The organism is Paenibacillus cellulositrophicus (assembly GCF_009363095.1).
GTDB lineage: Bacteria > Bacillota > Bacilli > Paenibacillales > Paenibacillaceae > Paenibacillus_AQ > Paenibacillus_AQ favisporus.
The window spans coordinates 2,847,501-2,962,843 of sequence record NZ_CP045295.1; the positions used below are offsets into that span (position 1 = coordinate 2,847,501).

Genomic DNA, 115,343 nt, shown 5'->3' on the forward strand with positions numbered 1-115,343 from the left:
ATAATACCCGAAATAAATACGGCGCCCAAAGCAGCCTGCCAGGTAATTTGACCATTGGATCCAAGCACGACGGTCATAAAATAAGCGTTCAGACCCATACCCGGCGCCAAGGCGATCGGGATATTGACAAACAATCCCATCAGGATGGTAACGAGGCCCGCGCCGACTGCGGTGGCGAAAAACACGCCTTCATGAGGGATACCCGCACCGTCCGGCCCGAGAAACAGATTGTTGACGAACAGGATGTACGCCATCGCCATAAACGTCGTGAGACCGGCGATCATTTCTGTTTTTACATTTGTGCCGCGTTCCTTTAATTTAAAGAACCGTTCCATTTTCAAATAATCCCCCTTAGAAATTTGAGTCAGAACGACAAAAAAGCCCGGCAGACCGCAAAGCGACCACCGGACATTATGAATGAAAGAAAGAGATATCCCGCCAGCATCAGCTTGGACTTACCATGGTCAAGGCAAGCTGCGCTGCGAGTTGGACATCATCTCTTCTAAATTCGTAGCCAGATCATTACGGTGATCTCGTAGAGACTCCCGGGCCAATTCCCGGGATTATACGAAAGAACATATGTCGTTTCTCACATCATTCATTGTATGGAGACAAGCTTCACTTGTCAACAGAAAAAACGAATAATCGAGAGTATGACATGATTCAATGTTCGGAAATTTACATATTTCTCCCATGGAACGATGGCGCCTTATACAGAACAATTTCTCTAACTAGATAGATTGAACTAAAGTTTTGCATTGAACTTACTGTTATAACGGCCCACTGCGGCCCTGTAACGTTCATTTCTTTAGTTCATTCTATATAGGGTTTAGCTTTTGGAATCGACCCGGAAATTATGTAGACAACAAAAAAAGACCCGCACTTGCCTAAGCAGATACGGATCTTGAACCTTGAAAAGGATAACGATTAACCTTACTCCCACTCGATCGTGGCCGGCGGCTTGGAGGTGATATCGTACACGATGCGGTTAACGTTCTCCACCTCGTTGACGATACGCACCGAGATTTTCTCCAATACGTCCCACGGAATGCGGGCCCAGTCGGCGGTCATGCCGTCGATCGAAGTTACCGCGCGGATGCCGACGGTGTACGAATACGTACGTGCGTCACCCATGACGCCCACACTCTTCATGTTCGGCAGAGCCGTGAAGTACTGCCAAATTTCCCGGTCAAGCCCGGCTTTGGCGATTTCTTCGCGCAAAATGTAGTCGGAATCCCGAACGATCGTCAGCTTCTCTTCCGTCACTTCGCCCAGCACGCGGATCGCAAGGCCCGGACCCGGGAAAGGCTGGCGATAAACGATTTCTTCAGGCAGACCGCATTCCTCACCAACTTTGCGGACTTCGTCCTTAAACAGCGTTTTGAGCGGCTCGATCAGTTTAAATTTCATGTCCTCCGGAAGGCCGCCCACGTTATGATGCGACTTGATCGTCTGAGCCGTTGCCGTTCCGCTCTCGACGATATCCGTGTACAGTGTTCCTTGCGCCAGGAAGGCAAAGTCGTCAAAACGCGCAGACTCTTCCTCAAACACGTAAATGAATTCGTTGCCGATGATTTTCCGTTTTTGTTCGGGATCGTCCACGCCGGCCAGCTTGGACAAGAAACGCTCGCGGGCGTCGATTTTGACAACCTTCATATCAAATTTGCCTACAAAGGTATCCATTACGCTCTCGGCTTCGCCCTTGCGCAGCAGGCCGTGGTCGATAAACATACAGGTCAGCTGATCGCCGATCGCCTTGTGGATCAGCATCGCAACGACGGAGGAATCCACGCCGCCGCTCAGCGCGCACAGCACTTTCTGGTCACCGACGGTTTCGCGGATTTCACGAACCTGATCCTCGATAAAGGATTCCATCGTCCAGTTACCCTCACAACCGCAAACTTCATAAAGGAAGTTGCGGATCATTTCGTTGCCGTGCACGGAGTGGCGTACTTCCGGATGGAACTGCACCGCGTACAGCTTCTTCTCGCCATGGCTCATCGCCGCGATTGGAGCAGACTCCGTACCCGCGTCGAGCTGGAATCCGGACGGAAGCTCAACGACATGGTCCCCGTGGCTCATCCATACGACCTGACGGTTGTCCAATCCTTGGGTAAGCGTCGTGTTCGGTTTGAACTCAAGCTCTGCTTTTCCGTACTCGCGTTTGTGCGCGCGCTCCACTTTACCGCCGAGCTGCTGCGCCATCATCTGCATGCCGTAGCAAATGCCGAAGATCGGCAGCCCCAAATCGTACACAGCCGGGTCCACATGGGGTGCGTCTTCCGCATACACACTGAGCGGTCCGCCGGAGAACACGATACCCTTCGGGTTCAGCTCCCGGATCTTCTCGATCGGCGTGTTAAAAGGCAAGAGCTCGCTATATACTCCCAGATCGCGGATGCGTCTTGCGATTAATTGATTATATTGTCCCCCGAAATCGAGGACAACGATGATTTCATTTGGCTTATTCATTACCGTGCCTCCCTCAATTAATGAAATCAATTATACGCAACGATAATTCATACCGTCAAGGAAGCCGCAGCACCTAAGTTATGCCAGCCTGCCGGCGATCAAAAGGCATCTTCGCAGGAAAGCGCTCCCTTGGCTGCGGCTTACGGGAACCTGACCATAAGCTATCTTTTCCCATTCCGCGGCAAAATCGTACATTTCTTTGCGCATCATCTCATCATCTACCTGTAGGGACTGCACGTATTCCCGAACGGTGGCCCCCGGCGTAGCCGCGCCATAGCGGCGGGTAATGCCCTTCCATGCCGGAAGCGCCGCCCGGAGCAGCTGCTCCTTGCCCGGAAAGGTCCGCCGCGATAAATACACCAGGCACCACAGCCAAATCAGGCCGCGATACGTCCAGGCGCAGCGGACGGCGGCGGCCAGCAACAAAGCGGTGGCAGCTGCTCCAACCGCGATCCACGCATGCTTGGCTATAAAAGACGCGATCCCGAGCGTGATGTTCTTCAACTGGAGGGCGGCGCGAACATAGTCCCAGGTCCCCCCTGAATGGACGTCCTGTGCCTGGACCGTTCCACTGTCGGAAGGCAGCGCAAATCCAGGCGTCGGGTCGAACGGAATCCAGCCGGAGCCAGGGAAATATACTTCGACCCAGGCGTGGGCGTCGCCTTCGCTGATTTGATAGCGTCCCGGGTGGCCGCTGTCCTCTTTTCCCGGGGCAAATCCCCTGACATACCTTGTTGGAATTCCCTCGCTTCGCAGCAGCACCGCCATGGCGGTCGAAAAGTGGTTGCAGTATCCTTTCCTTGTCGTAAACAGGAAGTCATCCACAAAATCCTCACCTTGGGGCGGGACGCGGGTATCCATCGTGTAGGCGTAGTAGGTTTTCAAATAGTCCTCCACCGCGACGACCGCGTCATATCGTGTGAGCGACGCCGACGTAATCCGGTCCGCCAGCTGCTTCACGCGTTCGGGCAGCTTGTCCGGCAGCTGAAGGTATTCGTCCTTCACCCTTGCCGGATCCGCGCCCGTCTCTTCCCGCAGCAACTGAGGATCCACGGCGGGAATGTCCGCCTTGATCCGGTAGCCGTTCACTTCTGGCACGCCCGAAATCAGCGGCACCTTGACCGTTCCCGCATCTTCGTCGGCGATCACGGTCAGGGACACCGATTTCCGGCTCGACTCCAGGTCGAGCACCTCAGCGATGGGGCCGCCGGCAAAGAGAGGGAAGCTCTCGGTCATGGGCCGGCTGAACATGATTTGCTGGGTAACGGTCCGGTACTCGGCCATCGGAGCAGCCGGCTCATCTGCTTCCGGGTCCGAGCCTTCAGGCCGGACCGCGCCCGGAATGAACAGGGTGCGGGAATCAGCCTCCTGGCCGGTCCATTTACGGCCGTCATAGAGGCTGAGCGTTTCCCCGCGCCAATATGTAGGGACGGGGCTCTCCGCTTCAAAATAGAGCCGCCCGCCTTGGCTCAGGGGCATTCCCATGTCCTGATCATCCCCGCTCAGGTTGTAGCCCGTCACGGCTGTGGCTGAGGCGTCGCCGTAATTGTCCCGGATCCAGGATTCCAGCCGGCCGGCCGCCTGCTCCAAGGATATCCTCCCCGGAGGCTTGGCCTCAGCCGCATATCCCAGTCCCCAGCTGCCGCCGAGGACCAGGAGGGACAGCAGGCTGAGCGACACGATCCAGGTGCCGTACACCTTGCCGCTAAACCTCCCCGATGTATCGCTCTCGCGCAGTCCGGACAGATGCAGCATCCCTTGAAGCAGCAGCAGCAAACCGCAGGTGCGGATCATATCGGCGTAAATATGGATGCCAAGCAGTGTCTCAAGGCATATCAGGTAGAGCAGGGTGGCCGCGGCGAACAAAAAAATGCTGCGCCGCGACAAGGCAAGGGATTGCACGGAATAAACCAATAAGGACCAGCCGACGATCAAAACCAGCGTCCGGGTCTCTGAGCTGGTTTCGGCAAAGTGCCCGGTGGACAGCAGCAGCAGAATATCATCGCGGCATTGCGATATCCAGGAAATCAGCCAGCTAAAGGGCTGGCCCTCTCCGGAAACGTTATACCAAGCGGCGCCGACCAGCAGGAAGTACACCGGAAGGGTAAACGTCCACCTCGCCAGCAGGGTTCCCCACAGCAGCAGAAGCGCTGTCAGCCACAACAGCGTCGTCATAAATCCGTCGTCCGTGGAACCTGTCAGCGGCCGGAGCGGAATGAGCCATTCGGCGAACAGCCCCATAAAGGGCAGAGAGATGATGAGTCTGTACAGAAGCGGATCCGTACGCTCTTCCATCTATACCGCCCCCTCTCCGGGGAAGTTCGACTCCACGTGACCGACGCGGGATACACGGCTGCCGTGCACGATAAATACGCCGGCCCCCAGACGTGAAAGCAGCGCCGCCCGGCGGAACAGGCCGGGGTCGTGGATCGACGCAGCGTACGATGCCGAATCGCTGCTGTCGTTTCTTTCCGCAGCGCCTGCGCAATAGATATCCACATATCCCCCGGAGGAGATGATTCCGGATACGGCGCGGAGCAGCTCGTCGGTCAGATAGCCGGTGACGATGGCCGTTCTTTTGCCTTTCAAGTTCCCGGCAGCTTCCTGAAGCTGTGCAGGCAGCGGCATGCCGCCGGCCAACGTCAGTCCCGACAAGGCTGCGAGCATGCCGGTGATCTCTTGCCCAGTCTCCTGCCTTGACGCAGGGCCGGGTCCTCCGGCTTCTACCGGCATATCGGCACGGAGCCCGGACCCGAGCAGCGCCACATTCTCGCCGGCACGCCCGGCTTCAACGAGCAGCCCTGCCGCCGCCGATACGGCGGTCTCGAACCCCCGCTGCGCGGCCTCGCCGCTGACGTCGCCTGCCCGGGCGCCGGCCGGCATATAGCCGCTGAAGGAGCGGTCGATCATGACCGCGTAAGAGGACTGCTGCGCCTCCTCCGGCAGGCTCGTATGCAGGCGGCCCCACCGGGCAAGGTGCTTCCAATGGATACGGTTCGGCGGATCCCCCGGAACGTATTCCCGCACCTCCATCCCCTTCATGCCGTCCGCAAACCGAGGAGGCCGGAGACTGGCCTCTTCGCTGTAAGACAGCGAAGCCGCCGGCCGGCATTCCTGTCCGACGGGAAGCGGCTCCGGCAGCACGATAAACCGGCCTTCTCCCTTTACGACCTTTCTTCCCTGGAACCAGCCGAACAAGCCGCCCCATTCCAGCGCACAGGCTTCAAACCCGTAATGCCCCCGCGGAAGAGCGGGAATCTCATAGCGATACGTTAAAGAGCGCCGAAATCCCGGAAAGAGCACGCGGCGGAAGCTCCCGCCGGTATAATAATCCTCCACAGCCATCCAGGGGAGGGGCAGCGGTGAGCGGAAATAAATCCGCATGGTCACAGGCACGGCCTCCCCCGACGGAATCAGGCTTTGGGGCAAACTGCGTTCCACCCGGATTTGCCGGGGGCCTAGCAGCTGAACCAGCATGCCGCCGGCCAGCACCAGGCAGGTCACAAACATCATGAACCATAAGGCCTCGCCTCCGTGCAGCCGGTACATGACCACCAGACCGCCCAGCACGGCAAGCCCGATCCCCCATTCGAGGACCCGCCGCATCATAAGCGGCCTCCTTTGCGGGAGTGAACGGGCAGCACCAGCTGCTTCAGCAGCTCCCGGACCAACTCCTCGCCGCTGGCCCCCGCAAGAAGCGCGGCATGGTTCAGCATCAGCCGGTGGGCGAGGACCGGCACGGCGGTATCCTTGATGTCATCCGGGATGACATAGGAGCGGCCGGCCATGTAGGCCGAGGCCTGGGATGCGTTCATCCAGGCCAGTGTCCCCCGCGGGCTGATGCCGAGCTGGACATTCGGATGCCGGCGCGAGGCGTCGGCCACCTGGACGAGGACCAGCTTGATGGACTCGTCTACGAAGACGCCGCGGACGGCGCGCTGCATGTTCGCCATTTCTTCCGCCAGCATGACCGGCTTTATGGCGTCCAGCGGATGCTCCAGCTGCATTCGCGTCAGCAGCTCCACCTCCTGGGCCGGCTCCGGATACCCCAGGCTCAGCCGCATCATGAACCGGTCCATCTGCGCCTCAGGCAGGCGGTAAGTCCCTTCGAAATGCAGCGGGTTTTGCGTGGCCAGCAGCAGGAACGGGCGCGGAAGCGGATAGGTGGTGCCGTCCACGGTCACCTTCCGCTCTTCCATCGCCTCCAGCAGGGCGGATTGGGTCCGGGGCGAAGCCCGGTTGATTTCGTCCGCCAGCACAATATTGGAGAGAACCGGCCCGGGCCGGAACTCGAAGCTGCCGCTGTGCGGATGGTATATTGAAGTGCCCGTTACGTCGCCGGGCATCAAATCGTATGTGAACTGGATCCGGCCGAACGTGCAGCCAAGGCAAGCGGCGATGGCCCGGACCAGCATTGTTTTGCCCACTCCCGGAACATCCTCCAGCAGAATGTGGCCGCCGCTAAGCATGGATATCAGGGCAAGGCGTATTTCCTTTTCTTTACCGACGATAACGGATCCGACGCGCGATAAGACGCGGTTCAATAATTCCGGGGCAACATCATCATGAAACACCGATGGAGTCGACAAAGTAACAACCTCCGTTTCCAATCATGGCTTGTTCCCGTCAAAATAGGGAATCTATCAATATTCTCTCCATGTAGAAAAGGAAGTAGACCTGCCGCACCGGCTCATTTTTTAAGAGTGACGAAACCCTCTGCAAAAATCGTAGATTCGCTCCATTGGGCATCCAGACCGTTAAAATACCGTGACCCGACGCTCCTCTTCATTAACCGATGCCGTGATTCCGGCATATCCGGAAGCTTCAAACAAGCTGCGCAGAGGCACCCACAGCGATCCATTGACCGTCAGCACCTGCAGCGTCGCCCTAGAGATCACCTGATTGCCCTCCAACGCCTCCAGCCTGCCCGTATCCGCATGGATCCGCAGCGAAACCGCGGCGTCCGCCGATAAGGACGCGACCCAGGCCGCCCCGGCCGAATCCCAGGCTGTACTGCCCCCAATCCGCTCGGTCAGCGCGCGCAAAGGCACCATGTAATGTCCGTCAACGATGCTGTACTCGCCGGTATCCAGCGTGGTCTCGAGCCCGCCGACATCCAGGCGGAGCGGTTTGCCAGGCTCGAACAATGCGGCATTCTGCGCAATATGCGACTGAATCCAGGCGGCGCTTGGCGCGCTTCGCTTCAGTCCGCGGGCTGCGGCATTCACTTTAAATTGAACCGGCGGGTCTTGCGGTGACAACACACCGAACTGATATCCGCGGGCCTTGTACCAGCTAATTATTTGCGGGAGGGCCTTTACGCTTTCCGAATGGCCGGGACCGTCATGCATGAGAAGAACTACCTTGCCTCCCGGGACGTTCGTCGTGGCACCCTTCAGGATATCCGCAGCCGGGACATCACGCCGCTTGGAATCGCCGCTGTCCACGTTCCAATCCGTCACGACGTACCCTGCCTGCTGCAGCAGTTTAAAATACGTGTCATCAAAATGCCCGGCTGTCCCCCCGGGGGCCCTGATCAGCTGCGGCCTTTCCCCCGTGATCAGGCGTATCTCCTCTTCGGTATCTTTGATTTGGTCCCAGAACGCAGGAAAAGATTGATAGAGTTCGGTATAATTATGGTCATATGTATGGTTGCCGATGGCATGACCTTCCTCGTAGATCCGCGAAATGAGCTGCGGATATTTCTTTACCTGCTCACCGAGAACAAAGAAGGTTGCACCAATCTTGTTTTTCTTTAAAATATCCAGCACCTGGCCCGTTAAATCGCTGGGGCCGTCGTCAAAGGTCAGATACACCGTTTTGGGGCTGACCGGAGCGGGTTTCTTCGTCGTATTGGAGGCAAGCAGCCCCGCTTGGCCCACATGGACCGGATCGGTTTGCCGTCCGATGACAGCAGAACTCTTTTCGCTCGCAGATTCATTGTCCGGAGCCGTCTTGACCGCATTCTGAACCAAGGGCGTCATAGGCTGAAGCAAGGTTCGCCCTTCCCGGACGCTTGCGCAGAATATGATAACTATCACCGCCAAAACGACCCCGATCGATCCGAGAACAACGCTGAATGTCTTCTTCACCATGTACCTTCTACCTCCACTATTTCTATGAGTTCTGCTTTCTGGTAGATTATATGGTGAGAGAAGTGGAAATAGACTTAAGGAAAGCCGAATCTTTCAAGAGCTTAATCATCCTTGCTTCCGGATGGCATTCCATCGGAGTCCGTTGTAACTCGTTGGAGTCCGGTTGTGTGATCTTTGGGGCCCGACCTGAATTGGAGTGAAAACCTTTTGGAATTGTTAAAATGGATTCATTTGATGTTCGAGCAGTACGGCTACCTTGTGCTGTTTCTCGGACTGGCTTTGGAATTTATCGCCCTCCCCTTTCCCGGAGAAACGACGATGGCCTATGCAGGCTTCCTGTCCTACGACGGCATGCTTCATTACGGGTGGCTGCTGATCGTCGCGTTTGCCGGAACGACCCTGGGGATGACCATTACATACTTCATCGGCCTCAAGGCAGGCCTTCCTTTTCTCCAGCGCTATGGCAAATGGTTCCTGCTCTCCGAGCATAAACTGGAACGGGCCAGCCGCTGGTTTAACAAATACGGGCAAAGCCTGGTCTTTATCGGATATTTCATCCCCGGCGTCCGCCATTTTACCGGCTACTTCGCCGGCATGATCGCCCTGCCCTTCCGCAAATTCGCGTTGTTCGCGTACAGCGGCGCGCTGCTCTGGGTCATCCTGTTTATCAGCATCGGCAAAATATTCGGCCCGCAGTGGAAGTTCGCTTTTCACCTGGTGGAAAAGTACTCCTTCTGGATCGTCGGCGCCGTCATTATCGCTGTTGTCGGGTTTCTTCTTTACCGTTACCGCAAAAAAATGCGCTCGCTGCTGTCCAAACTGCATGTCAGCTGACATGCCGGGACAGTGAACGGCCACGGCGAGGAAGCGATGAGCTCCGTCCAGTGGCGTTTCCCCTGCCTCGTTGCCACAAATAAAAAAAGACGCACGCTGCATGAAATGCAGTGCGCGTCTTTTCTTTTACATCCTAAAAATATAAGTTCATTAACCCTCCGCGTTTGCGGTGCTGACGCTTTGTCCTTGAAGCTCGTTCTTGAGCTCGGTGTGCGGCTTCGTTCTCTTGATGAAGAAAGCGAGAGCCAGCGCGGCGACACTCAGCCAAGTGGCAACGATGAACGCATAGTTAATGCCGTGAACCATCGAATCTGCGGTCAGCTTCGCCATAGCGGCTTTGTCGGCTGGATTGACCGTACCCCCGGCAAGGACGTCCTTGACATGACTCTTCGTTTCATTGGTCATGACCGTCACCAGGATCGCCGTACCGATCGAGCCCGAAATGGTACGCAGCGTATTGGACATCGCCGTACCGTGAGCATTCATGTTCCGCGGCAGCTGGTTGAGACCTGCGGTCTGGATCGGCATCATCAGCATCGACATACCGAACATCCGAATCGTATAAATGACGATCAGATGGGCGTACGATGTTTCAACGGTCAAACGGCTGAATTCATAAGTCATGATCACCGTGATGATCAAGCCAACGACGGCCAGCCATCTTGCGCCAATTTTATCAAAGACCGCGCCAGTAATCGGCGACATGATCCCCATCAGAATCGCGCCGGGCAGCATCATGAGGCCCGATTCGAGCGGCGTGAAGCCGCGGATGTTCTGCAGGAAGATCGGCATCAGGATCATGCCCGCGTACATCGCCATCGTGATAATGACGTTAATGATCGTCGTCAGCGTAAACATGTTGTATTTGAAAATCCGGAACTCCAGCATCGGAGTCTTGGATACGAGCTGGCGCCAAACAAAGAGGATCAGTCCTACCGCGCCGACAATCAGCGTGGCGATAACGGTCGCGCTCCCCCATCCGTCGGTACCCGCGTCACTGAAGCCATAGAGCAGGCCGCCGAAGCCGATGGTCGACAGAACCACCGACAGGAAGTCGAATTTCGGTTTGGTCACGCTCGTTACGTTCTTCAAGAAAAATACGCCGATTAATGTGGCGATGATCGCTACCGGCAGGATGATGTAGAACAGAACCCGCCAGGAGTGATGTTCAACGATGTACCCCGACAATGTCGGTCCGATAGCCGGAGCCAGGATCATGGCGATCCCCATCATGCCCATCGCAGATCCCCGTTTTTCGATCGGGAAAATGTTCAGGAACACGACGGTCATCAGCGGCATCAGAATGCCTGCGCCAGCCGCCTGAATGACGCGTCCGGTCATAAGTATCCCAAAATTGGGTGATATCGCGCATATCAGCGTTCCCAGCGAAAACATCGTCATCGCCGAAATAAACAGCTGGCGGGTTGTAAACCGCGCGATCAAAAATGCCGATACTGGAATCAATACGCCGTTAACCAGCATGAAGCCGGTCGTAAGCCATTGGCCTGTCGTCGGCTGAATGCCCAAATCATCCATAATTTTGGGCAGGGCGATATTCATCAAGGTCTGATTCAAAAATGCCACGAATGCGCCGAGGAGCAGTGCGGCAATGATCGGCCCTTTCCGGATATGCTCCATAGACTGAGCTTGACTGCTATTCATAATTACTTTCTCTCTCTCCCTTTTGGCTGAAAATCTGAATAATTTGCTGGTGTGTCGCTAGTAAATGGCTTCTGTCCTCCTGTTTGATCTGTAAAAGAGGCAGCAGGCAGCCCATGCTGACTTGCTCGGTCTGCTGTCTAAGTTCATCTCCCTTCTCAGTTATCCGCAGCGCGATCGACCGCCGGTCCGTCTGGAGCCGTCTGCGTTCAACGAGCCCGGCCTTGACGAGCCGATTGACAACCCCGCTGGTGGCGCTGTTCCCCATAAGAATTAAATCTGCTAGCTCGGAGAGTCCGATGTCCGGATGCTCGCGGAGCGTGTGCAGGACAAGATATTGAATCCAGGTGGTCCCAAGAGCATCGGCATGCTTCCAGAAGATTTGGTAAAACGTGAGATTGACCTGGCGAAAAGAGTACAACAGCTCGAGAATTTCTTCTTGAGGACCCAAAATCATTCTTCACCCTGTTTCTATTTCCATCTCTTAATATTTCGCATACGAATTATTTTAAAACCAACATGTTTACGTGTCAATAAAAACATAAGAATAAATTTACATATATTTTTGCAATCCATTTTCAAAAATATCCCCGAAATTTACCGGAATCGCTTTCATTAGAAGAGCGGTACCCGGAGCGGCTGCAGACCAAAACTGGGCCCCCGAACCATTCCGGGCAGCCCAGCTCATTTTAAATGCTTCACTTCCTATAGTTATGATCATGCGTTTTAATATTTGTACGGCGAGCTACATAAAATTAAAGGACTGACACGACGTCGCCGGCATGGCCCGCCACCCGGAGCTTCCGCCATTCCTTGATGAGCCTTCCCTCTTCATCGATCAGGAACGTCGAACGGACGACGCCCCAGAACTCGCGCCCGTACATTTTCTTTAGCTGCCATACGCCGTACAATTCGCTCACATGATGGTCCTTGTCGGATAGCAAAGGAAACGGCAGGCTATATTTCTCGGCAAATTTGCCATGGGATTTAAGCTCGTCCGGGCTGATCCCTAGCACGACCGCGCCTTTCGCTTCAATCTGAGGAAGTGCGTCGCGGAAATCGCAGGCTTCCTGCGTGCACGCGGGCGTATTGTCCTTCGGATAAAAATACAGCACCACCTTGCGTCCCCTAAAGCTGCTGAGGGTGATCTCCTCCCCTGTAGAAGCCGGAAGGGTAAAATCGGGAACCATGTCTCCAACTGCAAATTGTGTCATATGTATCACTTTCTCCTTTCAGAGGCCAAGCACTGCATCTATATAAATTGAACACTTTCGTTCATTTTATCTTGGTGAAATGCTTTCCAGAATGTAAAATTGATTGTATTGTCAAAAAAAATTATAATAAATGAATCCTTACTCTACAAATGTCTGAACATGTCGAAGACAAGCACTCTCCTTCAACAGGATAGCGAAAGGAAGAAAAGGAATGACTCCAAGGAAAAAAACAATATTATGGATTATAGCCATTATCGTATTAGCCATCATCGGTTATGCGGTCTATTATTTCGCATCGATTTATAATGGCCTGCAGGGATTGCAGAAGTCCGCCGAAAACTCTCCTTTTAAATCGGTTACCCCCGTCGAAGTCAAAGTTCCCGATCCTCCCAAATGGGAAGGCACCGAACCGGTCAACATCCTGCTGATGGGCGTGGACGCCCGCGGCATCAAGGAAGGTGAAGTTCCCAGGTCTGACAGCATGATGGTCGCCTCCCTGGATCCCGTCAAGAAGCGCATCAATGTCTTTTCGATCCTCCGCGACACGTACACCGACATTCCCGAACACGGCCAAGACCGCATCAATACAGCGATTACCCATGGACCGAATACGGCAATGAAAGCGGTCGGCGATCTGCTTGGCATTCCTATCCAGTATTATGTCTATACGGATTTTCAAGGATTCATCAAGCTGGTGGACGCCGTCGGCGGCGTAGATTTTTACGTGGAGAAGGATATGTATTATCCGAGCAACGCGGACAACCATGAATACGATATCGACCTGAAAAAGGGCCAGCAGCATCTCGACGGCACAACGGCTCTGCAGTACGTCCGTTTCCGTCATGACGCAACATCGGACTTCACGCGGACGGAGCGGCAGCGGGCCTTCCTGAAGGCGGTCGCCCAGAAAATGCAGTCCACGACGTCCATCATGAAGCTGCCGAACATTTTGGAGCAGGTCAGCCCATATATAGATACGAACCTGTCCGTCAATGACATGTGGAAACTGGCGACAGTCGGTTACCAGAGTCAAATGGCCGGCAGCGAGCAAATTCCGCCGATGAAGCTGCTGAAAGAGGAAAAGGTCGGCAGTGCTTCCGTCCTGACCGTTTCCAGCGAAAGCAAGCTGAAGCAGTATATCCAGGATATTATGAACAAGCCGGAGACGGTGCCGGTATCCAGCGAAGGCAAAACAGGCACCCCAACCAATACCAATTCAACAACCTCCGGGGAGACCGGGGAGAACAGCAGTACGGGCAGCAGCAACTAGGCTGCCCGCCTGCTTTTTATTTGAGAAAGGAAGTTATCCGTCATGAATCGAACACGTTCCGAACAATTATATCAGGAAGCACTGCAGCACATCGTCGGCGGCGTCAACAGCCCCTCCCGCTCGTTTAAAGCGGTTGGCGGCGGGGCGCCCGTCTTTATGAAACGGGCGAACGGAGCCTACTTCTGGGATGAGGACGACAACCGTTATATCGACTACCTCGCCGCTTACGGCCCGATCATTACCGGGCACGCCCACCCGCATATCACGGAAGCCATTACGCGTGCCGCTCAGAGCGGCACCTTGTACGGAACGCCGACGCAGCTTGAAATCCAGCTCGCCCGGATGCTGAAGGAAGCGATCCCGTCGATGGACAAGGTCCGCTTCGTCAACTCCGGCACCGAGGCCGTCATGACGACGATCCGCGTCGCGCGTGCCTACACGAAGCGCAACAAGATCATCAAGTTCGCCGGATGCTATCACGGCCATTCGGACCTCGTGCTCGTGGCGGCCGGCTCGGGCCCTTCTACGCTGGGGATTCCGGACAGCGCCGGCATCCCGACCAGCATTGCGCACGAAGTCATTACCGTGCCTTTCAATGATCTTGACGCCCTGCAGGCCGCGTTGACCAAATGGGGCTACGACGTAGCGGCCGTCATGGTCGAGCCGATCGTCGGCAACTTCGGCATGGTCATGCCGAAAGAGGGCTTCCTGGAGGGCCTCTGCCGCATGGCCCATGACAATGGCTCCCTCGTCATTTATGACGAGGTGATCACCGCCTTCCGCTTCCACTACGGCAGCACGCAGACCTTTGCCGGCCTGCAGAACCATGACGCGATCCGGCCGGATCTGACCGCCCTCGGCAAAATCATCGGCGGCGGGCTGCCGATCGGAGCCTACGGCGGCTCCAAGGAAGTGATGGAGCAGGTCGCGCCGCTCGGCCCGGCCTACCAGGCCGGCACGATGGCGGGCAACCCGGCCTCCATCTCGGCGGGCATCGCCTGCCTTGAAGTGCTTCAAGGCGAAGGCGTCTATGAAGAGATGGACCGGCTCGCTGCGAAGCTCGCGGACGGACTCCAGGCATCGGCCGGCCGATACGGCGTGCCGCTGACGATCAACCGCATCCGCGGGTCGCTGTCCACGCATTTCTGCGACCATCCGGTGACCAACTACGACGAAGCGCAGGATACGGACGGCGAAGCTTTCGCCGCCTTCTTCCGCGCCATGCTAAACCGTAATATCAATCTCGCGCCGTCTAAATACGAGGCCTGGTTCCTGACCACAGCCCATACCGAAGCGGACATCGACGCGACGCTGGAAGCGGCAGAAGCCTCCTTCAAGGAGATCAGCAAGTAAAAGAGAATCCGGGAATGGCTGGAATCCACGCCGATTATAACGAAAGACCCCGCCTGCGGCTGTTATGCCGTAGGCAGGGTCTTTTTTGTATTATGATAAGTACCTCTAAGCTAACATCTGGCCACAATTCCGGCCGTCCGCTTCCTTACTGCTGAGGCTTGATCTCATCGAAAAACTTGGTTTGCACCAGTTTGGCCGCGTCGTCCAACTGCTTCTTGGAATCCGTGTCTTTCTTCGAGAACAGCTCCTGTACGACGTTGGACATCGCGCCATAGTAATCCTGGGTGCCGTACTGGGCTTCAGGCTTGCCGTCCAGCAGTCCGAACAGGTTCGGATCGTATTTGTACACGTTGTCGTACTTGTCGTAAATCGCGGCCACCTTTTTACCGTACTCCGAATCGTCCTTGAAGTAGTTCAGCGGTGCCGGTACGAAATATTTATTGTTGGACTTACGCTCCTGAATATTGCCTTCGAGCGCTTCCAGCCCTTTATCCGTAAAGTAGTCGAACGTGATGTAGCGGAACGCCATTTCCTGCTCATCCTTGGTGGCGTTCGGATTAATGACGAGATAGTTGCCGCCGAGAATACCGTAATGCTTGCCGCCTTTCTCAGCCGCCGGCATCGGATAGGCCAGCACGTTCTCCGGCTTCAGCCCGCCCTGGTTGAGCGCGGCGTCAATGACGTCATACGCGCCTGCGATGACCATCGCCGTCCGTCCCTGCTGGAACGCGTTCAGGGCATCGCTCCACCCGAGAGCCCAATCCTTCGGAATGGCGTTGGCTTCCCATCTCAGCTTCTTATAGAAATCGAGTGCCTTCACGCCGGCATCCGAATTGAACGCCGCCGTATACTTCCCGTTCTCCACCTTCTGGATTTCCCCGCCCGCCTCGAACAGGAAGTTCGTCCAGTTCCATCCGGCTTCATTGCCTTTCCCCATCGGCGCAATGCCGGAGATGCCCTTCTTCACATCAGCCGCGCCTTTGGCCGTATTGTACATATCGTCCCACGTCCAGTCCAATGGCGGCACTGGAACCTGCTTGGCGTCAAGCAGCGCTTTGTTGATCATGGTCGATGTGATATACCCGTTCTGGGTAACGCCGTAGACCTTGCCGTCCACCATGAACTGGTTTTGCAGCAGCGGATTCATTTCGTCCTTGTATTCCCACTTGTTGTACAGGTCCGAAATATCCGCGACCCAGCCGCGTTCCACCAGCATTTGCGCTTCGGTCGCAAACGTGTTGTAGAACGTCGGGGCTTCGTTCGAAGCCATTTTGATGCCGATTTCGTTGACGCTGTACTGCCAGTCGTCCTTCACGATCGTCACGTTCGGATACTTCTCGGTGAACCGTTTGATCTTGTCGTCTTCCTGCGCCCGCAGATCTTTTTGGTCCGGAAGCGGATAGTGGATTTTGATCGTGATTTTCTTCTGGGTAATATCGTCCTCCGATTTCCCCGCATCCGTCGTCGCCGTCGTTCCCCCGGATCCGGATCCATCGGACCCGCTGCCCTGATTGTCGCCGCCGGCCGTTTTGCTGCCGCCGCTGCAAGCCGCAAGCACCGAGGCCGACAGCAGGAGGCACATCAGCACCATGGAAAACTTACGCATTGAAACTCCCCTTTTCGTCAAATGGTATGGTTTACCCTCTCATCATAAGAGAGGATGGTTCATCAATCGATGTGTAATCGTATGCCCTTCATGTGCATGCCTACGATGTTGGCCGGTCATCCTTTAACCGCCGACAAACTGACGCTCCGCATAATGAACCTCTGGAACACAAGGAATACGAAGATCGGCGGGATCATGACCATGAACAAAATCGTGAATTTAATGTTGTTGTCCATGCTCCGTGCGTTGATGACGTATTTGTAGATCGCCGTGGCCAGTGTATACTTCTCCTCACTGTGCATCACGAGCGACGGCCAGAACCAGTCGTTCCATGCCGTGGAAAAGATAAAGATGGCCAGTGTGGCGAAGATCGGCACGGACAAAGGAACGGCAATCCGGACGTAGCTTGTGAGTTCGGACGCTCCGTCGATGCGGGCCGCTTCGAAGATCTCCGGATGAATGCCGTCGAAGAAATTTTTCATCAGCAGAAAATAGTAGGCGCTGGCTCCGGCCGGCAGCCAGAACGCCCAATACGTATTGAGCAGGCCCAGCTCCTTCAAATTAACGAAGTTCGGAATGATATAGCTCGACGCCGGGATAAACAAGGTCATCAGGATGAAAAAGTAAATTCCCCTGCGGAACGGCACATTCAGCTTCGAGATGCTGAACGAGGCCAGGCCAAGCACCAGCACAGTCATCAGCAGATTGCCGACGAAGATCAAGATCGTGTTCTTCAAAAACATTGGCAGGTTGATATAATCCCAGCCTTCCGAGAAATTGTCCCAATTCCACGTTTGCGGAAAGAAATGCGGAGGGAACGAGTTCACTTCCTGGTTCGTCTTCAGACCGTTAAACATCGTCATCAGAATCGGGTACAGCATCGTGACGACCATCACTGCGATGCCAAGCACCATGATGCCGTACACCACTTTGTTCAGCGGCTTCCTCAAATCGGAAGAAGAAAGGATTCCTCTGTCATGCTGGCTCATCTAGTAATCCTCCTTGTTCATCTTGAATTGAAGCAGTCCGAGCAGGCTGAGTACGATAAACATCAGCATGCCCAGTGCCGTCGCCGAGCCGTAATCCAGCTGGTTGAACGCGTACTTCACGATAAGCAGCGCATAAGTCAGCGTCGTGTTGTTCGGTCCCCCGTCAAGCAGCGCGAGCTGGGACTGGTAGGCTTGGGACGTCCCGATGATTTGCAGGATAAACATCAGCACGATCAGATTCCGTATGGAAGGGATCGTAATGTAGCGGATCCGGTTCCATACGCCTGCCCCGTCGATCTCGGCGGCTTCATACCAGTCTCTCGGAATGCTGAGCACGCCGGCCAAATAGATCAGCATCGCGGATCCGAACTGCTGCCACGTCTCCATGAACACAATCGAGATCATAGACCATCGCCCGTCGGAGATAAAGGACACCGGTTCCACACCGAAGCTGCTGAGCAGCCCATTGATCGGACCGACCGGGTCATACATCCACCGCCACATGCCGTACAGCACCACGCCCGGCACTACAAACGGCAGGTAAGCGGCAATCCGGGCGAAGCCCTGAAAGAAGCGCAGCTCCGAAATCGCAATCGATGCCACGATCGGCACCCAGAAGCCGATAATGACCGTTAAAAACATGTAATACAGCGTATTTTTAACGGCTGTCCATACATCGGGGTCGTGCAGCACTCTGGCGTAATTATCGAAACCGACAAAGGTGTTGCCTTTAACGAAATCAATCGTAAAGAAGCTGTACACCGCTCCTTTGATAATCGGCACCCACAAAAACAAAATGAAAATGACAATGGCCGGCAGGATGAACAGGTATCCCCAAAGATGCTTTTTCCACCTGCTCGTTCGTCTGCCCGCCGGCTCGCTCTTCGCTTCCGGCTTTAACATAGCTGTAGCGGGTTCCCCCATCTGTCTCCCTCTTTCCTCTAACGTTTCTTAAGGATAATTGTAGAAAAGCGGGCTGCCCGCGCACATGTCTAGTTCTATGGAAATGATGGCTGTTCTTACTTCTTCATCTCGCTCGGGCTCATGCCGAAATACTTTTTGAATATTTTGCTGAAATGCTCCGGCGACTCGTACCCCACCCGCTCGGCGATTTCATAGCGGCGCAGGTCCGTGTTCTGAAGCAGGTGGCGGCTCTCCTCCATCCGCAGCTTGATGACGTATTCCCACAGGTTATGCCCGGTAATTTTCTTAAACAGGTAGCTCAAATAGTTCGGACTGACATGGTTCTTCTTCGCCACCTCATGAATGGTCAGCCCCTTCTGGCTGTAGTTCTCTTCGATATAGCGCCTCGTGCTCTCCACAATCCGGTTGCTCTGCGTTGACAGCTCTTCTGCAGACGGATCTTCAGCGTAGTTATGCCAATTGAAGTCCCCGTAATAAAAAACGCGGTAGTCCGGGTAGTGCCGGCTCCACAGCATCGCTTTATCGGCCTGGCGGCCGAGTACAGAAAGAAAAGGAAAGCCCTTCAGAATCTGGCTGATGGCGACTGTACAATCCAGCTTCAAATATTTGCGAATATGATGGTACACGCTGCGGCCGGCCATTTCGAGCTGGCTGAGCTTGTTCTCGCCGGTTTCGGCATTCGCCGCCTCGCTCCACTGGATAATCGCATGGATGTCGTCATCCGGCGAGTAAAACAGAAGCGCATCCCATTCCTGATCGAGCAGCTCCTTCACAATATTGAGCGAGGCATAACGGAGAAGCCGCCGATCCCTGTCGGTATAGGACGGGCTGCCGGAGGAAAAGTCCAGCCTCATTTTCATAACGGCAAAATACGGACCCTTCAGCCTAAGCTCGCCATATTCACCGCCCGTCTCAAGATCCCCCGATTCATGGCCCGCTTCTTCCGACAGCAGCCGGTTCAGAAGCTCGTTCTTGCGGGGCTCGGGCTCCTCCATGCGAAAATCCTCTTGTGTGGCAGTCAAAAGCTCATTCACCTGCGGTATCCGTTTATCCATCTTGAGCAGCACGCTGCCGACGGAGTCCAGAAACTGCTCGCTGTTCAGCGGCTTAAGCAAATAGTCCTTGGCTCCGAGCCGGATCGCGCTTTGCGCGTACTGGAACGTTTCATGCGCTGAAATAATAATCGTCTGCACCCACGGCTTGATGATTTTCGCCTGGTGCATCAGCTCGATTCCGTTCATCTCGCCCATCTGAATGTCGGTGACGAGCAGGTCGACCTCCTCCATCCGGACGATATCGAGCGCCTCATGGCCGCTGCCCGCCGTATAGACTTGACCGATGTCGAGGCCCGATGCGCTCAACAGCCCGGCTAATCCCTTGCAGATGAGCGGCTCGTCGTCGACGACCAAAATATTGAACATGGATGCTCCCCCTTGTATGTAGCTTGTTTATACCTTGTTTGTCATGAACCGCCTGCCTTTTCGGCGGGAAGCGTGATCGTGACCAGCGTGCCACCGCCCGGGCGGACGCTGTAGACAAGGCCGTACTCCTTGCCGTAGTGAAGCTGAATCCGCTGATGGATGTTCCGGACCCCGTAACCGGCTGCAGGATCATTTGTTTCACTGTTCAAGTTCCGGTTGATGGCTTCGATGTCCACCGGTTTGTAGCCATTATCGGAGATACGGATGCGCAGGATGCCCCCGGACGCCTCTGCTTCGATGCTGATTTCGCCGTCCTCGCCCATATTTTTAATGCCATGAATGATTCCGTTTTCGATCAAAGGCTGCATCGTAATTTTCGGAATGCTGAACGGGTGCAGCGATTCCGGGACGTCGATGTCCACCTGGAACACATAATCGTATCGGTTCTGCTGCAGCTTGATATAGGCGGTCGCATGCTCCAGCTCCTCTCCGAGCGTAATCAGCTCCCTCCCGCGACTCAGGCTGATTTTCATCAGCTTGGACAGGTCCTTGATCATCTCGGCCGATACGTGGTTGCCTTCCATCTTGCTTTTCCAATAGATGCTCTCCAGCGTGTTGTACAACAAGTGCGGGTTGATCTGCTGGTACAACAGCGACAGCTGCGCTTCCTTTTGCTTTAAATCCATGTCGTATTTGTAATGAATCAGATCGTTCAGGCGCCGGGCCATTTCGTAAATGGTGGAGATCAGCACGCTGACCTCGTCGTTACGCTTCCGGTGCGGCGTTTCGGGCACGGCATTCCCCGGCTCATAACGCCGGACGAAGGTGACCAGCTTCTGCAGCGGGGTCATCAAGGACCGCCAGAAATATAAAATGATGATCAAACCGGCGGCGAAATACGCGACCGAGATGATCTGGATGACATGCTTCATTTCGTCCTGCTGCTGCAGGAGCGCTTTGACCGGCACTTTGTACACCAGCTTCTGCTGGAGCACGTAGTTATAATCCACGACATAGATAAAATCCTTCGTAATGACGTCCTTGACGCCCATAGGTGAATTCCCCGGCTCCACTTCGGGAGGAAGGCTGAGCACGCCCTCGGCATCCGGCTGGGTGGAGGTCAGAATGTGATTGTTCCAATCGGTAAAATACAGCTCGCCTTCCGGCAGCGACACGGTCTTCAGCGATTCGCCGATCCGCGCGTCCACGTTCGTCACCATCAGCACGCCGATCGTACCGCCCTGATCAATGTTGTTGATCGCGCGGACATAGCCGAGCGTCTTCTGGTCGTACTGCCCCTTCGCCGGCGGGGATAAATGATCGGTGAGCCGCAAATAGCCGTTCCCTTTACGGGCTACCGCTTCGTCAAACCATTCCGGCTTCTCTGCCTCGTTCGAAAAGAAATAGACCCCGGACTTTTTGGACTCCGGATAATAAGGGGCAAAAAAGTAATGGTTGCCGGGATCGTACACGTACAGTGAATAGTACAGAGGCTGCCGCTCATCGCTCTCCTGCGAGTATGAGCTCAGCATGCGCTCCAGCTTCTCGTAGGTTTTCACCCGCTGAAGCACCGTGTCCTTCCCCGTCGTATCCAGCTGCTGGACCACCGAATTCTGAAACACCGTCGCCGTCACCTTGTTAACGGTTTCAATATCGCGGCTGATCAGTTTGAAATTTTGCTTGTTCAGCTCTATATAAGCATTGGTTACATGGCGTTTTAAAATCTGGCCCGCCCTGTTGTTGCCGTACCCGTTCAGAATAAACACAGGAATGACAAGAACCAGAAACAGCAGGATCATCTGCTGCCTGACGTTCATTCTCGCCAGCGGATTGCGGATCCCCCGCTTCATCAGTCATAACACCTCCGGCTTTCTTTCAATATACCAACAATAAAAATGGGGAAGTATGTGCGTTTCTACGACAATCATTCGCGATTGTAAGATATGCACGGTTGACAGGCCCATGGGCGATTAGTCCTAGTGTAATTTATTTTCGGCGGGTTGCCAGTAAAATTTTACGGGAGTGTTATTGGCGGATCGCCGCGGTGGAATAGCGACGGGATGACAACGGTATAACAGCGGAATAGCAAAAGGTTAACAACGGAGTCGTGACCGAAATAGCACCGGGATTGCAATTGGATTGCAACGGAATAACGGCAGATGCCCTCTTTCCTTCCTCGAAAAAATGAGCTACAATAGTGCAAATCCATTTTCACGATGATGAAGAAGAGTACGCGCGAATTGCGGCCTCACAGAGAGCCGGCGGGTGGTGCAAGCCGGTGGCGGCGCGCGCGGAAGTGGGCTTCGGAGTGCCCCGTCTGAACAGGAACGCTTCCCCAAAGAAGCGGACAGTAGGATGGGCGGCAGGTTCCCACCGTTAATCGGGGCAGGGTATCGAGGAAGGCATACGCAATTTTCTTTTCGTTTAGCGCCGGAATCCGTACCTGTTGAGCAGGGCTGCATCCCTAGAGGATGGCGGCCAATCAAGGTGGCACCGCGGGCTAGAGCCCCGTCCTTGGATAGATCTCCGTCTGGAAATTTTTTAAGCATGGAGATCCCAAGGGCGGGGCTTTTTTGGCGTTGATATAAGAACGTTATTAGCTTCGGAGACTTGGGCTTCCTTATATCGCAAGCAAAAGTTCCGCTAATTGCGGGCTGGCGCCTTAGGAGGTTCGTCGATAAACGTCTTATATCCGTTGAAATGTGCTTTGGGACTGGGGACTGAGATTGAAGCTTGACCTAAGGAAGGCATGAGCTTAAGACACACTCCCAAGCGTGGTATCGGCGTTCGGTCCTTCTGCCCGTTCAACTAAAGCAAAACTGAAAACTGCATGATTGAAGGAGGTGATGGCCATGGATGACGGCTGGTGGTGGCGTCCCGGGAAGACCGGGTTACTAGACATGATCACAAATGAAGTTCCGTATACAAACAAATGTAAATTCAGGAGGAATAACGATGACACATTCGAAAAACACAACCCCCAAGGACATTGTCCTCACCGGAGACCGGACGACCGGCAAGCTGCATCTCGGCCATTACGTCGGCAGCCTGAAGAACCGGGTGCTGCTTCAGCAGCAGTACGAAACCTATATCATGCTGGCGGATGTGCAGGCGCTGACCACCCATTTTCATACGCCGGAAATGCTGGCGGGAAGCGTGCGCCAGGTGGCGCTGGACTATTTGTCGGTAGGCATTGATCCCGACCAGGCGACGTTGTTCGTGCAGTCGATGATCCCCGAGATTGCCGAGCTGACGGTGTTTTATTCGATGTTCGTGTCGGTCAGCTCGCTGCGCCACAACCCGACGATCAAGAGCGAAGCGGCCGAGCGCGGATACGAGGATCTGTATTACGGTTTCCTCGGCTACCCGGTCAGCCAGGCGGCGGACATTACCTTCTGCAAAGCTACCCTGGTTCCCGCCGGCGATGACCAGATTCCCCATATCGAGCAGACGCGCAAAATCGTCCGGCGCTTTAACGAGCTGTACGCACCCGTCCTGGTTGAGCCGCAAATCATCGTAGGTGAACGGCTGGATGGGCTCGACGGTTCAAGTAAAATGAGCAAAAGCCTCGGCAACGCCATCTCCCTCGATTCCACCACGGATGAGGTCCGCAGCCGGATTCGCAAAGCCCCAACCGATCCGGCGCGCGTGCACAAAACCGACCCCGGCCATCCGGAGGTCTGCACGATTTACGGGTATCACCGGATTTTTCGCCCCGAGGACAGCGGCAATATTCATGACATGTGCACCCGGGGCACGCTCGGCTGCGCCACCTGCAAAGCTAAAATCACCGGTGCGATCGAAGAGGTGCTGGAGCCGATCCGCGAACGCCGCGCCCGGTATGAACAGCGTCCCGGCGACATCGACGAAATCCTGATGGCAGGTACCACCAAAGCCCGCGAGGCCGCGCGTCAAACGATGGGCGAGGTGCGGGAGGCTATGGGGATCAACTATTTTGACCGGAGATAAAATAGCAATAAAAATGGGCTGCCCGGAACCCTCCGGTTAGCCCATAGGAGAATATCCGTCCAAGGTGAGATGGCAGAAGCCGTTCCTTGGGCGGTTTTTTGATTGGTTAAAAGCTCTGGACCAGAAAGTCCCGAAATTCGCGCGCAGCTTGGGATAAATAGCGCTCCTTTTGCCATGCGATTTGGTAAGTACGCCGACAGACCGGTTCCTCGATCCGCAGCACATGAAACGAAAATCCGATCCGATCTACCAGCGTCTCAGGGATAAAAGCGATGCCTACCCCCGCCCGGATAAAATGGCCAACGGCCGAATGCTCATCCACCTCGCACACAATATCCGGCTCAAACCCGGCCTGCCTGCAAAACTGATCCGTCATTTTCCGAAATGGATTGCTGCTCTGGATGCAAATAAAAGCCTCCCCCGCCGCCTCGCTTAACCGGATACTGCTGCGGCCCGCAAACCGGTGCGACGAAGGCACCGCCAGTAAAATTTCCTCCGTCAAAAAGGAAATTCCCTCGATACCCGGCTGCTCGATCGGTGGGAACGTGATGCACAGGTCCAGCTCCCCGCTTAACAGCTTATCCCGCTTCTCCTGCTCTCTCACCTGGGAAATTTGCAGCCGGATTTCCGGATGCATCCCCAGAAAATCTCCGATCCGGTCGGAGAAGCATTTATGCGTGGTCGTCGCCAGATTCACCCTGCCTTTCTCCGCTCCCGCCAGATCTTCGAGTTCCCTTTTTCCGTCTTCCAGGGCGTTCAGCGCGGTCTCTACCCTGCGCAGATAGGCCCGGCCAAAGGCGTTCAGCCTGATCTGCCGCCCCTTCCGGTCAAACAGCGACACGCCCAGGTCCTCCTCCAGCCGTGAAATCGTCTTGCTGAGGGCAGGCTGGGCAATGCGCAGTTCCTCTGCCGCACGGGTCATGTGCTCAAGTTCGGCAACTTTGCGAAAATATTGAAGCTGCAGCAGCTCCATCGAAATCCCTCCTTATATACCAAAGGTTATTAATAAATAGCATTATATATATTTTTTATTATTTATGATCGATTATAGAATAAATACAGGCCGAAGGGTAGAGAGGCTGCTCAAACCCACCGCAGGAGGCATGAAATAAAAGCTCTGGATATCACTATATTCAATGACCGAAAGGATGATCGATAGCATGACAGAACAACAGACAATGAAAGCGGCGGTGATTCGCGCGTTCGGTCCGCCGGACGTACTGCATACGGCGGATGTTCCGCTCCCTTTACCCGGCCCTGATGAGGTCAGGGTTCGCGTAAAAGCGGCCGGCGTTCAACCGTTCGACCTGGCCGTCCGGGAAACGGGATGGATCCCGACTGGTCTAAGCATCCGGTTTCCGCAAATTCTCGGCAATGACTTCGCCGGAACGATCGAGCAGGCCGGAGACCACGTAACGGACTTTGCGGCTGGCGATGACGTGATCGGCTGGGCTCTGCTGGCCAGCTACGCCGAATACGTCGTCGTTCCCGCCAGCCAAATCGTACGTAAGCCGCCGGGCATCCCTTGGGCAGAAGCCGGGGCGCTCGCAGCTTCGGGGCAAACCGCCCACACCGCCCTGCAGGAGCTCCGCGTCGGGAAGGGCGATACTGTCCTGATCCATGGCGCCGCCGGCGGGGTCGGCACCATGGCCGTCCAGCTTGCCCGCGCCCTCGGCGCCACGGTTATCGGGACCGCCAGCAAGCGGAACCACGACTACCTGCGCGCCTTGGGGGCGATCCCCGTCGCCTACGGCCCCGGCCTGGGCGAGCGGGTCCGTGCCTTGGCTCCCGGCGGCGTCGATGCGGCCCTCGACGCTGCCGGGAGGGATGCGCTCCGCGTGTCCGTGGACCTCGTCCCGGACAGGGAGCGTATCGGCACGATCGTGGACGGCGAGCTTGCAGCGGAGCTCGGCGTCCGCATGATCCGCAATCAGCGCTCGGCCGCGCGGCTGGCCGAGCTGGCGGAGCTCTGCGCCGCGGGTAAGCTGGAGGTCCGCGTCCGCAGGACCTTCCCGCTGGAAGAGGCCGCCGCGGCGCACCGCGAACTGGCCAGCGGGCACGGCCAGGGCAAGATCGTGCTGGTGATCGGGTAAGGGAGGCCTGCTGTCCCCGCCGTTCGCCCGAAATCAGCGATTTGGTCGTGGACGCGGAGCATCGGCGTATGGACCTAGGCCAGAAGCTGGTCAGATGGATGCATCGGTTGGGCGAGGTTAAAGGCCTATGCGCAGATCGGTGTGCATTAGAAGAGAGCAGAAGCGGATTTTGAGATTACGAAGGGGTAGCAGATGTGATAGCTGATGCTGTAGTTACCTTTGCCTGCTGGCTACAGCAGCAGGAGCAGCGTTCAGGGCAGGGCTATCAAAGGGCCTTAATCAGAGGAGTTGGGCACCAGTCGGCTACGCCCTTACAGGCTTCGGAGCCGATGCTCTCCCTGCCCTAATTAGTTGCCTTAGCGCAGCAGGCATGCTCCCCCTTCCCCGAATCCAGCGGAGCGGCCGGATTCATGCTGGAGAAGCGGCAGCGGCCGCCTAAAAGCTTTCCACAGGAAAGCTAGCATCGGAAGCATAAGCTGTGAGCGAATTTCTTCCTCATCGTCCATTCCCAGAAATTCGCGAGCAACAGCGGTCGGAAGCATGAGCCGGACGCGCAGCGGGCTTACAAGAAGGCTTCGAAGCGCACTCCACCAGAAGCCACCGAGCACCCACCCTCAAGTATTACAGCTTCGGAGCCGATGCTCACGTTGAGCCGGACGCGCAGCGGGCTTGCAAGAAGACTTCGGAGCGACTCAACTAGAGGCTAAGCTTCGAAGCCTCCGCAATAAACAAGGGCTCCCCCATCCGGGGAAGCCCTTCTCGTGTTTATTATGGATTGATAAATGCCGTTCTCAGCTTCGCCACGTACTGGACGTCGAAGCCGAGGCCTTGCGCCAGCGCTGCCAGCGGTACGTACGTCTTCGATTCCTTGCCGACCTTGTTCAGGAACGCCGGTGCGCCGACGGCGACCGGTTGGCCGTTCACCTTCACGGAGCTGGCGCCGATCGTGATGACGACCGTGTTGCCCGCGTAACTGATCGTCGCGCTGGACGTCTTGCCGTCCCACTTGGAGGTGGCGCCGACCGCGTTCACGATGTCCTGGATGGCCACGAAATTTGCGCCGTTCTTGATGACCGGCTTGTAAGGCGTGTTCAGCTCCTTGCCGCCAACGATGATGCCCATCGGCGCGCCCGCCTCGTGAACAGCCAGCTTGGTGTAGCCGCCCCAGATCACTTCGGAGAAGACTTTGGCCATCGCTTCATACCCCATCTGGTTCGGGTGGATGTCCCGATCCGCGATGATATGCGTCATCGTGCCCTCGCCGCCGACGAACTCCTTGGCCACATGGGCTACCTTGACATTGACGCCCTGCGACTGATAGGAGGCCGCCATCTTGTCAATGACGTCCGTAAAAGCCTGGGCTGCCTGCCCCAGCTTCGGATACAGCGCCTTGTCGGCGATTTCCGGCATCGGCTGGTACTGGTCGGCGACCACGATCAGCGCGTCCGGATTCAAGCCGTGCAGGTCGTCCAGCACGACCTTCATACTGTCCGAGTACAGCTTGAACAGTTCCTGTACGCGGTCGGACAGCTGCTGGTCCGTCATTTGGCTCCCGGTCTCAAGCAGCTGGGACATGTCGTTGCCGCCGATCGTGATCGTAATGGCGTCCGCGGCCTTCACGGCCGCTTGGGTCTGTGGTGCCGCTGCGCCGATCTGGGCGGTCCGGGGATCCGGCAGGTTCGACTGAATCGCCTCGGCACCGATCGGCTGTCCGGCAGCGACGGCTTCCACAAAGTTTTGGAGCCCCTGGCTCTTCAGCCCGGCAATCCCCACGTTCAGCGTTTCCGTCCGGCCGTGAAGCAGCCCCTGCTCCTGCAGGCGGTCCACAAAACCGTAAGGAACGTCCTTCTCTCCCTTGCCGGGCTCATAGCCGACGGTTAACGAATCGCCGAAGGCGACGATCCGGTAGGGCTCTTTCGCCGCCGCTTGCGGTGAAGAAGCGGGTGCCGCTCCCGCCGCGCTCAGCACCAGTGCCGAGGACAGCAGCGCAACGGACAACGAGCCTATGTACTTGTGAACAGTTCGAAGCATGTGATCACTCCTTATTCAATGGAACAAGCCTCCGGCAGGACGCCAAAGGCTTGCTTGCTAACTTCAGTTTACCACCATTTACCGGTTTGGGGGATTAGTTTTTCCCCGAAATGGCGGCATGCGATTCCCGATATTCCGTCGGGGTTTGGCCCGTGGCCTTTTTAAAAACCTGGGTAAAATATTTCGGATCCTGATACCCCACCAGCGGCGCGATTTGATACACCTTTACGCTTGTATGGCTCAGCATGTATCTGGCTTTGTCCATCCGGCACTCCGTTAAAAACTCAAGGAACGTATAGCCCGACACCTGCTTGAACAAGGTGCAGAAATGGCTGATGCTCAGGTCTGCGACTTCCGCAACCTCCTCGATGCTGAGATCTTGATGATAATGGTTCGAAATATACTGCTTTGCCTTTTCAACCACAGTTGGTCCGTCTTCCCTGTGCTGGCTTTTCAGGTGATCCGTCAGCTGCACCGCAAATGCTTCTTTAAGCAGGGTGATCGCGTCATGCAGGCTTCCCTGGTCATGCAGCTCATGAATCAGGCCGTCCAGACGCCAATCCATCGGCGGATTTCCCTGCTCCAGCTGGCGGCACAGAACGATCGTCAGCTCGATGAGCAGCCGCTCGGCTCCCTCCTTCGGATAGGCCTGTTCTTCCAGATATCCCTTCAGCTCATCCCAGCATGCGTTCAGGCGCCCCGTATCGAGCGTCCGGATGGCGTCCAGCAGCTGTGATTCCAGATGCTTCGGATATTTTAAATCCGGATGCCCGGCAATATCCTCGTGTTCTGTATCGGCAAACACACCCTCCTGCTCGGAATAAAAGCGCTGGTACAGCGCCCGGGCTGCCCCGTCATAGGCTCTGCTCAGCTGATGAATTCCCCGGGTCGTCCGGCTGAGGCCCACCGAGCACTTCAGCTTGGAATACGTACGGATTCGGTCGATCAGATCATGGCCAAGCGTGATTTTCCGCGGCTGCAGCGCATCGGGGAACAGCACGATCCATTCTCCGCTGTGAAAAGGAAATACCGCCAGGCATCCGTACTGCTGCGACCACTCCTCCAAAATGTTGCGAACCGCAAACAGCCACAGCCGCTTTTCGGCCATCGACCACCGTTCGCTCAGCTGGTGGTAATGATCCAGCTGCACAACGGCCATAAAGTAGTCCTCATCCAGCTCATGGCTCTCCAGCCATGCCAGCGGTCCGCGCGGACGGTCGTTGCCCTCGATCCATTCCGCGTACATCCGCTCGCGGGCCATCACGGACAGCACCTGAACCGAGTGCAGCAGTCTGTCGTCGGCCCGCCGCGCGTCCAGCCGGGCAGCGGCCCGCTTCAGCATCTCTGTCAATTCGTCATGATCGATGGGCTTCAGCAGATAGTCGAAAGCCCCCTGCCGAAGCGCCTCCCTGGCATATTCAAATTCACCATAACCGCTGATCACGATGAAAATGCGTCCAGGGTTGCCCGTAAGCACTTCCTTCATCAGCGTAATACCATCCATGCCGGGCATGCGGATATCGCTGATGATGATGTCCGGCGCATGCTCCCGGACCAGGTCGAGCGCCCCCTCCCCGTTCTTCGCCTCGCCGGCCACCTCGATGCCCAGCTCCTCCCAGGGGATCGCAGCCTTCAGACTCCGCAGAATGATCGGTTCGTCATCCACCAATATGGCTGTGTAATGCCGGCCTGAACCTTCCATTTCCTATCCCTCCTTTCATTTCACCGCCGTGCTGCGCCTCAGATTCCAGTACTGCTGTGAGGAGACGTCCAGCTCCTGCAATGCGTCTCCTGCCGAAATGCCCCCGTGAATCATCTCTGCGATGACCGCCAGAAACGATTTGTTCACTTCCGGGGACAGCATATTGTCATAAGGAACGAAGGTTTGCGGATCCTGCTCCATTAAGGCGGTCACCTGCGGAAAAACCGGCCCGGTCCGCTCGGCATCAAAAGGAATACGCATGGACGGAATCCGCAGGCCCTCGTACACAATCCGTTTCTGCACTTCGGTCGTGTACAAGCTCTTCATCAGCTCCAGGGCCGCCTTTTTCTGCGCTTCGCTTAAATTGGAAGATAAACCGATTCCGATCGTATAACCTCCCGCAATGGACTTGGAGCCGCCGGGCTCGAGGGACGGGAACGGAATCGCCTTGATATCGTTCTGAAAATCAGCCGGCGCCCGCTCGTTATGAAACAGCGTAATGTCCCAGTTGCCGTTTAAATACATGCCCGCTTTGCCATGGCTGAACAGATCGATCGCTTCTTCGGTCGAGATATCGTTGGGATGGGGGCCGAATGCCCCCTTTTCCGCCCATGCCTCGATCTGGTTAAATGCCTTCAGATAAGCCGCATTTTGAAACGCGCTGCCGCTGTTTCCCTCGACGAGGTTTTCGATCATTTGCGGATTGCCGTAGCGGTCCATTAAATAATGGGCAAAAATAGCCGCCGGCCAGCGTTCTTCGTTGCCGAGGGCAAACGGGATATAACCGCTTTGCTGCAGCACGTCCACCGCTTCGTTTAACTCGCTTAACGTTTCCGGAATGGCGATCCCGAGCTTGCGGAACAGCGCGGCGTTCACATACAGCGGCTCCGCGTTGCCTTCAATCGGCAGGCCGTAGACATGGCGGTCGAAGGTCCACAGCTTCAAATCTTTAAATTCGTTCTCCAGGTGGTTGCCGTTCACGAACTCTGTCAAATCGAGCAGCCGGTTCGACCTGACGTACGGCTCGATCTCGGCGCCGCCAAACAGGACAAACATGTCCGGAGGCGTGCCGGTCACCATCTCGCTCTTGAGCTTCTGCTCCCGGTGGATCGTTTGATCCATCCCGTCGAAGTTGACCTTGACGTTGGGATGGGCCTCCTCAAACTCGCGCACAACGTCTTCAAAAATGTTCAGCATCGGCCGGTCATGCTCGCTGATCCAGAAATGCCGGAAGGTCAGCGTGACCTTATCGGTGGCGTCCTCCTCGATCGGCTCATGGTTCGCATGCGCCACGACGACGACCGTGCTCGTCAGTACGACCGCATAGAGGAGCACCCAGCCCCAGCTTCGCAATTTTCTTCTTAACATCCGTTTTTCTCCTCCCCTGACGCACCGGTGCTATGGCATAATCTTCGGAACCCGGATCCGGACGACCGATCCGCCGCCGGGAGAGGAGCATATGAGAATGCCGTAATAGCCTCCGAACCGGATCCGCAGCCGTTCATGGACGTTTTTCAGACCCACGCCGCTGTCATGGTACTTTTTCGATCCGGCGGACTCCTTGTTCCAAATGCGAAGAAGCGACTCCGGATCAAAGCCCGGCCCGTTGTCCGTCACGTCGATGACGATATCCCGGCCGGCTTCAATGGCCTGGATGCGGATATATCCTTTGTCCTCCATCGGCTCAATGGCGTGGTACAAAGCGTTTTCAACAATCGGCTGTACGATCAGCTTCTGAGTCATATATGATCGCAGCGTCTCGGGAATGTCGATTTCATAGTCAAACCGGTCTTCGAACCGGTATTTCTGAATGTTCAAGTAATGGCGCACATGCTCAAACTCCATATACAGCGGAATAAGCTCCTGGTTCTCGCTGATGCTGATCCGCAGCAGCTTGCCGAGAGAAATGACCATTTTGCTGATATCCCGGTTCCCGGCCAGCACCGCCATCGAGTTGATCGACTCCAGCGAATTGTAAATAAAATGGGGATTGATCTGGGCCACCAGCGCCTGCAGCTCGGCTTCCTTCTTGCGGGTCTGCTCCGTCTCGACCTGCTGGATCAGCTCCTGGATCTGCGAGCTCATCCGGTTAAAGCCGTCGATCAGCAGATCGGTTTCATCATCGCTTTGCGTATGGGATGTGATCGGCACGAAGATGCCCTGCTTAACCCGCTTCATGCCGTTTACGGCGCTGATCAGGCTGCGGACCAGCCTGCGGATAAAAAATTGGTCGAACCAAAGTGCCGACAGCAAAGAAAACAGTCCTAAAATAATGGCGATATTCCGAATGGAAACGGATTCAGAACGAATCAGCTTCAGCGGCGTCACCGCAACCAAATACCACTGTTCGTTGTGGGACGGCAGAAAGGTAATGAGCGATTTTTCATGATGAAAAGAATCGACGTAATAGTCCTTCGTCTTGGTGTACGTGTCTGACAGAAAAGGAAAAGAGATGTTCTCCCCGATCCGGTCTCCGGATTTGTTAAATACGACACTGCCCTCTTTGTTCACCAGCAGAATGTCCCCGTTCTTCAGCGTCGCGGCTTCCCAGAATACCTGATCCAAAATGTCCGGCTTCACATAGATGACCAGATAGCCGATCGTCTCCAGCGAGTAGTAGTCTTTGATGACGCGGGCATGAATCATGACGGGACGGCCCGCTGCCGCCGAACCGTTCTCCCCCGGCCCAGACCATACCGGACGCCCTTCGGCGCCAAGCATGGACGCATACCAGGTTTGCCGCTTCAAATCGCCGAATGACATTGGCGCATTGTACTGATAAATCAATTGGCTGGTGGAGTACAGGCTGAACGAAGTAATCATCGGGTGGTTGATCAGCAAATTGTTGATCTCCTGCTTGCGGTCGTACGTCACACTTACGTCCGGATTTTTCAGAAACTGCTGAATGACCGGCTGGGTAATCGCCGCATTGGAGACGGAGTTGATCTCATTCAAGGCGAACTTGAGCTTGCGGTCCGTCTCCAGCAGCGAAATCCAGTAGAAATTGTTCGACTTCTTCTCCATGGCGCTGGAAAAGTTGTAATAGGTGACCACGCCCATGATGATGACCGGTATGAACACCAGAAGAATAATAGCCAGTAATATTTTGCGGCGGAGCTTCATGGCACTTGGGTCCTCCTGCCTCCTGCTTCTATGTCTTTAGATCTATTCATTCTTCATGGCATGAAATAATTCCTTCGTGTCTGGCAGATTTTAGAGGAATCAGCTCTTGATGGCCCCGGAGGTCAAGCCTGCGATGACCCAGCGGCTGAAGAGAAGGAACACGATCAGAAGGGGCAGCGTCGCCGTAAACGTCGCGGACATGATCATGCCGTAATCGAGCCCGTCGCGGTTGGAGAACAGCTGCTGCAGTGCGATTTGGATCGTAAAATGCTCACTGTTCTTCAGCACGACGAGCGGCCAGAAGAAGTCGTTCCAGACGTTCATAAAATTGAGAATGCCAAGCGTCGCCATGGCCGGCGTAATGACAGGGACCGCTATGCTCCAGAAAATCCGGAAATGCCCGCCGCCGTCGATCCGTCCGGACTCGATCAGCTCGGAGTGGACCGCCGTGGAAATATACTGCCGCATCCAGAAAATCCCGAAGGCGTTCACCATCGCCGGCACGATCAGCGCCTTGTACGTATCGATCCAGTGCAGCTTCGCCATGATGATGTACGTCGGCAGCACGCTCAGCTGGGTCGGCACGAACAGGGTCGCGATGACGAAGTAAAAGAGTGCATTTTTCAGCGGAAAATCGTACTTGGCAAAGGCGTATCCGGCTAAGGTGCAGAAGAACACCACCGACACGGTCACCATGGAAGAGACAAAGAGCGAATTGAGCAGCGCGCGAAAGAAGTCCGTCCGCTCCAGCACCCGCTGGAAATTGTTCAGAAACTCGCCGCCGATGGACAGCATCGGGGGAATATGAAATACCGCCCCGCGGTCATTCGTCGCAATGACAAACATCCAGTAAAAAGGAAAGATCGAGACCAGCGCCCCGAGCACGAGCAAAATGTAAAAGAGGGTTTTGCCGATAATTCCCGTATCCCCCGGCGTCCGGGAAGAAGCCGTTTGAAGTGAACTCATGCCTTACCACCTTCCGTATCTCCGTTCATCCGTCCCGACACCCACATGTTAATCATGGAGAAGATGATCGTAATGATAAACAGCATGACCGCCGTGGCCGCCGCCGTTCCGAAAAATCCGTTGCGGAAAGCTTCGCTGTACAAATAAGTCACCATCGTAATCCCTTCCTGGCGGGTCGATCCCGTTCCGGACTGCCCCAAATAGACGTACGGTTCGGTAAACAGCTGGAGCGCGCCGATGGTCGAGATCAGCGTCACGAAGACGATAAACGGCTTGAGCAGCGGCAGCGTAATGTAGGCCAGCTGCTGGCGGCGGTTCGCCCCGTCGATCCGGGCGGCTTCGTACAGGTCCATCGGAATGCTCTGCAGGCCGGACAAGAAAATGATCGCGTTGTAGCCCGTCCAGCGCCACATGACCATGGTGGAGATGGCGATTTTGACGCCCCACCAGCCGGAGTTAAAGGCCACGCTCTCCAGCCCCAGGCCGTTCAGGATCCAGTTGATCATGCCGTTGTTGCCGAACAGGGTGCTGAATACGAGTGTCACAGCAACGATCGACGTAATGTTGGGCATGAAAAAGAGAACCCGGAACGTCTTCTTGAACCGGGTCATCGCCGAGTTGAGCATGACCGCCAGCAGAAGCGCAATAATCAGCTGCGGGACAGTGCCCATCACGCCCATGATGAGCGTATTGCTGAACGAGATCCAGAAGGTCGGATCGCTCGTGATCAGGTCGTAGTTTTTCATCCCGACGTATTTCATCGGGCCGAGCGCATCCCACTTGTAGAAGGACAAATAAATCGTAAAGAATATCGGGTACAACCCGAAAATGGCGAACAAAATAAAAAAAGGCGAAATAAACGTATAGGCTGTCATCCGGCTCCGCCTTTGCTCCGTCAGAAAAGGCTTCTTGCTGCTCCGGGCCTGCGAAGCGATTACGGTTTCTGCCATGCTGCACCTCCGCGGTTCTCATAGGATCATCCAAACCCGCCAGCGCGGCGCTGCGGCCGTCCTGACGAATTTGGATGCAGAATCAATGCTTTAACATTTGAATTTCGGAAAAATGGTTAGCTGCGTTCCGCCAGCGTTTTGGCTTTCTCGACGGCAGCGTCCCATTCTTTGGCCGGGTCGGCTTTTTTCTCAAGGACGTTTTTCAGCGCATCCTTGAAGAACGTATCCGTCTGGTCATGCAGCGGACCGTAGTAGACCGGTTTGACGCGCTGCGCGGCTTTGCCGTATTCCACGGCCGTCGCCTGACCGCCAAAGAAATCGTCCTTGAAGCCGGTGAAGGCTTCATCTGTGTACAAGGCAGGAATCGAAGGCATCAAGCCTTTGGACTTGAACGATTCCAGCTGATTCTCCTTGCTGTCGAGCCAGGCGATGAATTCGTAAGCTTCCTTCGAATGCTTGCCCTGCTTCGGCAGCGTCAGGAAGGAACCGCCCCAGTTACCCGCGCCTTCAGGCAGCTGCGTAATTCTCCATTTGCCGGAGGAGTCCGGACCGTTGGTCTTGATGTTGCCGGCCATCCAAGCCGGTCCGAGCATGACGCCGAATCCGCCGTCGTTGGTCGCCTGACCCCATTCCGGAGACCACAGCAGCGTATTGCCGATCCACCCCTCCTGAATGCCTTTGACTGTAAAGTCATAGGCTTTTTTCACCATCGGGTTTTTGTCGCCGATGAAAGAGCCGTCCGCCTTGCTGAAATAGATCTCACCGTCGGATTGGTCACGAACGCCGTTGTAGACCAGATCCGTCAAGTCCGCAAACGGCTTGCCGGTTTTCTCTTTGAACTGCTTTGCCACAGCAGCGAACTTATCCCACGTATCGATCGCCTTGCCGAATTCTTCCGGATCGGTCGGCAGCCCCGCCTTCTCCATCAAATCGGTGCGGTAATACACGACGGTCGGGCCGATGTCGGTCGGAAGCCCGATCTGGAAGCTGCCGTCCTTGGACGAGCCCTGCTTCCATTTCCAGTCCAGGTAGTTGGCGGCGATATCTTTAGCCCCTAAATCATTCAGGTTGTAAAATTTGTCTTCCGCTGTAATGAACCGCTCCATGAAGCCGATCTCCAGCATAAAGATGTCCGGAGCTCCGGATCCGGCGGACAAAGCCGTCGTCAGGTTGTTATGGTGCGCGGTCTGGTCGGAAGTGTTCTGGAATTTGATCGTAATGTTGGGATGCTCTTTGGTGTATTCTTTGCCGAGCTCTTCATAGTTGGTCGTGCCGAGCGACCAGAAGGACAGCTCGATCTTCTCGTCCGAGCTCGTCTTTGAGGAATCGTCCGTCGTGGCCGCCGGCTCTGCCGTTCCTTCCGAGGCACCGCTGCCGCTTTTACTGCCCCCGCCGCAGGCGGACAAGGATACCATCAGGATGAGCGCAAGCAGCATGACCGGCCATTTCTTGCCTTTTCTCATTTGTTTAATGCCCCTCTCGAAAATAGGTTGATTTACAAGGATCAGTCTACCGGATCGCTTTCCAAATTTTGAGGAGGCAATATTGCGATTTAGGGTTGAAATTATTACGGTGGGGATGCGCTGTACAAAGTGATGGGAAAGTATGTTGGAGAGAAATCTCAGCTTGGAGGTACATTTCGGAGTCCTTAACAAACGACAAAAGACCTGTACGGCCTCTCTGCCGGAACCGGCAGCTGCCACACAGGTCTAATTTGGGCTGATCAAGCGATACTGTTCTCTACGACTTCTCGTTCTCCAGGGATTTGCTTTCGGAAGCTCCGTCCCCTTCGGCTCTCTTCATATATTTATCATACCGGTCATCAAGCTCCTTCGCCATGCCCCGGTAAATCTTCGTCTCTTCCACGATCGGGTCCATCTTCGTCTGGATCCGGATTTCATATCTTGGAGAAATGAGCTCGCGCTCCTTCTCTTCACGGTCTTGCTGCTGCTGCAGCTCGCCTTCGGTCAGCATGTCACTGAGCTGCCGCTCCAAATTGTCCTTCTCACTCATGGGTTGACACTCCTTTGCGCTGTACCGGTGGCCTGCCACCGCGTGAATAAGATCGATTACGTCTTTTGTTTGGTTACCCCGATTCAAGCCTAATGAAACAGCCTGACAGTCAAGCTCAGCCTCTGAGTCTCCGAACTATTCGCCGGTCCCCTTCGCTTCCTTCAATGCGCCGACCAGCTCCTGCTGGATCAGCCCGTTCGTGGCGACCACATGGCGTACGCCCAGATGATAAGGATTGCCGAGCGTATCGGTGATGCTGCCGCCGGACTCGGTGATCATCAGCGATCCCGCCGCCAGGTCCCAGGCGTTCAAGCCGACTTCCCAGTAACCGGTAAGCCGCCCGCTGGCAACATAAGCCAGATGCAGGGCTGCAGAGCCCCCGGAGCGGATGTTGCGCACCCGCGGCGCAAGGTAATTGAGTCCGGCCATATTTTGCGGAAGCGTCGTATCTCTTCCCACCGGAAAGCCTGTTGCTAGAAGGCTCTCATTCAGCGTTTCCTGCTGGGAAACGGACATGCGCTTGCCATGCACATAGGCGCCCTTGCCCTTCTCAGCCACAAACATTTCATCGCGTGAAGGATCATAAATGACGCCGACGATCACTTCTCCTTTATGCGCCAAGGCAATGGATACGGAAAAGAACGGATATCCGTGAACATAGTTCGTCGTTCCGTCCACCGGATCCACAATCCACAAGTATTCTTCATCCAGCGCCTGCTCAAGCGCTTTCTTGGAAGCCTCCGGCCCGGGCTCGACCCCTTCCTCGCCAAGAAGCGCATGATCCGGAAAATGAGTGAAAATCAGCTTGCGGATCATTTGCTCGGCGCCCTTGTCCACTTCGGTGACCAAATCCGGCGCTCCGGACTTGGTATCCAGCTGTTTTACCGTGCCCAGTTTACTCTTAATCCATTCGCCTGCTTTCGAGGCGGCGTTAATCGCTACAGCCGTAAAGCTCTTGCTGGTTACGACATATGGTACCTTACCCTCTTGGTTCAAAGCATTCACTCTACTTTCTGATTAGATCTGTACTTTGGGGGCCCCGTCCGCGGGCGGAGCCAAGACGACTCATGAACACAGCTCCCGTCCCCGTGTGGATCAGCTTATAACGTCACACCGCTGATTCTATCTCTTAAAACTATACGTATAGACTCCGGCAAAGTTTCGCCCGATTCGGACCGGGAAACCGATTTCCACATTGGCCCCAAAGGTGATGCCCGTAAAGAAATTAGCCTTTTCTAGGGTGTAATCTCAATACTCGCACCATCCAGAATACGCACCCCGTCACCCTGATATGCCTGAAAATCCTCCATCAGCTTGAACAGCGCCCCGTCCTTGGCTTTGGCTTCAATCATGACATCCACAGCAGGTGTATCTCCCGCAATCTTCCGTAAAAAGGTCAAGAGCGGCTCCATCTCGACGTGATCGGCATGGCCGCGCGGGTCCGACTTGCTCTTGGGGCTGGACACGTGAATTTTCGGCGGAAGCGGCTTGTCCTTCGCCGCATCGGCCTGCGCCAGCGGCGTCGACCAGGTCTGAAGGATGTCCGGCCACAGCTCCCAGGGCTTCTCCCCATCATTATTGACCCATTGGTGGTGAATATCCAGCACCATCGGCAGTCCGACATGCTGACAGACCTCAAGCGTCTCGACGGCCGTGAACGTCTTGTCGTCGTTTTCCAGCGTCAGCCGCTGCTTGATGTCTTCGTCCAACGCGGCAAAATGCTCCTCAAACCGCTGCGCCGCAGCGGTTTTGTCACCATAAGCTCCGCCGATATGTATGTTGTTCTTCGCTGTCGCGTTCAGCCCCATCGCCTTCAGCATCGTAACATGGTGGCGGAGGTCGCGAATGGAGCTCTCCAGCACCTCGGCCCGGGGTGTGCTGAGCACCGTGAAATGATCGGGGTGAAAAGACACCCGCATGTCATGCTGCATGACGTAGTTGCCCACCTCGGCAAACGGCTCGCGAAGCGCTTCATATGGGCTCCAATCGCTTAGGTCCGAATGGGTCGCCAGCGGAATCAGTTTGGAAGAAAACCGGTACACATGAATGCCGCTGCCATGGTTATGCTTCAGCAGCCGCAGCGTGTTATGCAAATTTTCGGCCGCAATCCGCTCCAGTTTGCGAATGGCCGCCTCCCGATCGTTCAGTTTGGTGAAACTGGCCATCGTCATCGTTTTGGAGGGAGACGCATCTTTTATTACGGTTGACATCGCCACGTATCCGAAACGGACCCTCATCATCGGCTTCTACTCCTCTTGGTTATAAAATCATCCTTAAGAAGTATGTTCCCCAAAAAACATTTCGTAAGCCAAATCGGTCTGAATCCGCGACTCCTCGTCGGTCAGCTTGCGGATGAGCTCCATTTCGACCTCCGTAACCTCCTGCCCCTGAAAATTGATCTCGGCGATGCAGCCGACGATCTTAACGATCGCCACAGCCACGTTGTTCGGGGTATAGGCAATCACTTTCTGGCCTGTCGGGAAGACGCGGAAGCCTTGCTTAACCATTTTGCCGCGTCCGTATTCGAGCAGCTCGTACAGCTCCTGGTCGCTTTTGAACTTGCACACGGAATTAAATTCGGTCTGGAAACCCATCATTTCATCTCCTTCTCCTGATTAAAATGGAAAAGGTACCCGGCCTATACTGCAGAGCCGGCCGGATACCTTATATGTGTTGCTGTACGTCTAACCGTTCATTCTGGCGGACCTTCACTCAAGCAATCTCGCAGCGCCAAGTTAAATGTCGTTGGCAAATACCAGCGACTGCTTGCTGTTGTAGCGCTCCAGCGCCAGCTCGATCATCCGGTCCAGCAGCGCCTGATAGCCGAGGCCCGTTTCACGCCAGAGCAGCGGATACATGCTGTATGGAGTGAAGCCCGGCATCGTGTTGACCTCATTGATGAAGATGGCGCCGTCCGATTTGCGGATGAAGAAATCCGCCCGGGTAATGCCGCTGCCTTCGATCGCCTGAAAAGCAATCAGAGCGAGCTCCCGCAGCCGGTCCGCCGTCTCGGCATCCAGCGAAGCCGGAATGACCATTTCGGATTGCCCATCCGTATACTTCGCCGCGTAGTCGTAATAATCGCTGGAGGAAATAATTTCTCCCGGCACAGATGCCATCGGCTCGTCATTGCCGAGCACAGCCACCTCCACTTCGCGCGCGTCTACAAACTCTTCGACGATGACTTTGAGGTCATAGCGGAAAGCGAGCTCAATCGCCTGCTCCAGCTCCTCGCGGTTTCTCGTCTTGGAGATGCCTACGCTCGATCCCAAATTCGCCGGTTTTACAAAGCATGGGTATCCAAGGTCGTCTTCGACGCCCATGATCAGATTGAAGCTGCTGCGCTCCCACTGCGATTTCGTGAAAAAGCGGTAGCCGCATTGAGGCAGGCCCGCCTGCGCAAACAGCTTTTTCATTACGGCCTTATCCATTCCGGCTGCGGAAGCCAGGACTCCGGCGCCTACGTAAGGAATGTTCGCCATTTCGAACAGACCCTGGATGGTTCCGTCTTCCCCAAAGGTTCCGTGAAGAAGCGGGAACATCAGGTCGATGCCGGCCTCACCGCCGTACAGCCTGCTGAAAATCGCTCCCAGCGCCGCTTCCGTGCCCTCCTGGCTTTGTTCCAGCTTCAACTGGTCCAGCTTGCCGAGGGGGGCCTGCAGCGTCGTTCCTTTTCTCCACTCGCCCTGCTTCGTAATATAGAATGGAATAAGTTCGTATTTATCGTAATCAAAGGCGTTCATCACCGCAAAGGCCGTCTGCAGCGATACCTCGTGTTCTCCTGATTTACCGCCGTACACAAGGCCTACGGTTGTTTTGTTGTTCCCCATGCCAAACCTCTCTTTTTCCTCATGATTGCAGGTGTCCTCCTGCCGCTGTACATATACCATTATAATGGCTTAGAAGTAGTCCGGGATATGTAAAAAACGGTATACGGTGTTCTCCGACCAGGCGTAGGAGTCCTTGTAGTCCCAGAAACGGTGCTTGCTGCTGACCGTATGAGCGTTGACCAGCGGGCTACCGCCGGCATCAAACGCCGTGACGATCGTGCTGTGCTGGAAGGAGCCGTCGCCGTCCCAGTCATAAAAAATGACATCACCCAGCATCAGCTGCTCGGGCCGCTCCACCAGCTCTCCGCGGAGCCCCCAGCTGCTTGACGACAAAAAGGACTGCAGCGCGTTCGAAACCGCCCAGCTGTAGCTCCACCACTCTTTGCTCCCGACATATCCTTTGTACCACCAGCCCGATTCTCTTTTACCAGTATAGTGGATCGGAGCGCCCCCTGCAAAGAGGCATTGCGAGATGTAATTGGTGCAGTCCACCTCGAATACGGCAAACTCCGGATTGCTGGTTTCCCACCACTCGTCGGCATAAGCCGCCGCTGCCGCGCGGTTGTAGCGTGATGTTTTGCGGCCAGGGCCGCCCTGCAGCACCTCGGCGTTCAGGTAAGGCTTCGACCCGCCGCTGGAATAGGCGTAGGCCGGCTGCCCGGTGTGCACGGCAGGGATGCCGGCGGCCGGATGCTTCTCCGGCGTCAGCTGCTCCACCGACACGATCACCCAGGCATCCCCGTCCCGGATCAGGGTCAGCCTCTCCCGCTGGATCATTTCCTCCACATGGTTGACACCGCCCTTTTCGTAGAACAGCTGCACATACAGCTGCACGTCGATGACCGCCTCCTCCGGGGTATCGCGGATCGTCCGCAGCAGCTTGGCCCTCGTCTCGCTGCGAAGCGGCCTTGCCCCCCTTGCGGCATACCATTGTGACAGCCGGGAAGCCCGCTCACTCCTCGCCAATAAATAAGCCGGATCCGTCACGACCTGATCTGTATGTTGTGACCGGTAGTCGATCTGATGCTGGTTGTATTGATTTACATAGGCGTACAGCGTCTGCTTCCATTCCTTCTCCATTCCCATGCATTCCCCTTTCACCCGTTTCGTTAACCCGAAATATGTTGTTTCGGCTGCGTATATTCCACTATATGAAAAAAAGGGGGCACCTATGAACCCTGGTCCATTTTCGCGCGACGGAGGTCCGCCGGAAGGCCGGAAGCGGACAAGCTGCGCATGCCGTCCCGCCAGTGCGCGGAACCAGTCCCGGCGCAGATCGGGGGAACGTTTTCCCGTTCTTTTGCCGCCTCGGTCTCTTCATATAAATAGACGCAAAAAGTACTTTACTCCCCGGCTTGTAAACGGTATACTAAAAGCGAACCTCACTATTTTGAAATTATGTTTCATCTAGTGAAACAAGGAACGGCAAAGTGATCGCCCTTATCGCTCTCACCCAAGCCACCTGAATGATGACTGATTTGATGAACCACAGTAAGCAGAGGAACCGAATTACGATCAAGGAGGTACATGTAATGACAGCAAAGGATCAATTCTCCACGGCCCGCAGTCTGGAAGTCGGAGGCAAAACCTACCGTTACTACAGCCTGCAGGCTCTTGAGGAGCAGGGACTCGGCAGCATTTCCAAGCTTCCGTTCTCCATCAAGGTGCTTCTGGAAGCCGCTGTCCGCCAATTCGACGGACGTGCCATTACCCAGGAGCATGTATCGCAGCTGGCCAAATGGAATGAAGGACGTGACGATAACAAGGAAATCCCGTTCATTCCGGCCCGTATCGTATTGCAGGACTTCACCGGCGTACCGGTCGTCGTCGACCTTGCGGCTATGCGCGACACCGTGAAGAAAGCCGGCGGGGATCCGAAGAAGATCAACCCGCTCGTTCCGGTCGATCTCGTTATCGACCACTCCGTTATGGTTGATGCGTTCGGTACCAGCGACGCCCTCAACTACAACATGCAAGTGGAGTTTGAGCGCAACGAGGAACGCTACCGCTTCTTGCGCTGGGCCCAAACGGCATTTAACAATTTCCGCGCCGTTCCTCCGGGAACCGGGATCGTTCACCAGGTCAACCTGGAATATCTCGCATCCGTGGCGGCGACCAAGACAACCGACGGAGAAACGGTCGTATATCCGGACTCCCTCGTTGGTACGGACTCCCATACTACGATGATCAACGGCCTCGGCGTTGTCGGCTGGGGTGTCGGCGGGATCGAAGCCGAAGCGGGCATGCTCGGACAGCCGCTTTACTTCGTAACGCCTGACGTTATCGGATTTAAACTTACAGGCAGCCTGACGGAAGGCGCTACGGCGACCGACCTTGCGCTGACCGTTACCCAAATGCTCCGCAAAAAAGGCGTTGTCGGCAAATTCGTCGAGTTCTTCGGACCGGGTCTGGCCAACATCAGCCTCGCGGACCGCGCAACGGTAGCCAACATGGCACCGGAATACGGCGCAACCATCGGCTTCTTCCCTGTCGATGACGAGACGCTGGCTTACCTGCGCAACACCGGCCGTACCGATGAGCAGGTTGCTCTGGTAGAAGCCTACTACAAAGCACAGAACATGTTCCGCACCGCGGAAACCGAAGATCCTGAATTTACGGACATCATCGAACTCGACCTGGCCTCGGTCGTACCGAGCCTTGCCGGACCGAAACGCCCTCAGGACCGCATCGAGCTGACTCATATGAAGGACGCCTTCAACGACATCGTCCGCACGCCGATCGAAAAAGGCGGATACGGCCTCAGCGATGCCAAGATTGAAGAAAAAGTGTCCGTGAAGCATAAAGACGGATCCGTCAGCGAAATGGGAACCGGCGCAGTCGTTATCGCGGCGATCACCAGCTGTACGAATACGTCGAACCCAAGCGTTATGCTGGGCGCGGGTCTCCTGGCGAAGAAAGCCGTGGAACGCGGACTGAAGAAACCGGGATACGTGAAGAGCAGCTTGACGCCGGGCTCCCTCGTCGTTACGGATTACCTGGAAAAAGCCGGACTGCTTGAGCCGCTGGAAGCCCTTGGCTTCTATGTAGCGGGCTACGGCTGCGCAACATGTATCGGTAACTCCGGTCCGCTTCCGGACGAAGTGAGCCAGGCTATCACCGACAACGACATGACCGTCGCTGCCGTGCTGTCTGGTAACCGTAACTTCGAAGGACGCGTCCACGCGCAGGTTAAAGCCAACTACCTGGCTTCGCCGCCGCTCGTTGTCGCTTACGCGCTGGCAGGTACGGTCAACATTGACCTGCAGAACGATCCGATCGGTTACGATCCGAACAACCAGCCGGTCTATCTGAAAGATATCTGGCCGACTTCCGCGGAAATCAGAGAAGCGATCGGCTTGTCCGTTAGCCCTGAAGCGTTCCGCCGCAAATACGCGAACGTGTTTACTGCCAACGAGCGCTGGAATGCGATTCCGGTTCCGGAAGGCGAGCTGTACGAGTGGGACGACAAGTCCACGTACATTCAGAACCCTCCGTTCTTCGAGAATCTCGGAAACGGCTTGGCCGACATCGAAGATATCAAGTCCGCACGCGTGCTTGCCCTGCTGGGTGACTCCGTCACGACGGACCACATCTCCCCTGCCGGCAACATTTCGCCGACCAGCCCTGCAGGTCTGTACCTGAAGGAGCACGGCGTTGAACGCAAGGACTTCAACTCTTACGGTTCCCGCCGCGGTAACCACGAGGTCATGATGCGCGGTACGTTCGCGAACATCCGCATCCGCAACCAAGTGGCACCGGGCACCGAAGGCGGCGTTACGACTTACCTGCCTACGGACGAAGTCGTGTCCATCTATGATGCTTCCATGAAGTATCAGGACAACGGACAGAACCTGGTCGTTATTGCCGGTAAAGAATACGGTACGGGAAGCTCCCGCGACTGGGCGGCCAAAGGCACGTTCCTGCTCGGCGTCAAAGCCGTTATCGCCGAAAGCTTTGAGCGGATTCACCGCAGCAATCTCGTCGGCATGGGCGTGCTTCCGCTGCAGTTCCAGGAAGGCCATGGCTGGAGCAGCCTGGGCCTCACCGGCCGCGAAACGTTCGACATTGTCGGACTCAGCAACGAAATCAAGCCGGGCGAGAGTCTGACCGTCACCGCTACACGCGAAGACGGCACCAAGTTCGAATTCCCGGTAACGGCCCGTCTGGACAGCATGGTCGACGTGGATTACTACCACAACGGCGGCATTCTGCAAACCGTGCTGCGTCAAATGATCGCCAACCAATAATTATCGTTAAATAGTAAAGCCCCGCAGTGCCATGGACATGGCCTGCGGGGCTTTATTTTTCATGGAAGGAATACCGTTTCTCCTCCCTATGATTGGATCAGTTCATCATCTATTCTCATCATCCATTCCGTTCAGTACGCCAGCCGGCGCAGCAGTTCGGTCAGCACCTGAACCCCTTCCTCCAAATGCCCCGGCTCCGTATATTCCAGCGGCGAATGGCTGATGCCCTGACGGCTGGGGACGAACACCATGGCCGTCTTGCAGTGCGCGGCAAAGATCTGCGCGTCATGCCCGGCTCCGCTGGGCATCCGCCGGTAAGACCGTCCCTGATCGATACAGATGTCCTCGATCATGCCGGTCAGTCCGGCATCCATACCGATTGGGGCGACGTTCATCCACCGCTCTGTCGACACCTCCACGCCCCGCTCCCGCGCTTCATCCGCAACGATACGCAGCAGGCTGCCGCATGCCTCCTCAAGCAGGGCTCCGTCGGGATGGCGCACATCCAGCGTGAACGTCGCCTTTCCAGGAATGACGTTCGGCGTATTGGGGTGAAGCTCCATCTGGCCGACCGTCGCCACCAGCGGAGCTCCCAGCTCCTCGGCCCGGTCCATGATGGCCGTAATCATCGCGGCCGCAGCGCGGGCTGCATCCCTCCGGTAAGCCATCGGCGTCGTGCCCGCATGATTCGCCTCTCCTTGGACATGGATCGTATACCGCTGGAGGCCGACGATCTGCTCAACGATGCCGATCGATCTTCCCTCCTGCTCCAGAATCGCGCCCTGCTCAACATGGAGCTCGATAAAGGCCTCCACGTCGCTGCGGGGACCCTGGCCCTGCGTCCCGGGGCCGAATCCCGCCTGCTTCATAGCCTGTACCAATGACACTCCCTGCGCGTCCAGCGCATGCTCGACATCCTTGTATGTGGCGGTGCCTGTCATAAAGGTCGAGCCCCAATAATTGTAGGGGAACCGGCTCCCCTCCTCTTCGCAGAACGCCACGACCTCAATCGTTGTCAGGGGCATGCCGTATTGCTCCCGGAGGCGCGACAAAGCCGCCATGCCGGCGACGATGCCATACGCCCCATCGTATTTGCCTCCGCGCTGTACCGTGTCGATATGGGAACCCGTCAAAATGCACGAGCCGCTCCCCTCCGTTCCCTGAAGGCGTCCACACAGGTTGCCGGCGTCGTCATAACGCACGGTCAAACCTAACTCCTCCATCTTGCCCGCCAAAGCTTCCTGCGCCTCCTTCCAGGAAGGCGTATATAAAAGCCGGGTCACTCCGCCGTCTTCATCGGCTCCAAAGCTGCCCAGCCACTGGATCAGTTGTTCTGTCATCAACATGGCTGATTTACTCCCATCCTGCTTCCGGCGATCCGGATTTTTCTTGTTTTTCTTCATTTTCGTGATCCTCATTCCAAACTGTATATTACCATAGCATTGCAGTCGTCAAATTTCCATAGACTCTCCCAAAAAATTCATTCCGCGGTCTTCGGATCACCTGTATATACGAACGTTTTTAATTGTTTATTTGCACAAAGTTCGCCTTTAGCTTTGACGGCTTCAAAATATGCATGTTATAGTTACAGGACGCGAAACGATAATACAACAAGTAAAGGAGTCCACAAGTCATCATGAATCAGACGAATGCTTCCTGGCTGGATCGTTTTTTCAAACTGAGCCAATACAACACGAATGTCAAAACCGAAATCATTGCCGGTCTGACCACTTTTGTAACGATGGCCTACATCATCGTGGTTCAGCCGGACCTTATGAAAGCGGCCGGAATGAATCAAGGGGCCGTTATGGTCACCGTGCTGCTGGCGTCCGGCCTCTTCAGCATCATCATGGGCCTGTATGCCAAACGCCCCTTTGCGGTAGCACCCGGCATGGGCGGCAACGCCTTCTTCGCCTACAGCATCGTTGCTGCGGGCCTGGCGACCTGGCAGCAGGGTCTCGGCATGATCTTCATTTCAGGCGTCCTGTTCCTTTTGCTGACCTTCCTGGGTCTGCGTGAGACGATTTCCAAAATTATTCCTAAAAATATCAAGCACGCCATAGGCGCTGCCGTGGGCCTCTTCATCATCGGCACCGGCTTCTCCAATGCCAAGCTGATCGTTCAGAACAAAACCGGCACGCTAACGTTGGGCAGCCTGCACTCGCCGACCGTGCTTCTGTCCGTGATCGGACTGGTCATTATTCTCGGCCTGATGGCCCGCAAGCTGAAAGCAGCCGTTTTCCTCGGCATTCTGATCACATCGGTGATCGGCATTCCGATGGGCATCACCAAGCTGCCGCATTCATTCGCAGACCTGTTCTCCCTGCCGCCGAATCCGTCGTCGATCATGTTCCAGGCGGATATTCCGGGCGCGCTCAAGCTGGCCTTTTTCCCGCTGCTGTTCACGTTCTTCACAGGTGAATTTTTCTCAACCATGGGCACCGTGCTCGGGGTCGGCGCAAAAGCCAATCTGCTGGACAAGGAAGGCAACCTGCCGGATATCAAAAAGCCGTTTATTGTGGACGGGCTGGCAACGGTTGGCGGCTCGCTGATGGGACAAACCACCATCACTACCTACATTGAATCGGCCAGCGGTGTGGAAGCCGGCGGACGCACAGGCCTGACCGCGGTAACGACAGGGATCGTCTTCCTGCTTGCCCTGTTCATTACGCCGATTATTCTGCTTATTCCGAGTGCGGCCACCGCTCCGGCGCTGATCATCATCGGCCTGTCCATGCTCGGAACGCTGAAGAATATCGATATGGACGAATGGGAAGAATCCCTTCCGGCACTCTTGACCGTTATCTCCGCCGGACTGACGTTCAGCCTGGCGAACGGGATCGTATTCGGCATTCTGTCTTACGTCATCATTAAGGTATTTGCAGGCAAAATCCGCGATATTCATATCGGCCTCTGGATTCTCTGCATACCGCTCGTTTATTACCTCTGGCTAAAATAATCTAAGGATAAGGAGATCGATCAGCATGAACCGCAACCTTATTGCCGCCGCGCGCGGCGATCGACCATTAGACTTGGCACTGAATAACGTTCAGCTCGTGAACGTGTTTACCGGAGAGATTTACCCTGCCGCCATCGGAATCGCGGACGGCACCATCGTGCATGTCACGGAACCGGGCGTCACAGAGCTCGAAGCAGAGCGCGTGGTGGACGGAAAAGGACAATTCGCCATTCCCGGCCTGATCGACACGCATCTGCATATCGAGAGCAGCATGCTCACTCCCGCACACTACGCGGAAGTGGTGCTGCCGCACGGCACGACCCTGATCGTGACCGATCCCCACGAGATCGGCAACGTCCTTGGCGAAGGCGGCGTTCGCTACATGGTGGACGCCAGCCGCGTGCTTGACCTCCGCGTCATGACGCTCGCTCCTTCCTGCGTGCCGTCCGCACCGGCGGTTGAAACCGCGGGTGCGGACTTTACGCCGGAAGTCATCGAACGCATGCTGGCCTGGGAAGGCATCGACGGCGTGGCGGAAGTGATGAACTATCACGGGGTCATTCATGAGGACCCCCGTATGATGGGGATTCTGGAGGCGAACGAACGCGCCGGCAAAATCCCGCAGGGGCACGCGCCGACCGTTGTCGGGCGCGATCTGTCCGCTTACCTGGTCGCGGGTCCCGACTCCGACCATGAATGCCGGACCACAGAGGAAGCCATCGCCAAGCTTCGTGCCGGCATGATCGTCGACATTCGCGAGAGCTCCTTCTCGCTTAACATGGCGGAAGTGGCCAAAGCGATTGTTGGCAAGGGCTACCTGCCGAACGTGACGCTGTGCACGGACGACGTCCTGGCATCCCACCTGATCGAACGCGGACATATCAACCATGTCGTCCGCCGTGCGATCGAGGAAGGCATCCCGGCCGTGGATGCGGTCCGGTACGCCACCTTGAACGCGGCGAACCGCCTGAACCGCAAGGATGTCGGTGCGCTGGCGCCAGGTCGGCTGGCCGACATCGTCCTGGTCGACGCCTTGGAGACCATGAACGTCTCGGACGTCTGGATCGGCGGGAAGCACATCGTCGAAGGCGGTGCGCTGATCGAGCGTCAGCAGCATTTGGAGCCTCCGGCTGAATACCTGCAAACGGTGCATTTGCCGGAAATCTGCGAGGATGACCTGCGCCTGACCGTTGCCGATCCAAATGCATCGGAAGCTCGCGTGCGGATCATCGAATATGATTTTAAACCAGGTGTGCCTACCGGCTTTATCGAAGCGGTGCTGCCCGTGAAGGACGGCCAGCTCGTTCCCGAAGCCTATGACGGCCATAAAGGCCCGCTGAACCGTGTTGCGGTGTGGAACCGCCATGGGGTGAACAACAACAAGGCCTTGGGACTGCTGGCCGGATTCGGCGTTGTTGAAGGCGCGGTGGCGACGACGGTCGCGCATGACAGCCATCACCTGGCCGCGCTCGGCGTCAGCACGGCGGATATGGTCATTGCCGCCAATGAACTGCGCAAACGCGGCGGAGGCATGATCGCCGTGAAGGACGGAGAGGTCGTCGCTTTCCTGCCCCTTCCGCTCGCAGGGCTGATGAGTCTGGAGGAGGGCGAGGTGCTCGCGCCGAAAATCAATCAATTCGTCGATGCGATCCAAGCCGAGATCCTGCCCGGCAAAAACCCGATTCACCGCATGATCATGGTCACGCTGCCGGTCATTCCGCAGGCCAAAATCACCGACCTCGGGCTGGTGGATGTGGACAAGCAGGAGCTTGTGCCGATGATCATCGAAACGAAATAAAGCGCCCTCGCAGAGCGTCTAACGATACGTATCCTTTACTAGAAAACCCCGCACGCAGACCGAGTTGGCTCGGTACCGCTGCGGGGTTTTTTTTGATAATACACCCCTATTCTTTGATACGATGAGACGTTGAATAACTGTCGATGATAGCGATCGTATCCACGATTCCATCGTACTCCATCGCGTGGAAGAGCAGAAGGTTTTTGGCTGCTTTATCGTTTTTGGGTGCATTGTTCTCCAGGAACACACGCTTTTTCATATTAAAGACATAAGTCAATGGCGCATCGGGGGAGGTTGGCATATGAACGTTTCCATAAATGCTCTCGAACTCGTCTTTCGTCATGCCGATCTCGGCATTCAAGGCAGTTTTATAGTGATCCTTTGCTTCCTCTCCCACCCTAAGGTAAACCAGCTTGCCCTCCCCATAAGCTGCTTCGATGCCCAAGCCGTATTCGAACACGCCGTTCGCCCGTTGTTTTCCCTGTCCCAATACGGCCTCAGCGTCCGCCTGCTTCATTCCATAATAAAGCTTCCGTCCATCCGCCTTGCTGACGATGCCCAAATCCTCCACGGTGAACTTCTTTTCATCCTCCTTTTCGCTGCTGCTGCAGCCTCCCAATGCCAAGATGAACAAGATCAGAAGAGCGCAAGCGGTTCTCATGATTTCCCCCCTCGTTTGGATTTACTAAATTTTACAACAGCTGGGGGCGGTTCGCCAATCACTATTCCGGAATCATGGTACTACGTCATCTGATGTTTCATTTACCTAGCAACAGGGTAAAAAAGATACACAATCCCCGTGACGGACATTGCGTCTTCGGATCAGCCTTATTTAAACTGCTTCACGAAAATCTGTTTCAAAATCCCTGGCATAAGGAGGCCTGCAGAATGATACATATGCATGGCATCATGCCCTATCACCCGTCTTACCCTAAGCCGCAGCCCGTTAACCGGCCGGTGAAGGAAGATACGGACAAGAATAGGAGCTTTCAAGAGATTTTGCAGGAGAAAATCAGCCAGAACCGCTGATGCACGAAGGTCACTGCTAGTCGGGCGCCAGGCGGAATCACAATCACGCCGATCAGCTGTATAAATTAAAAAGACCGTTGCGCATGATGCGTACGGTCCTTCTCTGTTCCGGTTAACATTAAATTGCAAATACCTATGCCGACACCCGGCCGCCCGGCAGTGATCTTCGATACTGGGTGGACAAAAAAGCCATATACTTTTTAAGACCTACCCAGCTGAAGTATGCGATCCCTCCAATGATGGCGCCAACGATCGCCGCGACCACCATGCTGTATTCCGTCGGGACCTCCATGCCGGGCACGCCCATATTGATCCAGGTCGCGCCGAAAGTACGAATCACGCCTGCGACCAGAATCAACAAGGTGCAAAAACCAAAGCCGTAGGCAATCACGGCAAGGACCGGGATGACCATGATGCTCAGCAGCCCTGTCGTGCAGTAGAACAACGCCATAGCCAAAATATCGCGGAAAGATCCGCTCCGATGCCCCTCAACGAAGTGCTGGCTCCGGTACGCCTTGGCGAGCTTGCGGGGATCGCCCAAACGAGACAGGATCGCTGCCTCCGGCTGCCCGTTCGCGATACCCTCTGCAATATGGCTCTCGATTTCCATAACGGCATCCATCCGCTCTTCATCGGGAAGCTTCTCCAAGTACTTGTTCAATTTCTCTAAATAAGACCTTCCATATGGGCTGATCATAAGATCTCTCCTCCATAGATTTGAATTTGATCGACGCTCCGGCTGATCTTGTTCCATTCCGCAGACATCATCTCCACAAGCCGGTGCCCCGTAGGGGTAAGGCTGTAATATTTGCGCGGCGGTCCTGCCTCCGATTCCTTCCAGAACGATTCGATGTATTGATCCTTTAGCAGCCGCCGAAGCAGCGGATAGAGCGTTCCCTCCGTCACGGCAAGCGGCTCCCACTGATCCAGCAGCGTCACAAGCTCGTATCCGTATCTCGGCTGCTTGGCGATAAGCTGCAAAATGCAGTATTCCAGGATGCCTCTGCGGACCTGCGAAGTCCATTCCGACATTTCCATTTCGTTCGTCCGCTCCCTTCGTCACCATAATAACACCAGGTACTTTGCATTGCAAGGTACTATGTCAAAATAGTTTCGAAAACTAATTACAGTCGTGCGATGGTTCTGCGAACTATATACGACGATATGTTCATTAGTTTGGCGAACTGATTTCAGTCATGCGTCCATTAATTGGGTGAACTAATTACAACCATACGTGCACTAGTTTTGGTGAACTATTTACAATCGCACGCGCATCTGTTATATTCGTTGTATAACAGATGTTCATACTCTAACAATAAATATGACCTACGCAGCATGTTGATGAAAGGAGGGCTCATCATTGATTATCCGGTTGGATATGCAGTCCGACGTGCCCATTTACACACAGCTCATGAATCAGATCATCGAAGGGATCGCCAGCAAACAGCTGGCCCCGGGCGAGTATCTTCCCTCCGTCCGCAGCCTTGCCTCGGATATCGGCGTGAACCTGCACACCGTCAATAAGGCTTACACGCTGCTCAAGCAGGAAGGATTTATTCAAATTCACCGGCAAAAAGGGGTCGTCGTGAACCCCGACGGCATGCCGGGAATCACCCCTGATTATCAACACAAACAGGAAGCTCAGCTTAGACCCGTCATCGCCGAAGCCATTTGCCGGGGCATGGATAAAACGGAGCTGCTGCGGATTGTGGAAAGCTTTTACGACGAAATCACCCAAGAACCAAAGGAGAATGCCTAATGTACTGGATATCCGTTTTGTTTCTGATCGCCATGTTCGTTCCCCTGTCGCTGTCTCTGATCTGCATGCCTTATTTGACGCGGGAAACCGTCAGCTTCGGCGTATCGGTCAGCGAAGCCGTGTATCACAGCACTCCGCTGCGCCGCATGCGCAGGCAGTATGTATGGACCGGTTCAGTCGCATACGGCGTGCTGCTGATCGCCTGTCTCCTCGCCATGCTGACCGTGCCGGAAAAGCAGCAGCCTACCATCATCACCGGATTTGTGCTGCTTCTGATCGCTGCTGCGGCAGTTATCAATCTGATTTTTTATACGAAAATGAAACGGTTCAAAGCCACGCTTCCCCCGGAGACGTTGAACCCTTCCGTCGTGGCCGTGGATACGTCATTCCGCAGCGGAAACAAGCTGGTCTGGTCAAATAAATGGTTTCTGATCCATGGAGCCGTTGCATTGATCAGCGCCGCCCTTGCCCTGGCTTACTACGATAAAATCCCCGACACGCTGAACATGAAGTTCAACTGGCAGGGCGAAGTGACCCGAACGGCGGCCAAATCGTACCGGACGGTTCTCGGCCTGAACTTGATGCAGCTTGTAATGATCGGGATCTTTATGACCACGAACTGGTCGATCCTCCGCAGCAAGCAGCAGCTTGACCCGGCCAATCCGCAGCAGTCGGTACGCCGTAACGCCGCCTTCCGCCGCAGATGGTCCATGTTCAACGTCGCGGCCGGCCTCATGATGGTGCTGCTGTTCTCGTTCGTTCAGTACAACATGATCTATCCGCTGAGCCGGGAGATTATGATGCTCGTCAGCCTGATGATGCCTATGCTGATCGTCGTGCTGGCCATCGTGCTGGCCTTTTCCACCGGCCAGGGCGGACGGCGGATCGGTGGTCCATCTTCCGGTTCCGGGGCAACGCATGTCGTTAATGATGACAAATACTGGAAGCTCGGCAATGTTTATTTTAATCCTCAGGACCCCGCCCTGTTCGTGGAAAAACGTATGGGCATCGGCTGGACGGTCAACTTCGGCAGACCCGGCGCCTGGATTTTCCTGGTCGGTATCTTAGCTGTGATCATTATCGCTGCTCGAATTGCAAGTTAACCCGCCGGAACGCGATATGTCATCTTATCATTCGGGGATATCCCCTTTAGGAGGAATGTTTATGAAAAAGAAACGAACCCTAAGCGCGGTGGCTGCTGCTTCCCTGACCGCCATCAGTCTGTCTGTCCCTGCAGCGGCTGCTGCCGAAACTCCGGACGCCGCATCCTACGTCTCCATTCGCGAAACCGCAGTTCGATTGGGCGCCCAAGTCAGCTGGGACCCGAATCAGCGCTCGGTGACCGTCACAAAAGAAGGTACGAAGCTGGTACTGACCATCGGGCGCTCCACCGCCGTACTGAATGGCAAAACCGTGCCGGCCGGAGGGAATGTCCGGATTACCGGCCAACAAGCGATGGCTCCGGCCGCCTTCCTGTCGGCAGCATTAGGTGGCACAGAGAGTGCCGAAGGCCCTTCTGAAGCCGCCGACAATGCCGATTTGTTCCTTCAGGCCTTGCGGGTCGGGAACGGAGCTGAGGCGGCCAAGGTCATGAGCCCCGCCCTGCAGCAGGCCCTGCCCGCTCAAACGCTGAGCGGCCTGTTGAAGAACTACGAGAGCGTATACGGCCAAGTATCGTCAGTAGGCGGCAAGCAGGAAAGCGACAATGCCGTCCACCACAATGTGGCATACACGCTGCAGACGGCGGCCGTACCGCTTCAGATAACCCTTCGCCTGAATGCAGACCGCCTGGTGGACGATCTGAACATCAGCCCGGTCTCGGCGGGAGGATACCGGCCTCCGGCTTATGATCATCCGGAGGCCTATACCGAGCGGGAGGTCCAAATCGGCGAAGGGGAATGGGCTCTTCCCGGAATGCTGACCCTGCCGGCTGGCCAAGGACCGTTCCCTGCCGTCGTGCTCGTTCACGGCTCCGGTCCGAACGACCGGGACACCTCCATCGGCGGAGCCAAGCCGTTCCGCGACCTGGCGGCGGGATTAGCCGCCAAAGGCATCGCCGTCCTGCGCTACGACAAGGTCACGTTTGAGCATACCTTTAAAATCGCCGCCAACCCGAAATTAACCGTCAAAGAAGAGACGGTTGACGATGCGCTGTCGGCGGTGAAGCTGCTGACCCAAACCCCGGGCGTCGATCCCGCCCGGATTTACGTGGCGGGGCACAGTCAAGGCGGTTATGCGATGCCGCTCATCGTGGATGCCGATGCCAATGCCGGCCGGAACATCGCCGGCACCATCCTGCTCTCGGGCCCGAGCTCTTCCTTCATCGACGTTGCCGTGGAGCAGCAGGCGGAATTGGTTTCCCGCGTGAAGCAGCTGGGTCAGGATTCTGCGCCTTACGAGCAGCAGGCAGTCGTGTGGACCCAGGCCGCCAAGCTGCTGGACGACCCGCAGTACTCGGTCTCCCACCTGCCGGAGAGCTTTCCGATTCCACCCGCTTACTGGTGGTACGATAAGAAGGACTACAAGCCAGCCGAATTAGCCAAAACGCAGAGCGGCCCGATGCTCGTCCTGCAGGGCGAAAACGACTGGCAGGTGCCGATGCATGAATTTGAGCAGTGGAAGGAAGCATTAAAAGGCCGCACCAATGTGGAGTATAAATCATTCCCGAAAGTAAACCATCTGCTTGCCGAATATGACGGCCTCTCCACCGGTTCGGAATACGCACAGCCTTCCAACGTGACACCGGCAATCATCGATACGATCGCAAGCTGGATCGGCAAACAGAAATAGACCGGACGAGGGCGTCGGCCGGCAGCGGGAACCCCGACAGTGGATGGCTCAGACGCCCGCCAGCTAATAACGCCACTTAGATACACGGCAAGCCCCTTGAACCGGATCAAGGGGCTTGTTTTTGGTGTCTTCCTATTGAGGTTGGTGAACCCATCGATGTTTGGGATGTTTGGGATGTTTGGGATGTGTGGATTTGTGGTCATGCCCTCCCCCTGCGCGGATCAGCGGATGGATTTCCCGCCGGAACTCTGGGATAATGTGGTTTAGAATCTGATTGCTTCATACCTATTCCAATTTCATGCTTAGGAGGCCCTGTCCATGAGTGAAAAACGTCCCATTACCGCCGATGACTTGTACCGGATGCATTGGGTCAGCGACCCTGCCGTATCCCCCAAGACCGGCGCCGTCGCGTACATATCGAAAACCGTTAACGACCAGCATGGGGGCTACACCTCCCATATTCGCCTGATCTCGCCGGACGGCCGGGAGGATACCGCCTTTACCGCCGGCGAGCAGGACGCTTCGCCAGCGTGGTCTCCCGACGGCTCTAGGCTGGCCCTTCTGCGCAAGAAGGGCGATGCCCGCCAAGTCTGGGTCATACCCGCGCACGGCGGCGAAGCCCAGGCCGTAACGGAGCTGAAGCACGGTGTCAGCGCCTTCAAATGGGCGCCCGACGGCAGCGCCCTTCTGCTCCGCGCTGAGGCTCCTCTGGCCGATGAGGCTATCGGTGCAGAAGACCCCGGAGCCCAGGCGGAGAAAGCCGGCAAGGACAAACAGCCAGACGAAAAAGTGATTAATCGTATAAAATACAAGGCCGACGGCGCCGGGCTGTGGAATGATCGTAGAACGCATCTGTTCGTTCACGATCTTGCAGCTTCCGCATGCACGCCGGTCACTTCGGGCGACTTCGACGTGTCTTCGTTCAATTGGTCACCAGACGGCAGCCGCATTATCTATACCGCCACACATGCCTCCGCTTCCTTCCCGGATCCAGACCTCCGCCTGACCAACGATTTATTCGTGGCGGAGCGGGACGGCGGAAACGTCCGCCAATTGACGGACGGGCGCCTGAGCATCGGGTCCATCGCCTACACGCCGGACGGCAGCCATATCCTGATGCTGGCCGACGACCTGAACTGCGGCTTTGCCACGCTGACACGCATCTACCTGATTCCCGCTGAAGGCGGCGAGGCACGCGCCTGCTATGAGGACCTGGACGTACAGCTCGGACACGCCTGCGTTGGCGATATGCGCGCGGGAGCCGGCAGTCCGCCCTTCTTCAGTGAAGACGGCAAGTACGTCTTCCTGCAGCTGAGCGAGGACGGCGGCGTCAAGGTCGCCCGCTTTGCGCTGGACGGCTCCGATTACGAGATCATCGCCGGCGGCGACCGGGAAATTTACCAGTTCGCCCTGGCACCGGAAGGCAGGCTGATTCTCGCTTCCGCAGATACGCTTCATCCGGGAGATCTGTTTGCCTTTGACATGGCAAACGGTGAAGAGACCCGGCTGACCGACTGCAACAAGGAGCTGTTCAGCGAACTTGTGCTGAGCGAGCCGGAAGCCTTCCGCTTCGAAGCCTCGGACGGGTGGCCGATCCAGGGCTGGATCATGAAGCCGGTCGGCTTCAAGGAAGGCTCCAATGTGCCGGCCATCCTGGAAATCCACGGCGGACCGCAAGCGATGTACGGCTGCACGTTCATGCACGAATTCCAGCTGCTCGCAGCGGCGGGATTTGCCGTGTTCTACACGAACCCGCGCGGCGGCCACGGGTATGGCCAGGCCCATGTCAATACGGTCCGCGGCGATTACGGCGGACGCGACTACCAGGACCTGATGGATGCGGTGGACTATGTCCTGTCCGCCTATGACTACATCGACGCCGCCCGGCTCGGCGTGACCGGCGGCAGCTACGGCGGCTTCATGACGAACTGGATCGTCGGACATACCGACCGGTTCCAAGCCGCCGTCACCCAGCGTTCGATCTGCAACTGGGTGTCGTTCTACGGCGTCAGCGATATCGGGTACTATTTTACCGAGGACCAGATTTGGGGCAATCCCTGGGACGATCTGGAGAAGCTGTGGAAGCATTCCCCGATCGCTTACGTGAAGCAGGTGAACACCCCACTCCTGATCCTGCACGGGGAGCAGGATCTCCGCTGCCCGATCGAGCAGGGAGAGCAGCTGTTCGTGGCGCTTAAGCGCCTCGGCAAGGAAGCGCAGTTCATCCGTTTCCCGGGAGCCGACCACAACCTGTCCCGCAGCGGCAATCCGCATCTGCGCACCCGCCGGCTGACCCATATCGTACGCTGGTTTGAAGAGCATATCGAGCACTGATTTCACTGATGCCATTGATTTCTAATTCATAAATGCTATTCTCTAAAAAAAGCCCGCCATACCGGATTTCCCCGGTATGGCGGGCTTTCTCTATAACGATGACGCAATCAGTTTGTTTTCTTATTTTCTTCATCCATTCACAACCTCAGTGGGCTTACGTCCGTTTACGGAATCATCAGCCCCATTTCCCGCGCCGCTTCGATCAGCACGGGAGCAAACTCATTCAGCGTTTCGCTGGACAGTCGGCTCACCGGGCCGGATACGGACAGGGCGGCGGCGACGTTGCCGTTCCGGTTCACGATCGGCACTGCCACCGCGGCGGCGCCGGGCTCGCGCTCCTCGATGCTCGTCGCATAGCCCCGCTCGCGGATGTCCTGCAGCTGCCGCACATAGCTGCCGCCCTTCACCAGCTCCGCCCAATCCGGATCGCTCAGGAGCTCCTCCTGATCGGCAGGCGCGGCAAACGCCACCAGCACCTTGCTCGACGCTCCCACTGTAAGCGGCAGGCGCGCCCCGACCTGCGCAACCCTCCGGATGGCCTGGTTGCTCTGCACCGCCTGGATCCGCAGACGGTCCTTCCCGTCCCGCAGGTACAGGCTGACCGTCTCACCCAGCCGGTCACGCAGCCGCTCCATCGCCGGCAGCAGCAGCACCGCCGGATCGTCGCTTTGCGATAAATGCGTGGACAGCTCCCACACTTTAATGCCGAGCCGGTACTTCTCCGTCGCCGCATCGCGGACGACGAAAGCCTTCTCTTCAAGAGTCGTCATCAGCCGATGGACGGTGCTCTTGTGCAGCCCGATCATTCCGGCAATTTCGGTCAGCCCCAGCTCGCTGTTCTGCGTAAAACACATCAATATATCCAGTGCCCGTTCAACGGCACGAACCGTTAATTTGCGGTCTTCCATTCCGATCCCGCCCCTCAAATGTTTCACCACATGAAACATGGTTACATAAATTATAAGAAATTCGCCGGATAAAGTCTATATTTTCTTCTTTGACCCTTTCGCAAGAAGACGCCAATACGTAGCTAGGGCCAATGTCAGGCTTCGCTGCACTCGCTGCACCACCGGGTGCACATCTGCATGTGCAAGTTCATGCCGCCGGGCACTCTATGCTCATGTCCGCATCAGGAGGACAAGGGTAGCCGGCAGGTGAACTATGGAGCGGTTCACTATTACAATTGTCTAACAATTGTCCGCCCCGGATTGACTTTGACCTCAGGCTTGCATAGGATATAGAGTAAAATTTTATATGTTTCGTAAACGAAGCCTGGAAGTTAAACTTAATATAGTAAAGTATTTATAAGGAGGGGCACGCATGAACATGACATCCCGTAACGACGTACATCTTCCCCGCCCCCTGCCCGATACACCATTACCGTTATCTACGCGAATGATTCGCTTTAAGCATATTTTGGTGGCACTGCTCTTGTCCGTTGTATTTTTCCTGCTCTTCTGTTTCATTGCGCTGCATGCCTACATCGCCTGGGTGTTGTCCAATCCGACAGTCGCCCCCTTGTACTCCAATCCGATGCAGGCCAAGTCCATGAAATACGAGGACATCACTTTCCCGGCCCATGACGGCAGCCGGATGATGCAGGGCTGGTACATTCCAGCCGCAGGATCAACCAAGACGATCGTGTTCAGTCACGGGTACGGCGCCAACCGGGAGGAAACCTGGATCCCGATGTACGATTTGGCACATTTCGCCCACCGCTTAAATTTTAACGTCATTATGTTCGATTACGGTTTCGCTTCCCAGAACAGCAAAGCCGTCGCGACGGGCGGCAAGGTGGAAGCCCAGCAGCTGCTGGGGGCCATCGATCTGGCCAAGCAGCGCGGGGCCAAGCAGATCGTGGTATGGGGCTTCTCGATGGGCGCCGGCACCGCCCTTCAGGCCGGACTGCAGACGAAGGATGTCGACGCCATGATTCTCGACAGCACCTTCCTGCTCGAGCCGGATACGCTGTACCATAACATCAAAAATCAGATCGACCTGCCGCGGCATCCGTCGCTGGAGATTCTGCAGCTGCTGTTCCCGGTACTGAACGGCACGAGCCTGAACCAGATTCCATACCAGCAGGTCAAAAAAGAGGATTATCCGTTCCCGATCTTCTTTATCCACGGAACGGAGGACGAGAAGGCGCCTTATCCAATCGCGGAAAAGCTTGCCTCCAACCAGACCAATCCGTATTCGGACGTCTGGATTGTGAAAGGCAGCCACCACGAGCTGATCTTCCGCGAGCACTCGCGTGAATACCTGCGCCGGGTGTCCACCTTCCTTGGCAATATCAAGCTGGCTGAGCAGAAGGATATCGACAATGACCCTATGATAAGAAAAACGTCTATCGACGTACCTTCAAAGAAGACAGACCGCGATTAGCTGAAGTTTTTCTTGCGATTATAGAATGGTTCAGCTTTCGCTGAAATTTATAAATTCTATAATCTTAAGAAAAACGTCTATCGACGTACCTTCAAAGAAGACAGACCGCGATTAGCTGAAGTTTTTCTTGCGATTATAGAATGGTTCAGCTTCGCTGAAATTTATAAATTCTATAATCTTCAAAAAATAGCTGGTACAAACAAAAGAGGGCACGCCCCCTTCCGGGCGTGCCCTCTTTCTATATTGCCGTCATTATTCTTTGATCAAAGACAGAAACTCCGCTCTCGACGCCGGGTCTTCACGGAAAATGCCGCGTACGCCGGAAGTCACCGTCTTGCTGCCCGGCTTCTTCACGCCCCGCGAACACATGCACAGATGCTCGCCTTCCACGACGACCATCACACCATGCGGCTGCAGCACATCGACCATAATGTCGGCGATTTGGGACGTAATCCGCTCCTGTACCTGCAGACGGCGGGTGACCGCCTCGACCAACCGGGCCAACTTGCTGAGTCCGGCAATTTTCCCGCTCGGAATGTAGCCGATATGGACCTTGCCGAAAAACGGCGCCATATGATGCTCGCATTGGCTGTAATACACGATATCCTTGACGATCACCAGTTCCTCATGATTTTCGTCAAAGGTCACGCCCAGCACATCACGCGGGTCTACCTCATATCCGGCAAAAATTTCCTCATACATCCGGGTAACGCGGGCGGGTGTCTCAAGAAGCCCTTCCCGCTCGGGATTTTCACCGATCAGCTTCAAAATTTGCTCGATATGGTACTCGATCTTCTCGCGGTTTTCACCAACCCGCGCGTTCACGTAATCTTTAACGCCAGCCACAGCACTTCCTCCTATCGCTACCCCCTGCTTCTCTGTAGACGTTCTATGCCGAGGGGATTATTTCTTCTTGCGGCCTTGACCTTGTGCCGGGCCTTTCTTGCCGGAAAACTGCTGATTTTTCATCATCTGCTGCGCTTTCTGCATCTGGCGCCCGTTCAGGTTGTAACCCATTTGCTTGGCCATCTTTTGAAGCATTTGCGGGTCATTTTGCATTTTTTCCATTTGCTTGCGCAGATAATACACGCCGATAAAAAACCCGCCGACCAAGCCGACGATCAGCGTAATAATTGGAATTACATATTGCATATTCCGCCACCCCTATAAGTATAAATCGATTCCTTGCGCGTGCCTGAGCAGCACGAACCTATCATAGCATGTCCAAATGCGGCTCGCAAATGAATTCTAGGCCAATACAGCCTCGATAAATACGGTCGTTTCCTGCGCCAAATCCAGCTCTTTAATATCCAAATGACCCGCTTCGCCGCGCACGATCCGGACGACCGGACGTCCCGGCAGCCCCCGGTGCTGACGGACGACAAGCCCCGTCTCCTTGTTCGACAGCCTGACGGCCGTCCCGTTGGGATAGATCGACACCATCCTCGTAAACTGGACCAGCACGCCGTGGTCGAGCTGCTTTTCCGACATGGCCATCATTTGCTCGCAGGCTTCATGCGGCATCAGCCTCCGGCCCGAAGGCTTCAGCGGATGAATCATCCGGTCGTAAGCGTCCGCAGTGGCGACGATTTTGGCATATAAATGAATCTCGTCTCCGGTCAGTCCCCGGGGAATGCCCAAGCCGTCTACCCGCTCATGATGCTGAAGGGCGACGTGGGCGATCAGGAGGCCGAACTCCCTTTTGTTCTTGAGCTTCTCGAAACCGCGCCAGGTGTGATGGCTCTTGGAATCCGGGAACAGCTCGTCTCCCTCCCGCATGCCGTTCTTACCGATATCATGCAGCAGGGCGCCCGTAGCGAGCTCTTTGACCTGCTGATAATTCAGGCCCATATTGACGCCCATTACTGTGGACAGCAAGCATACATTCATCGCGTGAACATACTGGGCGTTGTCAGCGGTCCGGACATCCGTTAGCTGCACGAGCAGCTCCTTGTTGTCCATCACGTCCTCGAGGAGATGGTCCACACTCGCGCCGATCAGCTGGGTGTTCCATTCCTTCCCGGACCGCACCGCTTCAAAAGCGTCGCTCATCTCCTGAATCAAGCCCTGTTTGGTCGCTTCGCTGAGAATGTCCTCCGTATCCACGTCCGCGTACAGCGGATCCTGAATGTAGAGCATCGTGACCCCGATTCGGTTCAGCGTACTGATCATATACACGGTAAGCTGGACTCCCGCCGACAGCAGTACCGTCCCATTCCCGGAATAGATGGTTTTCCCCAAAAATTGACCGGGCTCCACACTTTCAATGCCTACATACCTCATGAACGTTCCCCCGATTGGTTACTTAATCGGCCCATCCCTTTCTTTCGGGCAGGGAGTTCTCCAGGGTCAAGAGATGGCGCTTGATCTCCATCCCTCCGCCATATCCTACGAGACTTCCGTCAGCGCCGATCACCCGGTGACACGGGACGATCAGCGGTACGGGATTTTTGTTGTTGGCACCGCCGACGGCACGGACGGCCTTCGGTCTGCCAATCGCATTTGCGATATCTGCATAGGATCGGATCTCTCCATAAGGAATATCGGCAAGCGAGCTCCAAACCTGAAGCTGGAACGGCGTTCCCCGCATATCCAGCTGCACGTCGAACGTCTTGCGTTCCCCGGCAAAGTACTCACCCAGCTGGCGCTTCGCCTCTGCCAAACGGTCGTCATCCTGAACGAAATCACCGCCGCCGCACCAGGTGCGGGACCATTTCTGGAGAACCGCCTCCTTGACGTTAAACGGTCCGAACTCGATCAGGCACAGCCCTTTCTCCGTTGCGCACAGCGTCAACGGGCCGATCGGAGAAATCATCTCCGAATAATAGACCGTTTCCTTCTCGCCTCCCAGACCGGGAGAAAAATCATCCGCAGCCATTTCGGCATCTGCGGGTTGTCCGCTTCCAGCGGGCTGAAGCTTTTCCTGCGCTTCGCTCATCATGTCTATCACCTTCTCGTCTTGTTCTGAAGCCAGACCTTTATTCAGCCAATTCAAAGCTTCTTCCCCTCCTATCCGGCCCAAAGACCACGCTGCGGCACCCCGCAGTTCCGGTCTTGGGTCTTCCAGCAGCACCCGGCCGAGGCGGGGCACCGCCGATGTATCCTTGAAGTTGCCGAGCGCAATCACGGCGTTGCGCTGAATCGGCTTGCGGCCGCGCCAGGCGGCTGCGCTTTCCCCAAACTTCTCCTTGAACTCCTTATTGCTCAAATCCAGAATAGGCAGCAGCAGCGGCTTGTCCTTCTCGGGATCCGGCAGCAAATATTCATGATGCGTCCAGTTCTTCCCCTTGTTCTTTGGACAGATGACCTGGCAGGTATCGCATCCATACAGCCGGTTGCCGATCTTGCGCATCACCTCGTCCTCCAGAAAGCCCTTGGTCTGGGTCAAAAAGGAGATGCACCGCTGCGCATTGAGCTGGCCGGGGCCGACCAGCGCTCCCGTCGGGCATGCGTCGATGCACATCGTGCAGTCGCCGCAGTCCTCCGTGACGGGCGTATCCGGCGGAAACGGAATGTTGGTCACCATCTCCCCGAGATAGATCCATGAACCCCATTTGGGCGAAATGATGCAGCAGTTCTTCGCGCTGAAGCCGATGCCGGCCCGCTCCGAAACCGCCCGGTCCACCAATGCCCCGGTATCCACCATGCTCTCCATCACCGCATCCGGCACCCGCTCCCGGATAAACGCCTCAAGCTTGCCCATAGCGTCCCGCAGCACCTGATGGTAATCCCGCCCCCATGCCGAACGGGCGAGGATCCCCCGGTATTGTCCAGGCACCTGCTTGGGCTTGTGTTCCATTTTGGATGGATAGGCTACGGCGATAGCAATGAGAGAGGCGGGCTGTGCATCGGGGAGTGCCGGGGTGACGCGTTTGTCCAGATCCGGCTCTTCAAAGCCGGATTCGTAACCAAGCTTGCGGTGGTTCTCGAGAATTGATTTCAGAGAGACAAACGGGTCAGCCGAAGCAAAACCGATATCGTCAATGCCGAACCCGGCCGCCGCCTCTTTAATGTCCTGTTTCAGCTGCTCCCACGGCGAAGCCGAAGGAGCGTACGCAGCCTGTGGTTTACTTGATGTCATTTCTCCTTGCGGCCTCCTTTCCGTTAAGAGTCGTTCCATAATGTCTTACAGCGATCTCGCTTTGGACAACGGCCAGAAAATAAATTCGGCCCGCCCCACGATGGCGCTCGCTTCCACGCTGCCGAAGGAACGGCTGTCCCGGCTTGCGCCGGCATGCCGGTTGTCCCCCATCACAAAATAGTGATCCTTGTCCAGCTTGACCGGGCCGAAATCCGCATCCTGAATTTCCACCTCGGTGTAAGGCTCGCTCTGCTCCTTACCGTTCACGTACAGCTTGTGGCTCTTCACTTCCACGGTGTCACCCGGCACGCCGATGATCCGCTTCACCAGAAATTCCTTTTTCTCCGGACCGTTGCTCGGGTCGCGAAGCACGACGACCTCGCCATGCTTCGGTGCGGTAAAATCATATACGATCTTATCGACAAACAGCCGTTCCTGCTCTACCAGCGTCGGCTGCATCGACTGCCCGCGGACCATGGACAGGTTAAAAACGAATAAATTCAGCAGCATCATAATGACAAATGCGATAACCAGTGTTTTGGCCCAGTCCCAAAATTCAGACAGCCAGCCGCGCTTGCCTGCCTGCTCTCCCGGCGTTGTAACCGGAACCGGCTCGGGGCGGCCTTGCTCACGCTGATCGACTTGATTCATGCTACACCTCATTTTTATGACAAATTCCCATATATACAGAAAAGCATATCTTCGGGCCTTTTGCAACGGCGCGTAGATATGCTCAAGTATAGTAAATATTGCTTATTCACGATATGGATGTACGTTTTCTCCATAATACCAAAGGGTCGTTATCTCTATTGCGGCGCGACAATGCTGAGTTTCTGGAATGCCTGCAGCACCTTGTTGGCCCCGTAGCCCATCGCCTCATACAGAGGCATCGCGGCCTTGTTATGCTCGTCTCCTGCAATCATAATTCCGCTGACCTTACGCTGCTGGAACCGGCCTTCCATCATGGTGACCAGTGCCTTGCCAATTCCCTTGCGGCGGTAATCCGGATGGATGGCAATACGATAGTAGAAGCCGTGGTTATGCTCGATCGTGCCGATCAAGGCACCGACGATCTGTTCATCCTCTTCTGCAACCACAATCAGGTCGGAATCCCAGTAGAGCTGCCTGGAGAAAGGTTCGATCGTATTGTCGTAGCATTCTTCGGATAACGCGATTTGCAGCAGCTCGTTGACACGAGTCGCATCACTTAACTGAAAGGAACGAACATGCATGTTTAAATCTCCCTTTTCGTTAGCTTTATAGGATTAAGGGGATTTTCAGGGAAAACAAAAAAACCCTCTAATCCAAGGTATAGTATTACGACAAAAACCGTGAAAATCCTTCTTTATCATCCATTAAACCATAGTTTACTTTAAAAAACACGCGTTTTCTTTTGAAAGCGCTTTATGGCAAGCGTTTTCATTCTATCATCTGTAAATTTCCCATATAATGGACTAGTTTTGCGGCATAATCCTTCGGGATTTGGGTAAAGGATAACAAATGCGTCTTTCGGCGTACCTACACGAAATCCAAAAAAGTTTTTTTCTCGCGATGAAAGAATGGCTCCGCCCGCCTGGATCCTTTGAGGTTCCCACAGGAAAAGTCTGCGGTCAAGTCCGTTCCAATACAGCTGGCAAGCCCGCCTCAGGATTAATTCGACTTTGTAAACATAAATGTTGATTTAATCGAAAAAATACGGTTTAATAGAAATGGAATCACGTTCCATGCTACATACTTATGCCGATAAAGGGCTCTTTTGGACAACAAAAGCGTTCCTTTATTCATATGAATCAGCCACCTGCGTTGATTCTACCCAAAAAAACATTAACAGGAGGTATTTATTATGGCATTTCAATTACCACCACTTCCATACCCGAATGATGCGCTCGAGCCGCACATCGACGCTCAAACGATGGAAATCCATCACGACCGTCACCATAACACTTATGTAACGAACCTGAACGCGGCTCTGGAAAATGCTCCTGAACTGCAAAACAAAAGCCTTGAAGAGCTGATCTCCAACCTGGACAGCGTACCTGAGAACATCCGTACAGCCGTTCGCAACAACGGCGGCGGACACGCTAACCACTCCCTCTTCTGGGAAATCATCGCCCCTAAAGGCGGAGACAAGCCAAACGGCCTTCTGGCTCAAGCGATCGACAGCGAGCTTGGCGGCTTGGACAAATTCAAGGAAGAATTCACCAAAGCGGCTACAACCCGTTTCGGCAGCGGCTGGGCTTGGCTCGTCGTAGACAAGAACGGCAAACTGGCTGTAACAAGCACGCCTAACCAAGACAACCCGCTGATGGAAGGTCAAACACCGGTCCTCGGTCTGGACGTTTGGGAGCATGCTTACTACCTGAAATACCAAAACAAACGCCCTGACTACATCGCAGCGTTCTGGAACGTTCTGAACTGGGATGTTGTCAGCAAACGTTACCAGGAAATCGTACAGCCGTAAGCTGTACCTTCCCGGAAATAAAGGGGCTGCCCCCAAAGAACTGCTTTGCAGTTTCTTTGACGGGCAGCCCCTTTTGCTTGTCTCTCAGCGAGATGATTCCCGGCTGCCGAGAATAGCACGCTTTGGTTAACATTTTAAACGATTAATCGGATGAATGTTGGAAATAGTTCTGTAAAATTTTTAAAAACACATTGGGAAAGGCGTAATGCTGCATATCCCGCTCATCGATCCATCGGTACTCTGTCTGGACGGACGGCTCGCTGCTGTCCCCGGCCGCGTACATTGCCTTCAGCTCGGCTGCCTGCGGCAGGTCCTCTTCGCGGCAGCGGTAGACCTGCAGGTTCCAGTGAATATGGCTGAAGGTATGCTCCGCGTCCGTTAAATGCGCGATCGGCCGCGCAGCGATGCCTTCCTCGAGCAGCGCCCCGGCGAGGATATCCATCGCCGGCTCGTCCGGCAGACGCCCGCTGCGCGCCGCCGGCGTCTGCAAATGCGGCAGCTCCCACATGCGGGCGAGCAGCCCTTCCTGCGGACGCTGGCGGATCAGAACGCGGCCGCTATGATCGCCGCGGCCCTCCACGAGGGCCACCACCCGATACTCGGGCCGCGGCGGCTTCGCCTTGGTCTTGACCGGCAGCTGCTCCTCCTTGCCTTCCTGCCTGGCGGAGCAGTGCTCCATCACCGGGCAGGTGAGGCAGTGCGGCGACTTGGGTGTGCACACCAAGGCGCCCAGCTCCATGAGCGCCTGGTTGAAGTCCGATGCCCGGCCGTCCGGGATCAGCTCCACGACCAGGCTTTCCATAAAGGCGCGTGTGCTTCCTTTCATGATATCTTCCTCAATCAGGAAGTATCGCGACAGCACCCGCATCACATTGCCGTCAACGGCCGGCTCCGGCTTGTTGAAGGCAATGCTCAGAATCGCGCCGGCCGTATACGGGCCGACCCCCTTCAAGGCGAACACGGACGCCTTGTCGTCCGGCACCATACCGCCGTGCAGTTCCTTCACCTGCCTGGCCGCAGCCTGCAAATTGCGGGCCCTGGAGTAATACCCCAGGCCTTCCCAGCATTTGAGCACATCTTGCTCAGGGGCATCGGCCAAATCTTCTACCGTCGGAAACCGCTCGATGAACCGGTTGAAGAACGGAATGACCGTGTCCACCCGCGTTTGCTGCAGCATGATTTCCGACACCCAAATATAGTAGGGATTGCGGTGGCGCCGCCACGGCAAATCCCGTTTATGCTTGTCGTACCATTCCAGCAGGTTGATGCTGAAATGCCGTTTCTGCTCCATTGAACTTATCGAACTGCTCATGAGGTCCTTCATACCTTTCTGGCTGGCTTGATCATGAGCCGGCCTATTCCCGCTTCTCTATAACAGCGAAGGCGGAAGCCAGCTCGGTCTGGTGGGAGATCGATAGATGGATTACATATTCCGGCTCGCCCGGCAGCTCGAGGCGCTCCCAAGCCTGCTCGTTCAGCACCACGACGGGTTTGCCGCTCTCATCGGGAAGCACTTCCATGTCCACAAAGCCGATTACCCCGCCGATGCCGCAGCCAAAGGCTTTGGAGATAGCCTCCTTGGCGGCGAAGCGCCCGGCGACAAACTCGGTCAGGTTTCCGCCGCGTTTCTTGGCTTCCTCCCTTTCACGGGCCGTCAGCACCCGCTCCATAAAACGGAAGCCCTGACGGCTGCCGAGAAGCAGCCCAACCCGCTTGATTTCCAGCACATCGTGCCCGATTCCGTAAATCAATGCCCCGCACCTTCCCTTCCATGACATACAAATCCTATTGTAACAGGTGCACGTCCCAAAAACGAGCCGCTTGTGAATAGGCGGCTTTTACCAGCTGTTCTTCCTGGAACGATCCCCGGCAATACCTCAAAAGCTGTAGCGCACACGAAAAATGCGGAGCCCTTCGCCGGGCTCCGCATTCCTGTTACCGTCTACGATTTATATGGTGCTCCGCGCCAGCAGCCGCGCACCGTATCCCTCCAGCTTGATGCTTCCGGCGACGGGCTCGCCGCCAAGCAGATCGCGGTATTCCCGCTCATCCAGATCCACCTGCTTGTCCTCACCCGTGAAGTTCAGGACAAACACATAGTCCGTGATGCCGTCCGACCTAAGCTGGACCGTAACCCCTTGCGGAAGCTCGGTATCCAGCACCGGGCTGACACCCGCTTCCCGAATAAGGCGGGCATAGAAATCGCCGTAGAACGGCTCCTTCGCGCGTGAGGCGAGGTAATAGGCTTTGCCTTGTCCAAACGAATGTACCGTCAGCACCGGACGCCCCGCGTAAAAATCGTCGCCGTACTCCGCCAGCACCTGGGCGCCTTTAGGATGAATCAGGTCGCACAGGTCGTACAGCTCATAATCGCCTTCGAGGCCCAGGCCGTTGTCCTGGACGGGGATCATCCGATTGAACTCGCCCTCATGCAGGCCGTCGATCTCTTCGGACCAGATGCCGAGCGTCTTGCGAAGCGGTCCGGGGAATCCGCCCAGATGGCACAGGTCGCTCTCATTGACGATGCCGGACCAGTAGGTAGCCACCAAGGTGCCTCCACCGGCCACAAACGCCTCCAGCGCGGCACCGGCTTCCGCCGTGCACAAATACATCATCGGGGCGACGATCAGCTTGTACCTCGAGAAGTCGTCGCCGGAACCGATGACGTCCACGGGCACGCCCATGTTCCAGAAGGCGCGGTAATGCTGCATCACCGTGCCTTCGTAGTCAATTCCCCGGTTCAGCGGGCCCTGGGAATCTTTCACGGCCCAGCGGTTGTCCCAATCCGCGATAATGGCCGTCTCCGCCGGCACGCCGGAACCGGTCACCGCGGCGATTTGCTCCAGCAGGCCGCCCAGCCGGGCTACATCCTGGAACACCCGCGTGTGCTCGTGCCCGGCGTGGTCGACGACGGCGCCGTGAAACTTCTCGCTGGAGCCGCGGCTCTTGCGCCACTGGAAATACTGCACGGTGTCCGAGCCATGAGCTACGGCCTGCAGCGAGGAGAGCAGATGCATGCCCGGGCGCTTCAGCTTGCTGACCGGCTGCCAGTTCGTCAGGCTCGGCGTGCTCTCCATCAGCATAAACGGCTGCCCGCCTTTCAGCGAACGAAACAGGTCGTGGTTAAAGGAGAACCAGGATGCGAGCTTGCCCGGGTCCTGCTTGTCATGCCACGTCGGATAGGCGTCCCAGGAGATGACGTCCAGGATATCCGCGAATTTGCGGTAATCCAGCCCTTCGAACCAATCCATCATGTTCGTGGTCGCAGGAAGGTCCGGCCGGATCGCCTTGAGCGGAGCGATTTCCTGTTTGCAGAAGTCCACGGTTTGGTCCGTGACGAACCTTCTCCAGTCCAGATTGTGGCCGTGGACCATCTTTTCCCCGTGCCCGGCGGGAGATTCGATCTGGGACCAGTCCGTATACGTATGGCTCCAGAACGACGTCCACCAAGCCTGATTCAAAGCCTCCAGCGATCCGTAACGCGCCTTCAGCCACTCGCGGAACGCTTCCTGGCAGTAATTGCAGTGGCACTCCCCGCCGTATTCATTGGAAATATGCCAGCCGATCACGGCCGGATGGTTCGCATACCGCTCCGCCAGCTTCGTATTGATGATCCGGGTCTTCTCCCGGTATACGGGCGAAGAATAGCAGTGGTTATGGCGCCCGCCATGCAGATTGCGCACCCGGTTCTCCCCTACGCGCAGCACTTCGGGATACTTTTGCGACATCCATGCAGGCCTTGCGCCGCTGGGGGTTGCCAGCCATGCATAAATTCCGTTTGCGGCAAACCGGTCCAGCACCTGGTCGAGCCAATCGAACGTAAATACGCCTTCCTCCGGCTCCAGCGCAGCCCAGGCAAAAATGCCGATGGCCATCACGTTGCATTTGGCCAGCTTCATCAGCCGGATGTCCTCTTCAAGCACTTCCGGATTATGCTGCCATTGGTCCGGGTTATAGTCAGCCCCATGCATGAATCCTGAAATTTGTGGGCTGATCGGTGGATAGGATTTTTTCATATGAATACAAGCCTCTTTTCTGTTATGGGGTATAAAGCGCCGGGAGCGGATAACCGTCATGATCAAACAGCGTCAGATTGCTCCAATTGTTGGCATGGCCGACAGACCATACCTGCTGCGACGGGATCCAGCACGGCTCCCAATAATAGAAGCCCAAGCCCCGGCCGTCCGGCGTGCGGCGGATGATGTCGGTTAGCGCTTTCAAATAAGCCTGCTGGCCTTCCGGCGAAACGGGGAACGCGGACGGCAATGCTTCATCATTCTCCACGATGAAGGGAAATCCTTCCCTAGTCCGAAAAGTCCATGGGTAAGCCGTTTCCACGACGACGATGTCCCGCCCAAACCGCAGAGACAAATCCTGCAAATTCCGTTCGAGCTGCTCCAGCGGACCGTGCCACCATGGATAGTACGATAATCCGATCACGTCACGAGGAACCCCCTGCTCCTCCATCCGCTCAAAAAAGGTCAGGCTGCCTTCCGGATCGCCGCCGCGGTCGATGTGCAGCATCACCCGAACTGATCGGTCCACCGCCCGCACAGCGCTTGCGCCGGATTTGAGAAGCCCGCACAAGCGGGCCCATGGCTCCTCATCCGCACCGGCCTCCGCTTTCGGATCCACCTTCGCATCCGGCCAGAGCATGCCGTTCGTAATTTCATTTCCGATCTGAACCATATCCGGCAGGGCACCGCCGGCGCGCAGCACCGCCATCACTTCGTACGTATAATCGTAAACGGCCTGTTCCAGCGCCGCCCCGTGCAGTCCTTCCCAGGCGGCAGGCTTCCACTGGTTCGCCGGGTCGGCCCACTTGTCCGAGTAATGAAAATCCAGCAGCAGATGCATGCCGAGCTCCTTGACCCTTTTGGCCATTATCAGAGTCCGCTCCAAATTGCAGTAGCCTCCCGGCGGGTCGTTCCAGATCCGCAGCCGGATGGAGGTGGTGCCGCTGCGCTGCAAAAGCTCAAGAACGTCCACCTTGTCCGGACCCTCATGAAACGTGCCTCCCCCCTGTTCGATCTCATCCAGGAAGGACACGTCCATGCCCTTGATCCACATCTTTTCGATTTCCATGCCCTGCCTCCTATTCCTTAACCGAGCCCATGACTAGGCCCTTGACGAAATATTTTTGCAAAAACGGATATACCAGCAGCACCGGCACCGCGCCGATGAAGATCTGGGCGGCGTTGACCGTTTTCTGCGAGAGCAGCGCCACCTCTTTCGGATCGATGCTCATGGTGCTCATATCCTTCTGCACAATGACCGTCTGCAGGAAGGTCGCCAGCGGAAACTGCTTGGCATTGTTCAGGTACAGCAGCCCGTCGAACCACGAGTTCCAGTGAAACACCATGCTGAACAGCGCCAGCGTTGCGATCGAAGGAAGCGATACCGGCAGAAAAATCGAGAAGAGGGTACGGAAATGCCCGGCACCGTCGATAAACGCCGCTTCCTCCAGCTCTTTCGGGATCCCCCGGAAAAAGTTCAGCAGCAATATTGTGAGATACACGTTGACCGCCCCTGGCAGAACGAGCACCCAGAAGGAGTTGATGAGATGCAGCTTCTGGATGACGATATAGAACGGCACCAGCCCGCCGCTGAAGATCATCGTGAACACGAACACCCAGGAGTACACGTTTCTCGCCCGGAAGACCGAAGCTTCCTTCGACAGCGGATAGGCCGCCAGAAAGGCCAGCAGCAGCGTGAGCGCGGTGCCCAGCACCGTACGCTTTACCGAAACCCAGATGGAGTGCAGGAACACAGGGTTGTCGATCGTTTTTTTGTAGGCCTCCGTCGAGAACTGCACCGGCCAGAGGCCGACCAGATTGGCGTCCGCCGCCGACTTGGCGCTGAACGACACCGCCAGCACATGCAGCAGCGGAATGATGCACATCAGCGACAGGCACAGCAGCACCAGGGTATTGGCGACCGAAAATATGCGGTATGAAGCGGTTTTATGATACATCCTTCTGATATCCCCCTCTTAAAAAATCCGGTAGTTCGCCAGCTTGTAGGCCAGCCGGTACGAAATGAGGATCAGGATCATCGATATGACCGACTTGAACAGACCGATCGCCGTGCCAAGCCCCATCTCTCCGTTCAGAATCGCGGTACGGTACACGAACGTGTCGATGATATCCCCTTTCTGGTACACAAGCGGATTGTACAGGTTGAAAATTTGGTCAAAGCCCGCGTTCAAAATGTTGCCCAGCGCCAGCGTTCCGACGACCACTGCGATCGGCAGCATGGACGGAATCGTAATATGGAGCGTCTGCTTCCAGCGGGTTGCCCCGTCAACCTCCGCCGCTTCGTAAAGGGACGGATTTACGTTCGCGAGCGCAGCCAGGAATACGATCGTGCCGAAGCCGAACTCCTTCCATACGTCCGAGGCAATGACGGTAAACCGGAACCAGTTGTTATCGCCAAGGAAAAAGATCGGCTGGATGCCGAACCAGGAGCTCAGGATGCGGTTCAGAAACCCGCCGTCCGTGGACAGAAAATCCAGCAGAATGCCTCCCAGGATGACCCATGACAAAAAGTGGGGCAAATAGACCAGCGTCTGAACGAAACGCTTGAAGAACGCCCTGCGCACTTCGTTGAGCAGCAGCGCAAACGTAAACGGCGCCAGCAGGTTCAGCACGATCTTGAGTGCGGAAATGATCAGCGTATTCCAGATCACCTCCATACTGTCCTGCCGTTCAAACAGCATGCGGAAGTTGTCCAGTCCAACCCACTCGGATTGGGTGAAACCGAGCCAGGGCTTAAAATTTTGAAAGGCCATGATGATCCCCGCCATCGGCACATAGCTGAAAATGACCAGAAACACCAGCGCCGGCAGCAGCATGACGTGCAGCGGCCAGGTTCTTTTTAGACGGTTCATAAAAGGTCGTTCCCCCCTCTTGGAATGCCAATTTCTCTTTTGGTACCGTCATTATAGCAACCGCCCAAATGTCGTCGTAGCTCATAAAACCAACATAAATGGCACTATTGCAACCAATTGCAGGCATGGATCCGCGAAGGGCTTGTCCCCCTGCTGAGCCTTGCCTCCGCCAATGGAGAGTTCATGAAGCCAAGCATGCCGAATCCAAAAAACCGGTGAAAATCAAATTGATTTTCACCGGTTTCCTGCTCACTCATTCTATTATCGGGACTCCAGGCTGGCCGGGCTGTTGGCATGCGCCGCCTCGCCATGGGTGCCGGCTTCCTGCGCTTCGCGCTGATCGAACATTCTGCCGATTTTCCAGCCGATGCCTATATTCAAAACCGCCATCGCTCCAAATAAAACCACATCACCCCAGGGCTCCGGCAGCAGCAGATCGGCAAGCAGCCACCCTCCGGTCATGGCAGCCCCCATCACTGCGCCCTTTACGGACGACCTTAAATTCATTTTTCCCATTCGACACACTCCCCCGCCTGTTTCCTTATAACCTGAATCGACAAGCAATAGGCCTGCACGCCAAAGTTCTTTGTTTCCTGCCTTTTGTGATATATATGTCGTGGACAAAATCGAATATTCCCGTATAACCGTTAAAAAGCCCCTGGCTCCCCATCTGTATAAGCTCACTTCTTCCGTGACACAATAACGTAAGTTTAAAAACATACTCCGAAGGAAGGTAGCCTCAATGAGACAACAGTTAAGAATCGGTGTATTGATTGCAGGCATGTCTTTGATGCTGGCTGCTCCGGCCTTTGCTTATGGGGCGGCTGGAACGGCGCAAGACGGCGGAAATGGCGGCATGGGCACCGGTATGGGCACGGGAACCCTCGGAACCGAATCCACCGGTGGTTCGCATTACCGGGTGAACAATGTCGGAACGACATCCCAATACCATGTCAGCGTATATGGCACAGGAACAGGCAGCCAATACTTGAATACGAATTACGGAACGAACAACACCGGCCGGATGGGAACAAACAACTACACCGGATCCAATACGAATTTGCTGACTGACAATAACCGAATCCGGACGAACGCAGCGACGGACAGGAACCGCGGCGGAGGCTGGGGTTGGCTCGGACTGCTGGGTCTGATCGGATTAGCCGGCATGCGCAAAGGAAACCCGGAACGAGACCGCGGTTAGTTTACCCTAAATAGTCAGCTATCATAAAAATCCCTGACTTACTTAAAATGTAGGTCAGGGATTTTTGGTGCTTCGACTCCGGTCGATCAATCAACAGCACATTCAGTTGTGTATCGCTATCTAAATGGCTGTAGAGTGAGCCGGACGTTCATCATATTTAAACGGAATATGCTTCGGGTCTTCAGCGGCAGGCTGAACAAAACCGGCCGGAAGGGTATCGCCCCAAGTTAAGCGCCCCTCGACGAATTTGGACATCCGGGTCTCGAAAAAGGCCGGCCGCTGCTTCCACACCTTTTTGGCAACGGTCACGGTAAATTCCCCTCGCTTGTTCGGAATGGTGACGGAATAAGGGACATCCTTGGGCAGACTCAGTCCGACCAGAACTCCGGTGTACATCGCGCCAGACGATGTCCGGCTCACCAGATACGGAGGATGATCCGTGATGACCGTACCCTCTTCCGGCAGTGTGATGTCGATCTCCACGCTCGTGTTCTCGGGCATCTTGAATACCCTGCCTTCAGGAAGCGTGTACCTCTTGGTGCCGATCGTGACCGACAGATTTGTTTCTTCATCCTCAGGCCAATAGAAAATGGAATATCTGCCGTCCTGATCGGTCGGCGTCGATTTTCCGAAGCCTTCGCCTTGATCCCGGTCAAACCAGACCACTGCGTTCTCGACCGGTCTGCCGTTCGCGTCTTTGACAACCCCGCCCATCCGGTATTTATCCACTTGAAAATAAGATACGACGTCACCGCTGCCGGCGATGACCCGTCCGTGAACCTGGACCTTGGACGCATCCTCAGGATCGTCTTCCACCTTCAGCACCTCAATCGGATAATTTACGCTGAGCATGGCCGAAGCAGTAAGAAGCCGCTTCGACATTTCCGGCGTTAGATGTTTCCCGGATACGGTGGCGTCCTTAAGGGAAGCGATGCTGATTTTAGTCTCAGCCAGGAGGCTCTGGTCAACGGTCAGGGTGAACGATCCGTCCTTCCCTGTGGGAACGTCAATTTGGCTCTGGCTCGTATGCACCGTGGCGCCGGCCACAGGCTGATTGTCGAGGAGCAGCCTGCCGTGAACGGAGGTCATATGGGACCCGTCCGACTTCCACTGCTTAAGCCGCAAGGACGACGAATCAACCGTCAGCTGTACGCCATGGTCCGCCGCTTGCGACGATGCACGAGCCTCCGAGGATACCGGCTTCGAGGGCATCCCGGCACATCCGGCAAGACATACCGTCATGATCAAAATGGACAGTCGCTGCAAATACCACATGGATTCGATTCCTCCCCTTTATGATAGACGTTTTTCTTTTGCGCAAATAAACAGGGGCAAAGCCATAGGCTCTCCCCCCGCTTCATGAACCTTATTTTTTCTGGTGAGCGTTTGTGTCTTCCGCCGTACCCGCTTTGCCTTGGGTTTTGTCGCCGCCAAGACCGAATACGAACACTTTCGGTTTGGGACCGCCGGATGTAAAGGCCATATATTGTTTGTCGTCGACGACGAAAATCGCCGGCGCTGCTTGAATGCTGCTGCCCGTCGTCTGGAAGGTCCAGATGACCTTGCCGTTTTTAATATCCAGGGCGTTGATCTTCCCGTCGAGCTCGCCGTAGAAAGCCAGTCCCGTCGTCGTGCTCGTAAAGCCTCCGCGCATCGGATCCTTCGTCTTGATTTGGTAGGCTTTTTTACCGGTATTCACGTCCATCGCCGTGATCGTGCCAAACGGCACATCATTCGCTGGGGCCGAGGTCGTCGTACCGAACGCGGCCGCTCCGGGCATGTCCGGTGTCGAGGCTTCCGTCTGGCTTTTCGCTGACTTGATGACGGCCCCCTGTTCCACACCCGGAATCAGCACGTAATTCGTTGCGGGATCATACGTTTCGGGAGCATAGTTCTCGCCGCCGAGCACGCCAGGATACACGGTGACGCCCTCCGGTGTCGGCTTCGGATGATCGATCTTGGCAAAAGGAACCCCGTCCCAAACGACAGCGCCGGTCTTGGCGTCCCATGCATACCATTGTCCCGACTTCCCGCCCTGCACGACGATTTTTTGCTGCTTGCCTTTGACGGTGGCATTCAGGATCATCGGCGAAGCCGCGGCGTCATAATCCCAGAGGTCATGGCTGATTTCCTGCTTCGCCCAAATCAGCTTGCCCGTAGCGGCGTCGACGGCGACCACCGAGTCCGTGTGCGGATTGTCTCCCGGCCGGGACTCGCCGTAAAAGTCAGGCGCCGGGTTGCCCACGGCAAAGTACATGATCCCTGTCTCCTCATCGATGGCCGGCGGATTCCATACCGCGCCTCCGCCCTGGAATTTGCTGTTCGCGAGCCAGTCCTGGCCTTTAGGCGGGACCGTGTAGAAAGGAGAAGCCCAGGCAGGCGACAGATCGCTTGCTTTATAGGCGTTGACAAACCCGCGGATGCCGTTGTCCCCGCCGCTGCTGCCGATATAAATGTTGCCTTTGTAATACACAGGCGCGGTCGTTTCGTAATAACCGTTCTCCAGCGTCACACCTTTGATGGACTCGGAGATCGGCACCATTTTGATCAGCTTGCCGGTCTTCTGGTCCAAGGACACAATCTGATTGTCGACCGTCAGCATGAACACTTTACCTTCCCCAACAGCGACGCCGCGGTTGGCAATGATCCCCGACTTGCTGAATGTCGCAGCTTGTTCTGCGGACGGCTTCCAGTGCCAGATTTGACTGCCGGTCGCGCCGTCGAAGGCGAATACCTGATTCCCGGCGGTCGTAATGTACACGATGCCGTCGACGAACACCGGATAGCACTGATTCCCGTTCTTGACGTCTTTGTCAAGCTCCTTCAGGTCCGCGCTCCAGATCACGCCAAGATCCTTGACGTTGGCCGCGGTCACCTCTTTATAAGGGACATGGCGGGTATTTTTCAGATCGAATCCATAGGTGCCGAAGTTTTTAAAAGAGGTGCCCGTCACTTTTCCCGGCGTCGTGGATGGTTTGTTTTCGTTTGTATTTTGCGCCGGAGCCGGGGTCGCTGCGTTATTGTTCTTATTCGTATTACAGCCGCTTAGAGCTAGGCTTGTACTTAAAAGGGCTGCGCCAATCATCACGTGAGTTTTTCTCATGTTGGAACGATCTCCTCATTTTTTCATTAGAAGCGTTGTAACGTAATATTTCCTGCAAGACCAAAAATCATGCAGAAAAAATATACAGCCCTGCGTACATACACCTGGTTTGCACCCAAGCAGCATTTCCGGCTGATGTCATGCAGGTATAAAAGCGGCTCGAATCGGTCATCTTGAAGAAGAAGAAACACACCACCCAGATTTGCATTCAAGGAGGACGACGATGAAACCGAAACTCCGTTTGATCTTTACGATAGCGCTGCTCTCGATCGTATTGGTATTAAGCGCATGCGGCAAAAGCAATAACGGTACGGCGGCTCCGCCTGCCAACAATACAGCCCCGTCCACCGGCGGCGGACAAACCAAAGAAATTACCGTGACAGCGAAAAACTTCGCTTTTGACCCGCCCAATATCGATCTGAAAGCCGGCGACACGGTCAAGCTGACCTTTAAAAACGCGGATGGCGTACACGGCTTCGAAATTCCTGACCTGAACGTCAATTTGCAGGACGGACAAACAGCCACCTTTACCGTAGACAAGGCCGGGACTTACGACTTCAACTGCTCGATCCAATGCGGCTCAGGCCACGACAATATGACGGGTACGATTACGGTATCCTAAGACCAAACAAAAAAGGAGCCCATCCCAAGATGGAACTCCTTTTTTTCGATTTATGGCTTGTGGAAAGCTGCAGGAAGCAGACATTAGGTCGCCGCGGGCAGGTGCTTCAAATAAAAACGATACCAGTTGCCGCAGATAAAGCCTTCTACGTCCTCCTCGCTGTAATGTTTCTGCAGTAAATTGACCAGATCATGATATTTACCCGCATGCTCCAGACCGATGATCTTTTCACGGATACCGTCAAAATCCGATCCCAGCCCGATATGCCGGCGGCCCCCAAGAGAGCAGATATGGTCGATGTGCGCGAGCAGCCGGTCCATCGTTACCGGTTCCTCCGCATGGACAAAAGGCGGCACAAAGGTGACCCCGATGACGCCGTCCGCCCGGATGATGGAGCCAATCTGCTCATCGCTCAAGTTTCTGCGGCGCGGGCATATTTTGCCGGCATTGGAATGGGAGGCGATGAGCGGCTTCGCGGACAGCGACGCCAGCTCCCAGAACGCTTTTTCCGAGAGATGGGACACGTCCAGGATCATGCCCAGACGGTTGCATTCCTGAATCAGCTGCCGGCCCTTCTCGGTCAATCCCGCTCTCCTGGACTCCATGACGCCGTCCGCCGCCCAATTGGCGTAATTCCAGGTGATGCCGATACTCCGGACGCCCAGATGATGCAGAATCCGCACATAGGCCAGGTTTCCCTGCAGCGCATCGACTCCTTCAAGCGATAGCAGCGCCCCGGTCAAGCCGTTCTTCTCTGTGTATTCGAGGTCTTCCTTGGACCGTATAAAATGGATGGGGCCGCTTGCGAGCACCTTCTCATGAAACAGGTCAATGCTCTCCAGCACATAACGAAACTCTCCGGCATACTTCTCAGGCAAATAGACGGCAAAATTCTGGAACCCGATGCCGGACTTTTGCATGCGTTCCAGCGTGACATCCAGCAAATCTTGTTCGTGTACAAAATCCAGCTGCGGATGCTCGAGCAGTTTGCTCAGCACATCGCAGTGGGCGTCAAATATGGTCACCGGTCATTCCTCCGTTCTTCTTGAACCTGCCGCGATAGGAATAAGAAGGCACAGGGCGATGAGGCGCAGTAACGGATGGTTCATCGTGGTCTTGATTGAGGGAAGATAAAATATCGGATATCAGTTCGTGATGAGGCGACCACTGGCAGACAGGATCCGCCTGCCGCGCGTCGCCGGCCAACAGGTAAGCTTGGCAGCGGCATCCGCCGAAATCGCGGAAACGGTGTTCACAGCTCCGGCAGGGCTCCGCCATCCAGTCGAAGCCGCGAAAGCTGTTAAAGGCGGCGGATTCCCGCCATATCCATTCGAGGCTCCGCTCTTTAACGGATTCGAAGGTCAAGGTATGAATGCTGGATGCCGCGGTGCAGGGCAGCACGGTTCCGTCGGGCGTCACCGTCATCGAAATTTCGCCCCACCCGCCCATGCAGGGTTTTGGGAAATCCTCATAGTAATCCGGGAGAACCCAGATCAGTTCAATCTGGCGGTCAAAGCGCGCTTTGGCCCGAAAAAAAGCTTCCTCAGCCGCCGCGAGCTGCGCTCTGGTCGGCAGCAGATGCTGGCGGTTAAGCAGCGCCCAGCCGTAGTACTGGGTATTCGCCAGCTCCAGCCGAATGGCTCCCCATGACACACACATCTCGATGATTTCCTCCACGAGGTGGATATTTTGCCTGTGCAGGACCACGTTCATATGTAAGGGGATCCCCGCCTCCCGGATCAAGGCAGCCGTTTTCTGTTTGAATTCGTGTGCCCGGGAGCCGGCAATCGCATCCGCCAGGCCTGGCTCGGACGCCTGTATGCTGAGCTGCATACTGTCGACCCCCGCGTCCACCAGCTGCTGCATGCGTTTCTCTGTCACGCCAACCCCGCTGGTAATGACATTTACAAAAAAACCCAGTTCACGGGCCTGCCGGATCAGCTGGTCCACGTCCGGTCTCATGAGCGGCTCGCCGCCTGTCAGGTGAAGCTGCACGACCCCGAGCTCACTGGCTTCCGTGAATACCCTGATCCATTCCTGTGTGCTCAGCTCATGCTCCCTTTTGGCGAGCTCTACCGGATTCGAACAGTAGGCGCAATGAAGGGGGCACCGGTGGGTAATTTCCGCCGACAGGGCATACGGTATGCTTACGGACACTTTTCGATCCACCCCCGCTCAATGGCTTGCGTGAGAAACTCGAGAACATCCTCCTGCAGATTGGATTGATTGTATTTCGCCTCTAGCTCCCCGATGATTTGGTGAGCCGACCGCGTCCCGTCACACAGCCAAAGAATGGCCCCGGCCGTCGGATTCAGGTTGACAACGCGTTCGGGGAGCAGGAGCATATCGGTTTGCCTGGCTTTATCGAACTTCAGCCGTGCGGGACTTCGCAGCCTGAGCTGCTCTCGCTGCCCCCAAGCGATCATCGCTGTGCCTCCGCATCGGGATACGCCAGACTTAACGCATCCAGAATGGCCCAGAGGACATCGCATTTAAAGTGCAGGGCGGATATGACCTGCTCCTGCTCGCCGCGATCTTTGCATTCGCGCAGAACGAGTTCCAGACCGTGGTCCGCGTCACGCGGTGCCTGATGCAGCCTCGCCTGGAAATACTCCAGTCCTTCCGGACGGATCCATGGATACAGCTGTTCAAACACGGCGATTCGCTGAGAGATGAGGACGGGAGCGAACAATTCCGTCAAGGAGGAAGCTACGGCAATGAGCCACGGCTGCAGGCGGCAGAAGTTCACGTAGGCATCGACTGCAAACCGGACGGCAGGAAGGACATGGCGCTCATCCAGCATCTCCTCTCTCGGAATGCCGACGGCTTCGCCAAGGCGGATCCAGGCTTCGATCCCTCCTTCGCTCCCTTCTGTTCCGTCATGGTCCACAATGCGCTGTATCCAGTGGCGGCGCTCCTCCCTGGAGGGCAGCTTCGAAAGGATGATGGCATCCTTGACGGGAATATTTTTCTGATAATAAAACCGGTTCGCCACCCAAGCCCGAAGCTGCTCGGGACTCAGCTTTCCTTCATGCATGCGTACGTGATAAGGATGCTTGTCGTGATAGCGCTGTTCCCCGACCTGGCGCAGCCTCATCGTTAATTCTTCGTTCGAGAGCAAATGCTGGTTCATGTCAGACCTCCAATTCCAAACCGTCGTAACCGACCTCGATCCCCAGCTCCCGGAGGCTGCGATTCTCCGCAGAAGCCTCGTCAAGGATCGGATTGGTATTGTTGATATGGATGTAAATTTTTCGCCCGGCCGATATACGGGAAAGGTGCTTCAGGCTTCCACCCGGTCCGGCAATGGGGACATGCCCCATATCGGATGCCACCAATCCGGAAATATCCAGCCGCCGAAGCTCATCCGAATGCCAAAAGGTGCCGTCCACAAGGACGTAGTCGGCTGCTTCCAATTGGGTATGAAGCTCGTTCGACCAGGATTCGACACCGGGTGCGTATACAGCAGTCCCTCCGGTCCGCTGGTCTACCATGCGGTAGCCGACGACCCAAGGGGATGTGGACGCCCCATCCGTATCGGGATTCCGAAGGACGGACGCATACCTCGGCGGCTTGGAGCCCAGGAAGAACGGATATACCATTACTCTGCCCCCAAATAGTGGAAAAGATTCCTGCGGCCGGACTTCGTGCCACCGGTATGAAGCATAGGGCTCCAGGATTTGCCTGACCGGGAAGGCTTCCATCAGGGCGTCCAATATGGGGGCCGTGGCGTAAACGTCGATTGCCGAAGACTCCCTTAAGTGGAGGAGGCCCATCGTATGATCCAGCTCCCCGTCCGTCAGCAGCACGGTTGAAATAGGCGTATGCCGGATCGAAGAGCCCGGAGCAAGCTCGGCATGTGCCTCGATCTGTGCACCGATATCCGGCGTGGAGTTGATGAGAACCCAATCTCTGCCATCATCGCTGACGGCCAGCGAATTATGCAGCCGGGCACGTAATGAGGGATCCTGCATCCGCACGCGGCGGCAGTTCGGACAGCCGCAGTTCCACTGCGGGAAGCCTCCCCCCGCAGCCGATCCCAGCACCTTCAACAGCATGTTCCTGCCCCCCTCAAAAAAAATAGATGCCGGATTGCTCCGGCATGGTTCGTCACTTCTGATACGCGTATGCGGTAACCTCTGCACAAACCTCTATGACTTCAAAATCGGGTTTAACCCACATGCCGCCACCCCCTTTGATGAAATATCCCACCATTCCTGCCAGTAGAGAGCACAAGTCTGTTTAATCATATGTTGTATTTTGGCATTCTATAACACGTAACCATGCAAAGGGGTGTTCTCTTAGGCGTTCTCTCCCAAAGTCAAAATTCGCGAGGTTCGCAAATAGGCTTCGCAGACGGAAGCAAAAAAGCGGCATGCCTCAGCATGCCGCTTCCCTTCTGTGCGCCGGTTATTGCCCCAGCTTGGAATACCAATCATTCACTTCGTTGGTCATTTGGTCGCCGCCCGAAGACTTCCAGGTCTCGACGAATTTATCAAACGCATCCACGCTTTGCTTGCCGTAGATAATTTCGTTAAAGGTCTGGTTTTCGATTTTATTCAAATAGTCCAGCTTGGATTTCATGGTTGCCGTGGTCGGGCCGGTGTACAGGTTCGGATAAGCGATGTCCTTCTGGGACATCAATACCTTGGCCGCTGCCGGCGTATCCAGACCGTAGTTGAGCTTCACTTCTTTTTCCAGGCGGGTTGTCGCTTCCTTGCCGTCCGCCAGGTTCAGCAGCGCCTTCATCTGCGCGTCCGGAATCCGGGCCCCGTCGCGCACCAGCAGGTAGCGCAGGCTGTTCACGAATCCGCCGGGGATGTCCTCATACCGGAGCGGTTTGCCGCTGGCGTCCAGATCGTAATCGTATCCCTTGAAGAGGCCATTGTCGAACACGCCTCCCGGCTGGGAATTGGCCAAATTGTCGAACATGTAGTTCTGGTAGGTAAAGAACGCTTCCGGATGCTTCATGTCCTTGTTGATCAGCGTCACGCCGTTTGTGAACAGGGTGCCGTGGCGCCCGGCTTTCCCGTCCGGCCCGGCCGGCAGGGCAATCGGCTTCCAGACCGCCGTCTTCACGTTCTTCACCGTGTCGCTCAGCGGCCATCCGCTCATCCAGTAAGGTCCAGGAATGATTCCGGCTTTGCCGGCAACGGCCGGTTCGGACGTCTTGTTCTCATCCCAGAGCGCCGCTTCCTTCGGAATATAGCCTTTGGTGAACCATTCGTTCAGCTTTTGCAGCCCCGGCTTCATGCCCGGGTTGATCGAGCCGTACTCCAGCTTCCCGTCCGCGCCTTTGTTCCACTGCTGCGGGATGGTGCCGTAGGCGCCGAAGATCCAGGACGGATCACCCATCCAGGTATTCATCGTGGTCTTGAATCCGATGCTGAGCGGGATGACCTCGTCCGGCTTCAGGCCGTCCGGATTGTTGTTTTTGAAGGCGTCCATGACCTTCTCCAGCTCATCGATCGTTTTCGGCGCGGCAAGTCCCAGCTTGTCGAGCCAATCCTGGCGGATCCACAGCAAATAATCGTGGTTGTAGGCATAATCGAGCACCGGGATCCCCATTCTTTTGCCATCGCGGATATAGGGGTTCCATACGTTCTTGTCCTGATCCATCGCCTGCTTCCACGTGTCGTTGGCATACTTGTCGAACAGCGCGCCCGTATCCTGGAACATGCCCGAATCAATCAGGTCCTGCGCCAGCTGCGCATCGCCGACGGTGACCACATCCGGCATTTCCTGGCCGGAAGACATCGCCAGCCGGAGCTTGGTTGCAAATGCGCCGTTCGTATCGGTCACTGACCACAGCGATTTGATCTCGATGCCCAGCGTGTCCTTGGCCCACTTGGTAGCCACGTTATTTTCGATCGACTCTCCGTTCTTGAACTTCAGCTCCGGATCGACGCCCCACACCGTGCTGATCGTCACCGGCGGGTCGTATTTGTCTTTATAAGCGTTTTCATTTTCGGCTGCAGCCGGCGGGTTCTGGGCCGAATCCGCAGAAGTTCCTCCTTTGGACCCCGAGCATCCGGTGAACAGCGCGCTGACCAGCACCAGGCTGCATGCCAGCGTCAATGCCTTTTTCGTATATGCCTTCATGTCGCTCCCCCTTAAATCTATATTCCTTCTACATGTTTCATTATAGAGGTGCCCCAATCGGCGTCCTATGTCATTCTCCGAACATTTCTGCACCTTTTGCAACCTGTTACTGGTCCCGGAATTCGTTTGGATTCAGCCCGTAATGCTTCTTGAACATTTTGCTGAAGTACTGCGGGTTTTGGTATCCGAGCTCGGCGGTAATCTCGTATATTTTTTTGTTCGTCTTCTTCAGCAGATAGAGCGCACGTTCCATCCGCATCCGGATAATATAATCGCCCAGGCTCTCGCCGGTTTCGGCCTTATAGATTTTGGACAAATAGACCGGATGCAAAAAGACTTTGTCGGCAATCGTCTTCACCGACGTGTCCTGCCCCAAATCGCGGGAGACGAGCTCCTGCACTTGGTGGATAATGTAGCTGCGCGTATATTGATCGCTGGCCGACAGCTCCGTCCGGAGCTTGTCCAGCATTCGCAAGGCCCAGCTTCGCAGCTTGTCCAGAGACAGAATCATTCCCTGGTCATGGACCAGGTCAAAGCCCGACTGGTCGATTTGATAGGCAAACTGACCCTGCTTGTGCGCCATATACATGAACGCATTCGTCATCAGCAGATACACCTCGTACAGATGCTCACGGGAGTAGCTCGCCCCTTCCAAATCGGTAAAAACCTCGTCAAGCTTGTTCCGGGCGGCATCCCACTGCTTGGACTCCAGCAGGTGAATCAGCGTCGGCGGCTTGTACAGCGATTCCATCGATTGGACCGGGCTGACAGGCTGTGACCGTACGTCATCGAGGTACAGGATGCCCCCGGACTCGCGGCCGCCGGACATCATAAAGGAGCCGAGACCGGCCCGGTAAGCCTGGGCGATGCCGTCCGGGAACGGAAACCAGTCGGTGATGACCAGCGTGATATCGCCCTTCAAGTAGCTGCTCACCTGCGTGCGGAAGTTTTCCGCAAGCCCGTGAAGCTTCGCTTGGCGGCGCTTCTCAAAATCCGGCAGCAGCTCGATGCCCTCCCGGTAAGAGGTTTTCAGCGCGGCCGCCAGCACCAGACAGTCATGGGGCGCCTTGCAGCCCCACACATGGAACGCCTCCGCAAGCGTCTCTTCCGCGATATTTCCCACTGCGTACTCCATCAGCGCCATCGAATGGTGGTCGTAATGGGCAAACTGCCGTCCGAGCTGGACGAGCAGCAGCACGGCGGGTTCGCCGACCTGCAGCGGAATTTCGTACTGGGCCAGCTTGTCCGCCACAGTCCGGTGCGACCAGGTCCGGCCCAGCACCAAATCGTGCATCAGGCTCGCTTTCAGCACGGCGGAATCTGATTTGATGGCATACATTAACTGATGCACCTTCTCCGCCGCCTCCCACTCGTCTTTCAAAGATTCGATCGCATTCGACAAGCTGAGAATGAACTCCTCGTCGTTCACGGGCTTTAAAATATAATCAAACGCCTGCAGCTGCAGTGCCTTCTTGGCATATTGAAAGTCCGAATATCCGGTCAGCACCATGCAACGGATATGCGGCCAGTCCTGCTGAATCCGCTCAATCAGCCGCAGGCCGTCGGTTTCCGGCATCCGAATATCCGATACGACGATATCGATAGACTGCTCGGACAGAACGGCCAGAGCCGCCTCGGCTGAGTCGGCTTGATAGACCTTGGCAATCCCCAAGTCGTCCCACGGGATCGTGGCTTTAATGCTTTCGGTGACATAGGATTCGTCATCCACCAGTAAAATTTCAATCATTCTATGTTCCCCCTTACCTGCTGCCCGTTCGGATAATGGTATGCTCAATGGGCCAGTGGAGCTCTACCCGGACGCCGCCCAGACCGGACTTTGCGAAGCGGAGCCCGGCGGTGTCGCCGTAATGGATCAGCATGCGCTGCCGCACGTTCCACAGCCCGCAGCCCATATCCTGGCTCATCGGCAGGGTCAGGGAACGGCGCAGCCCCTCCATCTGCTCTTCCGTCATGCCGCGGCCGCCGTCTTCGACGATGATCCGCATTTCACCGGGTCCGACTTCACCGGCGATCCGCACGCTGCCTGCGCCGGACTTCGGCTCGATTCCATGCAGCACCGCATTCTCCACCAGCGGCTGGACGACCAGCAGCGGTACTTCCCATTTGCGCATCACCTCAGGGATATCAACAGCAAATTCGAGCTGAGGCTTGCGCATCTTCTGAATCTCCAAATAGCTGCGGACAAAGTCCAGCTCTTCCTGCAGCGGGACGACATCCCTCTCCTGACGTGTCGTGTAACGGTAATAGTTCGACAGGTTGTGGGCCATCGCCACCACGGCCTTCATGTTCCCGAGCTTCGCCATGCTGGAAATGAAGGAAAAGCAGTTGTAGAAAAAATGCGGATTGATCTGCGATTGCAGCTGCTTCAGCCGCGCCTCCCTGACATGGATCCGCTCCATATACACGTTCTCGAACAGCTCCTGAATCTGCCCGACCATCGAGTTGAAGCGCTGGAACACGAAGCCGAATTCATTGTTGCCCTTGGCCTCCAGCCGGACGGAATAATCTTCGTGCTGCAGCTTCTTGAACGCCAAAACGAGCCGCTTCACCGGAACCTGGACCTGGGCATACAGCATATAAGCCGCCAGACAGCTGAGCAGCAGCGTCAAGCCGACGGAAACATAAAACAGCCGGTTCGACTGCTCGATCGGCGCAACGATTTCCTTCAGCGGCACATAATCGATCAGGTACCAGCCGGTGGTGTCCGAAGCGGCGATGTTGACCAGATAGGTCTCACCGTCCAGCTCGAGCTTCCGGTTCTCCGCCTTCTTCAGCGGCTCCTGCCGAAGCTGCCGCAGGATGGAGTCTGTCAGCGGCCGGTCCGCCGACCGGTTATAGATCACGCCCATGTCCGGCCTGTAATAGATCGGATCGCGCCGCCCGTCGCTTTTGAACTTGTCCAGCATGTTCTGGATATTGCTGCTGTCAAACTGCAGCTCGATGATCAGATTGGCATCTTCGGGATGGCTGAAAGAAGAATACGGATACGCCGTAAACAAGGAGAACGAATAATACGCCTCGTCTCCTTCCCCCATCTTTTTCACCTGCCAGCCGGGCCTCATCCGCTTCTTCAAATCGTCGTTATCGTACGATTCCACGTCGTTGTCCGACACCATCCGCCCCAGCGAAGGGGAAAAAATGTAGAGCTTCGTTTTCCAGTCCGACGAGCTTTCCTGAATGTTCAGCTTCGTCTGTATCCGTTTCACCAGGTTAATCATGTCGAGATTGAAATACTCACTATTCAAAAAAACGTCCTTAAATCCGAAAATATCGGGATCCTGGATCAGCAGGGTCGGCCACAAGGAAAAGCGCTCGATGTTCGAGTTGACCTGCGTCTGGAAAAAGTTCAGCTGGTTGGCGCTCGATTGGCTGAGCTCCGTCCCCAGCACTTCCGTGCTCGTACGGTTGGAATAGAAGTAAAGGCCCACGATCGGAACAAGCATCATGACGAGCAATAGCACCATTTTACGGAATAATGTATTTCTGGGCACGGCAGTTCACACCTTACGCATATTTTTAAAGTCATGGATCAGCAAGACGTAGATCTTTGTCAGAACATGTCTAAAAGCATCATCATTATACTGGAAACGGATGCATGCGAGTAGCGTTCTTTTCACCAAAGAAGAAGCCCCACCTGCCTTAAGTGAACCCGCCATGGAACGCGTGATCAAATGACCGGATGAATCGGAGAGCCGTTCTCTTATTATTGTAGGGAGCCTGCTCCGCCCCGAAAATGGTTCATTCTTCAACAATTCAGCACTTTTCGCAACCAAACGGATGTAGAGCGGCATATCTATGCCCGATATGAGGTCAAAAAAAAAAGCAGGCCGCTGTTTGCGGCCTGCCCTTGATTCCCCGGAGTCAGCTTAGATGCCCGGAATCGAATTACGCTTATGTGCGGTACGCTTATAGTAGCTCTCCAGGCGCTCCTTCGCCTGCGGGCTCACTTCCTTGCCTTCCAGATAGTCGCTGTTCTCGTCATAAGTAATGCCGAGCTCGCCTTCGTCCGTCTGGCCTTCCCACAAGCCGGCGGTAGGCGCCTTATCCAAAATCGCCTGCGGCACGCCAAGGTAACCGGCCAGCTGGCGGACCTGACGCTTGTTGAGCGTGCTGAGCGGCGTAATGTCCACCGCACCGTCACCCCACTTCGTGTAGAAGCCGGTAATGGCTTCGGAAGCATGGTCCGTTCCCACGACGAGCAGGTTCAGGTCAAACGCCAGCGCATACTGCATCACCATGCGTGTTCTCGCCTTGATGTTCCCTTTGCCCTGCGGGGTCAGGTGGCGGTGGATGCCAATTTGCTTGAGCCCATGCTCCGCTTCCAAGGCAATTTCGCCGACGGCATCCTCGATATTGGTCTCGGCCTTATATTTCAGATTAAAAGCTTCCGCCACCGCATAGCTGTGCTCGATATCCTCCTGAACCGCATAGGGCTGGAACACGCCAAGCGTCATATATTCCTTGCCTTCCTCCTCGCTGAGCTCGTCGGTCGCCCGTTTGCACAGGCCGGTCGCCACGGCGCTGTCGATCCCCCCGCTGATGGCGATGAGCAGTCCCTTCGCCCCCGCGCTCTTCACATAGGATTTCAGGAAATCCACCCTTTTCCGGACTTCGCTCTCCACATCGATCGCCGGCTTCACGCCAAGGGCCGCAATAATTTCTTCCTGCAAACTCACGATAAGCACCTCTCTTGAACAGAATAGTCGAATAAATACCGGTGTGATTTCAAACACAAAAGCCCCGTACGTATCGGATGTCCGAATACCCGGGGCATTATGTACGAGGTGCGCCGATTAACGGCACACCCGGTCAAACGCTTCGATCAGATCGTCGGCAATTTCTTGAGCCGAACGGTCTTCGATTTGGTGACGCTCAATAAAATGAACAAGCTCCCCGTCCTTCATCAGGGCGATGGATGGAGAAGACGGCGGATATGGAGCGAAATACTCGCGTGCTTTCGCGGTCGCTTCTTTATCCTGTCCGGCAAATACCGTAAACAGATTGTCAGGCACGATGTCATGCTGCAAAGCCTGAGCTACGCCGGGACGGCATTGGCCGGCGGCACAGCCGCACACCGAGTTAACGACAACCAGCGTGGTGCCTGGCGCGTCCGGAAGGTGAGTCTCCACCTCTTCCGCGGTTCTAAGTTCCTTAATGCCGAGGCGCGTCAGTTCGTCACGCATCGGTTGAATCATATCCTTCATATATCTGTCAAAAGACATAGCCATTCCCTATCACTCCTTGGATACAAAATATCAATGGACAAGCTCATAACAACATCCGCTGTTAATACTCCTATTATACATCCATAAGGGTCGAAATCAAGAGAAGCAGCGGCCTTGCGGGCTGTCAGATCATTCCCGCCCACGAATCCGTAACGGGGAACTGAATGGTGAAAGCCGTCCCCTTTCCCTCCTCCGATTCTACCGATATTTTGCCGTGATGGCGCTCCACGATGCTGAGACAGAGGGCAAGACCGAGCCCGGTTCCTTTGGCTTTGGTCGTAAAAAACGGCTCGAACAGCCGCTCCTGCCTGCTCTTGGCGATCCCCATCCCCGTATCCTTGATGATCAGCTCCACAAAGGAGTCGTTCAGCCTCGTCTCGATCGTCAGCTGCCCTTTTTCCTCCATGGCTTCCATGCCGTTGCGCGACAGGTTCAGCACCAGCTGCTTGATTTCCTTGGCGTTCAAGCTCAGCTCCGGGACCCTCTCGTCCAGGATCAGCTCGATCGTCTGTCCACGCAGATTTGCATCCGCCCACAGCAGCGGGCTTAAATCGCTGATGATCGTATGCAGATGCCATTGTTCTTTCTCAGCGATACGGTTCTGGGCAAGGGATAAAAAGTCGTTGATAATACCGTTCGCCCGGTCCAGTTCCTCCATGACGATCCGGTAGTAATGGTCGAGCGCTTCCGGGCTCTTCTCCTTCATCAGCTGTAGGAAGCCCCGGACGACGGCCATGGGATTGCGTATTTCATGGGTGATGCTGGCCGCCATCTGACCGACAAGGCTGAGTCTTTCCACATTCTCCAGCTCGCTTCGCAGCCTCGCCAGCTCGGTCACGTCCTGAAAAGCGAGGACCGCTCCGATAATGGCACCTGTATGTGTATTCGTTAATGGTGATGTGCTTATGTAGTAGTTATGCGTTCCGATGCGGATCAGCTCATTACCCAGCTTCTTGCCCTGAAGCGCCTGAACGATCCGGTAGTTGATGTAGTCTTGACCCATGATATCCACGAACATCGTGACAGGGTAGCCGAGCACGTCCTGCTTAGTAAGGTCGGGGTCCTTCGTCTTGACCAGGTTCATCATCGTGTCGTTGATGCTTGTAATATTGCCGGCATGATCGACCGAAACCATCGAAATGGGCGTGGCATCGATGACCTGCTGCAGCTTCTCCTCTTCCCTGAGATATTTCTCGGAGATGCCCATAACCTGCTCCTTCAGCCGCAGCTTCTCCAGAGCAAATTCAATCATATACACCAGAGTACCCCCGGTGAACATACTGGTTAATATATAGAAGAGAACGATCAGCACCAGCCCTGCATCGGCTAAATTCAGGTTGGGAGATTCGATAATCGGGGCGGCCGTGATCAATAGCATCGCAGGCATAAGGCACAGCCACAGCTTGTTGATCTTCTCCGTGAGCGGCCCTTTCCGGAACTTTGGGGACATCCAGATCAGAAGAGGGTATAGCGGTAATCCGGTATGCAGAAACAAACCGAGAACCGTCCAATTGGGATTAAAGATGAAGTCGCACAGAAGGCACAGCCCCGCCAGAGGCAGGCCCGTCTTATATCCTCCATACAGCATCCCGATAAACAGCGGCAGAATGCCCAGGTTTAATGGAATGTAGTTAAAAATGGAGGTGGAAAACATCGAGCAGAGCAAAATCGTCAGAGCGCTGGACAAAATAATGACAAGATCAAAATCCATGGCTTCCATTCGCTTTCTACGCCTAAAAACCCGGACATATTTGTCCAGTCCCATTGGGAAGAGAAAAGCGAAGGAACCGGCCATAAGTACCTGTGTTATAATGTTTTTCAGTGCGTAAATAATCGCCAATCCCTCCTCCCCGCCAGGGCAGGTATGTGTAGTTCCCAATACGAATCTTTAGTGATTGCAGCTGGTTCTTCTTGCCGTTCGAGTGAAAGCGATTCATTACAGGTTTAACGGACTACAAGGAATAGGAAGATGTACCGCTGTTTTATGATAAAAGACGATTTCCTTTTGATTAAATCACAGCCAACACAATATTACAATATATCCTGATATATCCTAAAAAAGGACACACGAAACAGGGAAATAGACTGTCGTAAAAATAAAGGAGATTAACCAGTGAACCGATATGACGTTATTGTTGCCGGAGGCGGATCAGCGGGTCTAATGGCATGTGTCTCGGCCGCCCGGCATGGGGCATCTGTCCTGCTTTTGGACAAAGGAAATAAACTTGGCCGCAAGCTCGGCATTTCCGGAGGCGGCCGCTGCAACGTAACCAATGCCAAAGAAACCGATGACCTGATCGCTCATATCCCGGGCAACGGCCGCTTTTTGTACAGCGCGTTCCAGCATTTTAACAACCGGGATATTATGAACTTTTTTGAAGGGCTCGGCATTGCCCTGAAAGAAGAGGACAACGGGCGGATGTTTCCGGTATCCGACAAGGCCGCCAGCGTCGTGGGCGCTCTCATTCAGGAGGTAAAGAGGCTCGGCGTGGAGATCAAAACGGACAGCCCGATTGCGGAGGTCCTCTATGAGAATGGAAGAACGGCAGGCGTTCGTCTGAAGTCCGGGCATATTTACAGAGCCCCCAGCGTCATTGTCGCCACCGGCGGCAAATCCGTGCCCCATACCGGATCCACAGGTGACGGTTACCCCTGGGCAGAGGCCGCCGGCCACACGATTACCGAGCTGTACCCTACCGAAGTCCCTATCGTTTCCCATGAAAAGTGGATCCAGTCCAAGGAGCTTCAGGGACTCTCCCTGCGGGACGTGGAGCTCTCCGTGTGGAATCCCAAAGGTAAAGAAGTGATCGGGCACCGCGGGGATATGATCTTTACCCATTTCGGCGTATCCGGTCCGATCGCCCTGCGATGCAGCCAATTTCTGCGGCAGGTCAAAAATAAGTTTCATACGCCGGATGTCGAAATGGCCATCGACCTGTTCCCGGATCTGGACGTGTCGTCGCTCGACCAGCTGCTGAGGGACAAACTCGCGTCCGAGCCGAAAAAGGCGATCCGTAACGTACTCAAGGGCCAGGTCCCCGATCGGCTGCTTCCGCTGCTGTTCGATAAATCCCAGCTGGACGGGGACGCGACCTACGCCCATCTGCCCAAACAGCAGTGGGGGGATTTTGTCGCCTGCCTGAAGCAGTTCCGTTTCCGCGCGGTCGGCACCAAATCGATCGAGGAGGCGTTTGTCACCGGCGGAGGCGTCAACCTGAAGGAGATCAACCCGAAGACGATGGAATCGAAGCTGATGCCGGGGCTGTTTTTCTGTGGCGAAGTACTCGACATTCACGGATACACCGGCGGCTACAACATTACGGCCGCCTTCTCGACCGGATATACCGCTGGAATGCACGCAGCGGGGTACCATTAAAAATCCAATTTCGAGGTGATCGGTATGAGGATAGAGCTGAACAATGATTTTTGCCGGCAATTCGGCATTCGTTACCCTATTTTTCAGGCGGGCATGGCCGGCGGTCCCACGACGCCTGAGCTCGTGGCTGCCGTATCGAATGCCGGCGGTCTCGGCACTCTGGGGGCGGCCTACATGGAGCCTGCGGCGATCCGCGCAGCGATCGCAGACATCCGCGGGCGGACAAGCGCCCCGTTTGCGGTCAATCTGTTCACCGTCCCGATGGAAGACGACAATCGCCGGACCGCCGAGGTCCAGCGTGTGCTCGACTCCATTCGGGACGATCTGGAATTGCCGCCCGCCCCGCCTCAGGCGGTCCAAACGCCGGATCACCTGGAGCGGCAGTTCGCCGAAGTGCTCGAAGCCGGCGTTCCCGTGATCAGCACCGCTTTTGGCGTGCTGTCCCCGCGGCATATGGAGCTGGCCAAGACGGCCGGCATGAAGGTGGTCGCCATGGCGACCACCGTGGAAGAGGCGCTGGAAGCCGAGCGCGCCGGCTGCGATGCGGTCGTCGCCCAGGGAAGCGAGGCCGGCGGCCACCGCGGCACGTTCAACGTCGATGCTCACCCGATGGGAGCGAACATCGGCACCTTCGCCCTCGTGCCGCAGATCGCCGACCGGGTGTCCATCCCGGTCATCGCCGCCGGCGGCATCATGGACGGGCGCGGTATGGTCGCAGCCATGGTTCTGGGAGCGCAGGCGGTCCAAATGGGCACCCGTTTCCTGACAGCGGCCGAATCCGGTGCGCATCCCGCCTATCAGGCAGCGCTGCTTGCCAGCACCGAAGAAAGCACGGTGCTGACCAAGGCCTTCTCGGGCCGGCCCGCCCGGGGCATTACCAACGCCTTCGTCCGGGAGTGGAACCAGAGCGGCGTAGAGCCGCTTCCGTTCCCGACGCAGAACACGGCGACACGGGATATTCGTAACGCGGCCGCCCGGCAGAATCAAGCCGGTTACATGTCGCTATGGGCCGGGCAGGCGACAAGAATGCTGAAAGCGGGCCAGAGCGCCGCAGACATCGTGGAGGAAACCGTCCGGCAAGCGCTCGAAATATTGGAATCTTAGCCCCTGCGCGATTAGTACCATTGTGATGCAATGATGTGACGTTATGCTTTCCTATCCAAAAAACGCCTGGATCTAAGATCCGGCGTTTTTTTAGATTAAGAACGTATATATTTTGAGCAGAGCTGTTGATCATATTTTTCGCAGCATCATCAACTGAAGGAGGGTTACCGTGATCCAAACAGCTGCGAGCGCCAGCGGAATCAGCGCAGCCGCAGCTGCCCAGACCGGCAGCATCGAGAACAGCAGCAGTCCTGACGTCACGAGCGCATACGGTGCAAGCAGCATCCGCACAGCCTTCATCATGGCGCTCAGCTTCACCTCGTCCGCCCAGGGCAGCATCGTAACAAAGCCTTCCTTCATAAAGGCCGCTGTGTTCAAATACAGCCAGTAAGCCAGCAGCAAATGAAGCGCGGCGTAGACCAGAATCTTCACCCCGGGGGGGAGCGTCAACAGGATGGCCGCGCTGAGCGACATGACCTGCGCATATCCTGTAAGCTGCTTCGTCTGGCGCACATATGCCTTTGAGCATGCCCCGGCCAGGCGATGGACCGGCGTTGACGATCGGAACAGACGCTGGGACCGCCGGAAAATCCATGGTCTGCTGCGAATTTTCCGCGGTTTGTCCATGGCGCTGCTCAGCACGAGTCCGGTCAGCTTGGTCCGCTGAACCAGCTCTTCCTGGATATCGTTCATAAATGTGCCGCGAGTTCTCATCCGCACCAGGAGCAGCAGCACGTTGATCACCGCCAGCAGGGCGGAAGCGGCAGCCAACCAGGACGGGCTGTCTATCCACCATACCGACAATACGACGTATGCTGCGGCCGGAAACACGACCATGGGCAGGTACAACAGCCATCTCCGCCAGCCGTGAGCCCGGAGCCGTGTGAAATGCTTCAGCCAGACCATCAGGCTACCGGCCGTCACTGTGAAAAGCAGCCAGCACCCGGCAGCATCCAGGCTAATCCCGTACCTGCGGACCATAAAGGGAAGCACTAGCAGAAAGCCCGCTCCCGCCTTCAGGGCTGTGGCGATCATGCTGTAGATGCCTCCCCTCAGCATCAGCCCGCGCAGCCACCGCACGCGCTGATGAATGAAGAGAACGTCGGCCTCGCGGATCATGAGGAATATTTTGCCAGCTGACAGCCACAATAACAGAAATACAGGAATAACGCCGAATATCATATGGCTGCTCCACTGCGGGAGCGGCTCCTTCCATAAACCGTAATACAGCCTTCCCCCCAGCAGCGCGCCCGGAATCAGCATATACAGGAGTACCGTCCAGTCCGCCACCGACCGGATGACGGCGATCGTTTCCTTCCAGTGGGTCCGGAGCCGGTGCCAGAACAATCGCCCGGGGGTTGGGTAGGCATAACCGGTATTGCTTGAATCCGCCATGTTCATCTCCTTTCCATGGATGTCAGCCAGTCTGCGAAGAAACATCCGGTACCCTCGTTCCTACCGAAGACTGGGCTCGTCGAAGCATCCGTTCTCAGGTCAGGGCATCAAAGCAGTTGAACAGCGAGGCGTCCGGCAGCCCGGCCGTCCTTCGGATATCCGTCAAATCCCCTTTGGCCACCATTCGCCCGCCGGAGATCATCACGAACGCATCGCAGATCCGCTCGGCCGTATCCAGCACATGGGTAGACATCAGCACGCCAGCGCCCCTGCCCCGCTCCTCTTCCAGGAGCCGCAGAAAATCCTTGGTCGCCCGCGGATCCAGGCCGATGAAGGGCTCGTCCACGATATAAATATCGGGTTCCGCCAGAAATCCGAGCATGAGCATCATTTTCTGCTTCATCCCTTTGGAAAAACCGGCCGGGAGCTGATGCTTCACCCCGCTCATGCCGAACTGGGTCAGCAGCTCCTCCGCATGGCGGACAAAAGCCTCGTATTCCAATTCGTAAGCGGCCGCAGCCAAATCGAGATGCTCCCAGAGCGTCAAATCGTCATAAAACACCGGCTGCTCGGGGATGTAGGCGTACCGCCCGCTCTCCCCTCCGATCGTTACGGACGCCCTGGAGTATTTTAGCAGACCGAGCAGCGTCTTCAGCGTCGTGCTTTTTCCGGCACCGTTCGGACCGATGACGCCCAGCAGCTCGCCAGGCGCCACTTGAAAAGAAACGTCCCAAATACGCGGCTGTCCTTCTTCATATCCCGCTTCTTCGATATGCACATCGAGCACAGGCAGCAAAGGCTCCATGATCCACCTCCAGAAAAAATAATCCGTTTCGAGCCATAGAGCTTATGTATATCAACAAAGGCCACCGAAACCAAATGGATCGGAACGGCTGCGTCCCGACCCTGCATAATTTAACTATATGAAAAGTTCACCCGATAATCCATACGTCCCGGGACTGAAATCGATCTACAGCCGGCGGGCTTATTTAAAATGCTGTACCAGCGTTCCGCCGCCATCCGCCTTCACTTCGGCATAAGCGCCGTTCACCAGCGTCATTTGCGGCGGAACGTGACCGCAGTCGATATCGTAAATGACCGGTACGCCCAGTTCTTCCGACAGCTCCTGGTATACATCCTCCACCGTGTATCCTTCCATTGGACGGTTGGCCGCGCTCCGGCCGAACATCAGCCCGGCGCAGCCTTCGAACCAGCCGGCATACTTCATCTGAACAAGGGACCTGCGCAGATCGGCCGTGTTCAGCTCGCAGTTCTCCAAATACCAGAGGAGAGGTTCGCCCGGAATATGGCGCTCCCGGAATGCTGCCACATCCCCGTAAGGCGTGCCGATCAAATGGCGGATAACGTCAACGCATCCCCCGAGCAGCCGGCCCTGCAGCGACTCCGGCCCGCCCGAAACCGTCTTCCACACCGTCGGCTCCGTCAGATGGAAAACGCACGGGCTCGGATCGTCGTGCCGCCACTCCTTCTGGTATTTGGCCGATGCCTGCTGCGGAATCCGATCGCCCGGCTTGGCCGTCAGCACGGTCTCCCACATGGCCGAGGTGTCATCCGAATACGTCCCCCGCAGGTCGACGAAATTGAGCCCGTGAGCGGTGGCGATTCCCGTCTTCAAGGTGATGGCCAGAAGAAGGACGCTGAGGTCCGAATAGCCGAGAATCCATTTCCGCGGCATGCGGTCAAAGTCCACCCGATCCAACATTTCGATGAGCAGTTCCCCTCCCCACGGAGGAATGATCGCACCGATTTGCGGATCCCCAAGCATCTCGTTCAGCTCCTCGGCACGGACCTTGGCCGGAGCGGACTTTGCCTTGTGCTGCGTCCAGACCGTCTCGCCGACGCGTATGTGATAGCCCCTCTCCTCCATTCGGCTGACAGCCGTGCGGAACATGTCGTGCAGACCGGGCTCTATGCCCGAGGAGGGAGCCGTCACACCGACGACAGCCCCTTTTTCCATTCGCGGATATTGAATCACTGCCGCATCCCTCCCGCAAGATTTCCCCCTATATTACTAAAAAAGGGCAGCGAGAACAATGACGGTGTTACGGTATTGGCCAGACTCGAGATTCCAAAAAAACAAGGATTCTCCGGACATCGAAGAATCCTTGCTGCGGCAGCAACGCTATGAGGTTTTATCCATTCGCGCCTTCCCGCGCTCTTTCCTCCTCTTCCTCCGGACCGGCCGAAGGAACCGTATTTCGCAGTCCGAGCACGATCAGAAGGCTTACGACGGCGATGACCGCCATCACGACATACAGGGAATGGAGGCTCCCTTCAAGAATATGCCTCAGCTCGCTCCACAACTCCTTGGGAAGCGATGCGCTTCCTTCCGGAGTCAACAGCTGGTTGACCTCTTCTTGGCCGACCCGCTCCAACCCGGGAGTATCGGCGAGCCGCCCGGCCAGCGTCAAGTTGATCAACGATCCAAAGACAGCGACGCCGACCGTCTGGCCCAGCGACCGGATAAAGGTATTCAGCGCCGTCGACGCGCCGCGAAGCGAGTAACCCACCGAGGACTGTGCAATAATCGTGAACACCGTGTTGGAATATCCGAAGCCGAGGCCGTAGATAAAGGTAAAAATCAAAATCACGTAATGCGGCGTCCCCTCGCCGATCCAGGCTAACCCGAGAGCCCCGATCACGATGCCGGCCAGGCCGATCAGCGTCGTTTTCCGCGAACCGGCGGTAAGAATGAGCCGGCTCCCCGCTACGGAGCCGAACAGCCAGCCGATCGACATCGGCGCCATCGTCAACCCGGACATCGTGGCATTTTTGCCCATGACCCCTTGAATCCAGAGCGGCGTATACGTCGTGAGGCCGATCAGCAGCGCGCTGGTCAGCATGGCGGCGACGGTGGACACGGAAATATCGCGGATCCTGAACAGCTTCAGCGGCAGCATCGGCTCCTTCGCCCGGGCCTCCACCACGATAAAGGCTGCCAGAAAAACCAGCGCAAGCACGATGCAGAGTACGATCCACACCGAAGACCAGGCAAAAAACTGCCCGCCGGTCGCCAGCGCAAACAGCAGCGCCGTCATCCCCACCGTAAACGTTCCGGCACCCGCGAAATCGACATGCGTTTCGGCACGCTCCTGCCGCTGCTCGTGGAAATGGCGGGCGATCATCCACATGGACAGCAGCCCGAACGGCACGTTAAAGCCGAAAATCCAGCGCCAATTCAAATAGTCGACAAAGTATCCGCCGATGAGCGGTCCGATCAGGGAGGCAATGCCCCAGACCGAACTGATGAGTCCCTGGATTTTGGCGCGTTCTTCAATCCGATAGACGTCCCCGATAATTGTAAAAGTGACCGGAATGACCGCCCCCGCTCCGATGCCCTGAATGGCCCGGAACGCGATCAGCTGTCCCATGCTTTGCGAGAAGCCGCACAGCAGCGATCCCAGGACAAACAGCAGCGACCCGATTTGAAATACCGGTTTGCGGCCGTACAGGTCGCTGATTTTCCCGAAAATCGGAGTGGATACAGCCATGGTCAGCAGGTAAGCGGTAAAAATCCAGCTGAGGAGCTTCATGCCGCCAAAGCTGCTGATGATGGCCGGACCCGCCGGTCCCGTTACGGTTCCTTCGATGGCCGACAAGAACGTGGATACGAGGATTCCGGCCAGAATCCAGTTCCGGCTCTGCTTTCCAGGCAAATGTTCAGATCGATTCACGTTATTTGTATCCTTTCTCCCGTTTTGACAAAGTTTCCTTATAACGAAACGTATCCACCCAGTGCACGAAAAATGGCCTCCGGTAAGAGACCGCTTTTCAGACTGGGCGGATGCATAGGGTTTATTAAAATAGAAGGGCATGAAGTTTCAGACGTAGACGATCATTCGACCGTCACTCAAACGAAATCTTCCTGCCTAAAAGCGTGCTTGCATGAGTTCATGATTCCGGCCCAACTGCCGGTAATCCTCGACCTTGCCTTGATCAAGCCGGAGCACGAAAGAAGCATCCTCCTCCACCAGGCGGGGGTCGTGGGTAATCATGAGCAGGGCAGCGCCCCGGGCGGCGGCGCCCCGGCACAGCTTCAGCAGCCGCTGCGCGGCGAGGTAATCGATGCCCGAGGTAGGCTCATCGAGAATGTAGAGGGCTTTCGGCTGGATCAGCTGGCCGATGACGCTGAGCAGCTTCTTCTCACCCTGGCTGAGCAGGTATGGGGAGTCTTGGCGACGCCCGCTCAGCCCGGCAGCCGCAAGCAACGCCTCGGCCGCTTCGGTCTGCTCAGGCGTCAGGTCAGCTTGCCGCCGGCGCCAGCCGCTTCGAACCCGCAGCCCGTACACAAGCTCATCCCACACCGTATGCTCCACGAATTGATGCTCCGGCTGCTGGAACACGTATCCGATGTCCCCGGCAAGCTGATGAACCGGCATACCGGATACGTCCCGCCCCTTCCAATATACCGAACGGGAAGGAACCGGCAGGAGGCCCATCAGGAGGCGGGTGAGCGTCGTTTTGCCCGAACCGTTCTCACCGGTCAGCATGCCCCACGCTCCCGGATGCATCGCGAACGAGACGTCCCGGAGCGCTTCCTGCCCTCCGGGGTAAGTGTAGCTCAGGTTCTGGACCTCGAGCAGCGGTCCGGAACCCGAGTCACCGCCGGGGCAATCCGCACCCGGCGGCCTCTGCGTCGGCGCCGTCACCATGCCGGCGCTCTGCAGGGTCCCGGCGGCCGGCTCCGCTGCATGCGAGCCGGCTTCCGCTGCCCCCTCCCATGGGGGCAGCACGCCGAGCTGCGCCAGCCGGTCCCGGCTGGTGCGCAGCAGCTCCTGCGGCGCTCCGTCCAGCAGGACTGCGCCGCCGTCCAGGACGATGACGCGCTCCGCAGCGCGCGCGGCATCGTCGAAGCGGCCGGACACCGTGACGACGGTCCGGCCCTCGGCGTGCAGCCTGCGGCAGAGCTGCACGAACTGCGCCTGCGCCGCGGGGTCGAGGCTGGCGGATGCATCGTCGAAGACGATCATCCGCGGAGACAGCGACAGCACCGCGGCAATGGCGGTACGCTGGCGCTGTCCGCCGGACAGCTCGCGCACCGGTGAGCGGCGGCGGGCGGTCAGGTTCACCGCCGCCAGCGCTTCGGCCACGCGGGACTCGATCTCCGCCGGCGGCACGCGGAGATTCTCGGGCCCGAACGCGGCCTCATCCTCGACGACGCCCCTCACGAGCTGGGCGTCGGGATCCTGGAACACGATGCCGGCCACCTTGGTGATCTCAGCGATCGGAGCTTCGGCCGGGTCAATCGCGTCCAGCCGCACATTCCCTTCCCGGCGGCCGCCTCCGCTCCGCGGAAGATAGCCGCTAAGCAGCTGGCACAGGGTAGACTTGCCGCTGCCACCCGGTCCGATCACCGCCGTAAACTGTCCTGCCGGAATCGTGAGCGACACGCCGCGGAGCGCAGGCTGTTCCACATCTTCGTACCAATAAGAAAGCTCCGTCAGCTCAATGGAAGTTCCCTGCATCCGCAGAAGCCTTTCTGCCAATGGCAAAACGTTTAAGCAGCCCGCTCCGCTGAAGCATATCCCCGAGCACCTTGGTGAGCAGGCCGCACAGCACGATACCGCTGATGATCCGCACCACCATCGTTATTGCCAGCACCTGAAAGCTCCAGGACGTATACCCGAACATGTTCGCCGCGCAAATGAACCAGATCGGCACCATCGCGCCGCCGACCAGCATCATCGCACCGGCATTCCAGCGTTTGTAGCGAAGCAGAAAAAATACGGCCTCCGCCACAACCAGATAACACAGCGCCGCCACGATGCTCGCCGCTATCCCGTACGTATTGCCTACAAAGCACTGGATCGCGCCGCCGATTCCGTATGTAATTGCCGCGGTTCCCGGCTTGCGGATAATGTAATAGGCCAGCAGGCCGTACACCATGTACACGCCGACGATGGTAGAGGTCGACACGGGCCCACCCAGGCTGTTCAGCATTTTATTAATGTAAGATAAATAAAAGGTCAATACCGCGTTCGCTGTGGCCAGCATCGCCATCAGCACGATGTCCAGCGTCGTAAACGGGACAGCACGTCTCTTTGATTGTGATAAAGTTTCCATCTCATGTCAACTCCTAATCAGGAAAATGGTGGGATTTCTCACCCTTGAAGACTCGCATCGCAAATTCCCTGCGATTGGCCTAGCCTCCCTGCTATTGTGCATGATCGGATTCGAAACGTCAACCTAAAAATAAATTATAGGTTAACAATATGGATATACCACCACAATGCCGCGGTAATCAGCACGGCCCCAACCGCCGTGATATGCCCGGCAGCAGACGGCTTCTGCTCCCTTAGAAACGTTCGCTCTGGATATGCGCCAAAGCCTTTGGCTTCCATCGCTCCCGCGGTCTGCTGAATCCGGCGCACGGCATTATGCAAAATGGCGGACACAAACACCTTCCACCAGCCTAAACGCTGCTTGATTCCCTTGGGCCGTGCCGCTCCCCTGACCTGATGGGCAGCCGAGATGCTTCTCCCTTCTTCTTGAAGCAAAGGTAAAAACGTGAGTGCCATCGAAATGCCGAAGGCAAACCGGTAAGGAATCTTCATCCGCCGGGTTAACGCGGTGACAAGATCGCCGGGATCGGTCGTGACCATGTAGACAAAGGACGAAAGAAACACCGTAAACATGCGCAGCGTGACCGAACCGGCCGCATCGGCTCCCTCCGTCGTTACGTGCAGCACGCCGAACTGCCAAATGGTGTGGCTGCCGGGTACGGTCAGCAGGGTCAGTACAAAGTACGGAACCGCAAAACCGATCAGGAAAGCCATCGCTTTCCACTGCCTTCTCCAGCTGACTCCGCCTGCCGTTCGGGCCAAAAGCGTGGCTGCCAGAAGCAGCAGTGCCTGGCCTGCCGATGTGTGCAAACGCATCGCCAGCACGGCGATGCATAGCAGGACCACGAGCTTGCTGAGCGGGTCGATGCGGTGCAGCGGCGAGCCTCCCCCTTGATACGATAGGATCATCGTTTGATCGCTCCTCCTTGATCTAAAACTTGTTATAACTCCACCTGCTCCCACTCTTCACGCAGCAGCGAATGGAGCAGTGCATCGTGAAAACCTGAAGCCGTATGGCGGTACTGTCTCAGCCGTCCTTCGGCTGTGAATCCGAGGGACCCGAACAGACGGACGGCCCGTTCATTCCGCGGATCGGTCAGCGCTTCGATCCGGTTGAGACCCATGGTCCCATAGCCGAATCCGAGCATCAGACCAATTGCTTCGCGCATGAAGCCCTTTCCCCAATGGGGCCTCGCAAGCTCGCAGCCGATTTCTCCCCGGTAGGCACCCTCCAGCTGCCACCAATTCAAACCGCAGCTGCCGATGACCCCTGCCTCCGGCAGGAGAATTCCCCAGCGGAGCCCATCCTCGGTGGCCGCCAAACCGTTCAGCAGCCGGATGAGCTCCGCTGCCGCCGCTTCGTCCGGCAGGTCCGGAAGATCCGAGTACTTCCGAACCTCATCGTCGCTCCAGCACGCATACAGCGCCGGGGCGTCGCCTTCCTGAAGCGGACGCAGCCGGATCCGCGGCCCTTCAAGCTCGGGAATGTTCCCGCTGCATTGATAGCTCATCCCAACGCCCCCTTCATGTACTTTGCAATATTATCAATGTACAACGCCTGCCCCCTTCAGCACAAGAGCGCCTCCCCTCCCGGTTTCTGCCATATGAACGCAAAAAACACCCCGGCGCTTACCCTGTGTCCTTGAGGAGGGCTGCAGCCGGAGTGCTTGTCCATCGCTGTATTTTACACCATTATTGCTGTGCTTCCGTTCTTCCCATCAGCAGAAACGCAATGATAAAAATAAAAGCGATCAATGCCAGAAGCGGGATCGTAATGAAGCCAAACCAGTTCAAATAATCGAAATTGCAGGGAATGCCTACCTTGCACGGCAGTGCCTTGGCAAGCGCCGGAATCTTCTGCTCCGCATAATGATAGATCGAGATGCAGCCGCCGATCGCGCTGAGGGTCACCGCATAAGGAATGATTTTACGGTCATTTTTGTAGCTGGCGATGCCGAGCAGAATCACTTCCGGATACATAAATATCCGCTGGAACCAGCACAGCCTGCACGGTTCGTAGTGCATCACTTCGCTTAAATACAGGCTGCCTCCCGTGGCGACAAGAGAGACGATCCAGGCCAGATACAGGCTGTAGGGCTTGATGAACGCAATGAAACGGTTGCCTTCCATCCGAAACTCCCCTTACTTGTCGGTGTCAGCCGACTTTTTATCCAAATAGCTCTTGAGCGCGTTGTAATCGAGCGTGACATTCTCCGCTACCTTCTCGCCGTTCACGTACAGCGTTGGTGTACTGTTCACGCCCAGCTTGGTGCCGGTAGCCATATGGCTGTCCACTTCATCCTGGTACGTCTTCTCCTCGATGTCCTTGCTAAGCTGATCGTAATCTACTTTGATGTTATTGTCGCGGGCCAGCTTCACCAGAAACTCCGGCGTTGCCCACTCGGTTTTTTCATCCTGCTGGTTGTCGAAGAGTACATGGTAGTACTTCCAAAATTCATCCTTGTTCTGATGGAACACCGATTGTGCGGCCAGTGCAGCCGTGTTGGAGTCCGCATTCGGACTGATGATAAGGTAATTCATGAAATAGAGCGCGGCTTTACCGGAATCGATAAAATCCTTCTGCAGGCTCGGCTCGATGTCCTGACTGAAATACTGGCAGGCCGGGCACTTATAGTCGCCCATCTCCACGATCTTGATCGGGGCTTCCGGATTTCCCAGCACCGGGAGCGAGCTGTAATCAAACGATGCTTCCTTGGATTGCGGCCGAATGAACACCAGCAGCAGGACCAGCACGACGATACATGCACCTGTAATCCACATGATCCGCTTCATGCGTTTCTCCTGCGCTGCCCGCTGGGCTTTACGTTGGGCCACGGTGTTGACTTGCTTCTTCTTCGGTTTCACGAAGCCTGACGTCTCCTTTCCTGTGAACTAAAGCTGAGGCGCCTTGGCATTTGGGTCTTTAGTTCTTCCTTAATGTAAGTTACTTAACACTTCTTCTCTAGGTTATTCTAGCATCTCCCCCCGCCGATGACCAGAAAGAACCGCTTCCAAAACCGGTCAAATCGGGAATTGTTAAATAAATTGTAACAAAATCAATTACATGACAGCCCGTAGTGAGTTTTTTCATGAAAATATGAGTTGACTTAAAACGTTCCGGTGATACTACTTTTACCGTAACTGTATGAAAGAAGGGGGGAATATCTTATGGAGTGGCAGACTGCCGTTATTGTCGTTTTTGCCGCTGTTCTGGCCGCGATGGGAATTACACGTTTCGCCTTTTATCAAATGACGCAGATGAAGGCCCTCACATACGAGCAGACCTTTCAAGCCATGGAGCAGGTCGGGCTGTTCAAGCAGGACTACTTTGAGTCGCTGCCCAAGGAGGAGGTTCAAATTACAAGCTACGACGGGCTGAAGCTGAACGGCATGCTCATACCGCACCAGTCAGGCTCCAACCGTTTCGTCATTCTCGTCCATGGATATACCGCCTCGCTTCCCGCATCGATTCCCTTTATGGACATTTTCCGGGAAGATGGGTTCAACACGCTGCTGATCGACCTGCGCCGGCACGGAAAAAGCGAAGGCAAATATACGACCTACGGGTTCCACGAAAAGCACGACATCGACTCCTGGATCCGGTGGATACGCGCCACGTACGGCGGCGACTCGGTCGTCGGCCTGCACGGCATGTCGCTTGGGGGAGGCACTGTGCTGGAATACCTGTCGCTGCCTCACACAGACGCCGCCTTTGTCATCGCCGACTGCCCTTATTCCGATCTGACGCGCCTGATGCATCATCAAATGCAGGCGCTGAACCGTATTCCCGCCGCTGTGTTCCTTCCGCTCGTCGACCGCAGACTGTTCCGGAAAGCAGGCTTTACGCTGAATCAGGTCAGCCCTGTCCGTTCCGCCCGGTACAGCCCCGTTCCCGTCATGTTTATCCATGGTACACGGGACCGCTATATCCCGACGGAGATGAGCGAGGAACTGTTTGCCGCTAAAGAGGGAATGAAACGGCTTCTTCTCGTTGAAGGAGCCTCCCACGGCAATGCGCTGGGGGTCAACCCGGAGCTGTATAAAAACGCCGTGCAGGAATTTGTCCGCGACGTGATGGAAGGGGCCGTACCCGCCATGCAGCCGGAGCAGGCCGAGGAGCTTGTGGAAGAGCCTGTGCAGGCGGGGCTTCCTCAGCCGGAATTTAATATGTAAGACTTCTGCACCAACTCACAACATTCATTACAACCCAAAAAAGCCCCTTGGACTCCGGACTCCTCTCCTTCGGACCAAGGGGCTTTTCCATTTCTGAATATGAAGCCAGCCAGCCTTATCGCATCCTGTACTGCTTGCTCTCCTCTGCCGCGATGTCTTCCCGGATGCTCATTTTCTCCGCGTTGTAATGACTGATCGCTTGGTTTAATCCCTTCAGGTCGTATACGGAAACGTCCAGCTCGCTCAGTTCATCCACATCCGATCTCAGCCGGTCCCTCAAATCCGTCAGCCTGCGGATATGGGACTGCGCATATTGGCCGGCTCTTTCCTCTGTTAATTCCGAGGATTTTTCGGCTACCAGGGTGCCGTTGACCTTTACCAATTCATCCGACAGCGTATGCTTCAAACGACTGAGCCGGCGCTTCAAACGCGCTCCAATCATGACATATATAGCAAATCCGAATAAAAGAATCGCCAGCGCATAGGACAACCAATACCATGCTCCGTGCGCGCTGTGCTCAGTCCCTGCATCGGGCAGCTCCGCCGCCAGCATCCGCACCGGGCTTGTCGTCAAAACCGTAGTAAACCATTTGTGCATATTCATTCCCTCCATTCTAAGATGCCGTAACGATTCTAGGTGGCAGGAAGTTGATCTTGGAAGCCTGGGCGTTAAGCACCGGCATTCGCACTCTCCGTTTCTTCAAGTGGTGCCAGTACTTCCCCGCACAGCTTCTGAAGCATGACCTGAATTTCCTTGAACTCCCCGATTCCCGTTCCGGTCAAGCTGTATTCATCGCCGTGAGCCGTCAGAAAGTTCAATTCGGTCAGGTGCTCCAGCTGCTGCTTCACTTCCCGTTCCCCCACCTTGTAGCCGTGCGCCTCCAGCACGGGCTGCATATCACGGATGGTCAAGTCATGGTGATGAGCATGGTAAAGCATGTGGATACTCATGAATAAATTTTGTACGTCTGCACGCATAGATTCCTCTCCTTCCGGCGAACGCCTGTAAAAATGAGCCTGTCATTACCATTGTTTACCCTTCTTCCGCTGCCGGGAAACAATACCGATCCCTGCTTATGCCATGCCGGATGCCGGAATCAGCAGGCTTCACAGGAAATGACCATGACTTTTAGAGGGAGGAATTTTACTTGACGTGGAAGGAATTCCTGTATACTATCTTTTATAATTAACCAACGGTTAAAAGACAGAAATGAGGTGGATCGTCATGTTTCAAGCCCTTCCCTACGAAGGAAACCGGAATGACCAATTTGCAGCCGTCCTCGAACAGCTTAAGTCGCTCATCCATGATGAGCCCAGCTCCATTGCCAATCTAGCCAACGCCTCGGCCCTGCTGAACAGCTTCCTTCCTGACATAAATTGGGTTGGATTCTATCTTTTCGATGGAACTGAGCTGGTTCTCGGACCGTTTCAGGGGCTCCCGGCCTGCATCCGCATTCCTTTGGGTAAAGGGGTATGCGGTACAGCGGCAGCCGAGCGGAGAACGATTGTGGTCGATGACGTGCATGAGTTTCCCGGGCATATCGCCTGCGATGCCGCCTCGAACAGTGAAATCGTCGTTCCGCTGGTCCAGGGAGAGCGCCTGATCGGCGTACTCGATATCGACAGCCCGCTGAAGGGGCGGTTTGACCAAGATGAGCGGCAGTTTCTCGAACAGTTTGCCGGTATTTTGACGGCACAGCTGTAATATAAGATCCTGGGAAAATAAAGCGGTCTTCTGCTTATAATGCGGAAGACCGCTTTTTTCCATTCCTGCATGATAAGATAATGAACGAAAACAAGGCGTTGTTTGTCTTATGGTCAGATGGAACAACCGCCGGCCGGCATCGGTTCCATGGATCTTTGCATGTCAAGGAAGGTGAGGCAATGACGGACAAAGAGCTGTTCGAGACCTTTAACCGGGATGTCTACAGCTTTTGCTACTATATGATGCAGCGCAGGGAAGATGCCGAAGATCTCTGCCAGGAGACGTTTATCCGGGCACTGCTCGCGGACCGGAGCTCTATTCAGGATATCCGGCGCTGGCTTATTCAAATCGCCGCGAATCTGTGCAAAAACTCGCTTCGCCGCTCGAAAGCGGGCGTCATCAAGGAAAAGCTCTTTTCCTATCGGCATCTGGCGGCTGCCCCGCATTCGGTCGAGGAAACCGTCGAAGGGCGGGAACTGGCCTTAGAGCTGTCCCGGCTCTACGGACGGCTTCCCGCGAACATTCGGATGGTGATGATTCTCCGTTACATTAACGGGCTGTCCCAGCAGGAGATCGCCGACATGATCCGCGTTCCCTTGGGGACCGTCAAATCCAGAATCAATAAGGGGCTTTCGCTCATGAGAAAATATATCGCTAAGCCCTCCTGCCCCCTCATGAAAGGAGAGAACGACGATGAACCGATTCAGCTTGGAACAGATGGAACGGGCCATTTCACGAAAGCCTGAGCCCGCTCCCGATTTTGAAGCGATGTGGAGCACGATCGAGGAAGAGGTTGGGCGACGGCGTTCAGGCCAGTCTTCAACTGTAAATAGGTCATCGGTGACCCGCAAGTGGGTTCCGGCGGCCGCTTCCGCTGTGGTCTTCCTGGCGGTAGCCGTTCCCGTGTTTGCAGCCATAAACCCGGGCTGGGACTTGTGGGGACGGCCGGGTGTGAACAATGCCATTCAGCACGGCTTTGGCGAGCCGCTGGATTTGAGTGCGCGGCAGTCAGGCACAACGATGAAGCTGCACGGCGTCGTGACTGACGGCGAGCAGATGGATGTGCTCTTTACGATGCAGGTTCCGGGCCTTCCGGATTATGACGCAGCCGATTTCGAATCCGTTTCCCTGTCCGATTCCAAGGGAAAAGATGCCAAGCCAAACGTTCTGTTCAAGCGCGATGAGGAGAAAGATACCCTGAAAGGGATGTTCGAACTGCAGGATGAGCTGAAGAAGTCTAAACGGAGCTTGCACTTGGACGCCAGCAACCTGGTTTTTTACCAATATGACGATCTGCCTCTTGCTGGAGATATTGCCGAAGGTTCCATGCTGGCTCCATCGTCGTCTGCAGGCGGCTTCGCGGCTGTGGAGATCCAATCGATCGTCCGGAAAAACGACCAACTGACCATCCGGTATGCCCTGACGTCACCGCTTGAGGATCCAGGCGATCTGGACCCCCACCTGGTGATCACCTCCGGTTCGCACACGTATCAAAGCGTGTCCCGGGCGGTCCTGCCCCCGGACGGTAACGATTTGCTGTGCCAGTCGACCTTCACCATTCCGGAACGGGACTGGAAGGGAGCCAAGCTTCACCTGACCTATTTGCAGGAGGTCAAGAGAGTAGCGGGAACCTGGGCTTTTGACTTCAACGCAGACGGCAGCAAGGCCAGCGAAGCCATTTACAGCAAACCGCTTCCGGCAAATGAGGAACAGGCCGCAAACGTCAATTTGAACCTGAAACAGCTGGTCATCACGCCGCTTCAGATCCGAATCCCATACAGGCAGGATTCCAATGACTGGACTGAGGGCGTGAGACGATTTACGAAAGTATCCCTGCAGTTGGGGGACCAGCGCATCGAAGGCAGTGACTATCATACCGGCATGTACGAGAAGGTCCGGCACCGGGAATATTTGGATGAAGGCTACCTGCGCTTTGAGTCGCCGACATGGTTCAAAGACTGGTCGGGGGAACCGATGAAGCTTATCTTCTCAGGTTTGGAAATTACAAAAAGGGACCTTTCGAAGCATTGGTACGATTTGGCTGCGCCGACTGCCACTGAGCAGCAGGTGCAGATGGATCTGGACGGACGGAAGGTCACGTTCACCTACCATCTGAAGGGCAGCCAGTTGATCGTGAAGTCTTCCTCTGAGGACCCGACCTTTAAAGGGGTATCGCAATCGGTGATCCGTGCCGGCGGAAAAGAGATCCTCCCGGACTACGTCCCTGCGCCGCCTTCGAGCGGGCCGTTTACCAAAGTGGAGACGTATTCGAACCTTCCGGAAGGAACGGCGCTGAAGCTGAACCCGGGCGTGTACGTGCTGCTCGAGCCGGACGAGACGGTTGAAGCAGCCATTAATTAACGCCTCTTGGTAAAGTCAGTTCTCGGATCCGACCCCATGAAATGCACAAATGCTCCCCCGTATACGGCAGAAGCCCGCCCGGCCATTCATCGGCCAGGCGGGCTTGTTGTGCTCACCCTTGTTCATCTTTCTTACATCAGCTCGCGCTCGGCGAATATGATCATCCCGTCCCGTAAAAAAACAGGGAGCTGCGGATGGTATGCCGTAAAAAGCTGCTTGTGTTCGGTCTGTTCCACATATAAGTTTCCCAATCCGATATATACCATTGCCGACGGCGTATAATAACGGCTCATCCATTCATAATGCCTCCGGATGATCCGCTGAACCTGCGGAGCACCCGGGTGATGGCCTTCCTCGATGGCCGCCTTTAAATCCCGGTTAATCTGATCGATTTCCCGCTGGGAGCGCAGGTAGTCTTCCTTGGTCCACAGCTGCATTTTATGCTTGCTCTCCTGCGTTTCGGACTCGCCTCCCAGCTGGGTCAGCACGTCCTGCTCGGTCACATTGGATCCGGCCGGGCCTGAGTCCCGGCCTCTTTTGTCTGGTTCCATCGTTTCTCCCTCCACTTGACTTTCTGATCTATATCTTTTGCCTCATGGTCTGCACGAATGATGTCAGGTCTTGTCATCTTCCAATTACCCGTTTCGCAGGAATTTAACCGCTGCCGGAAGAGCATTTATCCGCTTTTTTTAACATTTTTTTCTTCCTTAACTCGATTCACAATTTAGGGCTTTGAGTCGGAATCGCGAATGATGGACAGCCCCTCGACATGCTTGCGGTTCATCAGCTTGCTCTTCTTCCGGTTCTCCTTGGACTCAAAAATAATGTCGAAATCGTAGTCCTCAGGGTACAGTTCGCTCTTCTCGATGAACAGCTTGAGCCGTTTCTGGTTGATCCGGATCTTCTCCTTCTGGATCATGACCCCTACCATGCCCATGGCGTCCTCCGGCTCGTAGACGATGCCCGTTCGCCCATAGGAGCTGACATAGACAGCGTCTCCTACCTCAAGCTTGCGCACGGGCGCGGCCGATGCTTGCTCCTGATCCTCATCCGCCTGATCCCGGCTCCCTGCTCCATCGCCCTCGTTGGTTTCAAGTGGGTCGGAGGACTGAGCTGTCTCCTCCCTCTGCTCAGACTCCGTTTGAACAATGGGATGTTCCTCAGCTGCATCGGGCTGCAAGGCAGGCAGTGGCTTCTGCCTCTGCAAAATTTCCTGCGACCGCTCGATAATGCCTGCTGTCATCCCCAGCTTTGTGGCGATTTGAATCGCGTAGCTCTGCCCCGCCTCCCCGATCGTCAGCCGGTAAAGTGGCTCCAGCGTCTCGACATCGAACTCCATCCGGGCATTCTGGAAGCCCGGCGTCCGTGCCGCAAACGTCTTCAGCTCGTTAAAATGCGTCGTGACCATGATCATGGCGCCTCTGTTGCTGAGCTCTTCCAGAATGGCGATCGACAGGGACATCCCTTCCCCCGGATCCGTTCCGGCCGCCAGCTCGTCGATCAGCAGCAGGGTATGGCGGTCCGCCGCATCCACCATCCCGATCAGGCGCTTAATCTGGGCGGAAAAGGTGCTGAGCGACTGCTCGATGCTCTGCCCGTCCCCGATCGCCGACAGCACTTTAGTGAATACGGTGAACGTGCTGCCTTCCTCCACCGGCACGAGCAGACCCGACTGCACCATCAGGGTGAGCAGCCCGAGCGTCTTGAGCGCCACCGTCTTGCCGCCGGTATTCGGCCCGGTAATGATCAGCGAGCGGTAACCGCCGCCCAGCTCCAGCCGCAGCGGCACCATCGTCTTCAGCATGAACGGATGCCGCGCTCCGCTTACCTTGATGCGCCCGCTATCGCTAAGAAGAACATTGTTCCCGCCCAAGGTGCGGCTGTATTTTGCTTTGGCAAAAATAAAATCGTACGTTCCCGTGATATCGATGTTCAGCAGCAAATCGGCCGAAGCCGCCTCAAGCAGACCGGTCAACGTGCTCAGCACGATGCCTTCTTCCCGGGCCTCATCCGCTTCGTGCATGCCAAGTTCGCTTTGAAGATGGGCGACCTCCTCCGGCTCCACAAAGACGGTCTGCCCGCTCGTCGATTGGTCGAGCACCGAGCCCTTGATCGTTTTGTGATACTCCCGCTTGACCGGAATGACGTACCGGCCGCCCCGGACGCTGACCAGGTTTCCCTGCAAAATCGAGCCGTGCCTGGACAGAATCGCGGTGATCTTTTTCTGAATGCGCTCCTTCACGATAGCGATCTTTTTGCGGACGCGCTCCAGGTTTTTGCTGGCTTGGTCGTCCACCCGGCCAAACCGGATGCAGCGCTCAATTTCGCTCTTCAGCTTCGCCAGCTCCTGCATCGAGGAAGCATAGGAGCTGATGCCCGGCGCGATGTCGCGCTTCCCGGCCATGTACTTACGCAGCTGCCCGCAGCTGTGCAGAAACGTATGGACCGCGGTAAAATCCTGCTCGTCGAACAGGTACCCTGTATGCAGCAGGGAGACGATCCGGTCAATCCCTTCCAGGGATGGCAGCGGGACGCTGGCCCCTTTATCCAGCAGCGCCTTGGCTTCCGCCGTCTCATCCAGCGCCCTGCGGACTGCACTGGCCGTGGTCAGCGGCTCCAATTCATCGATATGCCTGCGTCCTTCATACGAAACCGCGTAGTCTCTCAACGCTTCCTTCATTTTGTCGTATTCCAGCATGATCATCGTCGTTTGATCCATTGGTAGTTCATCCTCCTGTTTCTTGTTATATCTTCCTATGGCAACGCAAAAAGGGGCAGAGAATACGCGCATGCGATTCCTGCCCCTGGTCTGCCGGACTGCCTTTGTCTGCTGCCTTTGCTGTACGCAAAAAAACCGTGCTGCAAAGAGCACGGTCCTGTATGCCGGAGAGCCAGCCGCCCATTAGGCGGCGGCCCGTATCCGGCATGACAACGGTCGAGCGGCCAACGCTCCACCGATTCGGATCACAAAGGTTTCAAACAGTCCGCAAGGGATTGTCGTTTGATGCTTCGCGTGTTCTTAACTATTTCCAAGACCGCATTCTGCAAAGAGGCGCATTGAAAGAAAGAGTGCCCTCCCGGGCATTCCTCGCCTGTCTTCGTGTCATACAGTCGATATGGAGTTTGATTAGTTAAGAACAACCACCGTCATCAAAATCTCTCCCTTGTTATAGGATGAGGTAAATTTACCAAGTTTGCGCCATGAAGTCAAGGGGCTGGTGTCTTCATGAGGTACACTCTCGCTTCATACGGCCGCAGCTTCAAATTCCCGAGATCCTCCTCCCCCTTGACGGGGTAGTTGGAGATCAGCAGCTGCTTGGCCTCCGGCACGAGCTCCGCCGGCAGCTTCAGCACCGGCTCGCCTCCGAAAAAGTTCAGGATGACCAGGAGACACTGGTCCTCCAGCGTCCGGGTATACACATACAGCTCCTTGTCGAGCGGAAGCAGCAGCTTGTATTCGCCGTACACGATCACTTCATGCTGCTTGCGGAGGGCGATAAGCTTTTTATAGTAATGGTAGATCGAATTCGGATCCTTAATCGCATCCTCCACATTAATCAGGGGATAGTTCGAGTTCACCTCGATCCACGGCGTGCCCCGTGTAAAGCCTGCATGGTCCCCATTGGTCCACTGCATCGGCGTACGGGCGTTGTCCCGGCTTTTTTTCCAAATCGCCTGCATGACCTGCTCTTCGGGCACGCCCTGATCCAGCTGCTCCTCATAGTAATTCAGTGTTTCCACGTCACGGTAGTCATCGATCGAGGCGAAGGCGATGTTCGTCATGCCGATCTCCTCGCCTTGGTAAATATACGGCGTGCCTTCGAGCGTGTGCAGGAAGGTCGCCAGCATCTTCGCCGACTCCACCCGGTATTTCTGGTCGTCCCCGAACCGGGACACCGATCTCGGCTGGTCATGATTGCACCAATAATTCGCGTTCCAGCCCTTGTCGTGCAGCACCGTCTGCCACCCGCTGATGACCTTTTTCAGCTCAAGCAGGTTCCAGGGACGAATATCCCACTTGCCGGAGCCAGAAGAACCCGCATCGAGCTGCATATGCTCGAACTGGAACACCATGTTCAGCTCGTTGCGCGTATCCCCGACATAGCTGAGCGCCTGCTCCGGACCCAGACCCGACGTCTCGCCGACGGTCATGATGTCGTAGTGGAACAGTACCCGTTCATACAGGTTGCTCAGCAGGGTGTGCACATTTTCCAGGTTGGAAAACAGCTCATACGCGCGCACCGTCGGCAGCTGGTCCGGGTTGTCCCCGTCCGGCAGGCCGACCGCCTTGACAATATGCGCGATTGCGTCGAACCGGAAGCCGTCCACGCCTTTTTTGAGCCACCATTCCACCATTTCATGCATGCTGTCGATCACCTTCTGATTTTCCCAGTTCAGGTCCGGCTGGTGCTTGGAGTACAGATGGAGATAATACTCGCCTGTCTTCTCGTCGTATTCCCAGACCGAGCCGCTGAAATAGGACTCCCAGTTGTTCGGCGGATGTCCGTCTTTGCCTTTGCGCCATATATAAAAATCCCGTTTCGGATTATCCTTGCTCGACCGCGACTCGACAAACCATGGATGCTCGTCCGAGGTATGGTTCAGGACCAGATCCATCATGATTTTGAGACCGCGCGCATGCGCCTCCCGCAGCAGGCGGTCAAACTCCTCCATCGTGCCGAACTCGTCCATAATGTCGCAGTAGTCGCTGATATCGTATCCGTTATCGTGATTGGGGGACTTGTAGATCGGGCAGATCCAGATCACGTCGACCCCCAGGTCCTTCAAGTAATCCAGTCTCGATATAATACCGAGCAGATCCCCCTTGCCGTCACCGTTCGTGTCGAGGAAGCTGATCGGATAGATTTGATACACTACGGCTTCTTTCCACCATTTTTTGTTCATAACCTGCTCCTTACGTGCTCCATTTTGTGCCGGATATCCGACGGTTGTTTACAAGATCGCGCGAACACTTTATAATTATTGTAAACCGATTTCCGGTTTACCTTTCAGAATGAGAGCAAGTTTTTACATTTCAATCAAATAGAATTCAATTGGAGGAGCCTGCCATGTGCGGGCTCCTTTTGTCTTTTTTTCCCTCTCATTCGTTGTGCGGGTCCGCCATGCACTCCTCCATCCTGATGTAAAGGAGGATAGACGCGTTGATTTTAAAGTCCCGGTAAAAAATGTTGAGATCTGGATACGCTATACGGCATGGAAATCTCTACTCAAAGAAACCAAACCCGGGCTGCATGATTCAGGATTCGCACATATACAGGATGGGGAGGCACGCTATGGAACACCAAGCAATACTGGCTATTGGTATTTTTCTCATAGTTTACGCATTTATTATCGCGGAAAAAATTCACCGGACGATCGTGGCGATGATCGGCGGTGCGCTCATGGTCATATTCGGCATCGTGAGCCAGGAAACCGCGATTCATCATATCGATTTCAACACGCTCGGCCTGCTCGTCGGCATGATGATCATCGTCAATATCACAGCAGAGACGGGATTATTCAAATTCATTGCCGTATGGGCAGCGAAAAAGGCCAAGGGCCGGCCCGTCGCCATCATGGTCGCGCTGATTCTGATTACCGCAATCGGATCGGCGTTTCTCGACAA

The 115,343-nt window shown here is 55.8% G+C and carries 99 protein-coding genes, 1 riboswitch and 1 other annotated feature (2 of these 101 cut by a window edge); of the genes, 24 read left to right on the forward strand and 75 right to left on the reverse strand.

The window, feature by feature from the left end; translation table 11 throughout:
- The 6 genes from GCU45_RS12835 to GCU45_RS12860 all read right to left on the reverse strand — a co-directional run.
- Positions 1–335, reverse strand: the 5' end (the start) of a protein-coding gene (locus GCU45_RS12835; RefSeq protein ID WP_152399234.1) for an NCS2 family permease. The gene continues 1,036 nt to the left of window position 1, outside the view; the window shows 335 of its 1,371 coding nt (coding positions 1–335); the start codon lies at positions 333–335; the stop codon falls past the left edge of the window.
- Between the two features lie 156 nt (positions 336–491).
- A riboswitch (purine riboswitch) is annotated at positions 492–591 on the reverse strand.
- A gap of 342 nt (positions 592–933) precedes the next feature.
- On the reverse strand, positions 934–2,472 hold the full coding sequence (guaA, locus tag GCU45_RS12840; RefSeq protein ID WP_152399235.1) for a glutamine-hydrolyzing GMP synthase: 1,539 nt from the start codon (positions 2,470–2,472) through the stop codon (positions 934–936).
- Positions 2,473–2,550: 78 nt separating this feature from the next.
- On the reverse strand, positions 2,551–4,767 hold the full coding sequence (locus GCU45_RS12845; RefSeq protein WP_152399236.1) for a transglutaminase-like domain-containing protein: 2,217 nt from the start codon (positions 4,765–4,767) through the stop codon (positions 2,551–2,553).
- Positions 4,768–6,081 carry a DUF58 domain-containing protein gene (locus GCU45_RS12850; protein ID WP_152399237.1) on the reverse strand — a complete coding sequence of 438 codons (1,314 nt, stop codon included), beginning with the start codon at positions 6,079–6,081 and terminating at the stop codon, positions 4,768–4,770.
- Entirely contained in the window at positions 6,078–7,061 is a 984-nt protein-coding gene (locus tag GCU45_RS12855) for an AAA family ATPase (protein WP_244364544.1), read from the reverse strand. Before GCU45_RS12855 ends, GCU45_RS12850 begins: the two co-directional genes overlap by 4 nt.
- Positions 7,062–7,229: 168 nt before the next feature.
- Positions 7,230–8,567 carry a polysaccharide deacetylase family protein gene (locus GCU45_RS12860; RefSeq protein WP_244364546.1) on the reverse strand — a complete coding sequence of 446 codons (1,338 nt, stop codon included), beginning with the start codon at positions 8,565–8,567 and terminating at the stop codon, positions 7,230–7,232.
- Between the two features lie 207 nt (positions 8,568–8,774).
- Here GCU45_RS12860 and GCU45_RS12865 point away from each other — a divergent pair, with 207 nt between their 5' ends.
- Positions 8,775–9,401 carry a DedA family protein gene (locus GCU45_RS12865; protein ID WP_116234349.1) on the forward strand — a complete coding sequence of 209 codons (627 nt, stop codon included), beginning with the start codon at positions 8,775–8,777 and terminating at the stop codon, positions 9,399–9,401.
- A 150-nt stretch (positions 9,402–9,551) separates the two neighbouring features.
- Here GCU45_RS12865 and GCU45_RS12870 read toward each other — a convergent pair whose 3' ends face one another.
- From GCU45_RS12870 to bcp, 3 genes are all read right to left on the reverse strand, one after another.
- A complete protein-coding gene (locus GCU45_RS12870; protein WP_152399238.1) occupies positions 9,552–11,063 on the reverse strand; it encodes a DHA2 family efflux MFS transporter permease subunit in 1,512 nt (503 codons plus the stop codon).
- Positions 11,056–11,511 (reverse strand): MarR family winged helix-turn-helix transcriptional regulator, encoded by a 456-nt coding sequence (locus GCU45_RS12875; protein WP_167527129.1) that lies wholly within the window; start codon positions 11,509–11,511, stop codon positions 11,056–11,058. Before GCU45_RS12875 ends, GCU45_RS12870 begins: the two co-directional genes overlap by 8 nt.
- 304 nt (positions 11,512–11,815) lie before the next feature.
- Complete coding sequence (bcp, locus tag GCU45_RS12880) at positions 11,816–12,274, reverse strand: thioredoxin-dependent thiol peroxidase (protein WP_076175761.1); 459 nt, start codon at positions 12,272–12,274, stop codon at positions 11,816–11,818.
- A 211-nt stretch (positions 12,275–12,485) separates the two neighbouring features.
- Here bcp and GCU45_RS12885 point away from each other — a divergent pair, with 211 nt between their 5' ends.
- Together GCU45_RS12885 and GCU45_RS12890 are read left to right on the forward strand one after the other, a co-directional pair.
- On the forward strand, positions 12,486–13,544 hold the full coding sequence (locus GCU45_RS12885; RefSeq protein ID WP_152399239.1) for an LCP family protein: 1,059 nt from the start codon (positions 12,486–12,488) through the stop codon (positions 13,542–13,544).
- 42 nt (positions 13,545–13,586) lie between these two features.
- On the forward strand, positions 13,587–14,897 hold the full coding sequence (locus GCU45_RS12890; RefSeq protein ID WP_152399240.1) for a glutamate-1-semialdehyde 2,1-aminomutase: 1,311 nt from the start codon (positions 13,587–13,589) through the stop codon (positions 14,895–14,897).
- A 145-nt stretch (positions 14,898–15,042) separates the two neighbouring features.
- On the opposite strand, the gene GCU45_RS12895 is transcribed toward GCU45_RS12890, so the two are convergent.
- The 5 genes from GCU45_RS12895 to GCU45_RS12915 form a co-directional block, all read right to left on the reverse strand.
- Positions 15,043–16,503 carry an ABC transporter substrate-binding protein gene (locus tag GCU45_RS12895; protein ID WP_152399241.1) on the reverse strand — a complete coding sequence of 487 codons (1,461 nt, stop codon included), beginning with the start codon at positions 16,501–16,503 and terminating at the stop codon, positions 15,043–15,045.
- 116 nt (positions 16,504–16,619) lie between these two features.
- Complete coding sequence (locus GCU45_RS12900; RefSeq protein WP_094600071.1) at positions 16,620–17,492, reverse strand: carbohydrate ABC transporter permease; 873 nt, start codon at positions 17,490–17,492, stop codon at positions 16,620–16,622.
- A complete protein-coding gene (locus tag GCU45_RS12905; RefSeq protein ID WP_240913475.1) occupies positions 17,493–18,395 on the reverse strand; it encodes a carbohydrate ABC transporter permease in 903 nt (300 codons plus the stop codon).
- A gap of 116 nt (positions 18,396–18,511) precedes the next feature.
- Positions 18,512–19,837: a response regulator gene (locus tag GCU45_RS12910; protein ID WP_152399242.1), complete on the reverse strand. Its 1,326-nt coding sequence runs from the start codon at positions 19,835–19,837 to the stop codon at positions 18,512–18,514.
- Between the two features lie 41 nt (positions 19,838–19,878).
- Complete coding sequence (locus GCU45_RS12915) at positions 19,879–21,687, reverse strand: sensor histidine kinase (protein ID WP_152399243.1); 1,809 nt, start codon at positions 21,685–21,687, stop codon at positions 19,879–19,881.
- 357 nt (positions 21,688–22,044) lie between these two features.
- Positions 22,045–22,356, forward strand: a binding site (T-box leader).
- A gap of 436 nt (positions 22,357–22,792) precedes the next feature.
- Between GCU45_RS12915 and trpS the strand changes: the two genes are divergently transcribed.
- Positions 22,793–23,806: a tryptophan--tRNA ligase gene (gene trpS, locus GCU45_RS12920; protein ID WP_152399244.1), complete on the forward strand. Its 1,014-nt coding sequence runs from the start codon at positions 22,793–22,795 to the stop codon at positions 23,804–23,806.
- A gap of 106 nt (positions 23,807–23,912) precedes the next feature.
- Here trpS and GCU45_RS12925 read toward each other — a convergent pair whose 3' ends face one another.
- Positions 23,913–24,779, reverse strand: a complete 867-nt coding sequence (locus tag GCU45_RS12925; protein WP_152399245.1) for a LysR family transcriptional regulator — start codon at positions 24,777–24,779, stop codon at positions 23,913–23,915.
- A 205-nt stretch (positions 24,780–24,984) separates the two neighbouring features.
- On the opposite strand from GCU45_RS12925, the gene GCU45_RS12930 reads away from it, so the two are divergent.
- The gene (locus tag GCU45_RS12930; protein WP_152403028.1) at positions 24,985–25,899 is read left to right on the forward strand and encodes an NADP-dependent oxidoreductase; all 915 of its coding nucleotides are present in this window, start codon (positions 24,985–24,987) and stop codon (positions 25,897–25,899) included.
- Between the two features lie 768 nt (positions 25,900–26,667).
- On the opposite strand, the gene GCU45_RS12935 is transcribed toward GCU45_RS12930, so the two are convergent.
- The 13 genes from GCU45_RS12935 to GCU45_RS12995 form a co-directional block, all read right to left on the reverse strand.
- Positions 26,668–27,930 carry an SGNH/GDSL hydrolase family protein gene (locus tag GCU45_RS12935; RefSeq protein ID WP_152399246.1) on the reverse strand — a complete coding sequence of 421 codons (1,263 nt, stop codon included), beginning with the start codon at positions 27,928–27,930 and terminating at the stop codon, positions 26,668–26,670.
- A 94-nt stretch (positions 27,931–28,024) separates the two neighbouring features.
- Positions 28,025–29,632, reverse strand: coding sequence for a response regulator (locus GCU45_RS12940; RefSeq protein WP_152399247.1), 1,608 nt, complete (start codon positions 29,630–29,632; stop codon positions 28,025–28,027).
- 15 nt (positions 29,633–29,647) lie between these two features.
- Positions 29,648–31,000 (reverse strand): ABC transporter substrate-binding protein, encoded by a 1,353-nt coding sequence (locus GCU45_RS12945; protein ID WP_152399248.1) that lies wholly within the window; start codon positions 30,998–31,000, stop codon positions 29,648–29,650.
- Between the two features lie 30 nt (positions 31,001–31,030).
- Positions 31,031–32,755, reverse strand: coding sequence for a sensor histidine kinase (locus GCU45_RS12950; RefSeq protein ID WP_152399249.1), 1,725 nt, complete (start codon positions 32,753–32,755; stop codon positions 31,031–31,033).
- Between the two features lie 99 nt (positions 32,756–32,854).
- Complete coding sequence (locus GCU45_RS12955; protein WP_076175792.1) at positions 32,855–33,721, reverse strand: carbohydrate ABC transporter permease; 867 nt, start codon at positions 33,719–33,721, stop codon at positions 32,855–32,857.
- Positions 33,718–34,671 carry a carbohydrate ABC transporter permease gene (locus GCU45_RS12960; protein ID WP_152399250.1) on the reverse strand — a complete coding sequence of 318 codons (954 nt, stop codon included), beginning with the start codon at positions 34,669–34,671 and terminating at the stop codon, positions 33,718–33,720. The genes GCU45_RS12955 and GCU45_RS12960 overlap by 4 nt, the downstream gene beginning before the upstream one ends.
- Before the next feature lie 116 nt (positions 34,672–34,787).
- Positions 34,788–36,134 (reverse strand): ABC transporter substrate-binding protein, encoded by a 1,347-nt coding sequence (locus GCU45_RS12965; protein ID WP_152399251.1) that lies wholly within the window; start codon positions 36,132–36,134, stop codon positions 34,788–34,790.
- A gap of 277 nt (positions 36,135–36,411) precedes the next feature.
- Positions 36,412–36,684, reverse strand: coding sequence for a hypothetical protein (locus tag GCU45_RS12970; RefSeq protein WP_152399252.1), 273 nt, complete (start codon positions 36,682–36,684; stop codon positions 36,412–36,414).
- Between the two features lie 135 nt (positions 36,685–36,819).
- On the reverse strand, positions 36,820–37,680 hold the full coding sequence (locus GCU45_RS12975) for an inositol monophosphatase family protein (protein ID WP_076175801.1): 861 nt from the start codon (positions 37,678–37,680) through the stop codon (positions 36,820–36,822).
- Between the two features lie 239 nt (positions 37,681–37,919).
- The gene (gene uvsE / locus GCU45_RS12980; RefSeq protein ID WP_152403030.1) at positions 37,920–38,921 is read right to left on the reverse strand and encodes a UV DNA damage repair endonuclease UvsE; all 1,002 of its coding nucleotides are present in this window, start codon (positions 38,919–38,921) and stop codon (positions 37,920–37,922) included.
- A gap of 36 nt (positions 38,922–38,957) precedes the next feature.
- Positions 38,958–39,278 (reverse strand): hypothetical protein, encoded by a 321-nt coding sequence (locus tag GCU45_RS12985; protein WP_076175803.1) that lies wholly within the window; start codon positions 39,276–39,278, stop codon positions 38,958–38,960.
- A gap of 141 nt (positions 39,279–39,419) precedes the next feature.
- On the reverse strand, positions 39,420–40,514 hold the full coding sequence (locus GCU45_RS12990) for a D-alanine--D-alanine ligase (RefSeq protein WP_152399253.1): 1,095 nt from the start codon (positions 40,512–40,514) through the stop codon (positions 39,420–39,422).
- 69 nt (positions 40,515–40,583) lie between these two features.
- On the reverse strand, positions 40,584–41,594 hold the full coding sequence (locus GCU45_RS12995) for an amidase domain-containing protein (protein ID WP_397334241.1): 1,011 nt from the start codon (positions 41,592–41,594) through the stop codon (positions 40,584–40,586).
- Positions 41,595–42,046: 452 nt separating this feature from the next.
- Between GCU45_RS12995 and acnA the strand changes: the two genes are divergently transcribed.
- On the forward strand, positions 42,047–44,761 hold the full coding sequence (gene acnA, locus GCU45_RS13000) for an aconitate hydratase AcnA (protein WP_152399254.1): 2,715 nt from the start codon (positions 42,047–42,049) through the stop codon (positions 44,759–44,761).
- Between the two features lie 131 nt (positions 44,762–44,892).
- Here the strand turns inward: acnA and allC are convergent, their stop codons facing one another.
- Positions 44,893–46,164, reverse strand: coding sequence for an allantoate deiminase (allC, locus tag GCU45_RS13005; protein ID WP_244364548.1), 1,272 nt, complete (start codon positions 46,162–46,164; stop codon positions 44,893–44,895).
- A gap of 233 nt (positions 46,165–46,397) precedes the next feature.
- Between allC and GCU45_RS13010 the strand changes: the two genes are divergently transcribed.
- The gene (locus tag GCU45_RS13010) at positions 46,398–47,720 is read left to right on the forward strand and encodes an NCS2 family permease (protein ID WP_145026504.1); all 1,323 of its coding nucleotides are present in this window, start codon (positions 46,398–46,400) and stop codon (positions 47,718–47,720) included.
- A 25-nt stretch (positions 47,721–47,745) separates the two neighbouring features.
- Entirely contained in the window at positions 47,746–49,518 is a 1,773-nt protein-coding gene (locus GCU45_RS13015) for an adenine deaminase (RefSeq protein WP_152399255.1), read from the forward strand.
- 106 nt (positions 49,519–49,624) lie between these two features.
- Here GCU45_RS13015 and GCU45_RS13020 read toward each other — a convergent pair whose 3' ends face one another.
- Positions 49,625–50,179 (reverse strand): hypothetical protein, encoded by a 555-nt coding sequence (locus GCU45_RS13020; RefSeq protein ID WP_152399256.1) that lies wholly within the window; start codon positions 50,177–50,179, stop codon positions 49,625–49,627.
- A 227-nt stretch (positions 50,180–50,406) separates the two neighbouring features.
- Here GCU45_RS13020 and GCU45_RS33775 point away from each other — a divergent pair, with 227 nt between their 5' ends.
- Positions 50,407–50,547 (forward strand): hypothetical protein, encoded by a 141-nt coding sequence (locus GCU45_RS33775; RefSeq protein ID WP_167527130.1) that lies wholly within the window; start codon positions 50,407–50,409, stop codon positions 50,545–50,547.
- 133 nt (positions 50,548–50,680) lie between these two features.
- Here the strand turns inward: GCU45_RS33775 and GCU45_RS13025 are convergent, their stop codons facing one another.
- Both GCU45_RS13025 and GCU45_RS13030 read right to left on the reverse strand, forming a co-directional pair.
- Positions 50,681–51,244 (reverse strand): DUF1700 domain-containing protein, encoded by a 564-nt coding sequence (locus GCU45_RS13025; RefSeq protein ID WP_152399257.1) that lies wholly within the window; start codon positions 51,242–51,244, stop codon positions 50,681–50,683.
- Positions 51,241–51,585 (reverse strand): PadR family transcriptional regulator, encoded by a 345-nt coding sequence (locus GCU45_RS13030; RefSeq protein ID WP_105444336.1) that lies wholly within the window; start codon positions 51,583–51,585, stop codon positions 51,241–51,243. The genes GCU45_RS13025 and GCU45_RS13030 overlap by 4 nt, the downstream gene beginning before the upstream one ends.
- Before the next feature lie 322 nt (positions 51,586–51,907).
- Here GCU45_RS13030 and GCU45_RS13035 point away from each other — a divergent pair, with 322 nt between their 5' ends.
- The 4 genes from GCU45_RS13035 to GCU45_RS13050 all read left to right on the forward strand — a co-directional run bounded on the left by GCU45_RS13035 (position 51,908) and on the right by GCU45_RS13050 (position 57,430).
- Complete coding sequence (locus GCU45_RS13035) at positions 51,908–52,306, forward strand: GntR family transcriptional regulator (RefSeq protein WP_152399258.1); 399 nt, start codon at positions 51,908–51,910, stop codon at positions 52,304–52,306.
- Positions 52,306–53,409 carry a DUF1648 domain-containing protein gene (locus GCU45_RS13040; RefSeq protein WP_152399259.1) on the forward strand — a complete coding sequence of 368 codons (1,104 nt, stop codon included), beginning with the start codon at positions 52,306–52,308 and terminating at the stop codon, positions 53,407–53,409. Before GCU45_RS13035 ends, GCU45_RS13040 begins: the two co-directional genes overlap by 1 nt.
- Before the next feature lie 61 nt (positions 53,410–53,470).
- Entirely contained in the window at positions 53,471–55,096 is a 1,626-nt protein-coding gene (locus GCU45_RS13045) for an alpha/beta hydrolase family protein (RefSeq protein WP_152399260.1), read from the forward strand.
- Positions 55,097–55,414: 318 nt separating this feature from the next.
- Positions 55,415–57,430, forward strand: coding sequence for an alpha/beta hydrolase family protein (locus GCU45_RS13050; RefSeq protein WP_152399261.1), 2,016 nt, complete (start codon positions 55,415–55,417; stop codon positions 57,428–57,430).
- 164 nt (positions 57,431–57,594) lie between these two features.
- On the opposite strand, the gene GCU45_RS13055 is transcribed toward GCU45_RS13050, so the two are convergent.
- Positions 57,595–58,338, reverse strand: coding sequence for an IclR family transcriptional regulator (locus GCU45_RS13055; protein WP_152399262.1), 744 nt, complete (start codon positions 58,336–58,338; stop codon positions 57,595–57,597).
- A gap of 412 nt (positions 58,339–58,750) precedes the next feature.
- On the opposite strand from GCU45_RS13055, the gene GCU45_RS13060 reads away from it, so the two are divergent.
- On the forward strand, positions 58,751–59,815 hold the full coding sequence (locus tag GCU45_RS13060; RefSeq protein ID WP_145138100.1) for an alpha/beta hydrolase: 1,065 nt from the start codon (positions 58,751–58,753) through the stop codon (positions 59,813–59,815).
- 252 nt (positions 59,816–60,067) lie between these two features.
- Here the strand turns inward: GCU45_RS13060 and folE are convergent, their stop codons facing one another.
- The 6 genes from folE to GCU45_RS13090 all read right to left on the reverse strand — a co-directional run bounded on the left by folE (position 60,068) and on the right by GCU45_RS13090 (position 65,128).
- Positions 60,068–60,661 carry a GTP cyclohydrolase I FolE gene (folE, locus tag GCU45_RS13065; protein ID WP_105444339.1) on the reverse strand — a complete coding sequence of 198 codons (594 nt, stop codon included), beginning with the start codon at positions 60,659–60,661 and terminating at the stop codon, positions 60,068–60,070.
- A 57-nt stretch (positions 60,662–60,718) separates the two neighbouring features.
- A complete protein-coding gene (locus GCU45_RS13070; RefSeq protein WP_076175831.1) occupies positions 60,719–60,967 on the reverse strand; it encodes a YneF family protein in 249 nt (82 codons plus the stop codon).
- 96 nt (positions 60,968–61,063) lie between these two features.
- Positions 61,064–62,098: an HD-GYP domain-containing protein gene (locus GCU45_RS13075; RefSeq protein WP_152399263.1), complete on the reverse strand. Its 1,035-nt coding sequence runs from the start codon at positions 62,096–62,098 to the stop codon at positions 61,064–61,066.
- A 22-nt stretch (positions 62,099–62,120) separates the two neighbouring features.
- On the reverse strand, positions 62,121–63,896 hold the full coding sequence (gene queG, locus GCU45_RS34390; RefSeq protein ID WP_280117535.1) for a tRNA epoxyqueuosine(34) reductase QueG: 1,776 nt from the start codon (positions 63,894–63,896) through the stop codon (positions 62,121–62,123).
- Positions 63,897–63,941: 45 nt separating this feature from the next.
- Complete coding sequence (lepB, locus tag GCU45_RS13085) at positions 63,942–64,547, reverse strand: signal peptidase I (protein ID WP_076175838.1); 606 nt, start codon at positions 64,545–64,547, stop codon at positions 63,942–63,944.
- Positions 64,548–64,702: 155 nt separating this feature from the next.
- Positions 64,703–65,128, reverse strand: a complete 426-nt coding sequence (locus GCU45_RS13090; protein ID WP_152399265.1) for a GNAT family N-acetyltransferase — start codon at positions 65,126–65,128, stop codon at positions 64,703–64,705.
- Between the two features lie 611 nt (positions 65,129–65,739).
- On the opposite strand from GCU45_RS13090, the gene GCU45_RS13095 reads away from it, so the two are divergent.
- A complete protein-coding gene (locus GCU45_RS13095) occupies positions 65,740–66,357 on the forward strand; it encodes a superoxide dismutase (protein ID WP_076175842.1) in 618 nt (205 codons plus the stop codon).
- Positions 66,358–66,499: 142 nt separating this feature from the next.
- Here GCU45_RS13095 and mutY read toward each other — a convergent pair whose 3' ends face one another.
- The 7 genes from mutY to GCU45_RS13130 form a co-directional block, all read right to left on the reverse strand.
- Positions 66,500–67,669, reverse strand: a complete 1,170-nt coding sequence (gene mutY, locus GCU45_RS13100) for an A/G-specific adenine glycosylase (RefSeq protein WP_208837123.1) — start codon at positions 67,667–67,669, stop codon at positions 66,500–66,502.
- A gap of 43 nt (positions 67,670–67,712) precedes the next feature.
- Positions 67,713–68,108 (reverse strand): holo-ACP synthase, encoded by a 396-nt coding sequence (gene acpS, locus GCU45_RS13105; RefSeq protein WP_152399266.1) that lies wholly within the window; start codon positions 68,106–68,108, stop codon positions 67,713–67,715.
- A gap of 198 nt (positions 68,109–68,306) precedes the next feature.
- Positions 68,307–70,373 (reverse strand): beta-galactosidase, encoded by a 2,067-nt coding sequence (locus GCU45_RS13110; RefSeq protein ID WP_152399267.1) that lies wholly within the window; start codon positions 70,371–70,373, stop codon positions 68,307–68,309.
- Positions 70,374–70,395: 22 nt separating this feature from the next.
- The gene (locus tag GCU45_RS13115) at positions 70,396–71,442 is read right to left on the reverse strand and encodes a glycoside hydrolase family 53 protein (protein ID WP_152399268.1); all 1,047 of its coding nucleotides are present in this window, start codon (positions 71,440–71,442) and stop codon (positions 70,396–70,398) included.
- A 10-nt stretch (positions 71,443–71,452) separates the two neighbouring features.
- Complete coding sequence (locus GCU45_RS13120) at positions 71,453–72,331, reverse strand: carbohydrate ABC transporter permease (protein WP_076175851.1); 879 nt, start codon at positions 72,329–72,331, stop codon at positions 71,453–71,455.
- Positions 72,332–72,349: 18 nt separating this feature from the next.
- Positions 72,350–73,246, reverse strand: a complete 897-nt coding sequence (locus tag GCU45_RS13125; RefSeq protein WP_152399269.1) for an ABC transporter permease — start codon at positions 73,244–73,246, stop codon at positions 72,350–72,352.
- A 261-nt stretch (positions 73,247–73,507) separates the two neighbouring features.
- Positions 73,508–73,762, reverse strand: coding sequence for a hypothetical protein (locus tag GCU45_RS13130; RefSeq protein WP_145026530.1), 255 nt, complete (start codon positions 73,760–73,762; stop codon positions 73,508–73,510).
- A gap of 226 nt (positions 73,763–73,988) precedes the next feature.
- On the opposite strand from GCU45_RS13130, the gene GCU45_RS13135 reads away from it, so the two are divergent.
- Entirely contained in the window at positions 73,989–74,447 is a 459-nt protein-coding gene (locus tag GCU45_RS13135) for a WGxxGxxG family protein (protein ID WP_152399270.1), read from the forward strand.
- 120 nt (positions 74,448–74,567) lie between these two features.
- On the opposite strand, the gene GCU45_RS13140 is transcribed toward GCU45_RS13135, so the two are convergent.
- Both GCU45_RS13140 and GCU45_RS13145 read right to left on the reverse strand, forming a co-directional pair.
- Complete coding sequence (locus GCU45_RS13140) at positions 74,568–75,722, reverse strand: carboxypeptidase-like regulatory domain-containing protein (protein ID WP_152399271.1); 1,155 nt, start codon at positions 75,720–75,722, stop codon at positions 74,568–74,570.
- 91 nt (positions 75,723–75,813) lie between these two features.
- Positions 75,814–77,550 (reverse strand): pyrroloquinoline quinone-dependent dehydrogenase, encoded by a 1,737-nt coding sequence (locus GCU45_RS13145; RefSeq protein ID WP_152399272.1) that lies wholly within the window; start codon positions 77,548–77,550, stop codon positions 75,814–75,816.
- A gap of 223 nt (positions 77,551–77,773) precedes the next feature.
- Between GCU45_RS13145 and GCU45_RS13150 the strand changes: the two genes are divergently transcribed.
- Entirely contained in the window at positions 77,774–78,172 is a 399-nt protein-coding gene (locus GCU45_RS13150; RefSeq protein ID WP_152399273.1) for a cupredoxin domain-containing protein, read from the forward strand.
- Positions 78,173–78,255: 83 nt separating this feature from the next.
- Here the strand turns inward: GCU45_RS13150 and GCU45_RS13155 are convergent, their stop codons facing one another.
- From GCU45_RS13155 to GCU45_RS13210, 12 genes are all read right to left on the reverse strand, one after another.
- The gene (locus GCU45_RS13155) at positions 78,256–79,197 is read right to left on the reverse strand and encodes a dipeptidase (RefSeq protein WP_152399274.1); all 942 of its coding nucleotides are present in this window, start codon (positions 79,195–79,197) and stop codon (positions 78,256–78,258) included.
- The gene (gene pqqE, locus GCU45_RS13160; RefSeq protein WP_152399275.1) at positions 79,184–80,329 is read right to left on the reverse strand and encodes a pyrroloquinoline quinone biosynthesis protein PqqE; all 1,146 of its coding nucleotides are present in this window, start codon (positions 80,327–80,329) and stop codon (positions 79,184–79,186) included. Before pqqE ends, GCU45_RS13155 begins: the two co-directional genes overlap by 14 nt.
- Positions 80,320–80,598, reverse strand: coding sequence for a pyrroloquinoline quinone biosynthesis peptide chaperone PqqD (pqqD, locus tag GCU45_RS13165; RefSeq protein WP_152399276.1), 279 nt, complete (start codon positions 80,596–80,598; stop codon positions 80,320–80,322). The genes pqqE and pqqD overlap by 10 nt, the downstream gene beginning before the upstream one ends.
- Positions 80,595–81,305, reverse strand: a complete 711-nt coding sequence (gene pqqC, locus GCU45_RS13170; protein WP_076175870.1) for a pyrroloquinoline-quinone synthase PqqC — start codon at positions 81,303–81,305, stop codon at positions 80,595–80,597. Before pqqC ends, pqqD begins: the two co-directional genes overlap by 4 nt.
- A 1-nt stretch (position 81,306) precedes the next feature.
- On the reverse strand, positions 81,307–82,230 hold the full coding sequence (gene pqqB / locus GCU45_RS13175; RefSeq protein WP_152399277.1) for a pyrroloquinoline quinone biosynthesis protein PqqB: 924 nt from the start codon (positions 82,228–82,230) through the stop codon (positions 81,307–81,309).
- A gap of 52 nt (positions 82,231–82,282) precedes the next feature.
- Entirely contained in the window at positions 82,283–82,387 is a 105-nt protein-coding gene (gene pqqA, locus GCU45_RS34565) for a pyrroloquinoline quinone precursor peptide PqqA (protein ID WP_076175873.1), read from the reverse strand.
- A gap of 195 nt (positions 82,388–82,582) precedes the next feature.
- Entirely contained in the window at positions 82,583–84,274 is a 1,692-nt protein-coding gene (locus tag GCU45_RS13185; RefSeq protein WP_152399278.1) for an extracellular solute-binding protein, read from the reverse strand.
- Between the two features lie 106 nt (positions 84,275–84,380).
- Complete coding sequence (locus tag GCU45_RS13190) at positions 84,381–86,021, reverse strand: response regulator (RefSeq protein WP_152399279.1); 1,641 nt, start codon at positions 86,019–86,021, stop codon at positions 84,381–84,383.
- Positions 86,022–86,034: 13 nt separating this feature from the next.
- Positions 86,035–87,786 (reverse strand): sensor histidine kinase, encoded by a 1,752-nt coding sequence (locus GCU45_RS13195; RefSeq protein WP_152399280.1) that lies wholly within the window; start codon positions 87,784–87,786, stop codon positions 86,035–86,037.
- A gap of 375 nt (positions 87,787–88,161) precedes the next feature.
- Positions 88,162–88,971: an NAD(+) synthase gene (gene nadE / locus GCU45_RS13200; RefSeq protein WP_076175883.1), complete on the reverse strand. Its 810-nt coding sequence runs from the start codon at positions 88,969–88,971 to the stop codon at positions 88,162–88,164.
- A 117-nt stretch (positions 88,972–89,088) separates the two neighbouring features.
- The gene (locus tag GCU45_RS13205; RefSeq protein ID WP_076175886.1) at positions 89,089–89,523 is read right to left on the reverse strand and encodes a BrxA/BrxB family bacilliredoxin; all 435 of its coding nucleotides are present in this window, start codon (positions 89,521–89,523) and stop codon (positions 89,089–89,091) included.
- 121 nt (positions 89,524–89,644) lie between these two features.
- The gene (locus GCU45_RS13210; protein WP_244364549.1) at positions 89,645–91,240 is read right to left on the reverse strand and encodes an ATP-binding protein; all 1,596 of its coding nucleotides are present in this window, start codon (positions 91,238–91,240) and stop codon (positions 89,645–89,647) included.
- A gap of 393 nt (positions 91,241–91,633) precedes the next feature.
- Here GCU45_RS13210 and GCU45_RS13215 point away from each other — a divergent pair, with 393 nt between their 5' ends.
- Together GCU45_RS13215 and GCU45_RS13220 are read left to right on the forward strand one after the other, a co-directional pair.
- Positions 91,634–92,896: a BaiN/RdsA family NAD(P)/FAD-dependent oxidoreductase gene (locus tag GCU45_RS13215; protein WP_152399281.1), complete on the forward strand. Its 1,263-nt coding sequence runs from the start codon at positions 91,634–91,636 to the stop codon at positions 92,894–92,896.
- A gap of 24 nt (positions 92,897–92,920) precedes the next feature.
- The gene (locus tag GCU45_RS13220; protein WP_152403037.1) at positions 92,921–94,000 is read left to right on the forward strand and encodes an NAD(P)H-dependent flavin oxidoreductase; all 1,080 of its coding nucleotides are present in this window, start codon (positions 92,921–92,923) and stop codon (positions 93,998–94,000) included.
- Between the two features lie 129 nt (positions 94,001–94,129).
- Here GCU45_RS13220 and GCU45_RS13225 read toward each other — a convergent pair whose 3' ends face one another.
- The 10 genes from GCU45_RS13225 to GCU45_RS13270 all read right to left on the reverse strand — a co-directional run bounded on the left by GCU45_RS13225 (position 94,130) and on the right by GCU45_RS13270 (position 104,343).
- Positions 94,130–95,440 (reverse strand): ABC transporter permease, encoded by a 1,311-nt coding sequence (locus GCU45_RS13225; RefSeq protein WP_152399282.1) that lies wholly within the window; start codon positions 95,438–95,440, stop codon positions 94,130–94,132.
- 49 nt (positions 95,441–95,489) lie between these two features.
- Positions 95,490–96,200 (reverse strand): ABC transporter ATP-binding protein, encoded by a 711-nt coding sequence (locus GCU45_RS13230; RefSeq protein WP_152399283.1) that lies wholly within the window; start codon positions 96,198–96,200, stop codon positions 95,490–95,492.
- 180 nt (positions 96,201–96,380) lie between these two features.
- Positions 96,381–97,391, reverse strand: coding sequence for a S66 family peptidase (locus GCU45_RS13235; RefSeq protein ID WP_152399284.1), 1,011 nt, complete (start codon positions 97,389–97,391; stop codon positions 96,381–96,383).
- A 157-nt stretch (positions 97,392–97,548) separates the two neighbouring features.
- A complete protein-coding gene (locus GCU45_RS13240; RefSeq protein ID WP_244364550.1) occupies positions 97,549–99,090 on the reverse strand; it encodes an MDR family MFS transporter in 1,542 nt (513 codons plus the stop codon).
- 195 nt (positions 99,091–99,285) lie between these two features.
- Positions 99,286–100,881 carry an ABC transporter ATP-binding protein gene (locus GCU45_RS13245; protein WP_152399286.1) on the reverse strand — a complete coding sequence of 532 codons (1,596 nt, stop codon included), beginning with the start codon at positions 100,879–100,881 and terminating at the stop codon, positions 99,286–99,288.
- On the reverse strand, positions 100,862–101,479 hold the full coding sequence (locus GCU45_RS13250) for an ECF transporter S component (RefSeq protein WP_152399287.1): 618 nt from the start codon (positions 101,477–101,479) through the stop codon (positions 100,862–100,864). The genes GCU45_RS13245 and GCU45_RS13250 overlap by 20 nt, the downstream gene beginning before the upstream one ends.
- Positions 101,480–101,613: 134 nt before the next feature.
- Positions 101,614–102,387 (reverse strand): energy-coupling factor transporter transmembrane component T family protein, encoded by a 774-nt coding sequence (locus GCU45_RS13255; protein WP_152399288.1) that lies wholly within the window; start codon positions 102,385–102,387, stop codon positions 101,614–101,616.
- A 32-nt stretch (positions 102,388–102,419) separates the two neighbouring features.
- Positions 102,420–102,989, reverse strand: a complete 570-nt coding sequence (locus tag GCU45_RS13260) for a GNAT family N-acetyltransferase (RefSeq protein ID WP_152399289.1) — start codon at positions 102,987–102,989, stop codon at positions 102,420–102,422.
- 181 nt (positions 102,990–103,170) lie between these two features.
- Positions 103,171–103,608, reverse strand: coding sequence for a disulfide oxidoreductase (locus GCU45_RS13265; RefSeq protein WP_105444366.1), 438 nt, complete (start codon positions 103,606–103,608; stop codon positions 103,171–103,173).
- Positions 103,609–103,620: 12 nt separating this feature from the next.
- Positions 103,621–104,343 carry a thioredoxin domain-containing protein gene (locus GCU45_RS13270; protein ID WP_244364552.1) on the reverse strand — a complete coding sequence of 241 codons (723 nt, stop codon included), beginning with the start codon at positions 104,341–104,343 and terminating at the stop codon, positions 103,621–103,623.
- Positions 104,344–104,646: 303 nt separating this feature from the next.
- On the opposite strand from GCU45_RS13270, the gene GCU45_RS13275 reads away from it, so the two are divergent.
- Positions 104,647–105,651, forward strand: coding sequence for an alpha/beta hydrolase (locus tag GCU45_RS13275; protein ID WP_152399290.1), 1,005 nt, complete (start codon positions 104,647–104,649; stop codon positions 105,649–105,651).
- Positions 105,652–105,766: 115 nt separating this feature from the next.
- Here the strand turns inward: GCU45_RS13275 and GCU45_RS13280 are convergent, their stop codons facing one another.
- Positions 105,767–106,249, reverse strand: a complete 483-nt coding sequence (locus GCU45_RS13280) for a hypothetical protein (RefSeq protein WP_152399291.1) — start codon at positions 106,247–106,249, stop codon at positions 105,767–105,769.
- Positions 106,250–106,320: 71 nt separating this feature from the next.
- On the reverse strand, positions 106,321–106,629 hold the full coding sequence (locus GCU45_RS13285) for a hypothetical protein (RefSeq protein ID WP_105444369.1): 309 nt from the start codon (positions 106,627–106,629) through the stop codon (positions 106,321–106,323).
- A gap of 247 nt (positions 106,630–106,876) precedes the next feature.
- On the opposite strand from GCU45_RS13285, the gene GCU45_RS13290 reads away from it, so the two are divergent.
- The 3 genes from GCU45_RS13290 (at position 106,877) to GCU45_RS13300 (ending at position 109,717) form a co-directional block, all read left to right on the forward strand.
- Positions 106,877–107,356, forward strand: a complete 480-nt coding sequence (locus GCU45_RS13290) for a GAF domain-containing protein (protein WP_076175928.1) — start codon at positions 106,877–106,879, stop codon at positions 107,354–107,356.
- 179 nt (positions 107,357–107,535) lie between these two features.
- Entirely contained in the window at positions 107,536–108,102 is a 567-nt protein-coding gene (locus GCU45_RS13295) for an RNA polymerase sigma factor (RefSeq protein WP_089549039.1), read from the forward strand.
- Positions 108,050–109,717, forward strand: coding sequence for a DUF4179 domain-containing protein (locus GCU45_RS13300; protein WP_152399292.1), 1,668 nt, complete (start codon positions 108,050–108,052; stop codon positions 109,715–109,717). Before GCU45_RS13295 ends, GCU45_RS13300 begins: the two co-directional genes overlap by 53 nt.
- Before the next feature lie 131 nt (positions 109,718–109,848).
- On the opposite strand, the gene GCU45_RS13305 is transcribed toward GCU45_RS13300, so the two are convergent.
- The 3 genes from GCU45_RS13305 to GCU45_RS13315 form a co-directional block, all read right to left on the reverse strand.
- Entirely contained in the window at positions 109,849–110,268 is a 420-nt protein-coding gene (locus tag GCU45_RS13305; protein WP_105444373.1) for a TipAS antibiotic-recognition domain-containing protein, read from the reverse strand.
- Positions 110,269–110,441: 173 nt separating this feature from the next.
- Positions 110,442–112,436: an endonuclease MutS2 gene (locus GCU45_RS13310; RefSeq protein ID WP_152399293.1), complete on the reverse strand. Its 1,995-nt coding sequence runs from the start codon at positions 112,434–112,436 to the stop codon at positions 110,442–110,444.
- 488 nt (positions 112,437–112,924) lie between these two features.
- Positions 112,925–114,622 (reverse strand): glycoside hydrolase family 13 protein, encoded by a 1,698-nt coding sequence (locus GCU45_RS13315; protein ID WP_152399294.1) that lies wholly within the window; start codon positions 114,620–114,622, stop codon positions 112,925–112,927.
- A gap of 347 nt (positions 114,623–114,969) precedes the next feature.
- Between GCU45_RS13315 and GCU45_RS13320 the strand changes: the two genes are divergently transcribed.
- A protein-coding gene (locus tag GCU45_RS13320) for an ArsB/NhaD family transporter (RefSeq protein WP_341874558.1) crosses the window boundary here: on the forward strand, positions 114,970–115,343 show its 5' end (the start). Its footprint extends 949 nt past the window's final position; the window shows 374 of its 1,323 coding nt (coding positions 1–374); the start codon lies at positions 114,970–114,972; its stop codon lies beyond the right edge, outside the window.

Excerpts from the sequence above, each read along its gene's own strand:
- guaA (WP_152399235.1), bottom strand. The coding sequence starts at position 2,472 with ATGAATAAGCCAAATGAAATCATCGTTGTCCTCGATTTCGGGGGACAA.
- GCU45_RS12845 (WP_152399236.1), bottom strand. The coding sequence starts at position 4,767 with ATGGAAGAGCGTACGGATCCGCTTCTGTACAGACTCATCATCTCTCTG.
- GCU45_RS12850 (WP_152399237.1), bottom strand. The coding sequence starts at position 6,081 with ATGATGCGGCGGGTCCTCGAATGGGGGATCGGGCTTGCCGTGCTGGGC.
- GCU45_RS12860 (WP_244364546.1), bottom strand. The coding sequence starts at position 8,567 with ATGGTGAAGAAGACATTCAGCGTTGTTCTCGGATCGATCGGGGTCGTT.
- GCU45_RS12870 (WP_152399238.1), bottom strand. The coding sequence starts at position 11,063 with ATGAATAGCAGTCAAGCTCAGTCTATGGAGCATATCCGGAAAGGGCCG.
- bcp (WP_076175761.1), bottom strand. The coding sequence starts at position 12,274 with ATGACACAATTTGCAGTTGGAGACATGGTTCCCGATTTTACCCTTCCG.
- GCU45_RS12885 (WP_152399239.1), top strand. The coding sequence starts at position 12,486 with ATGACTCCAAGGAAAAAAACAATATTATGGATTATAGCCATTATCGTA.
- GCU45_RS12890 (WP_152399240.1), top strand. The coding sequence starts at position 13,587 with ATGAATCGAACACGTTCCGAACAATTATATCAGGAAGCACTGCAGCAC.
- GCU45_RS12895 (WP_152399241.1), bottom strand. The coding sequence starts at position 16,503 with ATGCGTAAGTTTTCCATGGTGCTGATGTGCCTCCTGCTGTCGGCCTCG.
- GCU45_RS12900 (WP_094600071.1), bottom strand. The coding sequence starts at position 17,492 with ATGAGCCAGCATGACAGAGGAATCCTTTCTTCTTCCGATTTGAGGAAG.
- GCU45_RS12905 (WP_240913475.1), bottom strand. The coding sequence starts at position 18,395 with ATGTTAAAGCCGGAAGCGAAGAGCGAGCCGGCGGGCAGACGAACGAGC.
- GCU45_RS12910 (WP_152399242.1), bottom strand. The coding sequence starts at position 19,837 with ATGTTCAATATTTTGGTCGTCGACGACGAGCCGCTCATCTGCAAGGGA.
- GCU45_RS12915 (WP_152399243.1), bottom strand. The coding sequence starts at position 21,687 with ATGAAGCGGGGGATCCGCAATCCGCTGGCGAGAATGAACGTCAGGCAG.
- trpS (WP_152399244.1), top strand. The coding sequence starts at position 22,793 with ATGACACATTCGAAAAACACAACCCCCAAGGACATTGTCCTCACCGGA.
- GCU45_RS12925 (WP_152399245.1), bottom strand. The coding sequence starts at position 24,779 with ATGGAGCTGCTGCAGCTTCAATATTTTCGCAAAGTTGCCGAACTTGAG.
- GCU45_RS12930 (WP_152403028.1), top strand. The coding sequence starts at position 24,985 with ATGAAAGCGGCGGTGATTCGCGCGTTCGGTCCGCCGGACGTACTGCAT.
- GCU45_RS12935 (WP_152399246.1), bottom strand. The coding sequence starts at position 27,930 with ATGCTTCGAACTGTTCACAAGTACATAGGCTCGTTGTCCGTTGCGCTG.
- GCU45_RS12940 (WP_152399247.1), bottom strand. The coding sequence starts at position 29,632 with ATGGAAGGTTCAGGCCGGCATTACACAGCCATATTGGTGGATGACGAA.
- GCU45_RS12945 (WP_152399248.1), bottom strand. The coding sequence starts at position 31,000 with ATGTTAAGAAGAAAATTGCGAAGCTGGGGCTGGGTGCTCCTCTATGCG.
- GCU45_RS12950 (WP_152399249.1), bottom strand. The coding sequence starts at position 32,755 with ATGAAGCTCCGCCGCAAAATATTACTGGCTATTATTCTTCTGGTGTTC.
- GCU45_RS12955 (WP_076175792.1), bottom strand. The coding sequence starts at position 33,721 with ATGAGTTCACTTCAAACGGCTTCTTCCCGGACGCCGGGGGATACGGGA.
- GCU45_RS12960 (WP_152399250.1), bottom strand. The coding sequence starts at position 34,671 with ATGGCAGAAACCGTAATCGCTTCGCAGGCCCGGAGCAGCAAGAAGCCT.
- GCU45_RS12965 (WP_152399251.1), bottom strand. The coding sequence starts at position 36,134 with ATGAGAAAAGGCAAGAAATGGCCGGTCATGCTGCTTGCGCTCATCCTG.
- GCU45_RS12970 (WP_152399252.1), bottom strand. The coding sequence starts at position 36,684 with ATGAGTGAGAAGGACAATTTGGAGCGGCAGCTCAGTGACATGCTGACC.
- uvsE (WP_152403030.1), bottom strand. The coding sequence starts at position 38,921 with ATGAGGGTCCGTTTCGGATACGTGGCGATGTCAACCGTAATAAAAGAT.
- GCU45_RS12985 (WP_076175803.1), bottom strand. The coding sequence starts at position 39,278 with ATGGGTTTCCAGACCGAATTTAATTCCGTGTGCAAGTTCAAAAGCGAC.
- GCU45_RS12990 (WP_152399253.1), bottom strand. The coding sequence starts at position 40,514 with ATGGGGAACAACAAAACAACCGTAGGCCTTGTGTACGGCGGTAAATCA.
- GCU45_RS12995 (WP_397334241.1), bottom strand. The coding sequence starts at position 41,594 with ATGGAGAAGGAATGGAAGCAGACGCTGTACGCCTATGTAAATCAATAC.
- acnA (WP_152399254.1), top strand. The coding sequence starts at position 42,047 with ATGACAGCAAAGGATCAATTCTCCACGGCCCGCAGTCTGGAAGTCGGA.
- allC (WP_244364548.1), bottom strand. The coding sequence starts at position 46,164 with ATGAAGAAAAACAAGAAAAATCCGGATCGCCGGAAGCAGGATGGGAGT.
- GCU45_RS13010 (WP_145026504.1), top strand. The coding sequence starts at position 46,398 with ATGAATCAGACGAATGCTTCCTGGCTGGATCGTTTTTTCAAACTGAGC.
- GCU45_RS13015 (WP_152399255.1), top strand. The coding sequence starts at position 47,746 with ATGAACCGCAACCTTATTGCCGCCGCGCGCGGCGATCGACCATTAGAC.
- GCU45_RS13020 (WP_152399256.1), bottom strand. The coding sequence starts at position 50,179 with ATGAGAACCGCTTGCGCTCTTCTGATCTTGTTCATCTTGGCATTGGGA.
- GCU45_RS33775 (WP_167527130.1), top strand. The coding sequence starts at position 50,407 with ATGATACATATGCATGGCATCATGCCCTATCACCCGTCTTACCCTAAG.
- GCU45_RS13025 (WP_152399257.1), bottom strand. The coding sequence starts at position 51,244 with ATGATCAGCCCATATGGAAGGTCTTATTTAGAGAAATTGAACAAGTAC.
- GCU45_RS13030 (WP_105444336.1), bottom strand. The coding sequence starts at position 51,585 with ATGGAAATGTCGGAATGGACTTCGCAGGTCCGCAGAGGCATCCTGGAA.
- GCU45_RS13040 (WP_152399259.1), top strand. The coding sequence starts at position 52,306 with ATGTACTGGATATCCGTTTTGTTTCTGATCGCCATGTTCGTTCCCCTG.
- GCU45_RS13045 (WP_152399260.1), top strand. The coding sequence starts at position 53,471 with ATGAAAAAGAAACGAACCCTAAGCGCGGTGGCTGCTGCTTCCCTGACC.
- GCU45_RS13050 (WP_152399261.1), top strand. The coding sequence starts at position 55,415 with ATGAGTGAAAAACGTCCCATTACCGCCGATGACTTGTACCGGATGCAT.
- GCU45_RS13055 (WP_152399262.1), bottom strand. The coding sequence starts at position 58,338 with ATGGAAGACCGCAAATTAACGGTTCGTGCCGTTGAACGGGCACTGGAT.
- GCU45_RS13060 (WP_145138100.1), top strand. The coding sequence starts at position 58,751 with ATGAACATGACATCCCGTAACGACGTACATCTTCCCCGCCCCCTGCCC.
- GCU45_RS13070 (WP_076175831.1), bottom strand. The coding sequence starts at position 60,967 with ATGCAATATGTAATTCCAATTATTACGCTGATCGTCGGCTTGGTCGGC.
- GCU45_RS13075 (WP_152399263.1), bottom strand. The coding sequence starts at position 62,098 with ATGAGGTATGTAGGCATTGAAAGTGTGGAGCCCGGTCAATTTTTGGGG.
- queG (WP_280117535.1), bottom strand. The coding sequence starts at position 63,896 with ATGACATCAAGTAAACCACAGGCTGCGTACGCTCCTTCGGCTTCGCCG.
- lepB (WP_076175838.1), bottom strand. The coding sequence starts at position 64,547 with ATGAATCAAGTCGATCAGCGTGAGCAAGGCCGCCCCGAGCCGGTTCCG.
- GCU45_RS13090 (WP_152399265.1), bottom strand. The coding sequence starts at position 65,128 with ATGCATGTTCGTTCCTTTCAGTTAAGTGATGCGACTCGTGTCAACGAG.
- GCU45_RS13095 (WP_076175842.1), top strand. The coding sequence starts at position 65,740 with ATGGCATTTCAATTACCACCACTTCCATACCCGAATGATGCGCTCGAG.
- mutY (WP_208837123.1), bottom strand. The coding sequence starts at position 67,669 with ATGAGCAGTTCGATAAGTTCAATGGAGCAGAAACGGCATTTCAGCATC.
- GCU45_RS13110 (WP_152399267.1), bottom strand. The coding sequence starts at position 70,373 with ATGAAAAAATCCTATCCACCGATCAGCCCACAAATTTCAGGATTCATG.
- GCU45_RS13115 (WP_152399268.1), bottom strand. The coding sequence starts at position 71,442 with ATGGAAATCGAAAAGATGTGGATCAAGGGCATGGACGTGTCCTTCCTG.
- GCU45_RS13120 (WP_076175851.1), bottom strand. The coding sequence starts at position 72,331 with ATGTATCATAAAACCGCTTCATACCGCATATTTTCGGTCGCCAATACC.
- GCU45_RS13125 (WP_152399269.1), bottom strand. The coding sequence starts at position 73,246 with ATGAACCGTCTAAAAAGAACCTGGCCGCTGCACGTCATGCTGCTGCCG.
- GCU45_RS13130 (WP_145026530.1), bottom strand. The coding sequence starts at position 73,762 with ATGGGAAAAATGAATTTAAGGTCGTCCGTAAAGGGCGCAGTGATGGGG.
- GCU45_RS13135 (WP_152399270.1), top strand. The coding sequence starts at position 73,989 with ATGAGACAACAGTTAAGAATCGGTGTATTGATTGCAGGCATGTCTTTG.
- GCU45_RS13140 (WP_152399271.1), bottom strand. The coding sequence starts at position 75,722 with ATGTGGTATTTGCAGCGACTGTCCATTTTGATCATGACGGTATGTCTT.
- GCU45_RS13145 (WP_152399272.1), bottom strand. The coding sequence starts at position 77,550 with ATGAGAAAAACTCACGTGATGATTGGCGCAGCCCTTTTAAGTACAAGC.
- GCU45_RS13150 (WP_152399273.1), top strand. The coding sequence starts at position 77,774 with ATGAAACCGAAACTCCGTTTGATCTTTACGATAGCGCTGCTCTCGATC.
- pqqD (WP_152399276.1), bottom strand. The coding sequence starts at position 80,598 with ATGATCGCTTGGGGGCAGCGAGAGCAGCTCAGGCTGCGAAGTCCCGCA.
- pqqC (WP_076175870.1), bottom strand. The coding sequence starts at position 81,305 with ATGAACCAGCATTTGCTCTCGAACGAAGAATTAACGATGAGGCTGCGC.
- pqqB (WP_152399277.1), bottom strand. The coding sequence starts at position 82,230 with ATGCTGTTGAAGGTGCTGGGATCGGCTGCGGGGGGAGGCTTCCCGCAG.
- pqqA (WP_076175873.1), bottom strand. The coding sequence starts at position 82,387 with ATGGTGGGATATTTCATCAAAGGGGGTGGCGGCATGTGGGTTAAACCC.
- GCU45_RS13185 (WP_152399278.1), bottom strand. The coding sequence starts at position 84,274 with ATGAAGGCATATACGAAAAAGGCATTGACGCTGGCATGCAGCCTGGTG.
- GCU45_RS13190 (WP_152399279.1), bottom strand. The coding sequence starts at position 86,021 with ATGATTGAAATTTTACTGGTGGATGACGAATCCTATGTCACCGAAAGC.
- GCU45_RS13205 (WP_076175886.1), bottom strand. The coding sequence starts at position 89,523 with ATGGCTATGTCTTTTGACAGATATATGAAGGATATGATTCAACCGATG.
- GCU45_RS13210 (WP_244364549.1), bottom strand. The coding sequence starts at position 91,240 with ATGGAAGCCATGGATTTTGATCTTGTCATTATTTTGTCCAGCGCTCTG.
- GCU45_RS13220 (WP_152403037.1), top strand. The coding sequence starts at position 92,921 with ATGAGGATAGAGCTGAACAATGATTTTTGCCGGCAATTCGGCATTCGT.
- GCU45_RS13225 (WP_152399282.1), bottom strand. The coding sequence starts at position 95,440 with ATGTTTCTTCGCAGACTGGCTGACATCCATGGAAAGGAGATGAACATG.
- GCU45_RS13230 (WP_152399283.1), bottom strand. The coding sequence starts at position 96,200 with ATGGAGCCTTTGCTGCCTGTGCTCGATGTGCATATCGAAGAAGCGGGA.
- GCU45_RS13245 (WP_152399286.1), bottom strand. The coding sequence starts at position 100,881 with ATGCAGGGAACTTCCATTGAGCTGACGGAGCTTTCTTATTGGTACGAA.
- GCU45_RS13250 (WP_152399287.1), bottom strand. The coding sequence starts at position 101,479 with ATGGAAACTTTATCACAATCAAAGAGACGTGCTGTCCCGTTTACGACG.
- GCU45_RS13255 (WP_152399288.1), bottom strand. The coding sequence starts at position 102,387 with ATGATCCTATCGTATCAAGGGGGAGGCTCGCCGCTGCACCGCATCGAC.
- GCU45_RS13260 (WP_152399289.1), bottom strand. The coding sequence starts at position 102,989 with ATGAGCTATCAATGCAGCGGGAACATTCCCGAGCTTGAAGGGCCGCGG.
- GCU45_RS13265 (WP_105444366.1), bottom strand. The coding sequence starts at position 103,608 with ATGGAAGGCAACCGTTTCATTGCGTTCATCAAGCCCTACAGCCTGTAT.
- GCU45_RS13275 (WP_152399290.1), top strand. The coding sequence starts at position 104,647 with ATGGAGTGGCAGACTGCCGTTATTGTCGTTTTTGCCGCTGTTCTGGCC.
- GCU45_RS13280 (WP_152399291.1), bottom strand. The coding sequence starts at position 106,249 with ATGCACAAATGGTTTACTACGGTTTTGACGACAAGCCCGGTGCGGATG.
- GCU45_RS13285 (WP_105444369.1), bottom strand. The coding sequence starts at position 106,629 with ATGCGTGCAGACGTACAAAATTTATTCATGAGTATCCACATGCTTTAC.
- GCU45_RS13290 (WP_076175928.1), top strand. The coding sequence starts at position 106,877 with ATGTTTCAAGCCCTTCCCTACGAAGGAAACCGGAATGACCAATTTGCA.
- GCU45_RS13295 (WP_089549039.1), top strand. The coding sequence starts at position 107,536 with ATGACGGACAAAGAGCTGTTCGAGACCTTTAACCGGGATGTCTACAGC.
- GCU45_RS13300 (WP_152399292.1), top strand. The coding sequence starts at position 108,050 with ATGAACCGATTCAGCTTGGAACAGATGGAACGGGCCATTTCACGAAAG.
- GCU45_RS13305 (WP_105444373.1), bottom strand. The coding sequence starts at position 110,268 with ATGGAACCAGACAAAAGAGGCCGGGACTCAGGCCCGGCCGGATCCAAT.
- GCU45_RS13310 (WP_152399293.1), bottom strand. The coding sequence starts at position 112,436 with ATGGATCAAACGACGATGATCATGCTGGAATACGACAAAATGAAGGAA.
- GCU45_RS13315 (WP_152399294.1), bottom strand. The coding sequence starts at position 114,622 with ATGAACAAAAAATGGTGGAAAGAAGCCGTAGTGTATCAAATCTATCCG.